Genomic DNA, 82,475 nt, shown 5'->3' with positions numbered 1-82,475 from the left:
TACTATGTGTTTCTATATTTAATTGTCGCGCCATTAAGTTGTCATTAGTCAATTAAATAACTATTAACTAGTTGCTGTCGGATATTTGGCAGTGTTCTTTGTTACAAGGTTTATAATGAAAACAACCGCAAAAGCAAAGCTGGTGAAATTATCTCATAACGTTGAGGTGAGACCTGTTGCCTTATTAAAGGAAAAGTTAGCTAGAAGCCGATTATTGATACAGCTTACAGATAGTCAGCGACCTATGATGGATGCCGTCAATGAGTTACTGAACCCTATCATTCGTCAAGGGCACCATGCTTTGTCTCAGGTATCGCTATCGGCTAAATCTGAAGCTGTAGTGCCAGAGCTACACCATGCTTGGTTTCTGCTGAGTTATCAGCGTGTAGAGCTAGGCTGGTGGAAAATAGACAAGTGCACGTTAGATCAGTTGGCAAGTGGTTATTACGGTAGCTTTTCTAGCGCACCTAAATCGCCGTTGAGGTCGCCGAGCCAGTCAGAGTTCCGTCTGGTAAAAAGACTGATGTTGGCAGCGATAAATACCTTACCTGTTGCCCGGATTGATGCTGAAGAGTTAGAACTTGAACTAGTCACTAACACTACCCCGATAAAAGCCCCTGTGTGTTGCGAGTTAAATTTCCCCAAAGTGCATCGTGGGCCAGGGATCAGCTTCTATTTGGCTGAGCACCTTTTAGGTTTGATGGCTGAACAACCTAGTCAGTATCAAGCCGATCCAGCTTTAAATGAGAAGCTATCTAAAAGCCTTACACAACTTCCGTTTAGAGTCATGCTTGAGCTTGGACAACAGAGTTTACCGGTAACCGGATTACAGCAGCTTAAAGTGGGGGATATCTTACCGATGAACCTGCACTCTCGCTGCCCAGTTACTGTGGGCAAACGTCCTATCTTTTATGCCACCGTCCACGCTCATGAAGGGCAAATGGTTGCCAAATTGACACAAGAAGCCTTTCAATTAGAGGAATAATCCAATGGCTGAACAAAATATTTTGCAAGATGAAGACTTTCTACTTGATGACGAATTTTTCAATGAGAAAGAGGTGAGTAGCCAACCAAAGCCTAAAAAAGATATGTCTTTCTTCCATCAATTGCCGGTCCAGGTGACGTTAGAGTTGGCGAGTGCGGAGATGTCATTGGGTGAATTGACTCAAATGGGCGAGGGAGATGTGGTCGCTCTCGACAGAATGGTTGGTGAGCCGTTAGATATTCGTGTTAACGGCGCTTTGCTCGGTCGCGGTGAAGTTGTTGAAGTGAATGGCCGTTATGGGGTTCGCTTATTGGAAGTTGAAGCGATTAGCCTCACTGGAGCCAACGACTAATTATGTGGCGAGTCTTGCTTCTGCTACTCGTTGGTTTTTCCTCGGGTGCCCATGCTAGTGATGGTTTTACATTATTTACTTTAGGTGACGGCGCTGAGGCCCAGTCGGTAAACGTAAAGCTAGAGATATTGGCATTGATGACAGTGTTAAGCTTTTTACCTGCACTGCTGATGATGTTGACTAGTTTTACGCGAGTGATCGTAGTGTTAGCCATTTTGCGCCAAGCACTGGGGTTACAGCAGAGCCCGCCTAATAAGGTATTGATTGGTATCGCGCTAGTAATGACTATTTTCATTATGCGACCTGTTGGGCAAGCAATTTATGATGATGCATTTCTGCCTTACGATCAGGGGCAAATTGAGTTAACTGAGGCGGTGGTGAGAGGGGAAGTACCATTGCGCAAATTTATGTTAGCGCAAACCCGTGAGACTGACCTTGAGCAGATGCTTAAAATTGCTGATGAGCCAACCACATTAACAGCCGATGAGATCCCTTTCTTTGTGTTAATGCCTGCCTTTGTTTTAAGTGAACTAAAAACAGCGTTTCAGATAGGTTTTCTACTGTTCTTGCCCTTTTTGGTGATCGATCTGGTGGTTGCCAGCGTGTTGATGTCGATGGGGATGATGATGCTTTCGCCATTGATTATCTCGTTGCCGTTCAAATTAATGGTTTTCGTATTGGTAGATGGCTGGTCTATGACTGTGAGCACCTTAGTGGCGAGTTATGGATAGCAGTTTTGAATAAGCGGCTTGATAGGAAGGAAAATAGTTATGAGTGCTAAGCAAGAACAGCGAGATTCAATCTCTTTAGGTGATCGTTGTTTTCTACTCTCTGGACTGGTGATGACAGGCTTGGTGATGGTGAATGACTGGCCGCTTGTGATTAACTTTTTGCTTCACGGAGCTGGGTAGCCATATGGATGTAAATGAACTGACATCAATGTTTGCAGAGGCGATTTTTTTGGTGGTGGCTATGGTTGGTGTGCTAGTGGTTCCTGGATTACTAGTGGGCCTATTGATTGCAGTGTTTCAAGCTGCCACTCAAGTGAATGAGCAGACGCTTAGCTTTTTGCCACGACTGGTACTCACCTTGTTGATGGTGTTGTTCGCTGGCGAGTGGTTGTTGCAGCAGATCAGCGATCTGTTTCAGCGCTTATTCCTCAACATTCCCCATATTATAGGTTGATGAAGATGGCGCATTCTGCACTCATGTTGGCGGAGGCTAGCGCCTAATGTTGTCGCTTACTTCTGTGCAAATCAGCACCTTTATCGCGACTTTCTGGTGGCCATTCTGTCGGATTATGGGGGCTTTTATGGTGATGCCTTTCCTCAGTAGTACCTATATTCCAGTCATGGTTCGCATTCTGCTGGCTATCAGTATTTCGGTACTGGTTGCCCCTATTTTACCACCCTTTCCAGAAGTCGATGCGATCTCGATAAAAGCGCTATTTCTTGGTATTGAACAGCTGCTGGTTGGCTTTATGTTGGCTCTGTTTTTAACCATTATGATCCATGTGATGACCTTGGTTGGCGCGATTATGTCGATGCAGATGGGGCTAGCGATGGCAATAATGAATGACCCAGCAAATGGCGGCTCTAACCCGATTTTAGGGCAATGGTTTTTACTCTATGGCACGTTGCTTTTTCTGGCGTTAGACGGTCATCTTGTCGCGTTGGGTATACTGGTTGATAGCTTTCGGTTGTGGCCAATTGGTATGAGGGTGTTTGACCTGCCTTTAATGGGATTGATTGGGCGAATTAGCTGGATTTTTGCGGCATCGTTCATGTTGGCACTGCCTGCTGTACTGGCCATGTTAATGGTAAATGTCACTTTTGGCGTATTAAGCCGCGCGGCACCTTCATTAAATGTATTCGCCTTGGGTTTTCCAATGTCGATGTTAATGGGCTTATTGTGTGTGTTCTTCTCTTTCAGTGGTTTACCCAGCCGCTATAGCGACTTATGTCTCGATGCGTTGTCGGCTATGTATCAGTTTATTGGTGGCGTGCCATGAGCAATAAAGATAGCGGGCAAAGCAAAACAGAACAAGCTACGCCGCAGAAGCTTAAAAAGGCTAAAGATGAAGGCCAGGTCCCGCGTTCAAAAGACTTAGCTTCCACGGCGCTAATTATTGGTTGCTCACTGTTACTGACCACAAGTGCAGATTGGATTGCAGCTAAAGTGGCAAAAATGACTCGCACCAATATGTTACTGACTAAGGCGCAGCTGGATGAGCCTGGAATGATGACGCGTCACTTAGCCCAGTCCTTACTTGAAATATTAAACATTCTCGGGCCACTTTTTTTGATGGTTGCCTTGATTGCTATGGTGGCAGGCGCGATGCCCGGCGGGCCGGTATTCAATTTCAAAAATGCCAGCTTCAAATACAGCCGTATCGACCCTATCGCAGGTTTGGGGCGAATGGCTTCGGTTAAGTCATTAGTTGAACTGGTTAAATCCATTTTAAAAATTGTGTTGTTGGTGGGGATCATGTGGTTTTTTCTTGAAAAAAACCTGCAAACACTGCTGACCTTTAATCAGTTGCCAGTTGACGAGGCAGTATCAAAAGTTATCGATATGTTGTCACTGGGGATGTTGTTTCTGGGGCTTGGGTTACTGCTTATCACCTTTATCGATGTGCCTTACCAATACTGGCATCACCATAAAGAGCTGAGGATGTCGCTGCAAGAGGTTAAAGATGAACATAAGCAGCAAGATGGTAAACCTGAAATCAAAGCAAAAATACGCCAGATGCAGCAACGTATTAGCCGTTCTAGAGCCGATATTTCAGTGCCTAAAGCCGATGTGTTACTGGTTAACCCGACTCACTATGCGGTAGCGCTTAAATATGACATTGATAAAGCAGATGCACCATATGTGCTGACTAAAGGCACTGATGAACTGGCACTGCATATGCGCGAAGTGGCTCTGCGTCACGATGTGGAGGTGATTGAGTTACCGCCGCTTACCCGCGCCATTTATTACTCTACTAAGGTAGATCAACAGATCCCGGCGGCACTATTTATCGCCATTGCCCATGTGCTTACGTATGTGCTGCAAATCAAAGCCGCTAGACAGGGCAAACAGACTAAGCCTGATCCATTACCCCACTTTTTTATTCCTAAAAATTTACAACACGACTAAAGGATATTTGATTTCATGAACTGGTTCTCGCGCACTTTTTCCGGCAGTCCAAGTTATATCGGCATTCCGATAATGCTTCTGACCATTCTAGCGATGGTGATATTACCGTTACCGCCATTCCTGCTGGATATTTTGTTTACTTTTAACATTGTATTAGCTGTGATGGTGTTACTTGTAGGTGTATCAATCCGTCGTCCTTTAGAGTTTTCGGTCTTTCCGACAGTGCTGTTACTGGCGACATTGTTGCGCTTAACTTTGAATGTAGCCTCAACCCGAGTGGTATTGATTGAGGGCCACCAAGGTGGTGATGCCGCTGGTAAAGTGATTCAAGCTTTTGGTGAGGTGGTGATTGGCGGTAACTATGTTGTTGGTGCGGTAATCTTTTTGATCTTAATGATCATTAACTTCGTGGTGATCACTAAAGGTGGCGAGCGTATATCTGAAGTCTCTGCCAGATTTACTTTAGATGCATTGCCCGGCAAGCAAATGGCTATTGATGCCGATCTTAATGCCGGAGTGTTGACGCAAGAGCAAGCAAGGGATCGTCGGCAAGAGGTTGCCCGTGAGGCCGATTTCTATGGCTCAATGGATGGCGCGTCTAAGTTTGTTCGTGGTGATGCCATTGCGGGGATCTTGATCTTAGCGATTAATATGCTCGGTGGTCTGGCGATTGGTATCTTCATGCATGACTTGAGTGCTGCTGAAGCCTTTAAAACGTTTGCCTTGCTAACGATTGGTGATGGCTTAGTTGCGCAGATCCCATCATTGCTGTTAGCGACTGCTGCGGCGATCATAGTGACACGTGTCTCGGACGCTGAAGAGATGCCTGAGCAGTTGCGTCAACAACTTCTGGCCAACCCTAAAACATTAGCGACGGCAGCAATCGTCATGTTGATTTTAGGCTTAGTACCTGGAATGCCCACTTTTGTTTTTCTAGCATTTGCTGCTCTACTTGGTTTCTCTGCATGGAAGCAGAGTCAACGTAGCCCTGTGATTGCAGAGTCGAAAGTTGAAGCTCAAATCGAAAGTAACTTAAGTGAGCCCTCGGCCCCCAGTTGGGATGCTTTGCCATTCACGGATTTGATTGAAGTAAGGCTTGGATATCGCTTAGTGCATTTAGTTGAGCGCAGCAAAGGTGCCGAGCTGCAAAAACGCTTAACCGGGATCCGTAGAACCTTATCTGAGCAAGCAGGATTCCTACTCTCGGAAGTGAGAGTGCGAGATAACCTGTCACTTGCTCCAAACGCCTATCAGATAAGCTTAATGGGTAATCCCGTTGTTTCTGCTGAACTCGACCCTGAACGTTTGATGGCGATTAAAAGTGGCCCCGTTTTTGGTGATATCGATGGTGTCATTACCAAAGAGCCTGCCTATCAAATGGACGCAATCTGGATTGAGCAGGAAGCTAAAGCGAACGCGCTTAACCTAGGATATTCGGTGGTGGATAACGCCACCGTTATTGCGACCCATGTGAGTAAACTGATCCGAGAGTCGCTGCCTGACATGCTGCAGCATGATGATGTATTGGCGCTGAGTGATCGCTTAGCCAAGCAATCGCCTAAGCTTGCAGAGTCGCTTAACGCAGCACTTCCTCCCATTCTTCAACTCAAAGTATTTAGGTTGTTGTTGAAAGAGCAGGTTTCGTTGAAGGATATCCGCACCATCGCAACCACCTTGCTCGATTGCAGCGAGAACAGTAAAGATCCGGTGTTGTTGGCTGCCGATGTTCGCTGTGCATTGAGAAATACTATTTTGCACTCAATTGTTGGGGCAGATCCAAAATTGAATGTGATGACGTTAGCGCCGGAGCTGGAGCAGACGTTAATTACGGCACTGAATCAAGCTCAGCAGCAGGGTAAAGTTGCATTGGATAGTTTTCCGGTTGATCCACAACTACTGGCACAGTTGCAACAAAGGATGCCGCAGTTACTGGCGCAAGCCAAAGAGCATGGTCATAGCCCACTGCTACTTGTTTCTCCGCAACTAAGGCCTATTCTCGCCCGTTACGCTCTGGCGTTTGCCCGAGGCTTGCATGTACTGTCTTATAATGAGATCCCTGAGACTCGAGAGCTAATGGTGGCGGGGCAGCTAGGGTAGTGCACTGCTATTTGACCCATTAGATCAAATAGCAACTGAGTATGAGCGCAGTTTAAGCTTGCTGTAAAAATGCCAGCAGTGCGGTCAGGGCTAAGTTTCTGGCTTTATCGCGCTCCATGAATATTTCATGGCGAGCATAGGGGATTTTGAGCAGCTTACATTGACCTGTAGCCGCTTGTTTTTGGGCGGCATTACTGACAATGGTGTCTTCTTCAGCTTGCAAGACCAGCAAAGGAATATCGATATTCTGCGCGGCTTTAATTGCATCATCGCCGGCATCGATTGACTCAACCAACCAATGGTTAGTCGGCGAGCCGAGCTGCAGTTTAGGCTGTTGTTGGTAGAGTTTGCGGTAATCTTGATATCTTAGCTTACTGTTGGTGAGGTCGTTCTTGTCGAACTCATCGGCATGGTAGCCTTTGCCACCCAGCACATAATTTGGTTGCTGTTTTTTATGATTATCTAATCGTGTGGCTAACCAACGAATAAAGCGTTTAGGCAAAGGCAGTTTAATGCCATACATAGGCGCAGAAAAAACCGCTGCTTTAAACACTCCTGAGTGCTGTTCTAGGTATAAAGTACCAATTGCGCCCCCCATAGAATGTCCCACTAGAAAGTAATCTTCTTCAGGCTGTGGTTTAACAACTTTGTCGATAAAATCGCCAAAGTCGTCGACATAACGCTGGAACTTGTCGATATGTCCTTTATGTGGATCGGTGGTTGTTCTGCTGGAAAGGCCCTGACCACGATGGTCGATGGCAAATAAACTGTAGCCCTGTTGGTACAGATCAAACATCAGTTCTTTATACTTCAGATAGGATTCTACTCGGCCACTACTTAGTACTATGGTTCCTATGCTATTTGGGCGGATAATGCTGGCATAAGCGAGACTGACATCGTCATTAGCTTTGAAGCTTGATTGGGTAACCTGTTGCCAAAATGCAGTTTGTTCTGGGCTATTAAGGTGATGTTCTGATGAAAAGGAACTTGCAGTGCTTAATGATGGAGCGGGCTCAGCGGCATTCGGCATAATGATTATCTAAAGAATAAGGTTAGCAGCAGTGTAGCAAACTCCTAGTGGGGATAAAATGGCCGCTTGTTGCGGCCATCTATATATTGATGGCTATTATAGTGCGGCTTGCTGCTGTTTGATGAAGTCGTTAATTTGCTGTTCTAGGATCGACATCGGTACAGAACCATTGGCTAACACAGCATCGTGAAAAGCTCGAATATCGAAATTTTCGCCTAGCTCTTGTTCAGCTTGAGCGCGTAAACGCTTAATAGTTAACTCGCCAATTTTGTAAGACAGAGCCTGTCCAGGCCAAGAGATATACCTGTCAATTTCGGTAGTAACATTGTGTAGCGATAGGGCGGTATTACTTGCCATAAAGTCCATTGCTTGCTGACGGCTCCAGCCTTTGGCATGCATGCCTGTATCGACAACGAGTCTTGCTGCGCGCCACATCTCGTAGGTTAGGCGGCCAAAATTACTATATGGATCTTGATAAAAACCCGCTTCTAACCCGAGATACTCGGAGTAGAGTCCCCAACCTTCGCCAAAGGCTGATATGTAGCTGTAGCGTCTAAAGTCAGGTAGATCGGTTAACTCACGATTTAATGCTATCTGCAGATGATGACCTGGCACCGCTTCGTGCAATGTTAGTGCTTCCATCTCATACAAAGGGCGTTTATCGAGTGCATAAGTATTGACCCAGTAGTAGCCTGCTTCATCATCTCGATTAGAGCCTGAATATCTGCCGGTGGTGTACTTAGGTGCGATCTCTGCAGGAACTGGGGCAATCCCATAAGGTTGGCGTGGCAGTTTACCAAAGTACTTAGGTAGCATCACATCGGCTTTCTTAGCAATATAAGCCGCTTCTTTGAGTAGCTCCTCAGCCGTTTTAGGGTAAAACTGTGGATCGGTTCTTAGAAAGTGGAGGAAATCAGCAAAACTGCCTTCAAACTCTAACTCATCGATGATCTGCTGCATCTCGGCGCGAATACGCTTAACTTCGCTTAAGCCTAACTGGTGCACTTCATCTGAAGTCATATCTAAGGTGGTGTAGTAACGCACTCTATTTTCATAGAATGCTTTACCGTCGGGTAGCTTTGAAGCGGCGATGTCAGTACGAGCATTGGGAATATACTCATTGACCATGAAGTCGTAAAACGCTTGATACTCAGGTAGTACCGTGTCAGCAACCAAGGCTAAGCCTTGCTCGGTGAGCGCTGCTTTTTCTGCTTTGGTAAAATACTCTGGGTACTCAGTAAAAGGTTTGAAGTAACCACTCTCTTTTGCAGGCACGATAAAAGCACTAATACTGGTTTCAAATCCATTAAGGGTAACTTTTGCTGGTGTGATACCTGCTGCTAACCCCTGCTTTAGCCAATAAGTTTGCTGAGCAAAGTAAGTAGGTAGCGCTTTAAGTTGGTTGATGTAGTTTTGATAGTCCTCAACTTTTGCAAATCGCCCTTTAGAGATTGAAGCTATATAGGCATGAAAGCCGCTTTCTGCAGACAGAGGGATGTAGTGATCTTTATAGCGATATTGGTCAACACTATTTTGTACTTGGTCCTGGAGGATTTTGGCGTTGATAACATCGTCAGCGCTTAATACTGCTCGGTCTAATGCTTTTATTTGACGGAGTAATTCGATACGACGTTGATTGAGTGATGCCAGCGCCTCTGGTGATAAATCTTGTAATTTGCCTGCTGATGATTGGTCACCCAAAGAGTACGCAAGGCTTGGGCTTTCATCTAAAGAGATCTGCCAAGAGGTATCGATAGATTGTTGCAGTTGTGCGTTTATCTGCGACTTTGTTGACGTCGTCGTAACGTTAGATCCAGTAACAGCTGAAGTTGGTGCTGTTTGACAGGCACTTAAGCCGATGATTAACACCGAGGGTAGCAGGTATTTATACATGATATATCCGTGATTTTTGTTATTGTTATAAGTTCGATTATGCCTATTGTATTGCTAAAGGTCACGCAGGAAAGTTATACCAAATGTTATGAAAAACATGGCCTTTATGCTCGAGTTTGTCTGACCTTTTAGGAGGGCAACAGGTACAAAAAAACCGGCCATAGCCGGTTTCTTATTAGGTTGTCTAGTACAAGACTAGATAACGCGTGAGAACTGCTGTTGTCTTGCTTTCTCACGGTAGTAAACATCAAAACAGATACAGATGTTACGGATCAACAAGCGGCCTGTTGGGCTGATGGTGATCTTTCTATCTGTGACGTCGACTAGCTTATCGTCGATGAACGTTTGCAGTAGCTTTAAGTCTTCTACAAAGTACTCTTCGAAGTTGATATTCAGCTTCTCTTCAATTTGTGCCATATCTAAATCGAAGTGACAGATAAGCTGCTTAATCACCACACGACGAATTTCATCATCACGGTTTAAGCCACAACCTTTCCAAAGTGCATGTCCGTTAGCATCGATTGACTCGAAGTAAGGGCGAACATCTTTCTGGTTCTGTGCGTAACAATCGCCAATCTGGCTAATTGAAGAAACACCTAAACCAAGTAGGTCACACTCTTCTTGGGTGGTGTAGCCTTGGAAGTTACGGTGTAAGCGACCTTCGTTTTGAAGAATTGATAATTCATCATCTGGCTTAGCAAAGTGGTCCATACCAATGTATTGGTAACCCGCTCCAGTTAAAGTTTCGATTGTTTGGTGCAACATATCTAGCTTTTGTTGTGGAGACGCTAAGTCTTCATCTTTAATCTTACGCTGCGCTGCAAAACGTGATGGCAGGTGAGCGTAGTTAAAGACTGATAAACGGTCTGGATCGAGATCGAGTACGCGTTGCATCGTTTCTGCAAAGGTCTCTGGTGTCTGGTGTGGCAAACCATAGATAAGGTCGATGTTAGTAGAAACAAAGCCAAGCTCTTTAGCACGTGCCATCAAGTCAAAAATGAACTGCTCATCTTGTTCACGGTTAACCGCAATTTGTACTTTCTTATTGAAATCTTGCACACCAATAGAGATACGGTTGAAGCCCGCTTCTTTTAGGGTGTCTAGCATAGACAGTTCAATTTCACGTGGGTCGACTTCAATTGAGTACTCGCCCACTTCCGCTACGTTAAAGTTAGCTTTAACAAGTGCTGACAATGTCAGAATTTGCTCTGGAGTCAAGAATGTTGGTGTACCGCCACCCCAGTGAATTTGGGTGACTAAGTAGTTTTTAAATAATGGTGCACGTTTAACAATTTCAGCCGCTAAGTACTCAATGTACTGATCTGCTTTATGTTGGTGACGTGTGATGACCTTATTACAGCCACAGTAGTAACAAAGCTTAGCGCAAAATGGGATATGAATATAAAGAGAAAGCTTATCACTTTTACTGTTCTTGATAGAGGTCAGCAGTTGATCTTCGGTAAACGAATCTTCGAACTCTAGCGCCGTCGGGTAAGAGGTATAACGCGGTCCGCTATAATTGTACTTCTCGATCATTGACTGATCCCAGCTAATTTGTGTGGGCTGCTTCAAGGCATGTCCTCCGACGTTTAGTAATTTAGCAACATGTGAAGTATGCATCGTTATTTGTGCAATAACCTTGATCCATGTTGTAAATTTGGAATGTGGGTAACAAAGAGCAACAGAATATCGCTGAATTTAAGCTCTATGTCTGCGCTGTTAAGTAGATTTTGTGCACAGACTCACCCTATATTATCAAAATCTTCTATAAGTGCGATCTGGGTAGAATCTAGATACAGAGATAGTACAAGCTTTAACCATAGTTGTTGATGTTGATTAGTGCAGTGAAGCTGGGTCGAATTCACTAAGTTGTTTAGCCTCTTCGAGTATTTGAACTTCGAGTTCCGCTTCAGATTTCATACGGCTAAAGTCGAGCTTCATTCGTTGTTGCTTTGACAGCGTTTTACGCTGCTCTTTAATTGGATGCTCTTTTATGACTTCAAAATGCATGAAAGTTGCAGGGTACTTCTCGCTAACAAGTTCTGACATACCGACCAAGTTGAATAGTTTGGCGATACGCATTACCCCTTCAGAAAGCTCGCAGCGCTCTTCTAGCATGGCAGCAGCTATGTAGCGAATGCTGTCTAGCAGCTCTTCTGACTTTGCTTTAGCAGCAGCCGCTTGCTGTTGTTGCTGCTTTGCCCTAGCTTGGTTTTGCTTACGTAAGCGTAGCAGTAGCGAGGTAGCATAAGTTGTGAGTGCAACGAGTATAAAAAAGCCAATAACAATAAGCGCTGTGGTCATGCTAGGTCCTGTTACAGTCAAAAAGTTTTCTAATTAATAGGAGGGTAGATAAAAACATGGCATCAATAAATACCAACGCCATTAAAGGATGTTCATTCAGTGGGAGTTCAAAACTCTATAGACAAGGCTGGTGATTGAAGCTAATAGTCATTCTATATCAAGAGCATCTAACGCCGTATACCGAGTTTGAAAGCCGCACTAGGTGAGCGTCTCTGGCGCCCACTGTTGCGTAGCATCACCTCAAAGAGAACAACTTTTATTACACTATGCGACTTACATTAAGCGCCTAGAGAACGCTCTGAATAGCACACCTATTTCAGAGCGTTGGTATCTGATGCCATATCATGTTGATACGCAGAACCTTAGTCGTTCTGGTAATCTTTTAGTAGATCCGCACCAGATTCAAACTTGTCGAATAAGTCGTCATCGCTGACTGCTTTCTTCGCTTTAGGTTGCTCCTCTTCATCAGATAAGCCGAGCTTATCTAACAGAGTTTCAATTTGAGTTAATTGCTTATTTAACCATTTTTGATCATCTTGGTTAAGCTTTTTACCCTCTTCAAGCATATCTAGCAGGCTATTTAGTCTTGGATCTTCTTCAAGCTTTAATAACTTCTGCTCATCAGTCAGTTTCGGCCCTTTAGGCTTACTCTCTACCTGTTTCTCTTTAACGATATTGAGCTGAACAGGTTTTTTACTACCATGACGAGGGTCGCTGCTTTTGGCGTTGCCACCATTGGCTTGGTTTTCAATCATCGAAGCGTTATGACGGCTTCCCGCTTTATTGCCAGCAACCTGTTTTTTACCCGCAAGAACTCGTTCGTGCTTCTTGGTTCTTGGAGCTGATTTTGGAGCATTTTCGTTGCTCTTACGCGTTTTCTTACTACGGGACATGATTCGCTTATCTCGATAACTTAAAAGACTCTGCTGCTGACAGAACTAGCTGTCTCTATCAACAATTGAAGTTTGGTCGCGTGTTATACCAGATCCTGATGGTTTTTGCACCAGAATGAGATCGTTTGCTGCAAATAATAGCTTAAAACCGACGTTTTCAGCCAGATATTTGAAACTTTGTTGTTGGTAAAAGCTTACGTGGGTGAGGTTATTCTTATAATGCCATTTATCAAATCCGGCTAAATCGGTCAGTAGTGGTGTGTTAATCGCAATCCAACCACCAGGTTTTATTAACTCACACAGCAAGGTCCACTCTTTGCGCGGAAACCTGAAGTGTTCAAATACGCGATAACAACAGATGAAATCATATTGCTGGTTTAACTGCTTAGTCCAAGGGGCAAGGCTGGGATCGTATTGGTTTATTTGGTGGCCGCGTGCAATCACTCTTCGTAAACTTTTGGGATTAAGGGTTCGACCAAAATTGAGACCAAGCAGAGAGTGGTCTGTGGTTTCACATTGCAAGACTAGATCGAATAGAAATTGAGATAGTGATTTTTGCTTACTATTGGCTAATTGGTATTTATGCAGTTCTGCCGTGTGTGGCAGGTGTGAATTTGCGTCTGCAAACACCAGTTCACATTGATGACAGCGGTATAAGCAGCGCTTTTTATTCTCAAAAAATATCTGATTGTTGTCACTAAAGCATAATGGACATCGACGCATTAAAACGACTCCAGCTACATTAATGGTAAGAGTAGCCGCAAAGGCTGTTGAAGATAAGAGAGAATGGCCACTCAACAACTTGAATTGATATTAGCATACAAACCAATTATTTGAGGGGGTGTAAACCAGTATAAAGATTGGAGTATTTTAGGCAATAAAAAAGGCGACAGATAAACTGTCGCCTATAAAAGTGCAATTAGCACCAATTCTTATTTCAAGTATCCATACTTGCTAGTGACTATCCCGGTCAATATCCGTCTTATTTTTATTGCTTTCCGTGCAATTATTTTAGTTTATGGTCTTCCCGACACTTTATTTTTAGTCCTGTTGTCTTCCTGACCACAGTTTCCGTAGATGGTCTTCATGACACATCACAATCCTATCGTCTATCAATGACGCCTAAGTAACCATCCTTGTTAGGTGTATCTAAGTATCTTCCAGTGATAACAAGCTTCCAGCGAGTGCATCCAAAGCAATTAGCTTCCTATGCCAATGTTTGTATCCTACAAACATTCTCCTATTGGTGCGCGTTTCTCTGAATGTAAGGGTTAATGCTAAATAGCGCTTTGGCCTTCCTAACCAAATCCTTACTAAAATTCTTACGACCGGGACTTCAAACTGAAATCTCTACTCTTATTATTTTTAGTGAGTGGTCTCAATAATATTATTATTATTTCGTTAATTTATTCTTATATCTTAAATGTAAAAATACCAAAATCTGAAAGTTATTATTAAATAATTTTTGTACTATCAGTTGGGTTCATCTCGGTACGGGGCTCATTAAACCGAAATCTGTGATCACTGTCAAGTAAGTTTTTGCGTGCAGTTTACGTAAACGTTAACTAGATGAAATAAAAAAGGACAGCACTGCTGTCCTTTTAGCATTAACTAATGTTTACTTAAGGCTTGATATATATTTAGATAATGCGTCCATATCGTCAGCATTTAGCTTCTTAGCAATATCTTGCATCATGCCATTTAAGTCGTTGTTACGATTTGTATCGTGAAACTTATTCAGCTGGATCTTGATATAATTAGCGTGTTGTCCGCTAACATCAGGGAAGCCTGCAGCTTCAGAACCTTTACCTTCAGGTCCATGACATGCAATACATGCGGTAATGCCACGAGCAGAGTCACCGCCTTTGTAAAGTTGTTCACCTAAAGCAGGAACATCTTTAACTTCGATAACTTGTTTGGTTTGGCTTGCATAGAATGCAGCGATATCAGAGATATCTTCGTCGCTAAGCATCATAGCCATGCCGCCCATGATTGGGTCTGCACGGCCTTCTTTACCACCTGATTTAGCCGCACTGCGGAAATCATGTAGTTGCTTTTCGATATAGGTCGTTTGCTGACCAGCAAGTTTAGGGTACATGTCTATCATGCTGTTGCCGTCAACACCGTGACAAGCAGAACAAACAATGGCTTTGGTTTTTCCTGCTTCAGCATTACCTTCAGCCATTACAGGTGAAGACATTGTGGCTAAAACAGACAGCGCAAGAGCTAACTTTTTCATGGCGTTCCAACTTCTTATTAAAATATTTGTCCTGAGCTTACTAGGGAGACCCGCAAGCGTGATAAAATGTATTTTATGTGATCGGGGTAATATTTTACACGAAATTGTGAAAATGTAAGCAACTCTTCGATATTTAACAAAGTTAGTTGAGAAAATTTTGGAGTTAATTGTGAGTGAATCTCGTATCGATTTCCGTAAAGCAGAGTTTTTAATTAGTGCGCCAGACATCGCACACTTAGATGAATACCTCCCTGGCGATGTTGGGGTAGAGATAGCCTTTGCGGGTCGTTCGAACGCGGGTAAGTCCAGCGCGCTAAATTTATTAACAGAGCAAAAAATTGCGCGTACCAGTAAAACTCCTGGTCGAACGCAGTTAATTAATGTTTTTAAACTCGATAAACATCGTCGATTAGTGGATTTACCTGGTTATGGTTTCGCCCAAGTACCTTTAGCACTTAAGAAAAAGTGGCAACAAGCATTAGGCGAATACTTACTTAAGAGAGAGTGTTTAAGTGGCGTTGTTGTGTTGATGGATATTCGACATCCACTGAAAGATCTCGATATGCAGATGATTGAGTGGGCTGTTGAAAGTGATATTCCAGTTTTAGCACTATTAACCAAGGCTGATAAATTGGGCCAAAGTGCCAGAATGAAGATGGTTAATGAGGTACGCAAAAAGTTGAGTCATTTTGATGATGCAGTAAAGGTAGAAGCCTTCTCTTCATTGAAAGGGATTGGTAAAAGCAAGGTTCTTGGTATTCTTGACCAGTGGTGCAAACCAGAATGGTTGCAAGAGCAGCTGGCTGCTGAGTCGATTGAAGCTCAAATTGAGTCAGATAAGTAACATTCAGTCACTGTAAGACTTTTAATATGAATAACGCTCCTAATGATAGGGGCGTTTTTTTTAGGCAAAAAAAAACCGACGGAATAAACCATCGGCGTAAATTAGCTCTTTTGGGGAGAAGCTAAATTCAACAAGACTCAAGACCTACCAAACTATGTTGATAGCGCTCAATGACCACAGCATAACTGTTTTTTTAATCAAATTAAAGTAATTACTCTAAAATTTATTTAAGACGAAAAAAAGCCCCAGCAGATTAGATCTGCTGAGGCGCCATAATTTGGCAATTCACTTCAAATTAGCGAATTTAAAAAAAGGTCTGAAAGATAGAACATCTTAACCTCTGTACCCTACGCAGAGAATATTACCCTATTAACCGTATTATGAAAAACAGTTTTTGTAAAAAGCACACAATAATGTGACGCCGATCTCAAGGTTTGTTCAATAAAAATACATATTCTGATCAGTATATTTCATATTACTGATTTAAAAACATAGGCTTGCACTGCTTTTTAATTGAACAATCTTTTTGCGAAACAAATTTTGTATTTTCAGTTCAGGGATGATTTGGCTAGCCGGTTTTTGCAAGGGGCAGGTTGGTTTAGATTAATGTGATGCTGATGATTAGATTAATAGAACTGATTAAAAGCAATCAGCTCTATTAGGGCTAACTCCATGTGATTGAATAGATTAGATTTGATCTTCTCTAACCTGTCACAATCAATTTAGTGTGCCTGCTCCCAGTTGTCACCAATGCCGGCTTCAGCAAGCAGTTCGACATCAAGTGTTGCAGCCGCGGCCATTAACTCACAAATCTTAACTTGCAAACTGTCAGCTTTATCAGCATCAACCTCAAACACCAATTCATCGTGTACCTGCATGATCATGGTGATCTCACCGTTTGTTTCAGTCTCAATCCATTTAGCGACATTAATCATCGCTTTTTTGATTATATCGGCAGCGGTACCCTGCATCGGTGCATTGATTGCTGCGCGTTCAGCTGCTTGCCTGCGCATTGCGTTGCGATCTTTTATTGCAGGTAAATACAGTCGGCGTCCAAATAGTGTCGATACATAGCCGAGATCTGCGGCAATAGCGCGGGTCTCTTCCATGTAGTTGAGTACACCCGGGTAACGTTTAAAGTAGGTATCGATATAACGTTGTGCTTCTGCGCGAGGAATATCTAACTGCTTGGCTAAACCAAAAGCTGACATACCGTAGATTAAACCGAAATTGACGGCTTTTGCGCGGCGACGTTGATCGCTAGTGACCTCGCTGAAGTCCACATCAAACACTTCTGCTGCCGTGGCTTTATGAATATCTTTACCTTCAGCAAAAGCGGTTAACAGGCCTTTATCTTGCGATAGGTGCGCCATGATCCTTAGCTCGATTTGTGAGTAATCGGCAGCAAGGATTTTTCTACCTTCAGGAGCGATAAACGCATGACGAATACGGCGACCCTCTTCGGTTCTAATTGGGATATTTTGCAGGTTCGGCTCACTAGAAGACAACCGCCCTGTAGCTGCGTTCGCCTGGTGGTAGCTAGTATGAACTCGCCCAGACTTAGCATTGACCATTAAAGGTAGCTTGTCAGTATATGTGCTCTTAAGTTTGGCAAGACTGCGATGCTCAAGAATAATTTTCGGTAGTGGATAATCTAGTGCTAATTCAACTAATACCTCTTCAGCGGTTGAAGGGGCACCTTTTGGGGTTTTCTTGATAATTGGGTAACCGAGCTTGTCGAAAAATAGCTCTTGTAGCTGTTTTGGCGATGCGAGATTAAATGGCTGACCTGCAATCTCATGAGCCTTGGTTTGCAGTTCATCTATTTTGCGAGCCAGCTCTTCGCTTTGCTGACCTAGTAGCATGCTATCTATGAGAACGCCTTGACGCTCTATTGTTGACAGTATATCAATCAACGGCAGTTCGATGTCCGTAAATACACTGGCAAGTTCAGGTAGTTTCTCTAATCGAGGCCACAAGTGCTGATGCAGTCTTAGGGTGATGTCTGCGTCTTCAGCCGCATAAGGCGCTGCGGTTTCCAGTGGGATCTGGTTGAAAGTGAGCTGTTTTACCCCTTTACCGGCAATCTCTTCAAAACTGATATTTTTATGGCCAAGATATTTAAGCGCCAAGTCATCCATATTGTGTTTTGATGCAACAGAGTTAAATACATAGGACTCAAGCATGGTATCGAACTGTACACCTTTGAGCTTAATACCGGCATTAGCAAAAATGCTGATGTCGTATTTAAGGTTTTGACCGACCTTTTTAATTGCTTCATTTTCTAACAATGGTGTTAGTTTTTCAAAAACCATTGCTTTATCAAGTTGCTCTGGTGCATCTACGTAGTCATGAGACAAGGGCAGGTAGGCAGCTTTGCCCACTTCGACTGCAAATGATATCCCAACCAGCTCTGCTTCCATATAGTTAAGACTCGTGGTCTCAGTATCAATGGCGATGAGATCTGCTTGGCTAAGTGTTGCAATCCAGTTGTCGAGTTGCTCAACAGACAAAATAGTGTCGTATTCAGTTTCAATATCTTGCTTAACAACAACTTCATCGCTGTCTTCATTTGCGATGGCGGTGGATTTGTTATCTAGCACCTCCGCTAACCAACGTTTAAACTCCATTTCGCCATAGCATTTAACTAGCTCATCTTTATTGGCGGGCTCAATATCCATGGTGCGCCAATCTTGCTCAAGTTCTACATCAAGCTTAATGGTAGCGAGTTCGTAACTGAGTTTGAGCATATCGGCGTGCTCAGCGATCTTCGCCGGCATGGTTTTCGAGCCACGAAAACCTAGTGCTGGCATTTTCTCTGGAGCGGCGAGAATATTATCGACGCCACCAACACCAAGTAACATTGCCAGTGCGGTTTTCTCACCGACACCAGGCAAGCCGGGAATGTTATCGGCTTTATCTCCCTGCAATGCGAGGAGGTCGATGATGAGCTCTGGTCCGACACCAAATTTTTCGGTAACTTCAGCTGGTCCCATCACCGTATTAGTCATGGTATTAATCAAGGTGACATTCTCGTCAACCAACTGCGCCATATCTTTATCACCCGTGCTAATGAGTACAGCACGTCCCTCTTTGCTGGCTTGGGTGGCAATGGTACCTATAACGTCATCAGCTTCCACACCCGAAATACACACGAGTGGTAAACCGAGGGCTTTAATGATTTGATGCAGTGGCGCAATTTGACCACGCAGATCATCAGGCATTGGTGGGCGCTGCGCCTTATATTCTGAGTACATGTCGTTACGGAATGTCTTGCCTTTTGCATCAAATACAACCGCCATTTGGCTGGGCTTATATTGATTTAACAGACTACGAAGCATGTTGATCACGCCATATACAGCACCAGTTGCTTCACCTTTAGAGTTAGTCAAATGTGGCGGAGCATAATAGGCGCGGTACAGGTAAGAGGATCCATCCACAAGAACTAAAGGGTTGTCGGCAATTTTTGGCATAATAGGTATTCATTTATCGCGTTTCGATGATGGCGCTAGCATGCCATATCAGCGCTGTTTCAGCTACGGATAAATATTGATGAGCCTGTGGATAACTCTGTGCATGGAACTACAGAACTAAAAGTTACTTATTTTTAGTTATAAAATGAGCGCGCGCTAAGTTATTGAATTTTAGTGGTAAATTCTAATTGTGTGAAGTGAGTGCTATTTTGAGCAATTAAACTATAAATGTGGACTTTTTATTTTTATTCGTTTTATAAACCTATTCCTTGGTCAAATAATCGCCGTTTGATAAAGTGCAGTGATAACTTAGCACGATAATTAATCTGATCAAGCGCTTTATTGCAATTTTGTTAAAACAATATGATATATAAATGGAGATTTTAATGAAAAAAGTCGCAGTTCTTTTAAGTGGTAGTGGTGTCTTCGATGGCACAGAGTTACATGAGTCTGTGTTAACTTTGTTAGAGGTTGCCCGTGCTGGTGCATGTTACCAGTGCTTCGCTCCTGATATTACTCAATTACATGTGGTTAATCATCTCACAGGGGAGGTGGATGAAACTGATAGTCGTAATGTATTGGTCGAGTCAGCAAGAGTTGCTCGTGGCGATATTAAGCCGGTTACAGATCTAGTCATTGGCGAATTTGATGCATTGATTATCCCTGGTGGCTTTGGTGCAGCGAAGAATCTTTGTAATTTTGCTTTGGCGGGGGCGGAACATGTTATCGACCCGAGTGTAAAACAGTTTATTAGCCAATTTACTCAAGCTAAAAAGCCTGTTGGTTTTATCTGCATATCACCCATAATGATCCCGCAGTTTTATGGTGCTGGTGTTAAAGGAACCATTGGTTCCGATAGCAACACTGCTGCGGCATTTGAGCTGCAAGGAGGCTGCCATCAAGTTGCTGCCGTAGACGATATCGTGATTGATGAGGTCAATAAAGTGGTGAGTACACCTGCTTATATGCTTGCTGGTAGTATTATTGAAGCTCATAAGGGCATTGAGAAGTTAGTTAGGCAAGTGTTGTTAATGGTAGAGTAAGCGATAAGTGAAAGGTGCCGTAAACTGGCACCTTTAATGTGTAACGAGTCAGTTTCTTAGCTTAGCTTTTTAAGCTTCAATGCTGCTTGTTCACCGACATATTTCGCATCAATAAGTGAAAGGTCCTCTCCTGTTTTCTCGCCCATTGGGGGTGAAAAAGACAATCGTTGGTCGTCATCACTCAATGTTTGCCAGCGGATCTTGTCATCTCTCGAACCGTGAGGGTAAAAACCGACCGTAATGGCATTATGTAGACTTGCAACATGCAGTGGACCTGTTGAGCCTGCAATCATCATATCTGCAGCGACTAACGAACGAGAGAACTCGCCGATATCTTTTATCGGTTTCGCCATTAGTGCGTTATGTCCAGCAGCTGTTATTAATTCGACTACACTGGCAGCTAAAGGCTCTTCAGTCGGCCCAAATGTGACGACAAATTTAATTTCGACGTCTGACTCTTTAGCAATGACATCAGCCATAGTGGCAAACTGCTCTGGAGAAAGTGAACCTTCCGACCCGCCACTACCTGGATGAATAAAGATAAGCTTCTCATTAGCCGTTTTACCGTAGAACTGCTGCCATTGAGCTTTTTCCTCGCTGACATCCCATAAGCGCCATTTGATGTCTGCTGGGGGAATATATTGTTGGCATAAAAAGTACTCAATATGATCTGTACAGTAGCGCCATTCAGGTTTTAAACATGCACTGCGATTAAGTGGCGCTCTATGGGTATATAAGTATTGGAACCACTTTCTACGTTGGCCTAGTCGATAGGGAATGCCTGCGGCTTTAATCACTTTGGTCATATCTTTATGACTATGCATCACAATGGCGGCATCGTAGCGGTTAGCTTTGATTAGCTCTACGAGGTTCGGATCATCTTTTTTATAAATAAGTAGGTTATCTATAAAGTCGAACTGACTCGCCAATGAGTGGATCAAAGGGGAAACGATGACATCGATCTGAGCGTCGGGCATTGAACGCTTTAACAACGATATTGCTGGTAATGAATGACAAAAATCACCCAGCTTATCGACTCTGACAATCAATATCCGCTTCATGGATGGAAACCTTAATAAAATAAAATCAGTTATACATGTTTGCCCATAAGATGACAATTGAGTCTATGGGTTTGTAGGGCCTCTGCGAGGTTTAGCTGCCAAAAGGCTATATGTTGGTCATTTAGTAGCGTAGCTACTGTGGTTAAACGTACTTTTTCCGGCTGTCGATAAAGCCTTGCAGAACACCGACTAATAATCCACCCAAGTGTGCACCATTGGCAATAGAAAGGCCGAACATATCGGTAAAGCCAAAAACAAGCCATAACAACATAAAACCGATGTAAGCAGGTGGTAGCCCAATGCCTGATTCAGGACGCTTAACTCCCATTATCCAGGTGTAGCCGACTACGGCGTATACCACTCCAGATAGCCCACCGAAATTTGGCCCAGCCATAAAGTACTGCAATATATTCGGTAATGTACCACCGACTAATAGCAGTATAAATAGCGGTTTAAGGCCTATTTTATTCTCGATCTTACCGCCTAAGTACCACCACCATAATAGGTTAAAGATGATGTGCATCGCCGAAAAGTGGATAAGACTTGGGGTGAATAGTCGCCAGAATTCACTGAGTGAGGCGGGAGAGGTGGCGCCAAAAAAGGATAAACTCTCAAAAATGGGATTTGCAAAGCCGAGATTCATGGCTGCATATATTACTACGCAACTGAAAAATACCAGCAAAGTGAGTGGACCAGCTCCAGTGATAAATTGTGTGACTAACTGCAGAGCAGGGTTACCGTAGTCTAGTTGGGTCTGGGTGCTGCCATTTTCCCATGAAGCGGCGAGATACTTCTCGTCATAAGGGTTGCTAAGAAACGCATGATACTCTTGTTGAACTCGAGATAGTTGAGTTTCATCGTGTAGTACCAGCATCACTCCTTGTTCGGCGGGCATAATACTACAGGTGATGTTCTGCCCTTTGAGATAGTCGATGAGTGCTTGCGCTGCTCTGCCATTGGGTAAGCTGCCTATCTCAATCATCGACCTCTCCTGCTGTAATTAATGAAACGAGTATTACGCGTTAGCTTGATGCCAGGCGCTATATCCGCCATCTAAACTATAAACATTATCAAAACCTTGCTCATTTAGGTAGGTTGCAGCGCTTTGGCTACTAATGCCGTGGTAGCAGACAACAACCAATGGCAGATCCATGTCGGCTTTAGCAATAAAATGACTAATGTTTTCATTACTTAGGTTAAAAGAGCTGTCGATATGTCCTGCTTCGAAGCTGGCAGCATCTCTAATGTCGACTATTTGCAATTCGGCTGTAGCTTCTTGCATGTGGATAAGTTGATTGACACTTAAATGTTGAAACGCTGACATAGAAAACCTGCATTAATTGAATGTGTTGTTGGCGATAATTTGGAGATAAATAGAGGGCTGAAATTCTGCCAGCCCTCAAGGACTATTTAATCCCAGTTTAGGATCACTTTGCCAGACTGTCCTGAGCGCATAGCATCAAAGCCTTGCTGGAAGTCATCTATTTTGTAGTGATGAGTGATAATTGGAGATATATCTAAACCTGACTGGATTAAGCTGGCCATCTTGTACCAAGTCTCAAACATCTCACGGCCATAAATACCTTTGATGATTAATCCTTTAAAGATCACTTTACTCCAGTCAATCGCCATTTCGCCGCCAGGAATACCTAGCATAGCAACTTTACCACCATGGTTCATGGTATCGAGCATTGAATGGAATGCTGCAGGTACACCTGACATCTCAAGACCGACATCGAAACCTTCAGTCATGCCAAGTTCACTCATGACATCATCCAAGCTTTCTTTGGCAACGTTGACCGCTCGGGTGGCACCCATTTTCTCAGCTAGTTCGAGACGATATTCGTTGACGTCAGTGATCACTACATGACGTGCGCCTACATGACGACAAACTGCTGCAGCCATAATGCCTATCGGACCGGCGCCAGTAATCAGCACGTCCTCACCGACAAGATCAAATGATAATGCGGTATGAACAGCATTGCCAAATGGGTCAAAAATAGAAGCTAAATCATCAGAGATATCATCTGGGATCTTAAAAGCGTTAAAAGCTGGGATCACTAAATATTCAGCGAATGCACCTTCACGGTTAACGCCTACACCAGAGGTGTTACGACACAAATGAGTACGACCACCGCGGCAGTTACGGCAATGACCACAGGTAATATGCCCTTCGCCTGATACTCGGTCACCAATAGTGAAACCGCGAACCTCTTGGCCCATATCGACAACTTCACCCACATACTCATGGCCAACCACCATAGGTACAGGAATGGTGTTTTGCGACCATTCGTCCCAGTTGTAGATATGCACATCGGTGCCACAGATGGCGGTTTTACGGATCTTAATTAGCAGATCGTTGTGGCCCATTTCAGGTTTTGGGGCGTCAACCATCCAGATGCCTTCTTCAGGCTTTAGTTTGCTAAGCGCTTTCATCTTATAACCTATGCCAGGCCAACTATTGTTAACCTTTTAATTGATACAAAAAGGGCTACAACACTGTGTAGCCCAATTGGTTTAATTCTAGCTGATAATTCCCATCTCTTTCGCGATACGGGTAAAGGCTTCAATAGCTTTGTCAATTTGCGGCTTAGTATGCGCAGCTGACATTTGCGTTCGGATACGCGCTTGGCCTTTCGGTACCACAGGGAAGGAGAAACCAATGACATAGATGTTCTCTGCTAAAAGGCGGTTGGCAAAGTCACCAGCCAGTTTAGCGTCGCCGATCATTACTGGAATGATGGCATGATCTGCACCGCCAAGGGTGAAACCAGCCGCTGACATTTTCTCACGGAAGTAACGGCTGTTTTCCCACACTGCTTCACGCAACTCTTGACCATCTTTTAGCATTTCTAAAACATGGATAGATGCTGTGACGATTGAAGGTGCTAATGAGTTTGAAAAAAGGTACGGACGAGAACGCTGACGCAGCCAATCAATGACCTCTTTTTTAGCGGAAGTGAATCCACCTGAAGCGCCACCAAGTGCTTTACCTAAAGTACCGGTGATAATATCAACGCGGTCCATCACCTCGCAGAACTCATGAGTACCACGGCCTTGTTGGCCAACAAAACCAACTGCGTGAGAGTCATCGACCATGACTAGTGCGTCGTACTTGTCAGCAAGATCACACACACCTTTTAGGTTAGCAATCACGCCGTCCATAGAGAATACGCCATCGGTAGCGATCAAGATATTGCGTGCACCAGCTTCTTTTGCTGCTTTAAGCTGGGTTTCAAGATCAGCCATATCGTTGTTGGCATAACGGAAGCGCTTAGCTTTACATAAACGTACACCATCAATAATTGAGGCGTGGTTTAGTGCGTCAGAGACGATAGCGTCTTCTGCACCTAATAGTGTTTCAAACAGCCCTGCGTTGGCATCGAAGCATGAAGAGTAAAGAATGGTGTCTTCCATGCCAAGGAATGAGCTTAGGCTAGCTTCCAATGTTTTATGGATATCTTGGGTGCCGCAAATGAACCGCACTGATGCCATGCCGAAACCATGGGCATCGAGTCCGCCTTGCGCTGCCTTGATTAGCTCTGGGTGATTAGCTAAACCCAAGTAGTTGTTGGCACAAAAGTTAATAACTTCGTCACCATTAACTTTAATTGCTGTTTGTTGAGGAGAAACAATTACGCGCTCGCTCTTATAAAGGCCTTCCGCTTTTACATCGGCAAGCTGTTGATTTATTTGGTCGTAGAATGAGGTTTTTGCCACCCGAATTCTCCTTAATTAGCATTGTTTTGATTATTGGAGTGGCGGCATTTTAACCTTAAAAAGCCCAGTCCTACAGCCTTTTTTTCTGCAACTTCCTCCTGATAAGCCAGATTAGGTCTGGAAGATGTTTCAGATTAGTTAAACTAATTAAAAGCTTGTGTTTTGCGAGTTGATATTTTGCTGTTGAAGACAATATCTATTATAAGCGCTGAGTCGCTTAAGCTGCAGTTTTTTAAGTATTAAGCTTGAATTTTAATGAAAGGGCTACATCTTGGTTAATCGATGAGTAGCTAGTAAAAATCATTGCAAGTATTTGTATTTAAAAAGGTTGTAAGTTGTGAACTCTTAGTGCGGCGTTCAACAAGGCATTGACTAAACACCTTGTTGAACATCGATTGCCTAAGCTGCGGTTTCAGCACCGCTGGCCATTGAGGAATAATATTCTTCTAGCCTTTCAAAGGTAGCAGCAGACTCTGGGGTTGAGTAGGCTTTAAATATCATGATCACTCGTAGTAATCCCTCGTAGAGTGACTCTTTAGTGATAGAACCAATACACGACTGCGTTTGAGTTAATTTATAGCTTATCCAAAAGCTCACCAACATTTTTATGGTATCAGCAAGTGGGGCTATATCAGCTTCATTTACCTTCAAAAAACCATCTTGTGTTAGCTTGATAAGCACGCTACTTGAACGTGCAAGTACATCTTGTTGAGCTTGCAGGTAGCGGTTTTTCAATGCTTCATCGCGGCTAAGGATGTCGGCTAGATTGGCGTACATAAAGCGGAACTGCCACAAGGTGTAGAACATAGCGTCAAAGTAACCGACGAGAAGATCGACATCGACCTCTTTGTCGACATACGGTTGGAAGCCAGATTCTAAATGTTGCTCATAGAGGCTGAATATCGAGCGAATAATGTCTTCTTTATTGCGGAAATGGTAGTAGAGGTTCCCTGGACTAATGTTTAGGTGGGCAGCAATATGATTGGTTGTGATTGTTCTTTCGCCATGCTGATTAAATAACTCTAAGCTGGCTTGTACGATTTTGTCACGGGTCTTCATATTCATCCTAAATGCTTAATATCCAAGAAATCGCCATCCTTAATTGCTATAACTAATTAGGCTTGGCGATAAAAAAATGCGCGCGCAACTCGACATATTCGCGGTTAGGCGTCTACGTTAAGTTGTGACTATCATGTTAGCATTGAGCCAATTCTTCAAGCAAAACTGACGAAAGTAAAAAAATTCATGAATCGTAGCCTCTATTCCGCTTTGCTTTATCTTATCTCGCCATTGTTAATGGTTTACCTAATTGTGCGTGGTTTTAAAAGCCCTGATTATCGTCGCCGCTGGAATGAACGCTTTGGGATTAAGCACTTAGGGCAAACTGATCTGTTGCTGCATTGTGTTTCTATGGGAGAAACCTTGGCAGCCATTCCACTGATAAAACAAATTCAAGCAGCGTACCCAAACCTATCTATCACTGTCACTACAACCAGTCCTACCGGTTCTGCTGAAGTACTTCGAGCATTTGCAGGTCAAGTGCAGCACTGTTATTTGCCGTTTGATCTCGCTTGGTGCAGTAAACGCTTCGTGAAACAAGTTGCACCTAAATTTTGTATTATTATGGAAACTGAGCTGTGGCCTAACCTAATTCATTATCTTAAGTACAGTGGCGCCAAAGTATTGTTGGCAAATGCTAGGTTGTCGCAAAAGTCCGCTGATGCTTATCACAAGCGTCCTGGTTTGAACCTACCCATGCTACAGAGTTTGGATGCAATCGCAGCTCAGTCGGAGCAAACTGCTGCTCGCTTTATCGACCTTGGTGTTGCAACCGATAATATTACGGTGTGCGGGAGCTTGAAATTTGATCTCAATATTGAGCAGGCACGTCTAGATGCCGCTCAGGTGATGCGAGAAAGCTGGGGGGCACAGCAACGTCCAATCTGGGTGGCAGGCTCAGTGCACCCTGGTGAGTTCGACATTATGATCCAGGCTCATCAGCGAGTGCTACAGGAATATCCAACTGCGTTAATGGTGCTGGTTCCTCGTCACCCAGAGCAGTTTGATTCGGCCGTGGCAGTGGTCAAAGCGGCGGGAATGCTGGTGGCTAGACGTAGTATAGATGACGAGGTCACTGCGCAAACTCAAGTGATTGTTGGCGATACGATGGGTGAGCTACTCACGCTATATGCAGCCGCAGATCAAGCTTTTGTTGGTGGCACCTTGATCGAAAATGGTGGCCATAACCCATTAGAGCCTGCAGCTGTCGGGTTGCCGGTATTTGTTGGGCCGCATCATCGGGATTTTAATGAGATCACAGAATTATTACAGCGAGAGGGGGCATTACAGGTCGTTGACTCTAGCGGTGCGTTAGCTGAGGTACTCATTTCAATGTTTAATGACAAGCAAGGCTATCAGGCTGCAAGTGAAGCGGGTAGGCAAGTTATGCTGCAAAATCGAGGGGCTTTGGATAAGCAGTTTACACTAGTGGATTTAATGCTGAAAAGTTAGTTATCCCCACTGACATTCAGTGGGGTAGAGGGAGCTTACTTTAGGGCTAATTGTTCACTGTAAGCATTATGCAGCAGTTGCCAATGGGCTTCGGAAAAGCCAAGCTGTGTCAGTTTGGCTAACTCTTTTCTAAACGAGCGTAATAAACGGTCCATATTGGCTTTTTGCCAGTCAGCTTTTGGTGTTCTAAACTCACCACGATCAAAATCAATCAGGTAGAACTGTTCATCAACAATTAGAATATTCTTCGCATTGAGATCGGCGTGGTACACCCCATGATTATGGAAACGGGCAATGCATTGACCCAAAGCTTGCCACTGCTCGGTAGTCATTGCTGTTTTACTCAGTCTTGCCACGAGATCTTCGGCGCCTTCTACTCGCTCGATAATTAAATCAGCTCGGTAGTTAAGGCCACATCGTTCGACATTAGCAGCGATAGGTTTAGGAACCGGGAAGCCCTGATCATATAGGGTTTCTAGTAATGCTAATTCCGCTACTGCTCGGGTACGTGTTAAACCGGTAAATAGGTATTTATCATGGCTGATCTTTTCTATTAAGCCACCACGATAATAGTGGCGTAGCACCCATTGCTGAGCGTTTTCTTGTTCAATACTGGCATCAACAAACCAAGTGGTATAACGGCCTTTAGATGAACCAGTTACCGCTTCGCGTGCACGCCAGAAATCCACACCAAACCAAGTGGTTTCAATATTCTCAGAGGTATGTTCGCAATAAGCGATGCTGCCTGTGGCTGTTTTTTTAAACTTCATAGATAGAATTGTACGCTAAAGCGTGGAACCTGTAGCCATTCTACATTAAGATCGGTGGAATACGCCAAACAACCTTCGAGTCCTATGAGCTTAACGACCCCGGATAACCATATTGAATCACAAGCAAATACATTGGATTTAACCAATGCTAACTCTTTGTGTCTGCTCAGGCTGTCGGCGATTGGTGACGTATGTCATGCGGTTGCTATGGTGCAAGCGATTCAACGTCGTTATCCACAGCTCAAAATTACTTGGGTATTGGGGAAAGTTGAATATCAGCTGTTAAAACATCTGCCTGGAGTGGAGTTTGTTATTTTCGATAAGTCACAAGGTTGGCGTAGCTACTTTAATTTAAAGCGGTCACTAAAAGGGCAACAGTTTGATGTGTTACTGCATATGCAAATAGCGCTTAGAGCGACGATTGCATCTCTTGCTATATCAGCCAAGGTGCGTATTGGTTTTGACCGGTTTCGCGCCAAAGAGGGACAATGGTTGGTGACTAATCGCCGCATCGAACCACAGGCAACACCCCATGTACTTGATGGCTTTATGGGATTTGCTAAGGCGGTTGGCGTTACCGATACCCGTTTAAGTTGGAACATCCCGGTACTTGCCGCCGATACCGAGTTTGCTGAAAACTTGATCCCAAGTGGAAGTCCGGTTTTAGTTATTTGCGCTGCAGCAAGTAAAGCCGAGCGAAACTGGTTACCCGAACGTTATGCCGCGGTGGCTGATCACGCTGTGGCCTGTGGCTATCGAGTGATGTTGTGTGGCGGACCTACTGCATTGGAGAAAAATCTGGCCGAAGCTATACAAGGTTTTGCTCAGTCTCAGCTTGAAAATCAAGTGGGTAAAACTTCACTATTGCAGCTTCTCGCTGTATTAAAGCAGGCAAGCATTGTACTTGCACCTGATACCGGCCCTGCCCATATGGCAGTGACTCAAGGTACGCCAGTTATTGGTCTATATGCTCATTCAAACCCAGGTCGAACAGGGCCGTATTTATCACAAGATAGTGTTGTGAGTATTTACGGCACCATTATTCGGGAGCAAAAAGGTGACGATGTGCCTTGGGGCGTAAGAGCTAAAGGCGAGCTGTTAATGCAGCAGATTGAGGTTGCTGCAGTCATTGAGCAGTTTGACCGTTTGAGGAGCTAATATCTGCGCTTTTTAGTCGGATTTAAACTGCTCTGAAAAGTAAACTCTTTCAGGGCTTATCACTTTTAAATAAAGCATTATTTGTAGTAACGCGTGCTCTTCTAAATCCTGTTTTGAACCAGAAAAAACAATATATTCAATGTGATAGTTTTTTGGTAAGGAAAAGTAGAGCGAACTTGCCATTCCCCCCACTTTTTTTGGTAAATTTCCCGTCATTATAAGCGTTTCGAATGGGATCATTGCTGGCATTTCACCCATTTGGTGTGCATCTATAATTGTCTGATTAAAATCGGCAAAAGGATGGCCTTTAAACAGCATATTCTTAGCCGTAAGCTTAGGAATAACCCCTGACTCTTGACGAGAATCTGCAATTACCTTTACTTGAAGCTCACTGCTCGCATTGCTGGAATCGACACAGATGAACATAAAATCATGTTGCTGTTGTCTGCTTGTTCTTAACTGTTGCTGTTCCGCCAACGAGATCCCTAACAATTGATAGAAAAGCGATTGCTGCTCATTATCAAATAAATTGTCCGCGATATAATTCCAACGGATTTGCTGAGTATTGTTATCGAGATGCAGCTTCAATTGATTGAGTTCAGGCTTATCCAAGTAGTCCATACGTAACATGTGGTAGGTCGTAGGAAACAACTTATGCCAGTTCATAAAGCTTGAAAGGTGCCTTGGCAGCTTATTTGAGTGACCAGCCAATAGCCTTAGCAGTTTATTGTCACTTCCACTAAGATAACTTTTTAGGTTTTGCAGGCCAGTAGCTAGATTGCGGGTTTGCTCATCGAAACTTAAACGTTGCCAAGAAAACATCTTCTGGTATTCCGAAGAGCCATCATCAATCAATTCAAGCTTTTTAATTTCCACTCCAGAGATTCTAGTCAAATACCTAATGAGCCTAGCAAGATCTTTACTCCAATAGGTGTTGCCGTAAATAGTGATATGACTGTGATGGTGGCCTGCCAACAGTTTAGTTGCATGTTGGCATAGTGAAGTAATGCTAACAAAGGATGCGGCATTGATACCTTTCAATAAGGCTTCGTTGTTAACTGGATGCCGTCGCCAGCAAATGAACTTGGGGTGCTGGTTTTGATTGTTAGCGATCTTCGTTGCCTGCTGAACACTAGGCAAGGTTGCTCTATCTATATAGATCTCGAGAAAATACGGTGATTGCTGAGCATTTGAAGATGAAAAGGTCACTGGTTAGCTTATAGCCGTCGGCGGCTTATAAATTATAGGTGAGGGCCATTTAGCGAGCAATAAAGACTTTGTGATGATGAGATCAAGCGCTGTTGTTTATGGTGAACAAAAATTAATTCATTAGCCTGAGTTAACAAGTCTCCGATTCGTTGGCCAACATGTTATTATTAAGGGCTATCAAACAAGATTTAACAACAGTTAGCACTGTGTTGTTTCGCTTGTTGTATTTTTAAGGGTGCTTATATGTCGCTGTCCCCAAAATTCCTATTTGTTCCTGTGTCTTCTTCTGAAGGTATGGGTGAATATATGCGCTCTTTAATCATAGCCAACGAAGTTAAGCAACGTTGGCCTGATGCTAATATCCAATTCATTATAAGTCGTCAGGCACCCTATGCCTTCACATGTCCTTATCCTGTGGCACTTTTAGATGATACGCCGACAAAAAATATTAAAGCGGTAAATGACTTCATCTCCTTTTTCAAAGCTGATTTTGTTATTTTTGATGCTTCTGGTCGTCGCTCACAATTGGTGCATGCCAATAAAATGGGTGCCAAAGTGATATTTATTAGTCAGCATAAACGCAAGCGCAGTAGAGGAATGAAGCTACTACGAGCGCGTGTCACTGATAGTCATTGGGTGGTGCAACCTGAGTTCATTATCGGCACGATTAGCCCGTTTGATAGGCTAAAACTTAATCTGATTAACAAACCTGAGCCGACTATTATCGGTTCAGTGTTTGCAAGCCCTGTTGCGCTTAGGCAGTCAGAGTTACTTAAGAAACTAAGTTTAGTCGCAAATAATTTTATATTGTTTAATGCAGGTTCTGGTGGACACAAAAATGGGCAAGGCCATTGTATTGAGGAGTTTGCTATGGCCGCCGCAAGTATTTACCAAGCAACAAAAATACCATGCGTGGTGATTTTCGGTCCTAGTTACCCTAAGGCAATGCCAGAGTATGAAGGTGTCATTAATATTAAAGAATTGATCCATGTCGATTTTATGGATCTTCTGGATGCTTCTAAAGCTGCAGTGCTAAGTGGTGGAGATACACTTTTACAGGCGATAGCACTGAAAAAACCGACGGTATCGGCGGCAGTGGCTAAAGATCAGAATTATAGGGTTAGAGTGTGCCAAGAAAGAAGGCTCACGGTGAGTAGCTGCGTTAAAGCTGATGAGATGGCTTTAAGACTGCTTGATCTTATTCAACCTGAGAGCGCCCAGCAGCTAAACCATGCTTTGATGCAGTGTGAGTCGAGCAATGGCTTAGATATTGCGATGGAAGTGATTACTGAGTTAATGGGCGAGCAGAGTGTCGTAAACTAAAAAGCTAAATAGCGATTTATTGGCGAGAGTATATAAAAAGGAGAGCAAGTGCTCTCCTTTTTCGATCTTAGCGTCCTTTAACTCTCCGTTGCTTTATTCATCTGCATGTACTTGTCGTAAACTTGCGCTACTGCGATATCGGCAATATGTCCTTTACCTTGCGTAGCATACATAACATGAGATGTTGCTGATTCCGGCGGAGCCCAGTAAGGCTTTTTCTGACGCATCATGGCGAGCAGTGGTCGCTGAGCAGCAAAAGCAAAGTGTAAAATTGCGGTATCTACCGTGATGACGAAATCCGCTTTTGCAATTAGAGAAGGCAACTCAAAAAAGTGTTTGTCTACGGTAAACACCACGACTTGTAGTCCCGTCTTTGCAGTAAACGCTTGAGCCTCGCGAGATACTTCAGGATAACTTTCAGGAGTGGTATTAATAATAAAGCGCTGGCTGTTATCTACCTTAGCAATTTTCTCAATTAGCTCAAAAAGATAATTGATAGGCCAGTCTTTTTTTACATTGGTAGAAAGATGATTAACAAACAGTAGCCTCCCTTGTCTTTGTGGGTCATTGAAATGACGTTCTAGCCAATCAGTTGTCACAGGTAAAATGGTTTCAGGAATAACCATGTTGGGCATGCTCTCTGTGGCAGCTACAGATAGTCCTATCACTGTGTTGAAAATCAGCTGATAGCGATCGGTGATATGGTGAGTCGCTGGTAACAAAGCTTCTTCAAGGACAAATGTTGCATTTGAATGGCGAAAAAACCAAGAATTTAAAAGCCCGAAAGAAGCCTTTTTCGGAATACTAGAAACAATAAAGGCGGTAGGGGAAATTTCTCGTGCTAGCTGGGAGTATTGTCGGCTTTTACTTACGGTATGACAAAAGATGATGTCGTAGTTTTGTTGTTTGGCTTTTTCAGTGTTGGCCTGCATCGCTTGCGGTGAATCTGTGCAGCCATAGGTAAGGTTAAAAGCCCCTTCCGCCTCCATCCATTGCTGCAGTATTTTACTGCGCGATAAGCGCCACTCATCACTATTACAGCGATTATCATCTAACCAAATATCTAATGTTATATGTGGGTGCTGTTGCTTCAAAGCGACAAGAAAAGTCTTTAAATAGAGAAAATCCCCTAAAGCAACGGGTGACATGAATAACATACGCTGGCATTGCGCTAATTGAGCAGAAGTGATGATAGCCATATTGATAAGTGTTCCTATTTTTAGTCGGCTTAGCATACCTTGAATTCGCTGGCTTTGAAAAAGATCCAAGTTGATATTAGTGATAAATATGAGCTTTTTATGAATCTAGTCCTCAATTACTGGCGCTGAAGGCGCTACTGATATAGTTTCAATATTGGAGTATGGTATTATCGTTATAATTGAACCGTGCTTTACGGCCGTAATACGACCTTAAACTGAAGGCTTACTTTTGATTTGCTTTGACGCGCTGCATCCATACTATTTACCGCAATATTTACCAGTGATGCATGAATTGCAAGCACGGGGTGAGGTTGTGCATTTTGTTATCTATCGTAGTGATGAGCAGCAAGCTGCGCTTGATGCCTTAGTTAAGGAATATCAGCTCTCTGTCACTTGGGTAGATGATCAAGAGCAAGCATTAGCATACTATTTGGAGCAGAAACCTAAGTGGGTGGTGTTTGGTAACACGTTCGATGGAGACAAAAAGCTAAAAGGGATTTGCGGCACAGCACTGATGCAGCATGGTATAGGCCCAAAGTCAGTTTATTATACCGTGTCCGATTCAGACTTTGATGTACGTTTTGTGGAAGGTGAATATCGCTTAAACCGATTACAATCAATGTTTCCTGACAAGCTGTTTATCGATACCGGATATGCCAAGCTCGATCCTATTGTGCAAGGAATTGAAGCTGGAATCGATCTTGAAAAATTAGGTTTGGATCCTGCTAAACCAACGTTGCTCTATGCACCAACTTTTTACCCTAGCAGTATCGAAAAGATGGCCACCAACTGGCCAGCCGAATTTTCTGAATATAATATCTTATTGAAACCGCATTACTTTTCCTTAAGTAAACCCGCTTATAAAAAACAGAAAAAGCTCTTATTGCACTGGGCTTCCTTTGACAATGCGTACCTTGCTACTGCAGAGCAGACTAACTTACTACCATTTATGGCTAGTGCAGACCTGCTGATTAGTGATGCTTCTTCAGCATTGTTTGAGTTTGCCGCGCTAGATAAACCTGTTGTTTGGTGTGATTTTTATCACTTGCGTTGGAGCTATCGTGGGATCTTCAAATTTCGCTTTAACCAGCGAATGGATGAAGACCTATATCGATATGCCGCAGTGGCTAAGCATGCAAAAACCTACAAAAAACTTAAAGCGGTTGTCGATCAACAGATTGCAGAACCTGAATCATTCGCGCAGCAACGCGCTCAATACACTTATGAACTAGCCGGAAAAGTTGACGGTCAATGCAGCAAGCGAATTGTCGATTTTCTATTGAGTTAATCGGTAAACGCTAGAGAATAAGCTTTTTCTAGTGTCGCTAACGGAATATCCTCGAGTTTTTCCAAAAACGTTACACGGCCTTTACGCATCTTCGGGGCGATTTTTAGTGCTTCGAAAAACTCAGCTTTGCTTATCCCTAATGCCGCAGGCGAACTGTTAATATTGAAACCATCTAAGGTGGCGATAACTTGAGCGGGAAGGGTTGTTAGGTGTAACAGTTGCCTTAGATAATGGCAGTACTTAGTGCCTAAAGCGACCTGCTCACCGTGTAAACCATTCCCTAACTGTAGATAGTCTATAGCATGGCTGATTAAATGCTCTGCACCAGAACACGGGCGCGAATCTCCTGAAAATCCCATAGCTAAACCAGACAATATTAACCCTTCAGCTAGCTGCTTAATAACTGTTGGTGTATTGAGAGGTTTCTGCTCCATATAGAGAATTTCATTTGCTGCTGACTTAGCTAATAGAAAAGAGAAGCCATCAATTTCTGTCTGCTCCTTAGCGTATTCCATGTCCAACAGAGCGCTATAATTCGAAAGTAGATCGCCAACCCCTGCCTGAGTTAATCTTAGTGGCGCTTGCGAGCATATATCGGTATCAACAAGAATGAAGTTAGGAATAGCTGCGGGTAAGCTTAATTTCTTGCCATTGTCGTCGAAAATGACGGCAACTGGAGAGGATATGCAGTCGCTGGATAATGCTGTCGGAATAACAACTAAGCTAATTTTTCTTAGGGTTGCTAGCCGTTTGCATACATCTAAAACTTTACCGCCACCAAATGCAATAATGGTTTTGACTTGCTGCTGAGCACATAAGATATCAATTTCACTAATGCTTGCATAATCAGCAGCTTTAACTGCGTGTACAATACAATTTGGATGCTCAAGTAGCCCAAGAGACTTTTCAGCAAGCTGTCGAACGCCTTCGTCTAATGCTATGAGCGTTTTTTCAGCAATAAGCTGCTGAAACAAGTCTTCAGACTTAGAGATGGCATTTGAACTTACAACAAGCTGAGCAGGAAATTCTAGTTGGCGTGTACTGAGCTTTCCAATTGAATTTAGCAATTAAGATTCCTTAATGCGTTTCAGTAGTGCGCTAGTACTTACAGAGGAGTGATATTCTGTATAGGCGACTTCAATATCTTGCTGTAATAAATATTCTTCAGTACAACGGATCTGCGCCAAATAAGAGCTATGCTCCCAATCATCACCGTGTACGATGACATCAATGTTATGTTTTTCTAAATATGGCTTCACATCAAAACTGTTGGTGACTTCCACTATAGAAACGCAAGCCATTGACAGTAATATTGCAGCTCTGTCTTGTTCTGAGTATATCGGACGACGCTTGTACTTTTCAGTCATCTCATCACCATTGATCAAAATGATCAATTCATCACCAAAAGTGGCTGCTTTTTTGAGAAACTCTACATGGCCTCTGTGGAATAAGTCGAAAACACCTACAACTAAAACTTTTTTGGACATAATACACCGTGTATCTATATAAATGGCCAGGACAATAATGGCCATTTCTAGCTGAATATTTAATGTAAGGGGGAATTGTTAACTCTTGGCTATAACCAAAGGGCTACTCACCAATAAAGTGTTGCGTCGCTAACCAAGATAAATACTCTGGTACAGCTTGCTCAACAGTCTTAAATTCGGCGGTGTAACCTGCAGCTCGTAACTTTGTGAGGTCTGCTTGGGTGTAGCTTTGATATGCGCCCTTTAGTTTATCCGGGAACGGAATGTATTCTATGCTGCCCTTACCGTGGTGATCGATAACAGCATTTGCTACGTCATTGAAACTTTGTGCTTGGCCGGTTCCGCAGTTAAATATTCCCGAAACTTCAGGGTTCTGCCATAGCCATAAGTTAACTTTAACAACATCTTCAACGTATACAAAATCACGTAGTTGTTGGCCATTTTCATAACCGTCGACACCCTCAAATAAGCGGCAGATCCCATTTGCATTGAGCTGGTTATTGAAATGGAAAGCGACACTTGCCATGCCGCCTTTGTGTTGCTCTCTTGGGCCATAGACATTGAAATATCTGAGACCGGCAACTTGGCAGTTTGGCTTTTGTTGACGTACATATTGGTCAAACAAGAATTTAGAGTAAGCATAAACATTAAGTGGCTTTTCTAAGTCTCTTTGCTCGATAAATTTCTCGCTACCGCCATAGACTGAAGCTGAGCTAGCATAGATATACTGGCATTTCGTTCTATCACAAAACTGCAGCAGCGTTTTTGAGTACTCATAGTTATTGCTCATCATGAATTTGCCATCCCACTCGGTGGTGGATGAGCATGCTCCTTGATGGAAAATAACTTCAATCTTGCCGTCGAATTCACCTGCGATTATCTGCTTAAGAAATTGATCTTTATCAAGATAATCAGCGATCTCACAATCTGCGAGATTGAACATTTTTGTACCGTCGGTTAAATCATCCACGGCAACAATGTCATTACGACCCATATTGTTTAAAGCTTTGACCAAATTGCTGCCGATAAATCCTGCTGCACCTGTGACTACTATCATATTTGCTTCCACTTTTAGGGCGGTATTGTTCACAATACCTTAAAAGGACACACTTACTTTGTGTAGTAAGTATTTAAAAATTCTGCGATGGTTTTAGCTGTATGATCAATATCAACTAAACTCATGTCGCGACCCGTTCGTTTACTCTCTGGTGGTGTAAATGCCAAGCGTTTATGTTGTTCGCTCAACGTCTGCCAGCGAACTTTGGGTTGAGATTTTCTGCCTGCATAAAATCCGACAGTTGGCACGTTGTGCAGCCCTGCAATATGCAGAGGACCTGTTGAGCCGGCCATAAACATATCTGCAGCAACTATAGATTTGGCAAAATCGGTCAGATTCTTTAATGGTTTAGCAAGGGTAATGTTGACGCCTTGCTTGCTAACTTCATCAAATATAGCTTTTGCTAAACTTGCCTCTTCACCGCTAAACGTTAGCACAAACCTGCATTTATGCTGAGTTGACTGGTCAACTTGGGTGATGAGCTTAATAAAGTCTTTTGTCGGCAAACTACCTGAGGAGCCCCCGGTACCCGGGTGAACAAAAATCAACTTTTCATCATTTTGTTTGCCGTAATATTGTTGCCAATGCTCGCGTTCTGCAGTGACATCCCAATATCTTTTGGGCAGTGCTGGGATAGCCATTTTTTGTGCTGTTAAAAAAGCCTCGATCAACATGCAGCCGCCACGCCAGCAACCTTCACCGACCTTGTATTGTGCATCAGTGCGGTTTTTATAAAAGTACTGATACCAGTTATGTTTAGGCGCTAACACATAGGGAATATGTAGATTACGAATGATTTTATATATACGGAATTGAGAATTAGAAACCAGTGCTGCATCGTATTGACGAGCGTCGATCTCTTTACGTATTGCTAGATCGTCTCCACTATCGACAATAACATGATCGACATAAGGGCAGGCGAGCGCAAAGCTCTTCAGTACTGGTGTTACAAACACTTCAATACTGGTATCCGGCATAGCATTTTTGAGTAAACTCAAGGCGGGCCAAAGCAGTACAAAGTCACCAATTTTATCATGTCTAAAAACTAGGATTCTCTTCATTTATCATTTCGCACTATTGGGTTAACTTGTTCTGCGGTATTCAGTATTTTTAACACAGATGGCTTTTGGGTCAAATTAATCTGACCTTAACCGCTTATTATATCAGTTTTAGTAGTAAGAGGGCTGTTCGGGATGATGTTTTGTGCGGCTATGCCACAAAAGCAAAAAGTGCCCCAGCTAGAAAGTTAGATAGATAAAGTAACAGCCCGAACTAAAATTAGGTACAATTACTAACTAATATTTTGTAAAAGTAATGAGTGTTATGAAAGATTCTCTGCCAGCATTTGAAAAAGCTAAAGTTCTTGTGGTCGGTGATGTGATGCTTGACCGCTATTGGACGGGTCCGACTGGACGTATTTCGCCAGAAGCGCCAGTGCCTGTTGTACGCATTAACCAATTAGAAGATCGCCCTGGTGGAGCGGCAAACGTAGCACTGAATATTGCAACCTTGGGCGGCCAGGTTTCTTTAGCGGGTATTGTTGGTGAAGACGAAACCGCTGCTGCGTTAACCACCGGCATTCAAGCTTTAGGTGTTGAGCCTAAATGGCATGTGGTTGCAGATAAACCGACGATTACTAAACTGCGGGTGATGTCGCGTAGCCAACAGCTCATTCGTTTAGACTTCGAAGAACCTTACCTACAAGCAGATAGCCAGGCCTTGTTAGATAGCGCCGCAAATTCTTTGGCTGATGTTGATGTGGTTATTTTATCTGATTATGCCAAAGGTGCTCTGATCGAGCCGCTAGCGTTTATTCAGCAAGCTAAGTCTCAAGGGGTCAAAGTGTTAGTCGATCCAAAGGGGAGTGATTTTTCTAAATATCGAGGCGCAACATTGCTTACCCCAAATCTGCATGAATTTGAGTTAGTTGCAGGAGCTGTTACCAGTGAAGCTGACTTAGTTGAAAAAGCGCATAAATTACTTGAAGAGTTTGATTTGGAAGCGTTGTTAGTCACTCGTTCTGAGCAGGGAATGACGTTGATTACGACTGAAAATAAAGAGCTTCATATTCCTACGGTTGCTCGAGAAGTACATGATGTCACAGGGGCTGGTGATACGGTTATTTCTGCTCTGGCGACTTCATTGGCCGCTGGAAGTACTATGGCTGAAGCGTGTGCAATTGCTAACACAGCTGCAGGTATCGTGGTTGCTAAACTCGGCACTTCGACGGTGAGCCGCATTGAGCTTATCGAGTCATTGTCTGATACTCATCATAGTGAGACTGGTTTTGGGGTTGTGACTGAAGATCAGCTCATGTACGCACTTGAGCAAACGAGGTTGCGCGGTGAGCGCGTGGTGATGACCAACGGCTGCTTTGATATTTTACATGCAGGTCATGTGAGCTATTTACAGGAGGCGCAAGCCCAAGGCGACAGGTTGATTGTTGCAGTTAATGATGATGAGTCTGTCAGACGTTTAAAGGGCGATGGTCGCCCGGTGAACCCTGTGGGTCGTCGTATGGCCGTGTTAGCAGGTCTTGCATCAGTGGACTGGGTGCTTCCGTTTAGTGAAGACACGCCGCAACGAGTGATTGCTCGTTTATTACCTGACTTACTGGTTAAGGGTGGCGACTATAAGATTGAAGATATTGCTGGTGGTAAAGAAGTTATTGCTGCTGGTGGATTAGTTAAGATATTGTGTTTTGAAGATGGTATTTCGACTACCAAAATAATTGAAAATATCATGGCTAACCAATAGCTTGATATAATTAGAGGGTTGGCTGCTTTGCTTTAATTGCAGGGTAGCTAGCTCTTAAAGTTAGCCCCAACATTTTTTTCAGCAAGCTTCTATCTAACTTCTTCGTTTTATCTAGATTAATACCATAGCGTTATATGCCGCAGTTTTCAGGGTGTATTGCTTCTCCTTGCTCTTAATGAGCAAAGGGGAAGTTGGTTGTTGTCGTTGAGTTGATTCAGTCTAATGAAAAATAATAACATCAGCACCTAAGTTCAAATAGCTAATCTACATATTTCTAATTAACTTTACCCACTGCTCTCCCCAATGCTGTTTCGAGCTTGGGAACGATACGGTATCAAGCCCCGCGAGCGCCATTTTTTTACAGCGGGTTTTATCTTTGATTAACATATCTAGAGTCGTGTAAAATTTATCTTGATTTGGAATGAGTAGGTGACCATTAAACCCATCTATAATCAGGTTTGATAATCCACCAACATTGGAAGCAACTACTGCACATCCTGCAGCCATTGCTTCGATCAGCGAAAGCGACGTACCTTCTGAGCCTAAAGTTGGTATTACGGCAATATGGTGCCTGCTGTGATAGTTAAAGCTTTCTTTAGCTGCATACTGCTTTATAACAACCCTATCTGAATTCGAAAACATATTGTCCAAATTAGCCTTTAGAGGACCATCACCTGCAAATGTAACATGTAGGTTTTTATGTTGTTGAAGTAGCTTTTGTATAACTGGAGCGATGAATGTTATTCCCCTGTACTCAACAAATCTCCTCGCTATGATTAAGTTGATTTGTTCAGAGCTAGAATCGCCCCACTTTGCATTAAATTTATCAGTGGATATTTTCTCATCGTAAAAGTTATAAATAACATGCACTTTGTTAATTGATACATCAGCCCAAGTGCGGTACCAATTTACGAAATTGTGGTCAACACAAACAAGGGTATGGTATTGTTTAATAAAACTAAAATACTTTATTTGATTTACGAGTGAAGCTATAAAGTTGATTGGCTTGGAGCGAGATTTCCTAGGCTTATCCCATGATATACCATGTTGGATAGCAACGGCGTTATAACCGTTAAGACCAACAGAGTATGAGTCTGTTGCAAAAATAATAACATCATTTGATTTTTCTGCCCTTTGCTTCACCCATCGCACTAAGGCGTGTTTCTTTAGGTTGCCACGTAACAGCCCTGTTCTGACTCCAACTACAGTGAGGCAGTCAACATTAGCTTGGAAGCTATCTTTACTTGGTTGCACTAAAATACAATTCCAATTCTGCTCTTGAAAGGTTCTAGCAAGAGCAATGATATAATTCTCTATACCACCGAAACCGATTTGATTACCGTTTCGTTCAAACATTGCCCTGTGGATAATATAGATATTCTTAGAGGTCATATTCGTCTTTAATTATTTTTGCTATGCGTTGGCAAGCTAGACCATCGCCATAAGGGTTGGTTTTACTCTTGAATGAGCCTGGCTTAATTAGTAGTTGGGTTACAGCGTCAACGATAGCTTCCTTTTCCGTCCCAACTATCTGAACCGTACCTGCATTTACAGCTTCCGGTCGCTCAGTCTTATCCCTTAAAACAAGGACTGGTTTTTTCAAAGATGGTGCTTCTTCTTGAATCCCACCAGAGTCGGTTAGAATAATATCGGCGCGCATCATTAATGATACAAATGATAGATAGTCTAATGGGTCAATTAAATGCACGTTATTTAGAGAACCTAGGTGGTGACGTACTGGTTTTTGAACCATAGGGTTTAAATGCACAGGGTAGACTATGTGGGTATTTGGATTCGCCACAGCAAGTGCATTTAGAGCCAAGCAGATATTTTCGAAATTGGGACCAAAATTTTCCCGTCGATGTCCCGTAACCAAAATAAGATTATTGTTACCTATATTCTTCTTAAGAGAGGTTACTGCGGGGGAAACTTTGTGCGAACGTGCCTTAGTTATATTAATCGCATTAAAAAGAGCATCAATGACGGTGTTTCCTGTGACATGAATATTCTCTTCAGTGATACCTTCTTTTAAAAGGTTCTTTTTTGCGGATTCAGTTGGGGCAAAATGCAATTTGGAAAGCGTTGCCGTTAGCTTTCTATTGGCTTCTTCAGGCCAAGGAGAGCGAATATCACCAGTTCGCAAACCTGCTTCGACATGGGCGACATCTGTTTTGTGATAAAAAGCTGCTAGAGCAGAAGCAAATGATGTTGTTGTATCCCCATGGACTAAAACAAGCCCTGGTTTAAAGTCTTTTATAACGTTGCCCGTACCTTCAACAATAGCTCCAGTTAACCATTCTAATGTTTGATTGCTACGCATTAAATTTAGATCGTAGTCTGGCTTGATATTATATATATCGAGTACTTGATCAAGCATTTCTCGGTGTTGTGCGGTGATGCAGACTTTTACTTCAAAGCAGGGGGATTTTGTGAACTCCAAAACTAATGGACACATCTTTATAGCTTCTGGTCGTGTCCCAAATATAAAAAGTATTTTCAATGCTTTACCTTCAAAGGTATGGGGGGGGTACGCAATCACGTAATTCATAATATATTTTACCTTATTTGGGTACTCAATACTATTTTCAACCATTGGGCAGAGGTTCTTTGTATGTCGGGTTATACTTACTCTGATCTAACTGAATTTGAGGGCTGGTAATTATGAACCGCACTAAAAAAATCACCAAAAAACACATGAGCAAGGTTAAAAAAGCCAATGCGAAACTCAATACTGCTAGTAAGCCAAAGTACGTTTCTAAAGCAGAAAGAGAGCGTTTAGCAACGTTAGAAGCGCAAGAGCACGCATCAATAGTCACCGAATAGGCTAATTGTTGTGCGATTCGGTAACTTTATTACAATCGATAACCATAATTCGGACGCAGCTAATATTAATTGCCCTAATAGATATGACAGAATAGCCGGCTAATTTTTGCTTTAGCGTTGTAAGCTAAAGCCGAAGTAACGGATAGGAGTGTTATGAATACCGTATATTCAATCGGAGAGCTGGAATCATTTTTAGTGGCGATTCTTGTGCTATTTATTGGGCATAGCGTAAATCGTCATGTTGGCTTCTTTAAGAAGTACAATATCCCAGAGCCTATCATAGGCGGGTTAGTGGTCGCAGCCATCACCACCTTGCTACATTTTCAGAATATTACCCTTAAGTTTTCTTTGCCGATGCAAAATACCTTAATGCTAATGTTTTTTAGTACGGTAGGCTTGGCCGCAAGCTATAAACTGTTAGCCAAAGGCGGCAAGAAGGTGTTCATTTTCCTTGGCATCGCTTCCGTTTACATTGTTATTCAAAATGCTGTTGGCGTAAGTTTAGCGACGGCTTTGGGGTTAGAACCCTTAATGGGGCTGGTAGCTGGTTCTATTACACTATCTGGTGGCCACGGCACCGGCGCTGCTTGGTCACAGACCTTTGCTGAAAATTACGGCATGAGTACGTTAGAGTTTGCGATGGCTGCGGCAACATTTGGTTTAGTGATGGGCGGCATTATAGGTGGCCCCGTTGCGCAAAGACTTATTGATAAACATAAGCTTGAATCATCTTATGGTATAGGTGGCAATCATCATAAAGATCATCCCGATCTGGTGACCTATGATCAGCTAGAAGAGGATCGAGTGACAGCAAAAAGCGTGATGGAAACGCTATTTATCCTGCTGCTTTGTGTGGCTGGTGCGCGCTGGATTGAGCATCTGGTGTCGGTATTTAATATTAGCTGGATGAAAATGCCAGACTTTGTTTATGCACTATTTCTTGGTGTAGTCATTACCAACCTTACCGAATTGACTAGGGGTTATAAGACCAATAGCGAATGTGTCGATATATTAGGTACAGTGTCATTGTCACTGTTTTTAGCGATGGCTTTGATGAGTTTAAAGCTATGGGAGATTTTTGATCTCGCTATACCACTACTTATTATTCTATTAGTTCAAACCGTGGTACTTGGATTTTTTGCATATTTTGTGACGTTTAAGTTGATGGGATCAAACTATGACGCCGCCGTTATTGCTGGTGGACATTGCGGCTTTGGTATGGGAGCCACCCCTACCGCAGTGATGAATATGGGGGCACTAGTTTCTCGAAATGGTCCTTCACCACAAGCCTTTATGGTGGTGCCGATTGTGGGGGCTTTCTTTATCGATATCGTTAACCTGATAGTTTTGCAGGGTTACATTGGCTTTATATTGTAACTGATTAACGGATCAGCAAAATGGCGGCGAGAGTGATAAAGACTCCGCCGCTAGTGCGATCAAACCAATGCAGTTTGTTACTCGATTTTAGCGTCGGCGCAAGCACATTTGCCATGCAGGCATAGATCATCACAAAACTAAAATCGACCACAGCCCAGGTGAGCGCAAGAATTGCTAATTGTGAACCTTGGGGAGCGGTGATATCGATAAACTGTGGAAACAGAGCTGCAAAAAACAGTAGATCTTTAGGATTGCTAATTCCCACTAAAAAAGCTTGTTTAAACAATTGATAAGGTTGGCCTGTTCCCTTAGTACGCTCTAGCTTTAATCCTTGTTCGTCAGCTTTAGTAAGCAGTAACTTAACGCCAAGAAATAACAAATAGGCTCCGCCGCACCATTTCAAGATGGTAAACCCATACTCAGTAGTATTTAAAAGTGCGCCCAGACCAGCGGCCGATGCCATCATTAGGATGAGTGCTGAAGTGACGCTACCCAGAGCCGTCGCTACACTGCGGCTTTTACCGTAATGAATACCATGACCCATAGATAAAACAGCCATAGTGCCTGGTGAGATGGCTATCAGTAGAATGGCAAAGAGGTACAGCAGCCAAGTATCAATACTCATGATATTTTATACAATGTCTAAAAACTGGCTGCACTATAACGGGCTAATTATGTTTAGGCAAATACCGACAGAGAGCTATTAACCTTTAAAGTCGGGGATCACTTTAGCGTGGCGTCCTTTAATGGAGCGGTAAAACTCGATGATATTATCCATGTCTTGTTGGATATCATCTGTGGTCTGCATACCTTCTGGAATAACGACTGTTTTATTGCCAAAATCGAGCCCGACTGTAATGATCGGCACCTGAGCTTTACTAGCGATATGGTAAAAACCTGTTTTCCAACGTATTACTGGACTACGAGTGCCCTCTGGTGCGAGTGCTAAGCTAAAGTTAGGGTTGGACTTGAACAGTTCAACAACGGCATCCACAAGATTGTTATTTTTAGATCTGTCTACTGGCGTGCCGCCGATAGCGCGGAAGAACCAACCCCATGGTGCAATGAAAAGTTGATGCTTACCTAGAAAGTTAAGTTTTGCACCTAGCGCACCACGAGCTATAACACCAATGATGAAATCCCAATTACTGGTGTGTGGGCCTACGATGGCAACATATTGATGATCGGTTGGCAGTGTGCCAGCTATTTTCCAGCCACTGACTTTTAGCAACCTTTTGCAAAATGATTGAAACATAAGATCAAAACCGCCTAGCTATTTTTATAAGTATTATTGTTTTCTGTGACTTTTACCAATGAGCCTGCATAATTGGTAACAAGATCTTAGATGTGTAATTGGGTATAGTACACGCAATCACCTGAGTGTGGAGAGAGCCATGTTTAAAAAAGGAATTAGCGTTTTACTGTTATGTGTAGCATTCGGTGCAAATGCAGTACCGACCGATGATATTGCAAGCATATTGGAGCAGCAAGAAGCGGCATGGAACCGTGGTGATCTTGATGCTTATATGCAAGGGTATTGGAATAGTGAGCAGATGCGTTTTGTCTCCAATGGCAAGTTCCGTTATGGCTGGGAAGAAACACTAGCTGCTTACAAAAAGCATTACCCAGACAAGGCGACCTTAGGTCATCTAACATTTACTATTAAAGAGACTAAGATGCTCAGCAACTACGCAGCAATAGTGGTTGGACGGTGGTCTCTTGAGCGCGCTAAAGACAATCCAAATGGTGTGTTCACTTTGCTAGTGGAGAAGATAGATGATCGTTGGGTGATAACCCACGACCATACTTCCGATTAGGTTAAATGCTCAGTACTTAAATGCTATGGCTGAATGGTAAAGTCGTCACGGCCGAGTTTCCTGCCTTTGCCGTCATAGCGCACCTCTGAAAAGTACACTTTTCCTTGATTATCTTTCATTATTATTGTGGTTGAGCGGGTGCCGTATTCTTGGTGCTGTATGTAGATTGAGGATAAGTGCCGCTCCCATTCTAAACTAACTCCAGTTTGTGGTAGCTCATCATCAGGGGCTTGCGTGCCATCGGTCATGATTGCCAGTAAGGCTTCGACACTAGGTTCCTTGTTGGTCGTAATATGGGATTCGATTGCTTGACTCCCTCGCGCCATCTTTGGCCAAATATCATCAAGGGCACCATTGCTGATGGAATGAAACCCAGGACTCAATTGCGAGTACAGCCTTAGTCGACTGTCGAAACAGTAAAGCGCTTTTTCATCACCAAAGAGCAAGTTGAATGGGTTATAGAAAGGGCTATATCGCTGCAACCATGATTCATCTAATCCGCCGCTAGAGAGTGCTTTTATCGCTAATTCACCGCGACTTTTCATATCAGACTGAATCAGTTCTGGGTCGCGAATATTGGTTAGCCCTGCAACTGCACCTAGCTGGTTGACACCAAGCCAAGTTCCGCCAGCTTCAAGATCTTTGCCTGCAAGTAGTTGGTTATTATCATTCCAAAAATGAGCCGCCTCAGTAGGACGGTGATGAAATTCATCTCGATTGGCGCAAATAATGAGTGGATATTCAGGGTGTGCTTTTAGGGCGACAAATAGAATGCACATAAGCCAAGTTCAAATAGAGTGATAAATACAGACTAATACTCATTGGTAGGAAAAGCTATTAGGCGATTAGCAATTTAGTGGTAGTGAAGGGGCTTCAATGAGCTAACATTGCTCAATGTTGATGCTGATAGTGAATGGCTACTCTATTTCTTTGAATAGCCATGTATAACCTAATGGTGATGGCCATGCTTATGAGAGTGTTCATGAGCATGTGGTTTGGCTTTATGCAGCATTAAGCGGCTCATGAACTTACGTGGCCCCAGGCGCAATAAGCTGGCAGCAAACAGAATGGCAACGACCCAAAGACTGGCAGTGTTAAGCAGATTGGGTAAGTGCCCAAGTGCTTGCCATTGTGGGTGTATCCATTCGATTACCACAAGGAGTGCAAATAACAGCACTAAAAGTGCCGTACGTTGTGGCCAGTTCATCAGTTTTAACTGCGCAAAATTAATAATGGGAGCCGCAATCAATGGCAGCATTACAGCGGTTGTTGTCCAGCCGCTATAAGCTAACGAAAGTGATAGCACGGCAGCGCCAAGGTTGCAGAAACGCATTGGTAAAAAGACCAACAGTAACACTGCAACCTGCACGATAGGGCTAGATAAAGGCACAGCAGGGTGACCAATTAGGTTAGCCAAAATCAGGCTTAATACAATCCACGGTGCGCTACGATCGACGAGATGGGCAAAGCCAAATCGCAGAGCTGAATTAGGTACTGAGTCGTGTGGGTCAGTTGGCTCTACTTTACTCATAGTTAGCAGTGCGCCTATCAATAGCACGGCAGTAGCTTGGATCAGTGCAAAAATAGGTCCGAGTAACAGGCCTGTAATGATGATGGCTTCTGGACCTAATAACCGCTGCAGCCAGCGTTGGCCAAGCGACTCATTTTGAGGCGATAATCCAAAGTGAAATCGAAGGCAGGCGACTGCATAACTGAGTAACAAGATTGGTGCAATGGTAAGCATCCAATCCAACAAGTGTTCAGTTGAATGGCTATGACTGTGGTGATGATCGTGGCCGCCAGAATCCATCATCAACAGCAAAAATAGCAAACCTATCCCGAGTAAACTGCCGATCCCGGCTTGATATTCAAACTTACCTTGGGTATCAGTATTAGGTTGTCCATGGGGCTGGTGCAATACAACATGCAAGATGGAACCCGTAACAAAGGCTTGTAAATAAACGGTATTTTCAAGGCTTAAGTGAGAAAGCAGTTGCTCACCGGCAAAATAACCGACTCCAGTTAATAACATCATTCCAGCTAAAACGACCATTGCCCAGCGGCTGCCGACTTGTGGTTTCAATAACCACCAGATAGCGACGCCGACGGGTAATCGGTGCAATATAATACCTAGCGCAAGTAATGGTGAGTTTCCGTCTTGTTGGGCTAGAATCATTGCTCCACCATCAGTAATAGTGTGTAGCAGTAAGCCGCCAATGCCAAGAATAAGAGTTAGGTTGTGGGTAACTTCTGAGTAGCGATGAAATAAGCGTTCACTTAGGGTGGGGCCCCAGATCCCGATAACCACAAATACAATCGCAAGAAAACCACCGTGCTCAAGTAGCTCGGGTAAAATATGGATCAGCACTAAGCCACCCAGAGAAACGAATATAAATCCGTCTAGGCCTTTTTGTAGCCCAGTTCCCGATGAAAAAAATCGGTAAAACAAGGGCCCTAATAGTAGTGCGATACAGCTAGCTAAGAGATACAGCATGGAGATTCCATTTCAAACCGCGAGAGCGAAAAAGCGCCATAGTATACCAGTGTTCAGGTTAATTGGCAGAGCGATAAGTTGAATTTACATTGATATATTCTCGATGAGAAATTCATGTTAATTGTGAGTGGATTTGCAGCAAGTGCAAATATTTTATAACTTTTTGTTAGCTTTGTCGTAAAACATAATAGACTATTCACCTAACTCAAGTAACTAGGCATCCTTTACTCTATGGATACTTTCTCTGCAGCCGTTATGCTGTTTCTTATCATGGACCCATTAGGCAATTTGCCGATATTTGCCTCCATATTACGCCATATAGAACCTAAAAAACGTCGTCGGGTATTGATCCGCGAACTGCTATTTGCTTTAGTTATCATGCTTTTATTTCTATTTGCAGGTGAAGCGATTCTAAATTTCCTCAATTTACGTTCTGAATCTGTGAGTATTGCAGGTGGTATTATCCTATTTTTAATCGCGATACGGATGATTTTCCCGCAACCCGGTGGCGTTGTTGGCCTAGCTGCAGGGGAGGAACCTTTTATTGTGCCTATGGCTATCCCATTAATGGCAGGTCCGTCGGTGCTCGCTGCGCTTATTTTACTGGCTCATACTGACGGTACTCGCATGATGGACTGGACAATCGCTTTGCTTGCCGCATGGGGATTAAGCGCTATTATTTTGCTGTTTTATAAAGTCTTTACTAAAGTATTAGGTGAGAAAGGGTTAACAGCCGTTGAGCGCTTAATGGGCATGGTGCTGGTGATGATTTCGGTGCAGATGTTCTTGGATGGCGTGGCAAGCTATATGAAAGCATTGTAACGGCTAAACCAGAGTGATTGATGTGGTCATAGACCATTTCAATCAGCTGCAATCAAACTTACCCAAGATACAAATGTTGCAGAACAATTATTAGACTGCAATACTCTGAATACAATATTCAAAAATAACAATAATTATGCTTACTTGCCTGCTTCTCTGTGCTGCTAGCCTGACTTCAATAGATTCCACCGACTATCACAATTTGCTGCCCTATCAGGGAGTACCAACTTCCATGGAGCAAAGAGATAATAAGAAAAATCTCAGTATTGGCTCAGTATATGTTGATCAAGGTGCTTGGCATGGCTTTCATCTACCTAACAGTGCCGAATATTACGGCAGCTTCACTGGGCCGCTATTCATTGCCCAAGAGTATAGCCTGCATCTTAGTGATAGCCTGCAGCGTTTACAGCTAATTAACGTAACCACTGATGAGTTCATCTCATTTGATAGCGCGGCGAGTATCGATATTCACAGCCAGCCTGATGGATTAGTGCAAACCTATATTTGGTCTGATAAAAAAGTCAGTTTGACGCTCAGTTATAGCGATAATCGCAGTGCCACAGTGATGACTGAGCTAACCAACCTTTCAAATCGTGAGCAACAGTGGCAGCTTGTCTGGCGAGGTCAGCCTTTTGCTAGCCACCCAGAGCAGCCACAGCAATCACTTATCGCAGAGGTTGAAGCAACCAATAATCTCGTGAACTGGCATTTTAAACCTGTGATGCAAACCTGGCGTATGCAGCTGGCTGATGCGCAGTATCAATTGTGGTTTGACCGTGACATGTCGATAAGAATTAATGCTCAGTCAGGATACCTGGCTATCGCAGAACCGGTAACTATAGCGGCCAAAAAATCTCATCTATTTAAAAGCGCACAACGTTATTTTCATACTGCCCAGGAGGCAAAGGCTCATGGTGCTCCAGATTGGAGCTTGATTGAACAACAGCTTGCGGACAATAAACGTCGTTGGCAAGCCAGAATGGACAAGCTCATTGATGGTGGCGATAAAATAGCTCGCCAACTTGCAGTTAAGAGCATGCAAACCATCATACATAATTGGCGCAGTCCAGCAGGTGCACTGCTACATGATGGCATAACCCCCTCAATTACCTATAAGTGGTTTAACGGCGTATGGGCGTGGGATACCTGGAAGCAAGCCGTTGCAGTAGCGAGATTTGAGCCGGAACTGGCCAAATCAAACGTACTGGCGATGTTTGATTATCAATTTACCGAACAAGATAAAGTGCGACCGCAAGATGTTGGCAACCTTCCCGATGCCATTTTCTATAATAAAGACTCACAGCGAGGTGGCAAAGGCGGCAACTGGAACGAGCGCAATGGTAAGCCTCCATTAGCTGCCTGGGCGGTATGGCAGATTTATCTACAAGATGATGATACTGAGTTCGTTAAAACGATGTACCCAAAACTGGTTGCTTACCATCAATGGTGGTATCGCAATCGTGATAATAATGACAATGGTTTAGCTGAGTATGGCGCGAATCTTCACCCCGCTCACATTAATGAAGATGGCTCGTTAAATGTTGCAGCTATTATCGAGGCTGCAGCGTGGGAGTCTGGCATGGATAATGCGCCGAGATTTGATGCGGATGCTAGCTTACAGGTTTGGCAAAACCACCAAGGTGGCGAGTTAGTGGGGTACTCTGTATCGCAAGAGTCTGTTGACTTGAATGCATATCTGTATGCAGAAAAGCGTTTTTTACAACAGATGGCTGAGGTACTTAAGCTTAATGCTGATGTCCAAAAGTGGGCTGTTGAAGCTGAGCGGCTAGCTAAGCAGATCCAAATGCAGATGTATGATCCTGAGTCAGGCTTCTTCTATGATATTCGTTATAGTGCGACAGGCAGCGAACTGATGCTCGACAAGGGGAAAGGCGTCGAAGGCTGGTTGCCTTTATGGGCAGGTGTAGCCACTAAAGCGCAAGCTAAAATCATGGTGGAGCGACATCTCACTGCCAATGAGTTTGGCAGCAAAATTCCATTTCCAACAGTTAGTGTTGATAGCCCCAATTTTGCCGCCGCGCAATACTGGCGAGGCCCCGTTTGGCTAGACCAAGCACTATTTGGTTTGCAAGGTATTGCACGCTATGGCTATCACGAGCAGGCACAATCATTGGCATTGCAATTAGTCACTGAGGGAGAAGGAATTATTGGTCAAAGCTCAATCCGAGAAAACTATAACCCAATCTCGGGGGAAGGCTTGCATTGCACCAACTTTAGTTGGTCAGCATCGGTGCTGCTGCTGATCTACGACAGTTGGTTAAAGCAAGCTGAATAGTATTGAGTCGATAGCGAATTAAAAGATAATTTTCGGTAGCTTAGCAGTCGTATTTCCCACTTACTTTTATGAAGGTAATCCATTTGTGTAGTACAAACGTATAGCAAGTCATTAACTATATTCAGCTTTGATTTGGACGGCTATTCTATACCGCAGTCCTTTTCTAGCATATCATCTGGCTAAATAGTTAAATAAAGTTGAAAACTATTTCGCAACAATGCGGTCTGATTATTGATAGAAAGTTAAATTTTTATTTATTGTGCTTGGCAAGCAGTTAGAAGTAGCAACAAATGGAGTAGGTAACATGAAAGTTTTAGCCCGAAAAAGTGTCATTATTAGCTTTCTTGTTAGTAGCTTTTTTGTCATGAATATCGCCTTAGCAGCACCGTTGAATAGTATAACGGCTGATGCCAATATCGTTGACAAAGAGCGAGTTCTCTATTGGCTGATCAAGCGCGGCGAAGTTGCCAGTAATGCATCTAATGCCGAAAAAGAGCAGGCCGTTGAAGCTTTTATTGCTCGCTCGAAAGGGCCTAAAAGGATATCTCTTCAAGAAGCAAGGTTTGAAGTTTCCCGAGCTAAAAAAGGTAAACAAACTAACAAATTTGCCAGCTTCGCTGCTCCACAAGCACAATCGATTACGAATAAGACGGTTAAGGTGTTAGCGGTACTCGTTGATTTTCCGGATCTTCCTCATAATGACAACGGTCTAAGTAGTAGCGATACCTCTATGTATTACAGCTCTTATCCTGCAGAGCATTACAAAAATTTGTTGTTCTCCACTAATGGTTACGCTGGGCCGTCTGGGCAAACGCTGATGACAGGCTATGAATACTATCAGGCAGAATCAGGTGGGAGTTTCTTTTTTACAGGTGATGTAAAAGGGTGGTATCGCGCCGCAAACAACGCTGCGACATACGGTGGTAATGACAATACTGATAATGATATCGGCGCGCTTGATTTAGTCAAAGAAGCTGTAACTGCAGCTGTCGCGCAAATGAGCAGCAGTGAGTTGGCAACTTATGATATTGAAGACCCCTATGATATCAATGGCAATGGCAACTTTGATGAGCCTGATGGCGCAATCGATCATGTAATGATTTTTCATTCGAGTATTGGTGAGGAAACTGGCGGTGGCATGTTAGGTGCCGATGCGATTTGGTCCCATCGTTCATCTATTAACCCTTATACCATTCCAGGTAGCAGCATGATGCTGAGTAGCTACACCATTCAACCAATAGATGCGGCATTGGGTGTATGCGTACATGAGTTTGGCCATGATCTGGGTTTGCCGGATGAATATGATATTAGTGGTGAAGGCAAAGGCTCCCCGGTGGGTCTATGGTCTGTGATGGCTTCTGGCAGTTGGGCTGGAGCGATAAGAGGTACTGAGCCCACTGGGTTCAGTCCCTATGCGCGTTCGTATTTGCAAGAACGGTATCAAGGTAATTGGGTTTCAGAGCAAAAATTACAGCTCAGTGCATTAGATTCAAGCGGGCTGGATGTTGCGCTAGTTGAAGCGGTTAACCATGAGCAGGTCAATCAGATCTCTATGGCTGTTCCCGCTGCGCCATTAGCATTTACACCGCCCTACAGCGGCGAGTATCAATTCTATTCAGATCAGGGGGACATGATCAATCATGCGATGTCATTTGATGTGGAGCTACCGGCTGTAACACCTTTAACATTGCTGATGAAGGCACACTGGAATATTGAGCTTGATTATGACTATGTTCAGGTGATGGTCGATGGTACGGCATTGGCCGGCAATTACACCAAAGCAAGTAACCCGCAAAACTCCGCTCGGAATATCATCACAGGGAAATCGAGCGAACTCGCGGCGGCTGAGGGGAGCGAGAGTTGGGTAGAGCTAGAATATGACCTGAGCCCATACGCTGGTCGCACGGTGCAGCTATCAATCAACTACGTGACCGATCAGGCGGTGGGTGATTACGGCATTGTGATTGATGATATCACCATTAATCAGGCGCAGACTCAAGTGTTGTTTGACGGTGCTGAAAATACTACAGACACGGTATATGCAGGCTTTCTACGTGTCACAGATACTCGTCCGGGTAAAGATCGCCGTTATATCGTGCAGTTACGAAGTCAGCAGGGAGTGGATAAAGGCCTAATTAGCCGCCGTTATGATCCTGGCGTATTACTATGGTTTGAAAATGAAGACTACAACAGTAACGAAGTTAGCAAACATGCAGGCTACAGCTTAATTGGCGTGGTGGATGCTGACCAAAACTTAATTGGTAATTTAGATACTGAAGTGCAAGTGCGTGACGCAGCATTTAGCTTGTTTAATCAGTCTTTCTATAGCACTGGAACGACTGAAGATGAACATTTGTCAGGCCATAAATTGTTTGAAGATTCCACTGATTATTCGGCGCCGTTGCAGCCTGAATCAGGAATGGTGCTGACTGAGCTTGGCATTTCAATGGAAGTGATGGCACAAGCTGAAGATAGCAGCACTGCAATGGTGAAATTTACCTATTCAGGTGTCGCAGTTGTACCGGGAGAGCTTAGTGCAGTTATTTCTCAAAGTCAGCTGGGAGGCCAAGTAAGCTTTACTGCCAATGTCAGTGGCGGAGATGGTAATTATCAATATGCGTGGGATTTCGGCGTAGATAATGCTGTTAGCACTATCTCGGCGCCCAACTATACATATACCAATGCAGGTAGCTATTTAGTGACTCTCACTGTTACCGATGGTAATGGCACTGAATTCACCAACAGCACTACTGTTATAGTGCATGCGGCACTTGATGCTGGATTTACGTTTGCTGCGAGTGGTTTATCGGTAACATTTAACAATACGTCATCTGGTGGAAGTGGTGAACTTAGCTATCTATGGCAATTTGGTGATGGGGTAACGAGCAGCGCTGTATCTCCATCACATACTTACACCGCTGGCAATTATACCGTGACGCTCACTGTGACTGATAACCAAGGTCAAAGTGGTGTAATGACTGCGGTGATAAACGTTGCCGCTGCTGCGGAAACAACCATCCAAAAGAGCAGTTCAGGCTCCGGGGGGGGGAGTTTAGGTATGTTGTCATTATTGCTTTTATGCTTGTTTGCAGGTTATCGCCGTCAGCAAACATAACAAGTAAGGGCAGGCACTATGGTGAGTAGTTGTTTGCCCAAAACAGGATGTGGCTATTTGTCGAGCGCGGTTATCGCTTGCTGAGCTGCTGGTAGGAATATCTCACTCACAATAAGCTGTTCCTGAGCATGCTCGAAATAACGTCGACGCCCCCAAAGTTCACTGCTGACATCTTGATCTAACGATTCAGCCAGTTTAGCTATTTTGCTACAAGCTTCAAAATGTGCGACTTCAATTTTTCCTGGCGTAAACTCATCTTTTGAATAGAGTAATTCGCCTAGCGGTCTGGCACCCAATCCTAAAAATTCTTGCTGTTTTTTTTCCAGTAACCGCCCAGGGATAAGCGTTCTAGCAAAAATCCAAGGTATGCCGTCCAGTATTAATAATACCTCTCTAATCCAGACTTGTTGCTGAGTCGGGTACTCATCGGTCAGTGGGGACAATGTGTCTTCACCGAGTACTTTGACTTCAAACACTTGGCATTGTGTTTTCAGTTTTTTAGTTAAACTGCTGCTGCTTAATAGCCAGTCTTTAAAAGGTGGAGAGGGCAAGTTGGTCATTTTTTCTGGTGAAATCCACTTAATTGATTCACCATAAGGAAAGCTTAACCTAGTCACAGTCATCTAATTCTCGGTACAATGCTAGAACCGAAGCAGTCTAGCATGTCAATGCCGACTCAGATAGCCGTTGCTGGCTTGAACTGATGGGACTACTTGATAAGAAAACTGATTGAGAAGCTATCTCATCTTATATTGACGACGGAGTCATTTTCCAAATGAGAACATTTATTGCGATATTACTCTTAGGCTTGAGTAGCAGTTTTAGCCTATTTGCAGCAGACGAAAAGCCGCTGGAGGAGTACGCCTATTACGGCTTCGAGCCTGAAATCGTCACTAACTATATATCGAACCGAAACAAGTTAGGTTATGTCAGGCTTAGTGTTGAGTTAATGGTAAAAAAGCCAGAAGACTTGGTTAGCCTAGAAAGGCATGACCCTTTGCTGCGTGCAGCAATTGTGGAGATCTTAGGTAATCAAACCGAAGACAAGGTGAAATCACTAACAGGTAAAGAGGAGATTAGGCGCGAATGCTACCAAATGGTCAACCGCCTGTTAGAGCAAGAAACGGGTAAAGAGCTGGTGGTGAACCTACTGTTTACAAAATATCTTTACGATTAATATCGTCTTAGTAAAACCAAATTATCTACCTCGTTATAGCCAATGCATTGCGCTGAGTGAACATGAATAAAACAGACAACAAGCAGAACAACCCCGCTCCAGCTAAAGTAATATCAACGCTAAACAAGGGAATGCACCCGCGTAACCTTCATAATGCGGGTTATGACTTTGAGGCGCTAATTGATTGCTACCGTGAGCTTAAACCGTTTGTTAGCCCTAATGACTTTGGTAACTTATCGATAGATTATTCCTCCCCAAGTGCCGTTAAGGCACTTAATACGGCGCTACTTAAGTATCATTACGGTATTGATTGCTGGGATATCCCACAGGGTTTCTTATGTCCGCCGATACCGGGACGTGCCGATTATATTCACCATATTGCAGATTTATTAGCAGTAAAAAAATCGTCTAAAAGCCAGATCCCAAAAGGCAACAAAATTAACGCATTAGATATAGGCACTGGCGCCAATGCCATCTATCCACTACTTGGAACCCAATCATATGGTTGGCAATTTGTTGGTAGCGATGTTGACCCTGTATCAATAGAAAATGCGCTGCAGATATTTGCTCTAAATCCTAAAGTAAGTCGCAAATTCAGTTGCCGATTACAAAATAATCCACAACATGTATTTAATGGGATTATCAACAAAGGTGATCGTTTCGATGTCACTTTATGTAATCCACCCTTTCATGCATCGCTTGCCGAAGCAAATGCCGGTACTACCCGAAAGCTGACAAATTTGGCGGCTAACCGTGCTGCCAAATCAGGTAAAAAAGAGACGAAGAAATCAACCAATACAGAGACTGCAGTACTTAATTTTGGTGGACAGAAAGCAGAGCTTTGGTGCGATGGTGGCGAAAAACAATTTCTTAGTAACATGATTAGTGAAAGCCAAATGTTTGCTAGCCAGTGTTTATGGTTCACCACTTTAGTTTCTAAGAAGGAAAACTTGAATCTGGCTCAAGCTATGCTGCAGAAAGCAAAAGCCTGTGAGGTTAAAGTGATTGAAATGCACCAAGGCAATAAAATTACTCGTATCTTGGCATGGACATTTTTAACAGTAGAACAGCAGCTGCTATGGCAAAAATACCGCGAACTGCGTTAGGTGATCGCCTCAATCTCTCTAGCATTAGAGAGAGTAGCTAAAATAACTGGCTGAATGATTTCAATTTTTTAAAATCTTATCCTAAACTCATAGCAATATAGCTGAGTTGAATAGTGTTCCGTTATGAATTCACTCTGGTATCAAGCATGTCATCAATTCAGTTGCCTTGTTTGTTCAGTGCAAAGGTATTGACACATAGCTGGCTCGAAGCGCGGTTATTTTAGTGGTCTGGGTAGCATTATGAATTTCAAAGTTGAAAACTTACTGGTAGAACTAGAGCTCTATTTACAAAAGCCTGAGGTGAGATCATCTCGGGCAGAGCTCGAGCGTTTGATCAGCGATGATTTTATGGAATTTGCTGCTAGCGGCTGCAGTTTTGGTAAAAGTGAAGTGCTTTCACGTTTGCCGGATGAAAGGGCTCCCTCAATTGAAACTAGCCATTTTGAAGTGAGAGAGCTGTGTGACGGCGTTTGTCAGGTTTTTTACCGCGCTAAGCTAAAAAAAGCAGATGAAAACATCACCAACTTTTCTATGCGCAGTTCCATCTGGCGCAAGCATAAGGAGGTGTGGCAAATGGTGTTTCATCAAGGCACACCTTGTCGACCATTTTGATGCTTTGCCCACCTTTAAATAGGCTTATGCTTGTCCATTCCAAATGATTTTTCCACAGTCAGTTAAATCGTAACCACCTAATGTAGCTGCTAACTGCTGTGACTGGGGCTCCGCTAGTAAGTTGAATAACCGCTGCAGCTGACGTCTAAAATAGATCCCTTGTGGCATAACAAAGTCAAAAGACTCCGTCACTAACGGCACGAAGCTCAAACCACTTTCAAGCGCAACAGACTGACAGCCAAACCCTATATCAGCATCATTACGAGCAATGTATCCAGCCAATTCGCGTTCACTTTGAGCAACTAAGTTTGAGTTTAACTGCTCAAATGTCGCACCTTGCTTCATTAACCATTGCTCCAAATGCTGCTGACTACCTGCACCCGCTTGTCTTGCGACCCAGCGCCAAGACTGTTGGGATATTTTGTCCAACTGCTGGCAACGATGATGCATATCGGAGCGCATCATCAACCCTTGTTTACGGGTATAGCCATGCACCATTACCCACTGTTGGTGGTTTGCATAGCCTTGCAGTAATGCAGGGTGGCGTACGCCACGTTCTTCAACACTGCCCCAATGCAGTGTACACACATCGGCATAACCGCGAGAAAGCAGATCTAAGCCTAAGCGTGAGCCAGTGGAGCTGTAACTAATGAGTTCGCTCTTGCCAACTTGCGACATCATCCGCGCAACTAACATGGATAACAGAGGATCATCACTGCCAGTTATGTGCATTCGATCTGAGAGCATGCCGCTATGGCAGGAGTCCATCACCCAACGGTCAATTAATATTTTAGGGAACAGCCATTTACCGGTGATTTTCGTCGCGGGTAAAATACGGTCATTCGCCATGGAATAGACTTTTTTCTCATTCAAATCTAAGTATTCAGAGACCTGTCTGGCACTCATGTAGATAAGCTCTGTAGGCTCGGTCATTTTGATTCCTTGTGGCGAAAAATCGTTATTGCTTGTTGATGTAGGTGATTAAATAGCATCAAATTCAATGTTTTCAGCGCCGTTATAAACTAAGAAGTGACGACCTTTGGCACGAGCAATCATAGTGATCCCAAGCTTCTGCGCGAGTTCAAGCCCCATTTGGGTAGCACCACTTCGGGAAAGCAATACCGGTATACCCATCTTGGCGACCTTAATCACCATCTCAGAAGTTAACCGTCCAGTCGTGTAAAACAGCTTGTTATGACCAATATCTTGTTTTAACCACATCTCCCCAGCTAGTGTGTCAACGGCATTATGGCGGCCCACATCTTCAACGAATCCTTTAATTTGGTCACCTTGGCATAAACCACAGCCATGCACAGCTCCGGCATTCTTGTAGGTTTCGTTATAGGCACTGATATTTTTTAGCAGGCTATAGATCATGCTTTGCTTTATTTGTGGTGTCGGCAGGTTTATTTCATCGAGACCAGCCATGAAACCGCCGTATACTGTGCCTTGACCACAGCCTGAAGTGACCGTTTTTTCTGAAAGCTTCTCATCTAAATCATCGGTTGTTTCACTGGTGATAATCGCTGCAGAGTTGACATCCCAATCGACGATGACGGATTCAAGCTTACTCAAGTCTGATATAAACCCCTGATTTTTAAGATAACCTAGTGATAGCGCTTCAGCTCTAGCCCCTAATGTCATTAACGTTACGATTGGGCGCCAATTTAAATAGACCGTCAGTGGGCGCTCGCAAGCAATAAATTTATCGACCTGCTCGCCTTTTTCATTGATGGCTTTGACCGCAATGGTTAGCGGCACTTCGGTGTCAGTTTTGATCAAAGTTGGGTTGCTCTTGTTTGCTGTCATAAGACCCGTCATCAGTTATGGAATTTTAATTACAGTTATTGGTAAGCAATATCTGTACCTAATTTTAGTGGGATATAAGTTAGCTACAGATCACACTTATGGCGTTGGTGTCGCCCTTTTATGTCCTATTGCAGATTGCGTTTTAGACAAAATGTCCTAATCTTTGGTGGGAATAGTTGATCTAGTTCAAATTATTATATTGTTATTGTGTGGCACACATATTGCTTCACTAGAGGAGTATCTATTTAGTTGGACTGCCAACCAGGCAGCCATCTCAGGCAAGACGGAGACTGAATGCAACATACCGAAAGCCAATGGCCAATGTACGTTTCTCTGAAAAAGATTGAGAAGCAAGTCGGAAGATGGACCTCAGTACAGTGGGAAGTCGACCAAATGCTTCCTGCCACCCACGCCGCACCAGAAGGTGCAAAACTCGTCTTGCTTGAGCTGCATAAAGACGAGCGCGGTAGCTACCGTATCAATATCGACATGGATAATGCCATGTTATACATCGTTTGTGACGAAACCCTTGAGGGGGATTGGATCCCTGCTGCTATCTCTGCCGACCAAAATGTCGCAGCTGGCTGCTTAGAGGGGGATACTCCGGTACTTAACATTCCTATGCCACAGGCAATCGCTTGCTGGATTGAAGCGTTTATTACTCGCCATGGTGAAGTTGAAATTCGAGCGCATCGTCGTCAAAAGCATGTGAATCGCCGTAAGAATGAAGGCCCGAGCACTAACCATTTTGCAGGTAACTCATGAGTGGCTTACTGTCGCGCTGGAATTTGCGTCGACAAAAAGTAGAGCAGGAAGCTGAAGCCGACATCGAAATTCCCGTTGCTGTTGAAGCGCAGGTCGAGACAGAAGATGCTGCAATTACAGCAACGCCTTCTGCAGAAAGTTCTAGCGGAGAAGTTGTTGAGTCTGATGAAGCGCAGCTACTTACTGCAGAGGACTTACCTGACCCAGATAAAATTGAAGTTGGTGGTAGCTTTGCTAGCTTCATGGGAGCAAACGTTGATCCTGCTGCTAAATCAGCAGCATTAAAAGCTCTTTGGAAACAGCCGCATTACAGCGAAATCGATGGTTTGCTCGAATACGCACTCGATTACAGTAATCAGCCCAAGTTATCTGCGGAAGTCTCGGCTGAACTCGCAAAGAAAGTATTCCGCCATGTTGTTAAAGAAAAAGACGATGAGGAGGAGAACGAAGAAGCTTTGGCACTAGAGTCAGATGAGATGACCAGTACCGAAGAAACTGTTCAAGTTGAAGCTGTTAGCGATACCGAAACGGTATCGGACATTTTGGACGAGGATGATGAGCTACTGTCCCAAAATGAACCAGAACACCATGATGACACTAATAACAAAGTTGTTTAACGTCACTATAGAGTGTTTTTAATTCCACAAATTTGGTATGTGAATTGCTGTACTTAAGGTAAAGCTGGCGCATTAATTTAGCGCAATATAATAAACAGCGACTCTACGTACAGAAACAGCCAAAGAACTGTTCAGGAACGCAATGTGAGCAATCGTGAAACACAAGTTGGACTCAAAGAGGTTCGACAACAGGTCCTTGCTGGAACGCAGGTTATTCAAAACCTAATTCCACCGACCGTAAGCTACACCACCGAGGGCAATGTGCTCGTAATCGGGCCAGAAGATTTGGCTCGCCTAGCAGCCGACAAATTGTCTCATATGGGCAAGTGTGCCATTTTGGCTAACGAAGCCATCACTAGCCAAGATGAAGCTCATCTTGAGCAGGTGATGAATGCGGCTGAAGATGTTGAGAGCTTTTACAATAAGCTTATTGAGATAAAAGGCTTTCTCGGTCAGTTTCAAGTTAAAGTCGAAAACGAAGACAGTAACGCTGATTTAAGTGTTGTTGCAATTCGTAAGGCGCACTTCGATCTTATCCTCGATTTAAGCATGAGCCCATGCATCAACTTAGAGATGCTGCCACCCGGTTACTTTTACGTTGGTCAAGATGAAGCTAAGTTAGCTGAAGCATTAGCGCAGCTGCCGGATCTTATCGGCGAGTTTGATAAGCCGCGTTATATCAAGGTCAACAGCGAGATCTGCGCTCATAGTCGCAATGGCAACGAAGGCTGTAATCGTTGTTTAAACTTCTGCCCAGCAGATGCGATTGCCAGCGTTGAAAAGAAAATCGAAATCGACCCTTACCTATGCCACGGTGCGGGTAGTTGTACAAATGCATGCCCTACCGGCGCAATTAGCTATGACTTGCCAACACCGCAATCGATGCATAATTACCTTAATAAATTGGTGACACGCTTTCGCTCACAAGCGCAAGTGGCTCCAGTGGTATTATTTCACGACATTGGTAAAGGTGCAGAATTGGTCACTGACCAATTAGCAGGCGATATCATCCCCGTTGAATTGGAAGAGATTACGGTTGCCAGTATTGATCATTGGATGTCGTCTCTTGCTTGGGGCGCACGCCAAATCTTGATCCTTAATACTGATGCAACAGCGCCAACATTAACCCAGATGCTTAATGGTGAACTTGCATTAGCCAATGACATTCTCGATGAGATGGGCCAGCCGCGTCGTATTCATTTAATCACTGAAAATCATCTAACAGAAGCTGGTGCAGACGAACTGTCCGAATTGCTAACCACGAGTGCTAGCTGGCCAGTGATTGTCCCTGCTGAATTTGCAGCGACGACTAAACGCGAAACTATTTTCGCCGCTGTCGACCACCTTAATGAGCAGGCAGCGTCTGTCGATACTTGTTTGTCTCAAAGCAACATCCCTTACGGCAGAGTTAGTGTTAATACCGAGAGCTGCACCTTGTGTATGTCTTGTGTAGCAACCTGTCCTACGGGGGCGTTAACCGACGGTGGTGACCTACCTGCACTGCACTTTGTTGAACAAGATTGTGTGCAATGTGGTTTGTGTGAAGCGGGTTGTCCTGAGAAAGTTATCAGCCTAACTCCGCAGGTTAATTTTGATAAAGCTGCGCGCCAAGAGCGCCAGACCTTACATGAGGAAGCCCCGTTTGAATGTATTAGTTGCGGCACACCGTTCGCAACGCAGTCCATGGTCAAACGGATGATAGAAGTGGTAGGAACCCACAGTGCCTTCAGTGCCAACACTCAGCGTTTAAAAATGTGTGGCGACTGTCGAGTAAAAGACATGTTTGAAGACATTCTTCAAGATCCTGAAAAGCAACTGCGATAAGAGTTTAGCCATGACCGAATTAGTAAGAGAAGTTTCAGAAAATGACCAGCTAAGAGCCGATATTTATCAGTTACTAGCTGCACTATTACGTCGCCAGCCAAGCACCGAGTTATTGCAGTTCTTAGCAGGTTTGGATATTGACGCTAACGATGATAGCGACATGACTAAAGCTTGGGTTGGACTCAAGTTGGCTGCAGAGCAATTCACATCTGAGCAACTAGAGGATGAGTATTTTAGTATCTTCCTAGGCGTGGGCAGCGGTGAAATCCTACCTTACGGTAGCTGGTTCATGACAGGCTCATTGATGGATAAGCCATTAGCCTTGTTACGTAACGACCTTATGCAGCTTGGTTTTGAGCGTGAAGAGGAAGTGAAAGAGCCTGAAGATCATGTTGCTGCTTTATGTGAAGTGATGGGCACCTTGATTTTAGAAGCGCCGGGTTACCGCCAGCTAGCTTTCTATCAACGTCACATGGGTAGCTGGATAGCCCGTTTTTGCGATTCATTAGCGAAAACACCAAGTGCGGCGTTTTATGCCACGGTAGCGGAACTTGCAAAAGCATTTTTTGTTATCGAAGCCAATGAGTTTGAACAGTTAAGTTTAAATATTCCAGTTAACTGCCCTGGTAGTGAAGCGGAAAAGATTGAACCAAGCACTAACGAATTAGCTTCATAAGTAATTTGCCGGTGTCAGCAGTATTTACACCTGCTAAGCAGTTAGTTTGGTAGGTGTAGACAAAAACAGGGAGTTATCCCTAACTTAATCGAGTGATCTGCTTAATGACTTAAGCTAATCATCTCAATATCAATAATCCAAAGGAGACACTATGAAGAAGCAAGCTTCCGACATGGGTCGTCGTCAATTGCTAAAAGCATTGGCTATCGGCAGCGCCGCAGGCGTTGTGGCGACAGCGAGTGGTCAAGCGATGGCTGCGACACCTGAAGATGCCCCCGCTGCAAAAGGCGATGGCTATCAAGAGTCCGATCATGTTCGTAGTTATTACGCCTCGTTACGCAGTAAATAAGCGCGACGTAGTCAATAATTAAAGGAGAGTGTGTGATGCGATTAACCCGCAAAACAGACCAAGCAGCTACAAGTAGTAAGGCTGTCTTAGGTTTAAACCGCCGTCAATTCCTCAAGTCTGCGAGCCTCGCGACTGGTGGTATTGCTGCGGCATCAATGCTTGGCGCAGGTATGATGCGAAAAGCAGAAGCTAAAGATGTTCCCCACAGCGCGCCAACTGAAGTAAAACGTACTATCTGTTCTCACTGTTCAGTGGGTTGTGGTATTTATGCTGAAGTGCAAAATGGTGTATGGACTGGGCAAGAGCCTGCGTTTGACCACCCATTTAATGCGGGTGGACACTGTGCAAAAGGTGCTGCACTGCGTGAGCACGGTCATGGTGAAAAACGTCTTAAGTATCCAATGAAGCTTGAAGGCGGAAAGTGGAAGCGTCTTTCATGGGATCAAGCCATTGAAGAAGTTGGCCAACAAGCCCTCGATATCCGTAAGGAGTCTGGCCCTGATTCAGTATTCTTCATGGGTAGCGCGAAGTTCTCTAATGAACAAGCATATATGTACCGCAAATTTGCTGCGATGTGGGGCACGAACAACGTCGACCACTCTGCACGTATTTGTCACTCTACCACTGTAGCCGGTGTTGCAAACACTTGGGGCTATGGTGCGCAAACCAACTCTTTCAACGATATGCGCAACGCTAAAGCCATGCTGTTTATTGGCTCTAACCCTTGTGAAGCTCACCCAGTTGCAATGCAACATATCTTGGAAGGTAAAGAGCGCGGCGCGAAAATTATCGTTGTCGACCCTCGATTCACCCGAACTGCAGCTAAGTCTGACGAGTTCGTGCATATTCGCCCTGGTACCGATATTCCGTTCATTTATGGTCTGCTATGGCACATTTTTGAAAATGGTTGGGAAGACAAAAGTTTCATTGCTGAGCGTGTTTACGGTATGGAACGTATCCGCGAAGAAGTTAAGAAATATGATCCTGCTGAAGTTGAACATGTTGCAGGTGTGCCGAAAGAGCAAATGTACCGCGTGGCTAAGCTTTTAGCTGAAACTAAACCGGGTACGATTGTTTGGTGTATGGGTGGTACTCAGCATCACGTCGGTAACGCCAACACTCGTTCGTACTGCATCCTTCAGTTAGCCCTAGGTAACATGGGTGTTTCAGGTGGTGGTACTAACATTTTCCGTGGTCACGATAACGTGCAAGGTGCAACTGACTTTGGTCTATTGTTCGATACGCTACCTGGTTACTACGGTCTTAAGACGGGTTCTTGGAAGCACTGGTGTAAAGTTTGGGACTTAGATTATGAGTGGGTTAAGAACCGCTTTGATCAAGAGCAGCGTCTAGGCCAAGACCCAATGACTTCAACAGGTATCCCATGTTCACGTTGGCATGATGGTGTACTTGAAGACAAATCTAAGATTGCGCAGAAAGATAACATTCGTATGTCATTCTTCTGGGGCCAATCAGTTAACACTGAAACTCGTGGTCGTGAAGTGCGTGAAGCATTGAACAAGATGGATACAGTGGTTGTTGTGGATCCATTCCCAACAATGGCAGGTGTTATGCACGAGCGCACTGATGGCGTTTACTTGCTACCCGCATCCACTCAGTTTGAAACTTACGGTTCTGTGTCAGCGTCAAACCGCTCACTGCAGTGGCGTTCACAAGTTATTGAACCATTATTCGAGTCTAAGCCTGACCATGTGATCATGTACAAGCTAGCGAAGAAATGGGGCATCGAAGGTGAATTCTGTAAGCATATTAAAGTGAATGGCGATGAGCCATTGATTGAAGATATGACCCGTGAATTCAACCGCGGTATGTGGACTATTGGTTACACAGGCCAAAGCCCTGAGCGCTTAAAGATGCACCAAGAAAACTGGGGCACCTTCGATATTAAATCGCTTGAAGCACCAGGTGGTCCAGCACGAGGTGAGACTTACGGGTTACCTTGGCCTTGTTGGGGCACGCCAGAGATGAAACATCCTGGTTCTCAGATCTTGTACCGTACTGGTCGTGAAGTTAAAAACGGTGGCGGTAACTTCCGTGCACGTTATGGTGTTGAACATAACGGCGTTAATATTTTGGCTGAAGGTTCTTACTCGAAAGGCAGTGAAATCCAAGATGGTTATCCAGAGTTTACTGACAAGATGCTTAAGCAACTTGGCTGGTGGGATGACTTAACCGCTGAAGAGAAAGTGGATGCTGAAGGCAAGAACTGGAAAACTGATGTTTCCGGCGGTATTCAGCGAGTGGCTATCAAGCACGGTTGTATGCCATACGGTAACGCGAAAGCGCGTTGCGTCGTGTGGAACTTCCCTGATGATATTCCATTGCATCGTGAGCCACTTTATACGCCGCGTCGTGATTTGGTTGCTAAATACCCAACTTATGAAGATCGTATGGTTGCTCGTCTTCCTACCCTGTATAAATCAATTCAGGATAAGGATTTTGCCAAAGACTTCCCACTGGCCGTAACAACGGGTCGTTTGGTGGAGTACGAAGGTGGTGGTGAAGAGACACGTTGTAACCCATGGCTTGCAGAACTACAGCAAGAGATGTTTATCGAGATCAACCCTGCCGATGCAGCGGATCGCGGTTTACGTGATGGTGATGATGTGTTCGTTCACAGCCCTGAAGGGGCAAAAATCACAGTTAAGGCGATGGTAACTCCACGAGTTATCGCTGGTGAGTGTTTCATGCCATACCACTTCGCGGGTGTATTCGAAGGCAAGAGCCTAGAGAAAAACTATCCAGAAGGCACGGTTCCTTATGTGATTGGTGAAGCCGCCAATACTGTAATGACCTACGGTTATGATGTTGTGACTCAGATGCAAGAGACGAAAGCCTCTTTGTGTCAGATCAGCAAAGCCTAATTAACTTGATGAGGAGATAAGCCATTATGGCAGTCATGAAATTCTTATGTGACACCAAACGCTGCATCGAGTGTAACGGTTGTGTCACTGCTTGTAAAAACGAAAACGATGCCGCGCTAGAGTGGGGCATTCAACGTCGTCGCGTAGTCACTATCAATGATGGTGAGCCGGGTGAAGCGTCAATTTCAGTGGCATGTATGCACTGTACTGATGCACCTTGTATGGCAGTCTGTCCTGCAGATTGTTTCTACCGCACTGAAGACGGGATTGTACTACACGATAAAGACACCTGTATCGGTTGTGGTTACTGCTTCTATGCATGTCCTTTCGGAGCGCCTCAGTTCCCTAAGAAGACTGCATTTGGTAGTCGCGGCAAAATGGATAAGTGTACTTTCTGTGCCGGCGGCCCAGAAGAGACACATTCAGATGCGGAGCGTCAGAAGTATGGAGCAAACCGTATTGCCGAAGGTAAACTACCTATGTGTGCAGAGCTTTGTTCAACCAAAGCGCTGTTAGCGGGTGATGCCGGCGTAGTATCTGATATCTACCGTGAGCGTATTGCTGCTAGAGGCAACCCTGGTGCGATATGGGGTTACACCCCAACGACTGGCTAGGGCTGAATAGGGTTATGCACCTTGGTGCATAACCCAATTAAGGAGTGAATATGTCTATGAAATCACTGCGCAGCTTGTTCGCAATGCTAGTTATCCCACTCGTGTTATCGATGGGACTGGGGTTGAGTGCATCAGCAATAGCAGCGGATGATCAAAATAGCCAACAGCAAGCGGGTAAAACCAGCGAAGCTGATCTTTGGCGCGCGGTAAAAGCGGGTGACTCTGGGTTTACCGTGGCTCAAGGTATTGAGCCTGGTGTGCTGATCAACGTCGCCGGTAACCAAGGTAAAGATGTTAGAAACCAGTATTTAACTCCAGTTATGGGGCTCACCGTTGTCGGTGTGTTTGTTGCGTTTCTATTTTTCTATCTAGTGAATGGCCCTTCTAAACTAAGTAAGGGTTTTTCAGGCAAAATGGTACTACGCTGGACCAAAGCAGATTTGTGGATCCATTGGGTGTTGGCATCGTCTTGTATGGTGTTGATTTTCACTGGTCTTAACATCATGTTAGGTAAGCATGTACTGCAGCCTTATATCGGAGAAGGCCTATGGGCTAGTCTGATTTATGGTAGCAAGTTCATTCACGACTGGGTTGGACCTGTATTTATTGTATCTTGGGTTCTATGTGTTGTGAAATGGATGCCGATGCAGACTTTCAAAATGTACGATCTTAAATGGTTCTTAGTGGTTGGTGGTTACATCAATTTCGGTCCATTTAAAGGACAACATCCTGATAGTGGTTTTGCTAACGCTGGTGAGAAAATGTGGTTCTGGTCATTAACTATATTCGGCCTATTTATTGCCGCTTCTGGGTTAATGCTAGTATTGCCAGGTCTTGATCTGCCGCGTGAAGCATCAATGGCTGCGCTGTTGATCCATGCAATTAGTGCCATCATTATTATCGCCTTTACCATTGTCCATATTTGGATGGCAACGGTACTGAGTGAAGGTGGTATGGAGTGTATGGTGTCTGGTTATTGTGATGAAAACTGGGCTGCCCAGCACCACAACGTTTGGTATGACGAAATCAAAGAGAACAACTCTATTGTCTATAAAGATTAATTAGAGCTCGTTGATAAAAATGCCTCGACAGTGTCGAGGCATTTTTGTTTTTAACAGTGGAAAAATCGGATTTGTCTTAAATAATAATGGCATTGCCAAGTCGACGTATTAGCGTAAAAAACACACCCGAAAATCACTCAATTTATCACTCTCAATCATCGTTTATTTTTGGTTTTTATAAGTGCACAATTTTAAGCCATATTTGCCGTTAAAATTTACCTGCTTAATGCCCTTTAAAAATGTGTCGACAGGCTACTGATTAGTAATCATTCTCAGTTGTTATCGCTCAATAACTTGCTGTAGTTGTTACATTTTGTTAAACATATTTTGCACTACTATAGCGTCAACTTTAGCGTCGTTTATCAGTCTGCTTTTGACAAACATGTTCTGCTTAACACTTCTTAGTAAATCTGCTCATATCCGCCGTTTTTACCCTGTTTAGATCAACTTTTATAACAACATTTTTCTTTATATTTAGCGGGCAATTTGTTGGGTGTTTTTTATCGATGGATATGGTCCATTTTCTAAGGTCACTTATTAACATGCTGTTAACGCGGCAGACGTGGCAAAAAGTATAAAGCACCTTGATATATAACCAGAGTATTCCGTTCTACCAGGAGTAAAGATGAAGAAGCAACAGCCTGATCTGAACCGCAGATCTTTGCTGAAAGCGCTCACCATTGGTGGCACCGCAGGTGTCGCAATCGCCGCAACAGGCGTGAGTGTAGCTCAAGCAAGTGAAAATACTGTCAGCACTAAGAGTGCAAATGGCTATCAAGAAACTGCACATGTTCGCAGTTATTACAATAGCTTACGCGGCTAGTTTAGGAGAATTTAAGCGATGCAATTAACTCGCAAATCCAACGCGGCACCTACTGTAGAGAAAAAAACTCTAGGTATTAGCCGTCGTCAATTTATGAAGCATGCTGGTATCACATCTGGTGGTATTGCTGCAGCTTCGTTGCTGGGTACAGGCATGATGCGTAAAGCTGAAGCCAAAGATATCCCACATGATGCACCAACTGAGATCAAGCGCACTGTATGTAGTGCTTGTGCTGTCGGTTGTGGTTTATACGCAGAAGTACAAAACGGTGTATGGACAGGTCAAGAGCCAGCTTTCGATCACCCATTCAACGCAGGCGGTCACTGTGCTAAAGGTGCTGCACTTCGTGAACATGGTCACGGTGAGAAACGTCTTAAGTACCCAATGAAACTTGTTGATGGCAAGTGGAAGAAACTATCTTGGGAGCAAGCTTTTAACGAAGTTGGTGACCAAATGCTAGATATCCGTAAAGAGTCTGGTCCAGATTCACTTTACTTTATGGGTAGTGCTAAGTTCTCGAACGAAGGCTGCTACATGTACCGTAAATTTGCGGCTATGTGGGGCACAAACAACGTCGACCACTCTGCACGTATTTGTCACTCTACCACGGTAGCCGGTGTTGCTAACACTTGGGGCTACGGTGCGCAAACCAACTCTTTCAACGATATCCAGAATGCAAATGCAATCTTCTTCATCGGTGCAAATCCGGCTGAAGCGCATCCAGTTGCAATGCAGCATATCTTAATCGCGAAAGAGAAAAACAACGCTAAGATCATTGTTGTTGATCCACGCTTCTCACGTACAGCAGCGCACGCTGACCTACATTGTGGTCTACGTCCTGGTACTGATATTCCATTCATCTACGGTATGCTTTGGCATATCTTCGAAAACGGTTGGGAAGATAAGACATTTATCGAGCAACGTGTATTCGAGATGGAATCAATTCGCGAAGAAGTGAAAAAGTTCCCACCTAAAGAAGTGGCGAACATCACAGGTTGTAGCGAAGAAGAAGTTTACCAAGCAGCTAAGATGATGGCCGATAACCGTCCAGGTACTGTTGTTTGGTGTATGGGTGGTACTCAGCATCACGTGGGTAATGCTAACACTCGTGCTTACTGTATCCTTCAATTAGCGCTAGGTAACATGGGCGTTAAAGGCGGCGGAACAAATATTTTCCGTGGTCACGATAACGTACAGGGCGCAACTGACTTAGGTCTATTGTTCGATACGCTACCTGGTTACTACGGTCTTAAGACGGGTTCTTGGAAACATTGGAGCCACGTTTGGGATCTAGAATTTGATTGGGTTAAGAACCGCTTCGATCAAAACGAATACTTAGGTCGCGTTCCAATGAACACCCCTGGTATTCCTTGTTCTCGCTGGCATGACGGTGTTCTAGAAACGCCTGAAAAACTAGCACAGAAAGATCGCGTTCGTATGGCGTTCTTCTGGGGCCAATCAGTTAACACTGAAACTCGTCAACGTGATGTTCGTGAAGCACTAGACAAGATGGACACTGTAGTTGTTGTGGATCCTTTCCCAACAATGGCGGGTGTTATGCATCGTCGTCAAAATGGTGTTTACCTGCTACCCGCTGCGACGCAGTTTGAAACTGAAGGTTCAGTATCTAACTCTGGCCGTAGCCAGCAGTGGCGTGAAAAGGTTATCGAACCATTATTCGAATCTAAAACTGACCTTGAGATCATGTACCGTCTTTCTCAAAAGCTTGGTTTTGCAGACGAGTTCACTAAGCGTATCGCTAAAGACGCAAATGATGTACTTGTGATTGAAGACATTACTCGCGAAATTAACCGTGGTATGTGGACAATTGGTATGTCAGGTCAAAGCCCTGAGCGTCTTAAAATGCACACTCAAAACTGGGGTACATTTAGCAACAAGACTCTTGAAGCTGCTGGTGGCCCTGCTAAAGGTGATACCTACGGTCTACCTTGGCCTTGTTGGGGTACTCCAGAGCAGAAGCATCCTGGTACTCAGATCCTGTATAACACACACAAGCATGTGCTTGAGGGTGGCGGTAACTTCCGTGCTCGTTACGGTGTTGAGTACAAAGGTAAGAACCTACTTGCTGAAGGCAGCTTCTCTAAAGGCGCTGAAATCCAAGACGGTTACCCAGAATTCACCGCTGACATGCTTAAGCAGCTTGGCTGGTGGGACGATCTTACAGCTGAAGAGAAAGTTGAAGCTGAAGGTAGAAACTGGAAGACCGATATCTCTGGTGGTATCCAGCGTGTTGCTATGAAGCACGGTTGTATCCCATACGGTAACGCTAAAGCGCGTTGTATTGTTTGGACTTTCCCTGACCAAGTACCTGTTCACCGTGAGCCACTTTACACGCCACGCCGTGATCTTGTGTCTAAGTACCCAACATATGACGATATGCAAGTTCATCGTCTACCGACGCTGTACAAGTCAATCCAAGAGAAAGACACTGCAGCTAAGTACCCACTAGGCCTGACTTCTGGTCGTCTGGTTGAGTATGAAGGTGGTGGTGAAGAGTCTCGTTCAAACCCATGGCTGGCTGAACTTCAACAAGAGATGTTTGTTGAAATGAACCCTGCTGATGCGGCTGATCGCGCAATCCGCGACGGAGACACAGTATGGCTAGAAGGTGCTGAAGGTGGTCGTATTAAGATCAAGGCAATGGTCACTCCACGCGTTAAGCCTGGTGTAACTTGGATGCCTTACCACTTCGCGGGTGAGATGCACGGTGAAAGCCTTGCGCCTAATTACCCTGAAGGCACTGTTCCTTACGTTATCGGTGAATCAGCTAACACTGCATTGACTTATGGTTATGACCCTGTGACTCAGATGCAGGAAACCAAGGCATCGCTTTGTCAGATCGTTAAAGCGTAATTGCAGAATTAGCTAGGAGAATTGCCAGAATGGCTACAATGAAATTTTTATGTGATACCAAGCGCTGCATCGAGTGTAACGGTTGTGTCACAGCATGTAAGAACGAAAACGACTCTGCTCTTGAGTGGGGAATCCAACGTCGTCGCGTAGTGACTATCAATGATGGTGAGAAAGGCGAAGCGTCTATCTCAGTAGCATGTATGCACTGTAGCGATGCACCTTGTATGGCTGTTTGTCCTGCAAACTGTTTCTACAAGACCGAAGACGGCATTGTACTGCACGACAAAGATACTTGTATCGGTTGTGGTTACTGTCTATATGCTTGCCCATTTGGTGCGCCTCAGTTCCCTCAAGGCGGCGCATTTGGTGCTCGCGGTAAGATGGACAAGTGTACTTTCTGTGCTGGTGGTCCTGAAGAGAACCATTCTGACGCAGAGCGTCAGAAGTACGGTGCAAACCGTGTTGCAGAAGGCAAGCTACCTATGTGTGCCGAACTGTGTGCAACTAAGTCGCTACTAGCGGGTGATGCTGAAATTGTTTCTGCAATCTTCCGTGAGCGTGTTGCATACCGTGGTTCTAAAAACGCAATTTGGGGCTAATTAACTTAGGTTGATTACTTCCAAACATACTGCTTGTTGGCTCAATTCGTTGAGTCAACAGGGAGTAACAGAGGACGTATTATGAACAAATGGTTTAAACAGATAGGTATTGCGATTGCACTGTTATTTAGTGTCACTGCATTTGCCCATGATGGTGCTGAGCACACGCATGACGGACAAGCAACTGAAGGCCAAATTTGGTCACAGTTGAAAGCCGGTGCTGAAGGTCGTACGACTTCAACAAGTGAGTTCCACGCTCAGCCAATCAACACCTATGATCTACGTGTACTTGAGCTGCGCAGTGATATTCTTGCTCCAGCGTTAATGGCTGCCTTATTCGGCATGATCATTATCTTTGTACTGTTTATCAAAGTGAACGGCATCTCTAAGTTGCACGGTGGCTTCTCAGGTAAACTGGTATATCGTTGGTCTAAGTTTGACGTGTCTATTCACTGGTTGGGCGCTATTCCGTGTCTGCTACTGATTTTGACCGGCTTAACATTGCTTGCTGGACGTTTCTTCTTCCAGCCATACATTGGTGAAGGCCTTTGGTCTAACCTAGTCTACGCTGCGAAGCAGGTGCATGACATCATGGCGATTCCGTTCATGATTGGTTGGGCATTGATGACGGGACTTTGGGCTAAGAACCAATTGCCTAAAATGTATGACATCAAGTGGATGATGGTTGTTGGTGGTTACATCAACTTCGGTCCATTCAAAGGCAAGCATCCAGATGCTGGTTTTGCTAACGCGGGTGAGAAATTATGGTTCTGGGCTTTTGCTGTATTTGGTCTAGTGATCTCTGCGTCAGGTATGTTGCTACTATTCCCGAACTTGTTCGAGCCTAGCCGCACACTGAGCTTAATTGCTTTAGTGCTTCACTCTGTCAGCGCTATCATCATTACAGCTTTCTCAATCGTACATATCTTTATGGCTACGGTTATGTCTGAAGGCGGTATGGAATGTATGGTTTCTGGTTACTGTGATGAAACTTGGGCAAGCCAACACCATAATCTTTGGTTCGATGAGATCAAAGAGAACGGAACACTTAAATATAAAGAGTAATCTTTTGAGTATTTAAGGCTTGATCTACAAACACCTCAGTCGATTTAATCACTGAGGTGTTTTTGTATGTGGCGTATCAATATTCGTACTGTCTATTTTATGAGCCTTTGCTAAAGTATGACTTACTTAACAAAAAACTATACATTTCCTTGATAGGAAACGTTAACTTATAACCAAATCACGTTTTGGCAGGATTTAAAGTGTTAATTTTGCTCTCCGCTGGTTCAATTCGTTCAGCCACTTTTTATTTTTGAACAGCCATCTTTGATAGGAAATTTTATGTCTTCAATTATTTTGCCTGATAGTGCTCAACCTTATAACGCCAATATCACTACACCTGATTGGATGATTAGTGGTATGGAAAAGGTGATGCAGTTCTATGTGGACCGCAATCTAAGGCTGGATACTATTTCTGCTGAGATGATGCCAAACCCGGTAGAGGGTAAGAAATACATGCTGTATGCGCATGTGCCTTTCTGTCATACCTTGTGCTCATTTTGTACCTTCCACCGTTTTTTGTTTAAAGAAGATAAGGCGCGTGCCTACTTTGTCTCTTTGCGTAAAGAGATGGATATGGTCAAAAATCTTGGCTATGACTTTGAGTCTATGTATATAGGTGGTGGCACCACCACGGTATTGGAAGATGAATTAGCCCGCACCATTGAGCATGCGAAAAAATTATTCCCGAGCATCAAAGAGGTCTCTTGTGAGTCTGACCCTCAACATTTAGACAGTGACGGCTTTAAGCAGCTCGAAGGCTTAGTTGATCGTATGTCTATCGGTGTGCAAAGTTTTAATGATGACATTCTTACCATGACAGATCGAATCGAAAAGTTTGGCTCTGGCCAGCAGACTTTCGATAAAATTATGGCGGCCAAAGAGCTGTTTCCGATCATTAACGTCGATCTTATTTTTGGCTTTAGAGGCCAGACTGATGAAGTGATCCAGCAAGATTTAGATATGGCGTCAAAGTTAGATCCGCGCCAAATTACCACTTATCCATTAATGATCACTCACCAAACACGTAAGAGTGTGAAGGGAAAATTGGCCGCACCTCATGGTGATATGGCACGTCAATACCGTCAAATTCTGAATAGCTTGAATGGCCAATATAACCAACTGTCTGCTTGGGCTTTTGGTAAAACTAATGATGAAGGCTTTGATGAGTATGTGATTGATTATGATGAATACTTAGGCGTCGGTTCGGGTTCATTTAGTTTCTTGGATGATACGCTCTACGTGAATACCTTCTCTTTGAAAAAGTATCAGGAGCGAGTCGCTAGCGGTCATATGGGTGTTGAGCAGCAGAAGAATTACGGCCGTAAAGAAGTGATGCAGTATCGTTTTTTACTCGGTATGTTCTCGGGTCGACTCTCGCGTAAGTATTTCCGTGAAACCTTTGGCGTTAATCTTGATACCGCGCTATTTAAAGAGATGACGTCGATGAAAGCGATTGGTGCTATCAAGAATGATCCGATGGATCCTGACAACCTGATTGTTACCGATAACGGCAAGATGATGGGATTGTTGATGATGAAAGAGTTTTACTCTGGCATGGACAACGTCCGCGCTCAGCTACGTAAACCACTACAAGAGTGTGATATGTAGCAGGAGTGCTAGCCGACAAGGCTGTATTTCTTTAAGGGACACCAATTGTTAGCGGTAAATACAGCGATGTATTTGCCGCTTTATCGTATCTTTGTTTGCTATTTCTGCAAGGCAATTTGCCGCTCTAACTTGGCGATATCTTCTCTTATCTGCACAATATAAGTATCGGTATACTTTAGCTTCTCAAATTCATAAAGACATGCTCTATAGCGTTCGAGTCGCACTTCAAGTGGTTCATGGAACTCCGTGAGTTCATCCATACTAATAATTGAGTCCATTCAACTATCCTATTACGTGGGGATGTCACCATCATACACAGCGATGCTGTGATGAGGTCATTACAGATAAGTATAGTCCAAATGGCTGAGTTAGCATGAAAGATTAATAGTTCATAAATACTAGAGCTTTCCGTTGCTTAGCACTACTCCGGTTTAATTTGCTAATTGAAAATGTCACTGTGGCCTACATGGTATTGAGATATCTCTTACAAGTTAAAGGTTCAGTTACTTCAGGCTTGACTGGTCGTCGCGATGCAAATAGCTAAATAGTTCATCAAAGCAGCTTAACGCTTGGATCGATTGTACAAATCTCTTACTATCAAGTTATCGCATGCTAATACTGAGTCGTCATGGCTAATATTTTACTTGTCGCAAACTTAAATTGTGATCGTATTTTTAACCTCAATAAGCCACTAAAAACGGGTGGTCGATTTCATTATCAAGATGGTGGTCAACGGCTAGGTGGCGGCGGCGCTAATACAGGTATTGGCCTCGTTTGGGCTGGTCATCAAGTGACACTCGTTACCGAGGTCGGTCGTGACGATGTCGGTGATTGGTTATTGGCTGAGGCAAGTACTCAAGGGATAAACTGTAGTTTTATCCAGCGCCGAGCAGGGGCAACCAATGAGATGTTGTTGATGATGACTCCAGATGGAGAGCGCACCATTATCCGTCCTGAACGTCCTGTCTTTGAGCTACCTATTCCACCTAAATGGGATACGGTGGATGCCTTTTATATTAATTCATCCTCAGAAGGAGCGGCCAGTTGGGCTAAAACAGCGATTGAACATTGCTGGGTAGTGGCGCAGCTTGCTAAAGATGAGCGAGCTAGACCATGCCATATTCTATTGGCGTCACTCAGTGACATGCAGGGGCGTTGTGAGCAGCCACCGTGGCAGTTTGCGCGATCAATTGCCGGGGACAGTTTACAGTACTTTATCGTCACTGATGGCGAAAATGGTGCAACATTATATAGCGAAAAACAGCAGCAGCTCGTTGCGGCGCTGCCAAGCCGTGTTGTTGATACAACAGGTGCTGGAGATGCTTATGCTGCCGGGCTTATCAATGGCTTAGTTAACAAGTTGACTATCATTGAGTCAATGCAGGAGGCTTCAATCTGGTCTAGCCATGCCGTGGCTTGTGAAAGCTCTATTCCCGGAAAGGGGTTAAAAGCTTACCTGACGCCTTAGTGTTATCGATTTAGGCTTAATGATTTAATCTATTAGGCCTAACGGTGAGGCTTTTACATCTTTGTGTGTGCTAGCTTCAAAAAATTCAACTTAGCTTATCGCTAATAATCAATGCGACCAAAGTACTTTTCAGTTAATATTTACAGTTAATTAACAAGTGCTGCTTGTTTGAGCGGGTTCAATTATTAATGTGTGAAGTGAGTGTAGTATGGGTCATAAGGTGTGGAACGATAAGAAACGGTTTATCTGGATTTTAACTGTATTGTTATTAGGCGCTTTTGTCGTCACCAGTGGCATCAGCTATCAAGTGGCACATGACTCGCTCAGTGAACAAATCGAACAAAATACCCTGCCGCTCACCAGTGATAATATCTACTCTGAAATTCAGCATGACTTGCTTAAACCCATCTTTATTTCATCATTAATGGCTCAAGATACCTTTGTGCGTGATTGGACCTTAGATCAGGAAAAAACACCCGAAAAGTTAGTGCGTTACCTCAACGAGATCCAAGAAAAATACGGCACGGTCACGAGTTTTTTTGTATCAGAATCAACCCGTAATTATTACCATTCCAGCGGTGTACTGAAAAAAATTGATGATATCGATGCCAATGATGCTTGGTATTTCAGGGTTCGCTCATTGCCTAAGTCTGAAGACTACGAAGTTAACATTGACCAAGACACAGCGGATCGTAATCGTACTGTCATCTATGTTAATTATAAAGTGTTTGATTTTGATGGAAATTTCATCGGCGTTACCGGCGTAGGTTTAGCGGTAGAAAGCGTTAAGAAGATGATAGAGCTATACCAAACACGTTATAACCGTAGTGTTTATTTTACCGATCGGCAGGGTAATATCACCCTACACAGTAAAGGTTATGCTGGCGGAGAAACCTTACAAAATACGCCTGGGCTTGAGACGCTAGCGACTCGAGTTTTAACCAGCCCTAGTGCGTCTTTTTCCTATCAACGAGACGGTAAAACGATCTACTTAAATAGTCGTTTGGTCTCTGATTTTAAATGGTATCTGTTGGTAGAGCAGGATGAAAGCATGGGTAAGCAGAAACTGTTGACTACCTTCTGGGCCAACTTGGGCGTGAGTATTTTTGTTACGCTGGCTATTTTATTGATTGCCAATCTAACCCTAGGTAAATATCAGCGCAAACTGGAGTTGATGGCGTCTACCGATAAGCTCACTGGCGCTGCAAACAGACAGGCATTTGAGGAGTATTTTGGTCGCTCACTGGCTCGCTCGGTGCTGGATAGTACCCCAATGTCAGTGTTGCTAATGGATATTGATCATTTTAAAGCGGTTAATGATCAGCATGGGCATAATATTGGTGATCTGGTGATTAAAACCGTATCCAACATGCTTAAAGCCGAATTGAGAGAGGAAGACATGCTGTGTCGTTGGGGCGGCGAAGAGTTCTTAATTTTGTTACCTAATATCGATTTAAGCCACGGTAGTGATATTGCCGAGCGGATTAGAAAGTCGGTTGCTGAGCGACGTATTCATGTTAATGGCTGCGAAATTAAGGTGACGATCAGTAGCGGTGTCGCCGAACACCGTGCCTCTGAAAAAGCTGAAGAGTTAATTAACAGAGTTGATATCGCACTGTATCAAGCTAAAGAGCAGGGTCGTGACCGAGTGGTTTTGTCTTATTGATACAATAGTCGTTGCCACCACGGCGAGACTTGAATTGCGGCAGTTTTCACTGGCTGACGCCGAAGGTTTTTACCTGCTAAATAGTGACCCTCTAGTAATGCAATATACCGGTGACCATGCATTTACAGATGTGGCACAAGCGGCAGATTTTATTCGAGATTATGACCAGTACAGATTGCATGGTTTTGGCCGTTGGTCGCTCTACTTAACTGATACGCAAGAGTACATAGGTTTTTGTGGCCTGAGTCGACAACACGCACTCGCAGAGGTTGATCTCGGATTTAGGATTACACGTCACCATTGGCGTCAAGGCTATGCGACTGAGGCGGCGAAGGCGGCAATTTTGTTAGCTCAAAAACGCTATGGCTTAAGCCGTTTGATTGCTCGAGCCATGCTTGATAATCTCGCTTCAATCTCTACCCTGGAAAAGCTCGGTTTTATTGCTACCGAAAAGGTTGGTAGCAAGGATACCTGGGCGCATTTCTGTTTAAATATCGATGATATTGTAGATAGTGGTAGTGTTAGCATTGTTTAAGTTTTTCTAGGATTAATATTGATGACATCTCAAGTATTGGTAAAGCAGATTTCCGGTTTGTATCGCGGCTCAAGTATTGTTGATTTGGGTGTCGTGCAGTCGGCTATTAATCAAAAATCAGCGGTGAGTCAGTTGCTTGTAGATTCTGAACATGTGGAGGGTGATGCGCAAGCTGATCCTAAGCATCACGGCGGACTTGATAGGGTGCTGCACCATTTCCCGCGTGAACATTATGGTCAGTATCGTCGTTGGGACCTTATATCAGGTTTTAAAGATGCGCCAGCAATGGGCGAGAATATCAGCACCGTTGGACTCGATGAGCACCAAGTAAACATCGGTGACATCATTCAAATTGGCGAAGTGAAACTGCAGGTGACACAACCTCGTTCGCCTTGCTTTAAGTTGAACCTACAGTTTGGCCATCAAGAGTTTGCTTTGGCTATGCAGCAAAGTGGCCGTTGTGGTTGGTTCTACCGCGTGCTGGAGCCTGGAACGATACATGCGAGCGATACGATTACGCTGTTAGAACGCTGTTCTGAGATCAGCGTTGCCGAAGCAATGCATATCTACTTTTTACCAGAGTTTGATGCGGTTCAGTACCAACGTTTAGTGGATTGTCCGGGACTAGCCGCTTCTTGGGTGGGCAGTTTACAGCGCCGAATCGCTAATAATGCCATTGAAGATTGGCAAATGCGCTTATATGGCGTACAACAAGCTTAGTTTAGTTTTTTATTCATTATTTCAAGGAGTAGAATTGTGACACAAGATGAAAAAAACATGGGGATCGTCGTTCATTTGGCTAGTTTCTCCGGCTATTTGATCCCGTTTGGCAGTATTTTGGGGCCACTAATCGTTTGGTTGATGAAGCGAGATGAGCTGCCATTTGTTGATAGCTGCGGTCGCAACTGCTTAAACTTTAAAATCAGCATCGCAATCTATGCGATGATCAGCGCTGTTTTAATGTTAGTTGGTATCGGCTTTATTTTGCTGGGGATTATCGCCATTTTAGATATTGTATTTACTATTATCGCAGCGATGAAAGCCAGTGAAGGTGAGAGTTATAAGTACCCAATGTCGATTAACTTTATTAAGCCTCGCTCATAGATATGCCATTGCCTATCGATAGGGTTCGATAGGCAATAACGGTCTTAGCGCTATACTTTAAAATTAGCTACTAGTGAGTCGAGTCTATGTGCTAGTTGGGTCAATGATTGACTCGCCTGCGCAGCATCTTCAGCCGTATCGGCAGTGCGCTGAGTGATATCATTAATATCACTGACGTTACGGTTAATATCTTCCACTACTGTAGATTGCTCTTCAGTGGCAGCGGCAACTTGAATATTCATATCACTAATAGAACCAATGCGTTCGCTAATGCCAGTGAGCGACTGACTGGCTTCATCAACAGCATTCACCCCTTCAATAGAGCGAGAACGACTCTTTTCCATCGCTTCAACCGCACGGCTAGCTTCCGCTTGTAGCTTATCGATCATCACTTGTACTTCATTGGTTGATGTTGCAGTGCGTGAAGCAAGGTTACGCACTTCATCTGCCACGACGGCAAAGCCACGGCCTGCTTCACCCGCTCGAGCGGCTTCAATAGCTGCATTCAGGGCTAGCAGATTAGTTTGCTCCGAAACTGCTCTAATCACATCAAGAATACTTTCGATAGACTTAGTATGAGTTGCGAGTGATTCAATCACTTCGCCTACCTGCTCGACATCATGGGAAAGCTGGCTAATGGTTTCTCGTGCTCGAGTGACCACTACTTGGCCATTGTTTGAGTCGGTATCGGCCGCTCTTGCGGTATCAGCAGCTTGAGCAGCATTGCTGGCGATTTCGTTAACGGTAGCACCCATCTCGTTAATCGCTGTGACGACCATGATAGTTTGATCTTTCTGTTGCTGGCTATCTTCTAGCGTACGCTGAGCTTGATGAGAGACATCCATGGCTGAAGCGCCAAGCAATTTGCTGGTATCGGCAACCTCAATCACCGAGGCTTGGATCTTGCTGATAAAGCTATTAAACCCTTTTGCCAGTTGCGCGAGTTCGTCATTGCCATCAACCGGTAAGCGTTGACGAAGATCGCCTTCACCTTCACCAATGTTGCGCAGCATGTCTGCTACTTTTGCGATTGGGCGGCTGACAGAGCTGGCAACTAAGCTTGATAGCGCAATAAAAACTGCTGCAATCAGCGCAGTCCAAATTAAGATCTTATAAGCAGATTCTTCAAGCAGTGAGAAAATCTCGCTTTCGGGTACTTGTGCTACTAAGTACCAGTCCATTGATGGGATATAGCTACTGGCAATGAGCATCTCTTCGCCATTGACACTGGTTTTTAATAGGTTGAAATCAGTGCGCTGCATTAAGCTAGAGGTATCAGTATTACGGTATAAATTATTAAGGCTCATCTTGCCAATTTGGCTAGTATCTTGATGTAGCTTTACCTGTCCTTGGCTATCGATTAAGTAAACAAAACCTGATTGCTCAATTTTGAATGATCTTAACAGCTGCACCATATCATCCAGTGACTTACCTAAGCCTACAAGTCCTCGGCCATTGGGTTGCTGATAATTAATAAACAACTTCACATCACCGTTGGCTTCGGTGAAAACGTTAAGCATCTTCTCTTGGCCGCTGTTCTTGTAATCAAAGAACCAAGCATCCTGTGCTGGTGTTAAGACCCTCAAAAAGCCATCTTGAGTGTAGTAAGCCGCAGTTTCTCTATCGGCAAACGAAGCTTGGGCTAAGCCGTATTGGCGGGAGACGTCGTTAAGCTGGTTTACCACCAATGCTTCATCTACTTCTGGACGGTCATTCTCAAGCCATTGCAGTAACATACGGTTATTGGCGAGCTGCTCAGCAGCATTCATCAAGGTTGATATATTAAGTTCAACTTTGTTGCGGATTTGCGCCAACATATTGGGCATTTCTGAGGTCAGCATTCTCTGCTCTACCACTTGTTTAGCACTCTGTTGGCTAAGCATGCCAACGAGTGCTGTGGAGAGTAATACTGTCACTGTGACAGTGAGGAGAATTTTCTGTTTGATGGTGAGCATATTCAGTTTCATAAAAATTCGATCGCCTAAAGCAGCCGTGATTAATGGAATTTGTTGGTAGCAGATCCGTCGCAAGGCTAGCGAAACCTTTTCGGCTTAGCTTAGTGAAGATGGATCTATTTTGTAACGTGTAGGATTTAAGGCAGGTATCTGAATTTCAGTTTGAAATTATTACTCTTATATTAGCGCGGCGGATTATGTCTACTTTTTGTTATGTTCGCAACTAAAAATGCACACCGAATGGTGTGCATTTTCTCGTTCTTCAACAATTTACAAAATTATCAAACTGTTAAAAGGTTACAAATATTGTGGTTAGCCTCAATATCTACATGTTGGGATAATTAGGGCCACCGCCGCCTTCTGGCGTTACCCAGGTTATGTTTTGACTCGGATCTTTAATATCGCAAGTCTTGCAGTGAATACAGTTCTGGCCATTGATCACAAATTTCTTTTCACCAGCCTCTTCGACAATCTCATAAACACCCGCTGGGCAATAGCGTTGTGCTGGCTCGTCAAACTTCAGCAAGTTCACATCAATTGGGATGCGTGCATCTTTTAAGCGCAGATGACAAAGCTGGTCTTCTTCATGGAAAGTGTTTGATAGATAAACCGAAGACAGTTTATCGAAACTTAATTTTCCATCAGGCTTAGGGTAATCAATTTTACTATAGGCGCTTGATTCTGCCATTTGAGCGTAATCTGGTT

The 82,475-nt window shown here is 43.8% G+C and carries 75 protein-coding genes (1 of these 75 only partly in view); 42 read left to right on the top strand and 33 right to left on the bottom strand.

The features are described from left to right. The first annotated feature begins 115 nt into the window (after positions 1-115). The 8 genes from K5R16_RS09030 to flhA are packed head-to-tail and all read left to right on the top strand — an operon-like array spanning position 116 to position 6,575. Positions 116-985: a FliM/FliN family flagellar motor switch protein gene (locus tag K5R16_RS09030; RefSeq protein ID WP_220737233.1), complete on the top strand. Its 870-nt coding sequence runs from the start codon at positions 116-118 to the stop codon at positions 983-985. A 4-nt stretch (positions 986-989) separates the two neighbouring features. Continuing rightward, on the top strand, positions 990-1,337 hold the full coding sequence (fliN, locus tag K5R16_RS09025; protein WP_220737232.1) for a flagellar motor switch protein FliN: 348 nt from the start codon (positions 990-992) through the stop codon (positions 1,335-1,337). A gap of 2 nt (positions 1,338-1,339) precedes the next feature. Continuing rightward, positions 1,340-2,068 (top strand): flagellar type III secretion system pore protein FliP, encoded by a 729-nt coding sequence (gene fliP, locus K5R16_RS09020; RefSeq protein WP_220737231.1) that lies wholly within the window; start codon positions 1,340-1,342, stop codon positions 2,066-2,068. Positions 2,069-2,107: 39 nt separating this feature from the next. Further along, a complete protein-coding gene (locus tag K5R16_RS09015; protein ID WP_220737230.1) occupies positions 2,108-2,248 on the top strand; it encodes a hypothetical protein in 141 nt (46 codons plus the stop codon). A 4-nt stretch (positions 2,249-2,252) separates the two neighbouring features. Next, positions 2,253-2,522 (top strand): flagellar biosynthetic protein FliQ, encoded by a 270-nt coding sequence (locus K5R16_RS09010; RefSeq protein ID WP_020915027.1) that lies wholly within the window; start codon positions 2,253-2,255, stop codon positions 2,520-2,522. Positions 2,523-2,568: 46 nt separating this feature from the next. Next, on the top strand, positions 2,569-3,348 hold the full coding sequence (fliR, locus tag K5R16_RS09005) for a flagellar biosynthetic protein FliR (RefSeq protein ID WP_220737229.1): 780 nt from the start codon (positions 2,569-2,571) through the stop codon (positions 3,346-3,348). Further along, a complete protein-coding gene (flhB, locus tag K5R16_RS09000; RefSeq protein ID WP_220737228.1) occupies positions 3,345-4,478 on the top strand; it encodes a flagellar biosynthesis protein FlhB in 1,134 nt (377 codons plus the stop codon). The genes fliR and flhB overlap by 4 nt, the downstream gene beginning before the upstream one ends. A gap of 15 nt (positions 4,479-4,493) precedes the next feature. Beyond that, a complete protein-coding gene (gene flhA / locus K5R16_RS08995; protein WP_220737227.1) occupies positions 4,494-6,575 on the top strand; it encodes a flagellar biosynthesis protein FlhA in 2,082 nt (693 codons plus the stop codon). A gap of 52 nt (positions 6,576-6,627) precedes the next feature. Here flhA and K5R16_RS08990 read toward each other — a convergent pair whose 3' ends face one another. The 7 genes from K5R16_RS08990 to K5R16_RS08960 all read right to left on the bottom strand — a co-directional run bounded on the left by K5R16_RS08990 (position 6,628) and on the right by K5R16_RS08960 (position 14,934). Beyond that, positions 6,628-7,605, bottom strand: a complete 978-nt coding sequence (locus tag K5R16_RS08990; RefSeq protein ID WP_220737226.1) for an alpha/beta fold hydrolase — start codon at positions 7,603-7,605, stop codon at positions 6,628-6,630. A 96-nt stretch (positions 7,606-7,701) separates the two neighbouring features. Next, positions 7,702-9,498, bottom strand: coding sequence for a DUF885 family protein (locus K5R16_RS08985; protein ID WP_220737225.1), 1,797 nt, complete (start codon positions 9,496-9,498; stop codon positions 7,702-7,704). 195 nt (positions 9,499-9,693) lie between these two features. Further along, the gene (gene hemN / locus K5R16_RS08980; protein WP_259649808.1) at positions 9,694-11,070 is read right to left on the bottom strand and encodes an oxygen-independent coproporphyrinogen III oxidase; all 1,377 of its coding nucleotides are present in this window, start codon (positions 11,068-11,070) and stop codon (positions 9,694-9,696) included. Between the two features lie 264 nt (positions 11,071-11,334). Beyond that, positions 11,335-11,802 (bottom strand): DUF2489 domain-containing protein, encoded by a 468-nt coding sequence (locus tag K5R16_RS08975; RefSeq protein WP_220737224.1) that lies wholly within the window; start codon positions 11,800-11,802, stop codon positions 11,335-11,337. Between the two features lie 362 nt (positions 11,803-12,164). Then, entirely contained in the window at positions 12,165-12,695 is a 531-nt protein-coding gene (gene yihI / locus K5R16_RS08970; protein ID WP_220737223.1) for a Der GTPase-activating protein YihI, read from the bottom strand. Positions 12,696-12,740: 45 nt separating this feature from the next. Then, positions 12,741-13,418, bottom strand: a complete 678-nt coding sequence (locus K5R16_RS08965; RefSeq protein ID WP_220737222.1) for a class I SAM-dependent methyltransferase — start codon at positions 13,416-13,418, stop codon at positions 12,741-12,743. An 895-nt stretch (positions 13,419-14,313) separates the two neighbouring features. Continuing rightward, on the bottom strand, positions 14,314-14,934 hold the full coding sequence (locus K5R16_RS08960; RefSeq protein WP_020915017.1) for a cytochrome c4: 621 nt from the start codon (positions 14,932-14,934) through the stop codon (positions 14,314-14,316). A gap of 169 nt (positions 14,935-15,103) precedes the next feature. Here K5R16_RS08960 and yihA point away from each other — a divergent pair, with 169 nt between their 5' ends. Continuing rightward, entirely contained in the window at positions 15,104-15,778 is a 675-nt protein-coding gene (yihA, locus tag K5R16_RS08955; RefSeq protein ID WP_220737221.1) for a ribosome biogenesis GTP-binding protein YihA/YsxC, read from the top strand. Between the two features lie 722 nt (positions 15,779-16,500). Here the strand turns inward: yihA and polA are convergent. Further along, a complete protein-coding gene (polA, locus tag K5R16_RS08950; RefSeq protein WP_220737220.1) occupies positions 16,501-19,251 on the bottom strand; it encodes a DNA polymerase I in 2,751 nt (916 codons plus the stop codon). Between the two features lie 386 nt (positions 19,252-19,637). On the opposite strand from polA, the gene elbB reads away from it, so the two are divergent. Then, positions 19,638-20,294, top strand: coding sequence for an isoprenoid biosynthesis glyoxalase ElbB (gene elbB / locus K5R16_RS08945; protein WP_220737219.1), 657 nt, complete (start codon positions 19,638-19,640; stop codon positions 20,292-20,294). Positions 20,295-20,350: 56 nt separating this feature from the next. Here the strand turns inward: elbB and K5R16_RS08940 are convergent, their stop codons facing one another. The 6 genes from K5R16_RS08940 to K5R16_RS08915 form a co-directional block, all read right to left on the bottom strand. Beyond that, complete coding sequence (locus K5R16_RS08940; RefSeq protein ID WP_220737218.1) at positions 20,351-21,355, bottom strand: glycosyltransferase family 9 protein; 1,005 nt, start codon at positions 21,353-21,355, stop codon at positions 20,351-20,353. Positions 21,356-21,497: 142 nt separating this feature from the next. Then, positions 21,498-22,337 carry a rhomboid family intramembrane serine protease GlpG gene (gene glpG, locus K5R16_RS08935; RefSeq protein WP_220737217.1) on the bottom strand — a complete coding sequence of 280 codons (840 nt, stop codon included), beginning with the start codon at positions 22,335-22,337 and terminating at the stop codon, positions 21,498-21,500. Between the two features lie 33 nt (positions 22,338-22,370). Continuing rightward, positions 22,371-22,679 carry a thiosulfate sulfurtransferase GlpE gene (gene glpE, locus K5R16_RS08930; protein ID WP_220737216.1) on the bottom strand — a complete coding sequence of 103 codons (309 nt, stop codon included), beginning with the start codon at positions 22,677-22,679 and terminating at the stop codon, positions 22,371-22,373. A gap of 86 nt (positions 22,680-22,765) precedes the next feature. Further along, the gene (gene tdh, locus K5R16_RS08925; protein WP_220737215.1) at positions 22,766-23,791 is read right to left on the bottom strand and encodes an L-threonine 3-dehydrogenase; all 1,026 of its coding nucleotides are present in this window, start codon (positions 23,789-23,791) and stop codon (positions 22,766-22,768) included. 87 nt (positions 23,792-23,878) lie between these two features. After that, on the bottom strand, positions 23,879-25,075 hold the full coding sequence (locus tag K5R16_RS08920) for a glycine C-acetyltransferase (RefSeq protein ID WP_220737214.1): 1,197 nt from the start codon (positions 25,073-25,075) through the stop codon (positions 23,879-23,881). Positions 25,076-25,474: 399 nt separating this feature from the next. Continuing rightward, on the bottom strand, positions 25,475-26,134 hold the full coding sequence (locus K5R16_RS08915) for a TetR/AcrR family transcriptional regulator (RefSeq protein WP_220737213.1): 660 nt from the start codon (positions 26,132-26,134) through the stop codon (positions 25,475-25,477). Between the two features lie 186 nt (positions 26,135-26,320). On the opposite strand from K5R16_RS08915, the gene waaA reads away from it, so the two are divergent. After that, positions 26,321-27,586, top strand: a complete 1,266-nt coding sequence (waaA, locus tag K5R16_RS08910) for a lipid IV(A) 3-deoxy-D-manno-octulosonic acid transferase (protein WP_220737212.1) — start codon at positions 26,321-26,323, stop codon at positions 27,584-27,586. A 35-nt stretch (positions 27,587-27,621) separates the two neighbouring features. On the opposite strand, the gene K5R16_RS08905 is transcribed toward waaA, so the two are convergent. Further along, entirely contained in the window at positions 27,622-28,356 is a 735-nt protein-coding gene (locus K5R16_RS08905; RefSeq protein ID WP_220737211.1) for a 3-deoxy-D-manno-octulosonic acid kinase, read from the bottom strand. Positions 28,357-28,440: 84 nt separating this feature from the next. Here K5R16_RS08905 and K5R16_RS08900 point away from each other — a divergent pair, with 84 nt between their 5' ends. After that, complete coding sequence (locus K5R16_RS08900) at positions 28,441-29,514, top strand: glycosyltransferase family 9 protein (RefSeq protein ID WP_220737210.1); 1,074 nt, start codon at positions 28,441-28,443, stop codon at positions 29,512-29,514. 12 nt (positions 29,515-29,526) lie between these two features. Here K5R16_RS08900 and K5R16_RS08895 read toward each other — a convergent pair whose 3' ends face one another. After that, a complete protein-coding gene (locus tag K5R16_RS08895) occupies positions 29,527-30,723 on the bottom strand; it encodes a hypothetical protein (RefSeq protein ID WP_220737209.1) in 1,197 nt (398 codons plus the stop codon). A 243-nt stretch (positions 30,724-30,966) separates the two neighbouring features. On the opposite strand from K5R16_RS08895, the gene K5R16_RS08890 reads away from it, so the two are divergent. Beyond that, the gene (locus tag K5R16_RS08890) at positions 30,967-32,046 is read left to right on the top strand and encodes a hypothetical protein (protein ID WP_220737208.1); all 1,080 of its coding nucleotides are present in this window, start codon (positions 30,967-30,969) and stop codon (positions 32,044-32,046) included. Between the two features lie 77 nt (positions 32,047-32,123). Here the strand turns inward: K5R16_RS08890 and K5R16_RS08885 are convergent, their stop codons facing one another. Continuing rightward, positions 32,124-33,245 carry a glycosyltransferase family 9 protein gene (locus tag K5R16_RS08885; RefSeq protein ID WP_220737207.1) on the bottom strand — a complete coding sequence of 374 codons (1,122 nt, stop codon included), beginning with the start codon at positions 33,243-33,245 and terminating at the stop codon, positions 32,124-32,126. 229 nt (positions 33,246-33,474) lie between these two features. Between K5R16_RS08885 and K5R16_RS08880 the strand changes: the two genes are divergently transcribed. Next, on the top strand, positions 33,475-34,533 hold the full coding sequence (locus K5R16_RS08880; RefSeq protein WP_220737206.1) for a CDP-glycerol glycerophosphotransferase family protein: 1,059 nt from the start codon (positions 33,475-33,477) through the stop codon (positions 34,531-34,533). Here K5R16_RS08880 and K5R16_RS08875 read toward each other — a convergent pair. The 4 genes from K5R16_RS08875 to K5R16_RS08860 form a co-directional block, all read right to left on the bottom strand. Further along, entirely contained in the window at positions 34,530-35,600 is a 1,071-nt protein-coding gene (locus K5R16_RS08875; RefSeq protein ID WP_220737205.1) for an iron-containing alcohol dehydrogenase, read from the bottom strand. The two genes, K5R16_RS08880 and K5R16_RS08875, sit on opposite strands and share 4 nt — an antisense overlap. Then, positions 35,601-36,020 (bottom strand): adenylyltransferase/cytidyltransferase family protein, encoded by a 420-nt coding sequence (locus K5R16_RS08870; RefSeq protein WP_220737204.1) that lies wholly within the window; start codon positions 36,018-36,020, stop codon positions 35,601-35,603. A 103-nt stretch (positions 36,021-36,123) separates the two neighbouring features. Then, the gene (rfaD, locus tag K5R16_RS08865; protein WP_220737203.1) at positions 36,124-37,077 is read right to left on the bottom strand and encodes an ADP-glyceromanno-heptose 6-epimerase; all 954 of its coding nucleotides are present in this window, start codon (positions 37,075-37,077) and stop codon (positions 36,124-36,126) included. A 53-nt stretch (positions 37,078-37,130) separates the two neighbouring features. Then, the gene (locus tag K5R16_RS08860; RefSeq protein ID WP_220737202.1) at positions 37,131-38,138 is read right to left on the bottom strand and encodes a glycosyltransferase family 9 protein; all 1,008 of its coding nucleotides are present in this window, start codon (positions 38,136-38,138) and stop codon (positions 37,131-37,133) included. 262 nt (positions 38,139-38,400) lie between these two features. Between K5R16_RS08860 and hldE the strand changes: the two genes are divergently transcribed. Then, entirely contained in the window at positions 38,401-39,834 is a 1,434-nt protein-coding gene (gene hldE / locus K5R16_RS08855; RefSeq protein ID WP_220737201.1) for a bifunctional D-glycero-beta-D-manno-heptose-7-phosphate kinase/D-glycero-beta-D-manno-heptose 1-phosphate adenylyltransferase HldE, read from the top strand. Positions 39,835-40,098: 264 nt separating this feature from the next. Here the strand turns inward: hldE and K5R16_RS08850 are convergent, their stop codons facing one another. Continuing rightward, positions 40,099-41,226, bottom strand: coding sequence for a glycosyltransferase family 4 protein (locus tag K5R16_RS08850; RefSeq protein ID WP_220737200.1), 1,128 nt, complete (start codon positions 41,224-41,226; stop codon positions 40,099-40,101). Then, a complete protein-coding gene (wecB, locus tag K5R16_RS08845) occupies positions 41,216-42,334 on the bottom strand; it encodes a non-hydrolyzing UDP-N-acetylglucosamine 2-epimerase (RefSeq protein ID WP_220737238.1) in 1,119 nt (372 codons plus the stop codon). The genes K5R16_RS08850 and wecB overlap by 11 nt, the downstream gene beginning before the upstream one ends. A 161-nt stretch (positions 42,335-42,495) precedes the next feature. Between wecB and K5R16_RS08840 the strand changes: the two genes are divergently transcribed. Both K5R16_RS08840 and gltS read left to right on the top strand, forming a co-directional pair. Next, positions 42,496-42,657, top strand: a complete 162-nt coding sequence (locus K5R16_RS08840; RefSeq protein ID WP_220737199.1) for a DUF2986 domain-containing protein — start codon at positions 42,496-42,498, stop codon at positions 42,655-42,657. Between the two features lie 153 nt (positions 42,658-42,810). Next, entirely contained in the window at positions 42,811-44,034 is a 1,224-nt protein-coding gene (gene gltS / locus K5R16_RS08835) for a sodium/glutamate symporter (RefSeq protein WP_220737198.1), read from the top strand. A 4-nt stretch (positions 44,035-44,038) separates the two neighbouring features. On the opposite strand, the gene K5R16_RS08830 is transcribed toward gltS, so the two are convergent. Continuing rightward, positions 44,039-44,659 carry a LysE family translocator gene (locus K5R16_RS08830; RefSeq protein WP_220737197.1) on the bottom strand — a complete coding sequence of 207 codons (621 nt, stop codon included), beginning with the start codon at positions 44,657-44,659 and terminating at the stop codon, positions 44,039-44,041. A 78-nt stretch (positions 44,660-44,737) separates the two neighbouring features. Beyond that, positions 44,738-45,289 (bottom strand): lysophospholipid acyltransferase family protein, encoded by a 552-nt coding sequence (locus K5R16_RS08825; protein WP_220737196.1) that lies wholly within the window; start codon positions 45,287-45,289, stop codon positions 44,738-44,740. 139 nt (positions 45,290-45,428) lie between these two features. Between K5R16_RS08825 and K5R16_RS08820 the strand changes: the two genes are divergently transcribed. Continuing rightward, positions 45,429-45,851 carry an SgcJ/EcaC family oxidoreductase gene (locus tag K5R16_RS08820; protein ID WP_220737195.1) on the top strand — a complete coding sequence of 141 codons (423 nt, stop codon included), beginning with the start codon at positions 45,429-45,431 and terminating at the stop codon, positions 45,849-45,851. A 23-nt stretch (positions 45,852-45,874) separates the two neighbouring features. On the opposite strand, the gene K5R16_RS08815 is transcribed toward K5R16_RS08820, so the two are convergent. Beyond that, a complete protein-coding gene (locus K5R16_RS08815) occupies positions 45,875-46,630 on the bottom strand; it encodes an NRDE family protein (RefSeq protein ID WP_220737194.1) in 756 nt (251 codons plus the stop codon). 170 nt (positions 46,631-46,800) lie between these two features. Next, positions 46,801-48,345 carry a metal transporter gene (locus K5R16_RS08810; RefSeq protein WP_220737193.1) on the bottom strand — a complete coding sequence of 515 codons (1,545 nt, stop codon included), beginning with the start codon at positions 48,343-48,345 and terminating at the stop codon, positions 46,801-46,803. Positions 48,346-48,576: 231 nt separating this feature from the next. Here K5R16_RS08810 and K5R16_RS08805 point away from each other — a divergent pair, with 231 nt between their 5' ends. The 3 genes from K5R16_RS08805 (at position 48,577) to K5R16_RS08795 (ending at position 54,578) form a co-directional block, all read left to right on the top strand. Beyond that, entirely contained in the window at positions 48,577-49,167 is a 591-nt protein-coding gene (locus tag K5R16_RS08805) for a YhgN family NAAT transporter (RefSeq protein WP_220737192.1), read from the top strand. Between the two features lie 232 nt (positions 49,168-49,399). Continuing rightward, positions 49,400-51,463, top strand: coding sequence for a trehalase family glycosidase (locus K5R16_RS08800; RefSeq protein WP_308440807.1), 2,064 nt, complete (start codon positions 49,400-49,402; stop codon positions 51,461-51,463). A 304-nt stretch (positions 51,464-51,767) separates the two neighbouring features. After that, positions 51,768-54,578: an immune inhibitor A domain-containing protein gene (locus K5R16_RS08795; RefSeq protein ID WP_220737190.1), complete on the top strand. Its 2,811-nt coding sequence runs from the start codon at positions 51,768-51,770 to the stop codon at positions 54,576-54,578. Positions 54,579-54,631: 53 nt separating this feature from the next. Here the strand turns inward: K5R16_RS08795 and K5R16_RS08790 are convergent, their stop codons facing one another. After that, entirely contained in the window at positions 54,632-55,201 is a 570-nt protein-coding gene (locus tag K5R16_RS08790) for a chorismate lyase (protein WP_220737189.1), read from the bottom strand. A 152-nt stretch (positions 55,202-55,353) separates the two neighbouring features. On the opposite strand from K5R16_RS08790, the gene K5R16_RS08785 reads away from it, so the two are divergent. The 3 genes from K5R16_RS08785 (at position 55,354) to K5R16_RS08775 (ending at position 57,473) form a co-directional block, all read left to right on the top strand. Further along, positions 55,354-55,755 carry a flagellar basal body-associated protein FliL gene (locus K5R16_RS08785; protein ID WP_220737188.1) on the top strand — a complete coding sequence of 134 codons (402 nt, stop codon included), beginning with the start codon at positions 55,354-55,356 and terminating at the stop codon, positions 55,753-55,755. 62 nt (positions 55,756-55,817) lie between these two features. Continuing rightward, on the top strand, positions 55,818-56,861 hold the full coding sequence (rlmF, locus tag K5R16_RS08780; RefSeq protein ID WP_220737187.1) for a 23S rRNA (adenine(1618)-N(6))-methyltransferase RlmF: 1,044 nt from the start codon (positions 55,818-55,820) through the stop codon (positions 56,859-56,861). Between the two features lie 240 nt (positions 56,862-57,101). Continuing rightward, positions 57,102-57,473, top strand: a complete 372-nt coding sequence (locus tag K5R16_RS08775; protein ID WP_220737186.1) for a DUF4440 domain-containing protein — start codon at positions 57,102-57,104, stop codon at positions 57,471-57,473. Positions 57,474-57,497: 24 nt separating this feature from the next. Here the strand turns inward: K5R16_RS08775 and K5R16_RS08770 are convergent, their stop codons facing one another. Together K5R16_RS08770 and K5R16_RS08765 are read right to left on the bottom strand one after the other, a co-directional pair. Next, entirely contained in the window at positions 57,498-58,406 is a 909-nt protein-coding gene (locus K5R16_RS08770; RefSeq protein ID WP_220737185.1) for a helix-turn-helix transcriptional regulator, read from the bottom strand. Positions 58,407-58,454: 48 nt separating this feature from the next. Then, positions 58,455-59,282 carry a formate dehydrogenase accessory sulfurtransferase FdhD gene (locus K5R16_RS08765; RefSeq protein WP_259649807.1) on the bottom strand — a complete coding sequence of 276 codons (828 nt, stop codon included), beginning with the start codon at positions 59,280-59,282 and terminating at the stop codon, positions 58,455-58,457. Between the two features lie 294 nt (positions 59,283-59,576). On the opposite strand from K5R16_RS08765, the gene K5R16_RS08760 reads away from it, so the two are divergent. The 13 genes from K5R16_RS08760 (at position 59,577) to K5R16_RS08700 (ending at position 75,042) form a co-directional block, all read left to right on the top strand. After that, positions 59,577-60,047: a DUF3305 domain-containing protein gene (locus tag K5R16_RS08760; RefSeq protein WP_220737183.1), complete on the top strand. Its 471-nt coding sequence runs from the start codon at positions 59,577-59,579 to the stop codon at positions 60,045-60,047. Then, positions 60,044-60,664, top strand: a complete 621-nt coding sequence (locus K5R16_RS08755) for a DUF3306 domain-containing protein (RefSeq protein ID WP_220737182.1) — start codon at positions 60,044-60,046, stop codon at positions 60,662-60,664. The genes K5R16_RS08760 and K5R16_RS08755 overlap by 4 nt, the downstream gene beginning before the upstream one ends. A 144-nt stretch (positions 60,665-60,808) precedes the next feature. Next, positions 60,809-62,488, top strand: coding sequence for a 4Fe-4S binding protein (locus K5R16_RS08750; protein ID WP_220737181.1), 1,680 nt, complete (start codon positions 60,809-60,811; stop codon positions 62,486-62,488). 10 nt (positions 62,489-62,498) lie between these two features. Continuing rightward, a complete protein-coding gene (locus K5R16_RS08745; protein WP_220737180.1) occupies positions 62,499-63,164 on the top strand; it encodes a molecular chaperone in 666 nt (221 codons plus the stop codon). A gap of 151 nt (positions 63,165-63,315) precedes the next feature. After that, entirely contained in the window at positions 63,316-63,513 is a 198-nt protein-coding gene (locus tag K5R16_RS08740; RefSeq protein ID WP_220737179.1) for a twin-arginine translocation signal domain-containing protein, read from the top strand. A 35-nt stretch (positions 63,514-63,548) separates the two neighbouring features. Then, a complete protein-coding gene (locus tag K5R16_RS08735; RefSeq protein ID WP_220737178.1) occupies positions 63,549-66,398 on the top strand; it encodes a formate dehydrogenase subunit alpha in 2,850 nt (949 codons plus the stop codon). A 26-nt stretch (positions 66,399-66,424) separates the two neighbouring features. Further along, entirely contained in the window at positions 66,425-67,012 is a 588-nt protein-coding gene (fdh3B, locus tag K5R16_RS08730; protein WP_220737177.1) for a formate dehydrogenase FDH3 subunit beta, read from the top strand. 50 nt (positions 67,013-67,062) lie between these two features. Beyond that, complete coding sequence (locus K5R16_RS08725; protein ID WP_220737176.1) at positions 67,063-68,073, top strand: formate dehydrogenase subunit gamma; 1,011 nt, start codon at positions 67,063-67,065, stop codon at positions 68,071-68,073. A gap of 625 nt (positions 68,074-68,698) precedes the next feature. After that, a complete protein-coding gene (locus K5R16_RS08720) occupies positions 68,699-68,896 on the top strand; it encodes a twin-arginine translocation signal domain-containing protein (RefSeq protein ID WP_220737175.1) in 198 nt (65 codons plus the stop codon). Positions 68,897-68,914: 18 nt separating this feature from the next. Continuing rightward, positions 68,915-71,770: a molybdopterin-dependent oxidoreductase gene (locus K5R16_RS08715; protein ID WP_220737174.1), complete on the top strand. Its 2,856-nt coding sequence runs from the start codon at positions 68,915-68,917 to the stop codon at positions 71,768-71,770. A 29-nt stretch (positions 71,771-71,799) separates the two neighbouring features. After that, positions 71,800-72,369, top strand: a complete 570-nt coding sequence (gene fdh3B / locus K5R16_RS08710) for a formate dehydrogenase FDH3 subunit beta (protein ID WP_220737173.1) — start codon at positions 71,800-71,802, stop codon at positions 72,367-72,369. Positions 72,370-72,450: 81 nt separating this feature from the next. Beyond that, a complete protein-coding gene (locus K5R16_RS08705; RefSeq protein ID WP_220737172.1) occupies positions 72,451-73,434 on the top strand; it encodes a formate dehydrogenase subunit gamma in 984 nt (327 codons plus the stop codon). A 279-nt stretch (positions 73,435-73,713) separates the two neighbouring features. Continuing rightward, complete coding sequence (locus K5R16_RS08700; protein ID WP_220737171.1) at positions 73,714-75,042, top strand: coproporphyrinogen III oxidase family protein; 1,329 nt, start codon at positions 73,714-73,716, stop codon at positions 75,040-75,042. A gap of 98 nt (positions 75,043-75,140) precedes the next feature. Here the strand turns inward: K5R16_RS08700 and K5R16_RS08695 are convergent, their stop codons facing one another. Beyond that, complete coding sequence (locus K5R16_RS08695) at positions 75,141-75,320, bottom strand: hypothetical protein (RefSeq protein WP_220737170.1); 180 nt, start codon at positions 75,318-75,320, stop codon at positions 75,141-75,143. A 350-nt stretch (positions 75,321-75,670) separates the two neighbouring features. Between K5R16_RS08695 and K5R16_RS08690 the strand changes: the two genes are divergently transcribed. From K5R16_RS08690 to K5R16_RS08670, 5 genes are all read left to right on the top strand, one after another. Further along, positions 75,671-76,510 (top strand): PfkB family carbohydrate kinase, encoded by an 840-nt coding sequence (locus tag K5R16_RS08690; RefSeq protein WP_220737169.1) that lies wholly within the window; start codon positions 75,671-75,673, stop codon positions 76,508-76,510. A 208-nt stretch (positions 76,511-76,718) separates the two neighbouring features. After that, a complete protein-coding gene (locus K5R16_RS08685) occupies positions 76,719-78,176 on the top strand; it encodes a sensor domain-containing diguanylate cyclase (protein WP_220737168.1) in 1,458 nt (485 codons plus the stop codon). Then, the gene (locus K5R16_RS08680; RefSeq protein WP_220737167.1) at positions 78,151-78,711 is read left to right on the top strand and encodes a GNAT family N-acetyltransferase; all 561 of its coding nucleotides are present in this window, start codon (positions 78,151-78,153) and stop codon (positions 78,709-78,711) included. The genes K5R16_RS08685 and K5R16_RS08680 overlap by 26 nt, the downstream gene beginning before the upstream one ends. Before the next feature lie 21 nt (positions 78,712-78,732). Then, entirely contained in the window at positions 78,733-79,431 is a 699-nt protein-coding gene (locus K5R16_RS08675) for an MOSC domain-containing protein (protein ID WP_220737166.1), read from the top strand. 57 nt (positions 79,432-79,488) lie between these two features. Next, complete coding sequence (locus K5R16_RS08670) at positions 79,489-79,815, top strand: DUF4870 domain-containing protein (RefSeq protein WP_220737237.1); 327 nt, start codon at positions 79,489-79,491, stop codon at positions 79,813-79,815. Between the two features lie 50 nt (positions 79,816-79,865). On the opposite strand, the gene K5R16_RS08665 is transcribed toward K5R16_RS08670, so the two are convergent. Together K5R16_RS08665 and K5R16_RS08660 are read right to left on the bottom strand one after the other, a co-directional pair. Further along, complete coding sequence (locus K5R16_RS08665) at positions 79,866-81,782, bottom strand: methyl-accepting chemotaxis protein (protein ID WP_220737165.1); 1,917 nt, start codon at positions 81,780-81,782, stop codon at positions 79,866-79,868. A 313-nt stretch (positions 81,783-82,095) separates the two neighbouring features. Continuing rightward, positions 82,096-82,475, bottom strand: partial view of an electron transfer flavoprotein-ubiquinone oxidoreductase gene (locus K5R16_RS08660; protein ID WP_220737164.1) — the 3' end only. It continues 1,270 nt past the right edge of the window; only the last 380 of its 1,650 coding nucleotides appear in the window; its start codon lies off the right edge, out of view; the stop codon is at positions 82,096-82,098.

This window comes from Shewanella sp. c952, assembly GCF_019654975.1.
Classification (GTDB): domain Bacteria; phylum Pseudomonadota; class Gammaproteobacteria; order Enterobacterales; family Shewanellaceae; genus Shewanella.
This window is presented reverse-complemented; position numbering and strand designations above follow the sequence as displayed.

What these genes read in the sequence shown, in the direction of transcription:
- K5R16_RS09030 (WP_220737233.1), top strand. Translation starts at nt 116, where the DNA reads ATGAAAACAACCGCAAAAGCAAAGCTGGTGAAATTATCTCATAACGTT.
- fliN (WP_220737232.1), top strand. Translation starts at nt 990, where the DNA reads ATGGCTGAACAAAATATTTTGCAAGATGAAGACTTTCTACTTGATGAC.
- fliP (WP_220737231.1), top strand. Translation starts at nt 1,340, where the DNA reads ATGTGGCGAGTCTTGCTTCTGCTACTCGTTGGTTTTTCCTCGGGTGCC.
- K5R16_RS09015 (WP_220737230.1), top strand. Translation starts at nt 2,108, where the DNA reads ATGAGTGCTAAGCAAGAACAGCGAGATTCAATCTCTTTAGGTGATCGT.
- K5R16_RS09010 (WP_020915027.1), top strand. Translation starts at nt 2,253, where the DNA reads ATGGATGTAAATGAACTGACATCAATGTTTGCAGAGGCGATTTTTTTG.
- fliR (WP_220737229.1), top strand. Translation starts at nt 2,569, where the DNA reads ATGTTGTCGCTTACTTCTGTGCAAATCAGCACCTTTATCGCGACTTTC.
- flhB (WP_220737228.1), top strand. Translation starts at nt 3,345, where the DNA reads ATGAGCAATAAAGATAGCGGGCAAAGCAAAACAGAACAAGCTACGCCG.
- flhA (WP_220737227.1), top strand. Translation starts at nt 4,494, where the DNA reads ATGAACTGGTTCTCGCGCACTTTTTCCGGCAGTCCAAGTTATATCGGC.
- K5R16_RS08990 (WP_220737226.1), bottom strand. Translation starts at nt 7,605, where the DNA reads ATGCCGAATGCCGCTGAGCCCGCTCCATCATTAAGCACTGCAAGTTCC.
- K5R16_RS08985 (WP_220737225.1), bottom strand. Translation starts at nt 9,498, where the DNA reads ATGTATAAATACCTGCTACCCTCGGTGTTAATCATCGGCTTAAGTGCC.
- K5R16_RS08975 (WP_220737224.1), bottom strand. Translation starts at nt 11,802, where the DNA reads ATGACCACAGCGCTTATTGTTATTGGCTTTTTTATACTCGTTGCACTC.
- yihI (WP_220737223.1), bottom strand. Translation starts at nt 12,695, where the DNA reads ATGTCCCGTAGTAAGAAAACGCGTAAGAGCAACGAAAATGCTCCAAAA.
- K5R16_RS08965 (WP_220737222.1), bottom strand. Translation starts at nt 13,418, where the DNA reads ATGCGTCGATGTCCATTATGCTTTAGTGACAACAATCAGATATTTTTT.
- K5R16_RS08960 (WP_020915017.1), bottom strand. Translation starts at nt 14,934, where the DNA reads ATGAAAAAGTTAGCTCTTGCGCTGTCTGTTTTAGCCACAATGTCTTCA.
- polA (WP_220737220.1), bottom strand. Translation starts at nt 19,251, where the DNA reads ATGCCAAAAATTGCCGACAACCCTTTAGTTCTTGTGGATGGATCCTCT.
- elbB (WP_220737219.1), top strand. Translation starts at nt 19,638, where the DNA reads ATGAAAAAAGTCGCAGTTCTTTTAAGTGGTAGTGGTGTCTTCGATGGC.
- K5R16_RS08940 (WP_220737218.1), bottom strand. Translation starts at nt 21,355, where the DNA reads ATGAAGCGGATATTGATTGTCAGAGTCGATAAGCTGGGTGATTTTTGT.
- glpG (WP_220737217.1), bottom strand. Translation starts at nt 22,337, where the DNA reads ATGATTGAGATAGGCAGCTTACCCAATGGCAGAGCAGCGCAAGCACTC.
- glpE (WP_220737216.1), bottom strand. Translation starts at nt 22,679, where the DNA reads ATGTCAGCGTTTCAACATTTAAGTGTCAATCAACTTATCCACATGCAA.
- tdh (WP_220737215.1), bottom strand. Translation starts at nt 23,791, where the DNA reads ATGAAAGCGCTTAGCAAACTAAAGCCTGAAGAAGGCATCTGGATGGTT.
- K5R16_RS08915 (WP_220737213.1), bottom strand. Translation starts at nt 26,134, where the DNA reads ATGAAGACCCGTGACAAAATCGTACAAGCCAGCTTAGAGTTATTTAAT.
- waaA (WP_220737212.1), top strand. Translation starts at nt 26,321, where the DNA reads ATGAATCGTAGCCTCTATTCCGCTTTGCTTTATCTTATCTCGCCATTG.
- K5R16_RS08905 (WP_220737211.1), bottom strand. Translation starts at nt 28,356, where the DNA reads ATGAAGTTTAAAAAAACAGCCACAGGCAGCATCGCTTATTGCGAACAT.
- K5R16_RS08900 (WP_220737210.1), top strand. Translation starts at nt 28,441, where the DNA reads ATGAGCTTAACGACCCCGGATAACCATATTGAATCACAAGCAAATACA.
- K5R16_RS08890 (WP_220737208.1), top strand. Translation starts at nt 30,967, where the DNA reads ATGTCGCTGTCCCCAAAATTCCTATTTGTTCCTGTGTCTTCTTCTGAA.
- K5R16_RS08885 (WP_220737207.1), bottom strand. Translation starts at nt 33,245, where the DNA reads ATGGCTATCATCACTTCTGCTCAATTAGCGCAATGCCAGCGTATGTTA.
- K5R16_RS08870 (WP_220737204.1), bottom strand. Translation starts at nt 36,020, where the DNA reads ATGTCCAAAAAAGTTTTAGTTGTAGGTGTTTTCGACTTATTCCACAGA.
- rfaD (WP_220737203.1), bottom strand. Translation starts at nt 37,077, where the DNA reads ATGATAGTAGTCACAGGTGCAGCAGGATTTATCGGCAGCAATTTGGTC.
- K5R16_RS08860 (WP_220737202.1), bottom strand. Translation starts at nt 38,138, where the DNA reads ATGAAGAGAATCCTAGTTTTTAGACATGATAAAATTGGTGACTTTGTA.
- hldE (WP_220737201.1), top strand. Translation starts at nt 38,401, where the DNA reads ATGAAAGATTCTCTGCCAGCATTTGAAAAAGCTAAAGTTCTTGTGGTC.
- K5R16_RS08850 (WP_220737200.1), bottom strand. Translation starts at nt 41,226, where the DNA reads ATGACCTCTAAGAATATCTATATTATCCACAGGGCAATGTTTGAACGA.
- K5R16_RS08840 (WP_220737199.1), top strand. Translation starts at nt 42,496, where the DNA reads ATGAACCGCACTAAAAAAATCACCAAAAAACACATGAGCAAGGTTAAA.
- gltS (WP_220737198.1), top strand. Translation starts at nt 42,811, where the DNA reads ATGAATACCGTATATTCAATCGGAGAGCTGGAATCATTTTTAGTGGCG.
- K5R16_RS08830 (WP_220737197.1), bottom strand. Translation starts at nt 44,659, where the DNA reads ATGAGTATTGATACTTGGCTGCTGTACCTCTTTGCCATTCTACTGATA.
- K5R16_RS08825 (WP_220737196.1), bottom strand. Translation starts at nt 45,289, where the DNA reads ATGTTTCAATCATTTTGCAAAAGGTTGCTAAAAGTCAGTGGCTGGAAA.
- K5R16_RS08820 (WP_220737195.1), top strand. Translation starts at nt 45,429, where the DNA reads ATGTTTAAAAAAGGAATTAGCGTTTTACTGTTATGTGTAGCATTCGGT.
- K5R16_RS08815 (WP_220737194.1), bottom strand. Translation starts at nt 46,630, where the DNA reads ATGTGCATTCTATTTGTCGCCCTAAAAGCACACCCTGAATATCCACTC.
- K5R16_RS08810 (WP_220737193.1), bottom strand. Translation starts at nt 48,345, where the DNA reads ATGCTGTATCTCTTAGCTAGCTGTATCGCACTACTATTAGGGCCCTTG.
- K5R16_RS08805 (WP_220737192.1), top strand. Translation starts at nt 48,577, where the DNA reads ATGGATACTTTCTCTGCAGCCGTTATGCTGTTTCTTATCATGGACCCA.
- K5R16_RS08800 (WP_308440807.1), top strand. Translation starts at nt 49,400, where the DNA reads ATGGAGCAAAGAGATAATAAGAAAAATCTCAGTATTGGCTCAGTATAT.
- K5R16_RS08795 (WP_220737190.1), top strand. Translation starts at nt 51,768, where the DNA reads ATGAAAGTTTTAGCCCGAAAAAGTGTCATTATTAGCTTTCTTGTTAGT.
- K5R16_RS08790 (WP_220737189.1), bottom strand. Translation starts at nt 55,201, where the DNA reads ATGACTGTGACTAGGTTAAGCTTTCCTTATGGTGAATCAATTAAGTGG.
- K5R16_RS08785 (WP_220737188.1), top strand. Translation starts at nt 55,354, where the DNA reads ATGAGAACATTTATTGCGATATTACTCTTAGGCTTGAGTAGCAGTTTT.
- rlmF (WP_220737187.1), top strand. Translation starts at nt 55,818, where the DNA reads ATGAATAAAACAGACAACAAGCAGAACAACCCCGCTCCAGCTAAAGTA.
- K5R16_RS08775 (WP_220737186.1), top strand. Translation starts at nt 57,102, where the DNA reads ATGAATTTCAAAGTTGAAAACTTACTGGTAGAACTAGAGCTCTATTTA.
- K5R16_RS08770 (WP_220737185.1), bottom strand. Translation starts at nt 58,406, where the DNA reads ATGACCGAGCCTACAGAGCTTATCTACATGAGTGCCAGACAGGTCTCT.
- K5R16_RS08765 (WP_259649807.1), bottom strand. Translation starts at nt 59,282, where the DNA reads ATGACAGCAAACAAGAGCAACCCAACTTTGATCAAAACTGACACCGAA.
- K5R16_RS08760 (WP_220737183.1), top strand. Translation starts at nt 59,577, where the DNA reads ATGCAACATACCGAAAGCCAATGGCCAATGTACGTTTCTCTGAAAAAG.
- K5R16_RS08755 (WP_220737182.1), top strand. Translation starts at nt 60,044, where the DNA reads ATGAGTGGCTTACTGTCGCGCTGGAATTTGCGTCGACAAAAAGTAGAG.
- K5R16_RS08745 (WP_220737180.1), top strand. Translation starts at nt 62,499, where the DNA reads ATGACCGAATTAGTAAGAGAAGTTTCAGAAAATGACCAGCTAAGAGCC.
- K5R16_RS08740 (WP_220737179.1), top strand. Translation starts at nt 63,316, where the DNA reads ATGAAGAAGCAAGCTTCCGACATGGGTCGTCGTCAATTGCTAAAAGCA.
- K5R16_RS08735 (WP_220737178.1), top strand. Translation starts at nt 63,549, where the DNA reads ATGCGATTAACCCGCAAAACAGACCAAGCAGCTACAAGTAGTAAGGCT.
- fdh3B (WP_220737177.1), top strand. Translation starts at nt 66,425, where the DNA reads ATGGCAGTCATGAAATTCTTATGTGACACCAAACGCTGCATCGAGTGT.
- K5R16_RS08725 (WP_220737176.1), top strand. Translation starts at nt 67,063, where the DNA reads ATGTCTATGAAATCACTGCGCAGCTTGTTCGCAATGCTAGTTATCCCA.
- K5R16_RS08720 (WP_220737175.1), top strand. Translation starts at nt 68,699, where the DNA reads ATGAAGAAGCAACAGCCTGATCTGAACCGCAGATCTTTGCTGAAAGCG.
- K5R16_RS08715 (WP_220737174.1), top strand. Translation starts at nt 68,915, where the DNA reads ATGCAATTAACTCGCAAATCCAACGCGGCACCTACTGTAGAGAAAAAA.
- fdh3B (WP_220737173.1), top strand. Translation starts at nt 71,800, where the DNA reads ATGGCTACAATGAAATTTTTATGTGATACCAAGCGCTGCATCGAGTGT.
- K5R16_RS08705 (WP_220737172.1), top strand. Translation starts at nt 72,451, where the DNA reads ATGAACAAATGGTTTAAACAGATAGGTATTGCGATTGCACTGTTATTT.
- K5R16_RS08700 (WP_220737171.1), top strand. Translation starts at nt 73,714, where the DNA reads ATGTCTTCAATTATTTTGCCTGATAGTGCTCAACCTTATAACGCCAAT.
- K5R16_RS08695 (WP_220737170.1), bottom strand. Translation starts at nt 75,320, where the DNA reads ATGGACTCAATTATTAGTATGGATGAACTCACGGAGTTCCATGAACCA.
- K5R16_RS08690 (WP_220737169.1), top strand. Translation starts at nt 75,671, where the DNA reads ATGGCTAATATTTTACTTGTCGCAAACTTAAATTGTGATCGTATTTTT.
- K5R16_RS08685 (WP_220737168.1), top strand. Translation starts at nt 76,719, where the DNA reads ATGGGTCATAAGGTGTGGAACGATAAGAAACGGTTTATCTGGATTTTA.
- K5R16_RS08675 (WP_220737166.1), top strand. Translation starts at nt 78,733, where the DNA reads ATGACATCTCAAGTATTGGTAAAGCAGATTTCCGGTTTGTATCGCGGC.
- K5R16_RS08670 (WP_220737237.1), top strand. Translation starts at nt 79,489, where the DNA reads ATGGGGATCGTCGTTCATTTGGCTAGTTTCTCCGGCTATTTGATCCCG.
- K5R16_RS08665 (WP_220737165.1), bottom strand. Translation starts at nt 81,782, where the DNA reads ATGAAACTGAATATGCTCACCATCAAACAGAAAATTCTCCTCACTGTC.